Below are 111,340 nucleotides of genomic sequence, written 5' to 3' on the forward strand. Positions count from 1 at the left end.
GGGCCGGACGAGGCGGCGGTGGCCGTCCCGCGCGAACTGCTCGTGAACTGGGGACCGAAGGAGAGGGAGCGCGTGCCGGAGCTGGTCGACCGGGAGACCTTCCGGCGTCTCTTCGCGACCTTCGAGCACACCGCCTGGCGTCTGGAGACGCGGCGCGGCTACGCGTCGGACCGGGAGGACCCCGACTACCAGGCGTTCCTGGCCACCGGCTCCTCGCCCTGTGACCCCGACGAGCCCTGGTTCGTCAACATCCGCGCCCAGGTGGACGCCGGCAAGACCGTGGGCCGCGTCCGCATCGCCGACCGCCCGCCGACCACGGAGCAGCTGTTCCTGCTCGACTACGCCCGGCACAACGCCGCGTCCGGCGAGGACATCCGCTACCTGTGGCGCGAGGACGCGGCCGGACTGCCCGCCGAGGACTTCTGGATCTTCGACTCGCGGATCGTGGCCCTGCTCCGCTTCGACGACGAGGACAACATGCTCGGTATCGAGCTGATCACGGAACCCGCCGAGGTCGTCCGCTACTGCGTCGCCCGTGACGCGGCCACGCACCACGCCGTGCCGTACGAGCGGTTCGCAGCGCAGGTGGCTGCGGCCGGGTGAGGGGTGACCCGTGAGCACGGACTACCAGCAGGCCCGGGAAGCGTTGGGGGCGCGTCTTCGCGAACTTCGCTCCACGTGTCCTGCCGGCCGGCTCACGGGTCGACAGCTCGCACAGCGGCTCGGCTGGCAGGGGTCCAAGGTCAGCAAGCTGGAGAACGGGAAGCAGACGGCCTCCCCCGAGGACCTGCGGGCATGGGCCGACGCGACCGAACAGCCGGACGTGTACCCCGAGCTGGCCGCCCGCCTGGCCGGGTTCGAGTCCCACATCAGATCGTGGCGCAGATCGCTGGCGAACGGCTTCAAGCCGATGCACGAGGGGCTGACCGCCGAGATCGACCGCACCTCGGAGATCTGGGTGTGGGAAGAGGCGGTGGTTCCTGGATTGATGCAGACCCCCGAGTACGCGCGCCATGTCATCCAGCGGTACGCGGAGCTGCTGGGAGTGGCCAAGGGGGTCGAGGACGCCGTACGGACGAGGGCCCGGCGTCAGGAGTGGCTGTACCGGCCCGGCAGGAAGCTGCGCGTGCTGGTGTGGGAGGCCGCGTTGCGCTCGCTGATCTGCCCGCCCTCCGTGCTGGCCGCCCAGCTCGACCGTCTGACCGGCATGGTCGGCATGGACACGGTCGAGCTGGGCATCGTGCCGTTCACGGTGCCGGTGAAGATCGTGCCCGCCAACGGCTTCTGGGTCCTGGGGGACCGCCTGGTCGTCGCCGAGGACTGGCACGCCGAGCTGTGGCTGGACGACGCCGACAACGTCGCCCTGTACAAGAAGGTCTGGAAGACCCTTCGGGAGTCGGCGGTGTACGGAGCCGACGCCCACAACGTCATCAACTCGGCGCGGCGTGCCCTGGGCCCGCGCTGACGGCTGGTCCGGGGCCGCACGCGGTCCGGTCCGGCCGGAACGCCGGACGTTCCAAGGACAGGGCAGGGGCGGTGGCCGAGTCGGAGGCGGGCGCGGTGTAGGAAAGGGGCATGGACACGGACATGGACATGGGTATTCAGCAGCGGTTCGCGCGGATCACCGGATTCATCGAGGCGCGGCTCACGCCGCTCTTCGACCCCGCGAACGGGAGCGATCACGGGTTCGGGATGGACGACACCTCCCGGGCGCTGCGGGCGCTCCGGTACAGCGTGCAGGCCGCTTCGGCCGTGAACGGGCTGGTGGAGAAGCGGGCGGCGGAGCCGGAGTTGCGGCAGGTGGTGGACCAGGCGCTGGAGCACAACTGGGACGTGCTGCGCTCCATCGCCCGGATGTGGGAGGACCACCCCGACTTCCTGAAGGAGTTCAAGGGGCACTCCTGGGACGTGATCGGGGTCTGAGCCGACCCTGACGACCCGCGCCGCCCGGCGTCCTACGGGATCAGGACCACCTTGCCCGTCGTGCCCCTCGTCTCCAGCGCCTGGTGCGCCCGTGCGGCCTCCGCGAGGGGGAAGCGGTGCACGGCGGGGCGCAGGGTGCCGGTCGTGGCGGCCCGGAGGGCGGCGAGTTCGAGGTTGCGGACGTCGCCGCCCGCCTTCCGGATCATGACCGGGCCCAGGACGCCCTCCGACGTGATGCCGCGCGCCGCGAGCTCCTCGGCCGTGAACGTGAGCGGCTCCCCGTCGTGGACGCCCTGGCCGGACCAGCCGAAGACCACGTGCCGGCCGCCCTTGCCCAGCAGGTCCACCGCCGCGCGGCCGGTGGCGCCGCCGACCGAGTCGAAGACGACCGTCGCGGTGCGCCCGTCCAGGTAGGCCCGGACCTTCTCCGGCCAGTCCGCCCGCTTGTAGTCGACCGCCAGGTCCGCGCCGTTCGCGCGGACCAGCGCCACCTTCTCCGGGCCGCCCGCGAGCCCGATGACGGTCGCGCCCGCGTTCTTCGCGTACTGCACGAGCAGCGTGCCGATGCCGCCCGCCGCGGCCGGCACGATCGCGACCGACTCGGGGCCGAGCTCCGTGAACTGCAGGATCCCCAGCGCCGTACGGCCCGTGCCGATCATGGCCACCGCCTCCGCCTCGCCCAGGTGGTCGGGGAGCTCGTGCAGCCGGGCGGCCTCGGTGACGGTGAGTTCGGCGTACCCGCCGGGCGCCATCCCGATGTGGGCCACGACCCGCTTGCCCAGCCAGGCCGGGTCCGTGCCCTCGCCGAGCGCGTCCACCGTGCCGGCCACCTCGCGGCCGGGGACCGTGGGCAGGTCGACGGGGGCGGGGAACGGGCCCGGCATGCCCTCGCGCAGGGCCGTGTCGAGGAGGTGCACGCCGGCCGCCGCGACCTTGATCCGGACCTGGCCGGGGCCGGGGACGGGGTCGGGGGTCTGCTCGTACGTCAGGTTCTCGGCGGGGCCGTAGGCGTGGAGGCGGATGGCGTGCATGGTGGGCTCCCCTGGTCGTGGGTGCGTGGGTGCGTGGGTGCGTGGGTGCGTGGGTGGGTGAGGGATGTGATCGCCGGTCGGGGTGCGCGGGTGCGCGCAGGTGTGTGGTGCGTGTTCGCGTTCCCCGTTCGGCGTTCGTCCGGTGGCAGCCCCAGCCTCTGACCTCAACCGCGCTTGAGGTCAAGCGCCCGCGTCCCGTGCGACGCCCGCAGGGCCAGCGACACCGCCTCCACCGCGCTCGTGAACGACACCTCCGCCAGCACCCCCGGCGCCGCCACCTGGTCGCCCGCCAGGTACACGCCGTCGCCCCGGTCGATCGCCGGCCGGTCGCGCCACGTGGTCCCCGGGCGGTCCACCGCGCCCGTACGCCCGTTGGAGACGGCCTCGCGCCGCCACACCGCCCGCTCGCGCCAGCCCGCGAAGCCCAGGTCGAGGAGCCGCTCCGCGTGCGCGACGCCGTCCGCCTTCGACTCGCCGGGGGCGATCGGCAGCTGGGCCTGGATCAGTTGCTCGCCGGCGGGGGCCAGGCCCGGGTCCTGGGTGGTGAAGCGTTCCACCCAGCCGGGCGCGTCCAGGTCGGAGATCGCGAACGGGTCGCCCTTGCGGGTGCGCAGTGCCAGGTCGCACAGGACCGTGCGCCCCGACTCCCAGGTCAGCGACGGGTCGTCGAGCAGCCGGGCCGCCGAGGAGAGGGCGGTCGCGACGATGACCGGGCCGCCGTCCGTCGGCAGCGCGTCGACGCGGGACGAGGTCTCGATCCGTACGCCCAGTTCGCGGGCGCGCGCCGCCATCCGGTCGATCAGCCGGCCCCAGCCGCCCTTGATGAAGTGGGCCTCGGCGGGCAGCGCCGCCGCCCGGTGCAGCCGCTCCTGCACGAAGCGGGCCGACAGCGCGCCCGGGTCGTGGTGGTAGAGCGCGACCCCGCTGTACGAGGCGGCCGCACGGGCCGCCGGCTCCCCGGCGAGCCCGGTCGCCCAGGTGAGGAAGTCGACGTCCACGGGGGCCTGCTCGCCCTTGCGGAAGGACTGGCGCAGGAGCCCGAACGGGGGCATCCGGCGCAGCCCGCCCCGGTGGTGGAAGCGGATCCTGGCCGCTTCGAGCGGCGGCAGCGGGGCGAGCTCGCCGAGCAGTCCGCGCTGCTTGAGCCAGGTCCAGTGCGGGCCGCCGTCGTAGATCGCGTGGGGGCCGTCGTTGGTGAGGTACGGGCCCTCCGCGGTGCGGGCCCGGCCGCCGAGGGCGTGGTGCGACTCGTACAGGGTGACCTCGGTGCCCGCCTCGGCGGCCGTGACCGCCGCGGTGAGTCCGGCGAAGCCGCCGCCGATGATGGTGATCTTCCGCGTCCGTCGCATCGCTCGCTCCCTTGTCCGCCCGGCCCGGTGTCGGGTCTCACGGAGGGGACGGGCGGCGGGGGCGCGTCCGTGACATCGGCGGCGGGGTGTTGTCAGTGGCGTACGTCACGATGGGGTCATGAAGCGGAAGACGGTGCCGAAGGTGGCGAAGGCGAGGAAGCCGGAGGTGCGGCTGCCTCCCCTGGAGGCGTTCCTGGGGCGCGGCCTGGAGCCGGACGGGGACTACGACGGGGTGGCGTTCGACGGCCTGGACCTGACGGGGCAGGACGGCGCGGGGGCGCGGTTCCTGGACTGCGCGGTGCGCGGGTGCGCGCTCGACGAGGCGCGGCTGACGTCGGCCCGCTTCCTCGACTCGGTCCTCGAAGGGATACGGGGCGTGGGCACCGACCTCGCCGGGGCGCAGCTGCGGGACGTGGAGCTGGTGGACGCCCGGCTCGGCGGCACGCAGCTGCACGGCGCGGTCCTGGAGCGGGTGTGGGTGCGGGGCGGCAAGGCCGACTATCTGAACCTGCGGTCGGCCAGGCTGAAGGACGTCGTCTTCGAGGGCTGCGTGCTCAGCGAGCCCGACTTCGGGGGTGCGGTCCTGGAGCGGGTCGAGTTCGTCGACTGCGTCCTGCTGGGGGCGGACTTCGGCGGGGCGCGCATGAAGGACGTCGACCTGCGGACGGTGCAGCGCCTGGAGATCGCCCGCGGGGTGGAGGCTCTGTCGGGCGCGGTGATCTCCCCGACGCAGCTCCTCGACCTGGCGCCGGTGTTCGCGGCGCACCTGGGGGTGCGGGTGGTGGACTGAGCCGGGGCGGCCGGGCCGCGCCCGCGCGCGCCTACGTCACGCGCGGGAAGCGCGCCTGCAGGGCCCACACCGCGGGGTTGTCGGCCAGGCCCTCGTGCATGTCGGTGAGGTCGGCGATCAGGTCGTGGAGGAAGTCGCGGGCCTCGCGGCGCAGGGCCGTGTGGTTGAAGGTGAGCGGCGGCTCGTCCCCCGGCATCCAGTCGGCCTCGACGTCCACCCAGCCGAAGCGGCGCTCGAACAGCATCCGGTCCGAGGACTCGGTGAAGTCGAGCTCCGCGTACTGCGGCTGGGCGGCGCGGCTGCCGCGCGGGTCCTGGTCGAGCTGCTCGACGATGTCGCACAGCGCCCACGCGAAGTCGAGCACCGGGACCCATCCCCAGGCTGTGGACACTTCCTGGTCCTTCACCGTGTCCGCGAGGTAGACGTCACCGCAGAACAGGTCGTGCCGCAGCGCGTGGACGTCCGCGTGGCGGTAGTCCGTCTGCGGCGGGTCGGGGAAGCGGCGGGAGAGCGAGTAGCCGATGTCGAGCACGGGGAGATGGTGTCATGCCCGCGCGGACCGGTGCACCGCCCTCGCCACCCGGGGCCCCAGCCAGCGCTTGAGACGGCGCAGCGGCTCCAGCTGTTCGGCGGCGCGGTCGAGGCGGTAGTAGAGCTGGGGCGGGACGTGCGGGAGCAGCGGGGAGTGGCGCTGGCCGAGCAGGGCGAACATCATGGCCGGCTCCAGCCGCATGTAGCGCGGCAGGTTCTCGTACCACTGCGCGCTGTAGCGGGCCGCGCTCTGCGCCGAGACGAGCTCCGCGCGGCGCCGCTTGCCGTACGTGGTGAGGGCGGCGTCCAGGTCGCCCGCCGGGCGCAGGGCGGCGGCCAGCGCGAGGGCGTCCTCCAGGGCCAGGGTGGTGCCCGCGCCGATCGAGTAGTGGGTGGTGTGGGCCGCGTCGCCGAGCAGGACCAGGTTGCCGTGGTGCCAGGTCCGGGTGGTCAGCGTGCGGAAGGTCAGCCACTGCGCGCTGCCGTCGGCGTGCTCGCGCCCGATCAGCGGTGCGCCGTCGAGGAGGTCGGCGAACAGCTTCTCCAGCAGGTTCAGGCTGTCCGCCTCGTTCATCCGGTCCAGCCCGAGGCCGGTCCAGGTGGCGGGGGAGCACTCGACGACGCAGGTCGACCGCTCGCCGCTGAAGCCGTACGCGTAGCACCAGATCCAGCCGTGCTCGGTCTCCTTGAAGGCGAAGCTGAACGAGTCGAAGACCTTGGTCGTGCCGAGCCAGATGTACTGGTTCCGCCCGCTGGTCAGCTCGGCGCCGAAACGGTCGGCGTGCGCCTCGCGGAGCGCGCTGTGCACGCCGTCGGCGGCGACGACCAGGTCGGAGCCGGCGAGCTCGGGGGCGTCCGGGCCGCCGACGCCGTGCTCGAACTCGACGCGCACGCCGAGCTCCCGGGCCCGGTCGGCGAGGAGCGTCAGCATCCTGCGGCGCCCGATGCCGAAACCGGCGTCGCCGTGGTGGGTGGTCCGCTCGTCGCGGACGATCGCGACGCCGTCGGTCCAGGTGACCGAGGCGGCGGAGACCGCCTCGGCGGAGGCGGGGTCGCCCGCCCGCAGCTTGTCGAGCAGCCCCGCCCAGTAGGTGACGCCCCAGCCGTACGTGGAGCCGGCCGGGTTCCGCTCGTACACGGTGATCTCGTGGGACGGGTCCTGGCGCTTCATCAGGATCGAGAAGTACAGACCGGCAGGCCCGCCGCCGACGACGGTGATCTTCACGTGCGCTCCCACGGGGACATGACGCTGTGCGCTGGAATGGCAACGCAGGGTAGCAGTGCGGGGCCCGGGGGACCGGGAATGCCGCGCGCGAGGCGTGACGTCGCACCCCGGCGCGCCGGGCCGGCCGGAGCCGCGCCGGACGGGCTGAAGCGGCGCCGGCCGCCAGGCCGCTACGGCAGCAGCCGCTGCTCCTTCGCCACCGCCACCGCGCCCGCGCGCGTGTCGACGCCCAGCTTCGCGTAGATGCGGCCCAGGTGGGTCTTGACCGTCGCCTCGCTGATGAACAGCGCCCGCGCGATCTCGCGGTTGCCCAGGCCGTGCGCCAGCTGCCCGAGGATGTCGCGCTCCCGGTCGGTGAGCGTGGGGCCCGCCGCGCCCCGCATCCGGTCCATCACCCGGCTCGCGACCGGCGGCGACAGCGTCGTACGGCCCTGGGCGGCGGAGTGGATCGCGGCGAACAGCTCCTCGGGCCGTTCGGCCTTCAGGAGGTAGCCGGTGGCGCCCGCCTCGATCGCCCGGGTGATGTCGGCGTCCGTGTCGTACGTGGTGAGGACCAGGACGTGGACGCCGGAGGCCGGACCGGCGATCCGCCGGGTCGCCTCGACGCCGTCGATGCCGGGCCCGAGCTGGAGGTCCATCAGGACGACGTCCGGCCGCAGGTGGCCGGCCATCGCGACGGCCTCCTCGCCGCTGCCCGCCTCGCCGACCACCTCGATGTCGGGGGCGCTGCCCAGCAGGGCGAGCAGTCCGGCGCGGACGACGGCGTGGTCGTCGCAGAGCAGGATGCGTACGGTCACTCGCCTGCCTCCAGGGGGCGTGAGAGGGGGATCGCGGCGGAGAGCACGGTGCCCTCGCCGGGAGCGGACTCGATCGTCAGCGTGCCGCCCAGCTGCTGCGCCCGCACCCGCATCGCGGGCAGGCCGTGGCCGCGTACGCCCCCGTCGGGGCGGGTGGGCGCCGGGTCGAAGCCGCGGCCGTCGTCGGCGACGTCCAGGACCACCTGGTCGTCCAGGTACGTGAGGGTCAGCGCCGCCGAGGCGGCCGCCGCGTGCTCGCGGATGTTGGCGAGGGCGCCCTGCGCGATCCGCAGCAGCGCCGACTGCACCCGGTCCGGCAGCGCGACCGCCGTCCCGTCCACCCGGAACGCGGCCGACTCGCGCGTCGCGAGCCCGCGCAGCGCCTGCTCCAGCCCGCCGCCCTCGGCGAGGTCGGCGGGGGCCAGGTCGTGCACGAAGCGGCGGGCCTCGGCGAGGTTGCGCTCGGCGATCGACTCGGCCGTACGGACGTGCCGGCGGGCGGTCGACGGGTCGCTGTCCCAGGTGCGGTCGGCGGCCTGGAGCAGCATCTGCTGGCTCGACAGGCCCTGCGCCAGCGTGTCGTGGATCTCCATGGAGAGCCGCTGCCGCTCCGCCAGGGTGCCCTCGCGGCGCTCGGTCGCGGCCAGCTCCCGGCGGGTGCGGATCAGGTCGTCGATCAGGGCCCGCTGCCGGTCCGCCTGCCGCTCGGCGTGCACGAACACGGCGGTCGCGATGGCGGCGACGGCCGGCGGGGCGATCACCAGGTTGGGGTCCCAGCCGCCGTGCGACAGCTTCACCTGGGCCGTCACCACGAACACGGTGAGCAGCGTGACCAGGCCGAACGCGGCCCGCGACGGCAGGGTCCGCAGACCCGTGTAGAAGAGCGGCACCGCGCACCAGGCGAAGCTGGGCGCCAGCACGACCAGGACCATCCACACGGCGACGACCGTGCCCAGCCAGGCGATCCGCCGGGGCGTGGCGCGGGTCCCGAGGACGGGCCCGAGGAGGTACAGGGACGCGAGCGCGCCGGAGAGGGCGATGATCCAGGGGCTGCGCTCCTCCCACGGGTGGCGCAGCAGGAAGCGGGCGAGCGAGGCGCCGAGGAGCAGGAAGAAGGCGACGTGCATGACCCGCGCGAGCCAGCGTGCGTCCGGGTCGTGCTCCATCGTCCACCTCTCGCCGCGTCGCCGGCCGATCCGTCGACCAAGCTCATGACCAGGCCGTTGACCTGGGAATACGTATCCATCCTGGCCCAAGGGGACCAGAGCGGCATCAACCGATCGGCTGACACCTCCGTCATCCACTATGCGCGCCGGGCCGAGCCGGAACGTGGACCGGACGGCCCGGATTCCGGGCGGAGGATCGATACCAGAGCGAACGGAACACCGACACCGGCCGCCGTCACCGACTCCCAGGAGCCCGCCATGAAGAAGAAGATCCTCCTCGGCACCACCGCCGCCGCCGTTCTCGCCGCCGGCACCTTCGGCGCCGTCTCCGCCAACGCCTCCGCCCCGCAGGCCGCGCCCGCCGCCGTCGCGAAGAAGGCCGACGCGGACCGCGACAACCTGCGCCAGGACACCCACCTGACGATCGAGGCCGCCACCAAGGCCGCGCAGGCGACGCTGAAGGCCGCCGAGAAGGAGAACCAGCGGGTCTCCGTCGCCGTCGTCGACCGCAACGGCAACACCATCGTCACCCTCCGCGGCGACGGTGCCGGCCCGCAGTCCTACGAGTCGGCCGAGCGCAAGGCGTACACCGCCGTCTCCTGGAACGCCCCGACCTCCGTCCTCGCGGGCCGCCTGGCCCAGGCCCCGAACCTGAAGGACATCCCGGGCACCCTCTTCCTCGCCGGCGGCGCTCCCGTCGCCGCGAACGGTGCCCCGATCGCCGGCATCGGCGTGGCCGGCGCGCCCTCGGGCGACCTGGACGAGAAGTTCGCCCAGGCGGGCGTCGCCTCCCTGAACGACTGACACCCATCCCGGAGGGCCTCCTGACCGGCCCTCCCGTGGGACACCCCGCACGTCAGCGGCGCCCGGACCCCCCGCCGGGCGCCGCTGATCCGTATCCGCGCCCGCGCGGCGGCTGATTCGTACTCCGATCGATTCGTACGTCTGTTTAGGATCGGTTCGTGAACGCGCGCAGCCGAACCGGAGCCCTGGCCCTCGTCCTCGCCCTGCTCACCGCCGGCTGCACCGGCGGCGGGGCCGGCGGGGTCACCGGCACACCGGGTTCCGCGGGGCTGCGCGACCCGTACTTCCCCCGGCTCGGCAACGGCGGCTACGACGTCGGCCACTACGCCCTCACGCTCGCCTACGACCCGGCCACCGGCCGCCTCGACGGGCGCGCCGAGATCACCGCGAAGGCCACCCAGGACCTCAGCGCCTTCAACCTGGACCTCGCCGGACTCACCGTCCGCGACGCCACCGTCGACGGCGCGCCCGCCGCCGTCAGCCGCGCCGGGAACGAGCTGACCCTGCGCCCGCGCGAGGACATCGACGCCGGCGAGGAGTTCCGTGCCGTCGTCGCGTACGACGGCGTCCCGGAGACCGTCACGGACGCGGACGGCTCCGAGGAGGGCTGGCTGAAGACCGCGGACGGGGCCGTCGCGGTCGGCGAACCGACCGGCTCCATGGCCTGGTTCCCCGGCAACCACCACCCCTCCGACAAGGCCACGTACGACGTCACCGTCACCGTCCCCGCCGGGCTGAAGGCCCTCTCCAACGGCGTGATGACCTCCGCGAAGACGACCGCCGACGGGCACACCACCTCCGTCTGGCACTCCGCCGAACCCATGGCGAGCTATCTGGCGACCCTCGCGATCGGGAGGTACGACACGACGACCGCGACCGCCCTCGGCAAGGTCCCCGTGCTCACCGCCGCCGACCCGCAGGTCGCCGCCGAGAGCGCCGCGCTGCGAGCCAGGGTGCCGGAGATCCTGAAGTGGCAGACGGAGAACTTCGGCCCCTACCCCTTCGCCGCGGCCGGGGCGATCGTCGAGCGGGACGGCGACGTCGGCTACGCGCTGGAGACCCAGAGCCGCCCGGTCTTCCCGCTCGGCTCCTTCGACACCCCGACCCTCGTCCACGAGCTGGCCCACCAGTGGTACGGCGACTCCGTGTCGCCCGCCTCCTGGAAGGACATCTGGCTGAACGAGAGCTTCGCGACCTACGCGGAGTGGCTGTACGCGGAGGACTTCGGCGGCACGCCCGCGCAGAAGAGCTTCGAGCGGGCCTTCGCCGACGAGGACGCCTGGGCCTTCCCGCCGGCCGAACCGCCCACCGCCGAGGACCTGTTCGGCGCGCCGGTGTACCAGCGGGGCGCGATGGTGCTGCACAAGATCCGGCAGGCGGTCGGCGACGACGCGTTCTTCGAGATCCTGGCGGGCTGGCCGGCGAAGTACCGGCACTCCACCGCCACCACCGAGGACTTCACGCGGTACGTGGAGTCGGTGGCGGGCCGCGACCTGGGGGACCTGTGGGACGTCTGGCTGTACGGCGACGGGAAGCCCGCCAAGCCGTAGGGCCCGTCAGGCCCTCGGCCCCTCGGCGCGGACACGACCTAGAGCGCCTTGCGCAGGACCAGGCACGGGCGGCCGTGCGCCAGGTCCGGGCGGCGCGCGGTCCCCTCGTAGCCGAGGGAGGTCCAGAAGGCGAGCGCCCGGGGGTTGTTCTCCAGGACGGCGAGCCGCAGGCCCGTGCGGCCCTGGGAGCGGAAGCCCTGCTCGACGTACCCGGCGAGGCGGCGGCCGAAGCCCGCGCGGTGCGCGCCGGCGTGGACCATCAGCAGGCCGAGCCATGGATCGGGGTCGGCCGGGTCGGGGTGCCGGCCGAGGGTGACGGCGATCGCGACCAGGCGCCCCTCGGAGCGGGCGAGCAGCACCTCGGCGGTCGGCTGGGCCAGTTCGTCGGCGAGGGCGGCGGCGACCTGCTCGGGCCGGATGCGGCCCGGGTCCGGGAAGTCGCCGCTGAGCTGCTGGAACTCCTCGTTCGAGGCGTACAGCTCGGTGAGTTCGGTGAGCAGCGGGCCGGGCAGGTCGTACGGGTCCTTGGCGGTCAGCGGTTCGACGATCACCCGGCAAGCGTAGAGCCCCGGCGCGCGGGCGCCGGGGCTCCAGGTCACGCGGAGCGGTCGGGTCAGATGTTGACGCCGAAGTCGCGGGCGATGCCCTCCAGGCCGGAGGCGTAGCCCTGGCCGACGGCGCGGAACTTCCACTCGGCACCGTTGCGGTACAGCTCGCCGAAGACCATGGCGGTCTCGACGGCGGCGTCCTCCGACAGGTCGTAGCGGGCGATCTCGGCGCCGCCGGCCTGGTTGACGATGCGGATGTACGCGTTGCGGACCTGGCCGAAGTTCTGCGAGCGGTTGACCGCGTCGTAGATGGAGACCGGGAAGACGATCTTGTCGACGTCGGCCGGGAGACCCGCCAGGTTGACGTTGATCTGCTCGTCGTCGCCGCCGCCCTCGCCGGTGCGGTTGTCACCGGTGTGGACGATGGTCTGGTCCGGGGTGGACTTGTTGTTGAAGAAGACGAAGTGCCCGTCGGAGACGACCTTGCCGGTGCCGTTGACACCGATCGCGGAGGCGTCGAGGTCGAAGTCCGTGCCGGTGGTCGTGCGGACGTCCCAGCCGAGGCCCACGGTGACGGCGGTGAGGCCCGGGGCCTCCTTGGTCAGGGAGACGTTGCCGCCCTTGGAGAGGCTTACAGCCATGGGAAGTCCCTTTCATCGCGGTGTGTTCACAGCGGATAACGCGCGACGGGGCGCGGCGGTTCCAGCCCGGCGGAGTCCACCCGGACGGCCCACCGCGAAATCGGGGTGACGTCGGGGTCCCCGGACGGGGAACATGGATGACATGTCCGGTCCGTATGTCATCCGCGGCTCCGTCTCGCTGCCCGAGGCCGAGCTCCAGTGGCGTTTCTCGCGGTCGTCCGGTCCGGGCGGGCAGCACGTCAACACCAGCGACTCGCAGGTGGAGCTGCGCTTCGACCTGGCGGCGACGGAAGCGCTCCCCGAGGTCTGGAAGGCCCGCGCCCTCGAACGGCTCGCGAGCCGCCTGGTGAACGGCGTCGTCACGGTCCGCGCCTCGGAGCACCGCTCCCAGTGGCGCAACCGCGAGACCGCCGCCGTCCGGCTCGCCTCGCTCCTGGCCGAGGCCACCGCCCCGCCACCGAAGCCGCGCCGCGCGACGAAGATCCCGCGCGGCATCAACGAGCGCCGGCTGCGGGAGAAGAAGCAGCGCTCGGACACCAAGCGCGGCCGCCAGGGCCGCGACTGGTAGCCCCTGTGGCCCCGTGGGCGCCGGACCCGCCGGCTCCGGCAGACCGGCCGGCGCCTATCCCAGCGTCCGGTACTTCCCCCGGAAGTACGTCAGCGGGCCGCCCTCCGCGGAGGGCAGGGTCGTCGCGAGCACGCGGGCGACGACGAGCGTGTGGTCACCGGCGACGACGCGGCTCTCCGTGCGGCACTCCAGCGTCGCGAGCGCGCCGCCGATCAGCGGGGCGCCGCTGTGCGGGCCGCGGGTGTAGGGGAGGTCGGCGAAGAGCAGCCGGTCGCTGACCCGGCCCTTCATCGCGAAACGGCCGGCGACGTGCCGCTGGCTCTCGGCGAGCAGCGACACCCCCCAGACGGGCACCTCGGCGAGCAGGTCGTCCATGCGCGAGTCGTTGCGCAGGCTGACCAGGACCAGCGGCGGGTCGAGCGAGACCGACAGGAACGCGGTCGCCGTCATGCCGACGTCCTCGCCCGACGGACCGTCGTCCGGGTCGTGCGCCGTCACCAGGACCACGCCCGCCGCGAGGCGCGCCATCGCCGCCTTGAACTCGTCGTTGCTCACCCCCTCAGCATGAGGGATGTCCAGGTCGCGGAGCGGGGCGGCGACGGGGGTCGAGGCACGGGACGGGGCGGGGGCCGGGGCGGGGGTCTTCTGCAGCACCCTCGCACGCTAGTCCGGGCCACGGGCCCCTTACATCGGGCCGTGGGACCAGTCCGGTTTCCCCCGCCGGTCCTAGGACCCTTTCGCCCGCCCGCTGCACCCCGTTCACCGGCCGTTCGGAATACCCCACGGCACCTTGTGACTTGAGTCACAGAGCACAGTATTTGTTGACCCTGTGTACCGGGTGCACAGCTCGCTGTGATTCAGTGACTGGGACAGTGCAGTACGAAGCCGATGAGAACCCTGGAGTTAGCTGTCGAGGTCTCGGGGAGAGCGAGCAATGGAGACCGAGTCGGAGCCGTACGTCCGTCTTGCGACCCTGCGGCAGCTGCATCAGGTCGTGGCGGACCTCAATACCGCCCGCAGCCTTGCGGACACCTTGCAGGCCGTCGCCGACGGCATCGTCGCCGGGCTCAACTATGAGCTGGCCTGCGTCAATCTCGTACGCCCCGACGGCGACCTGGTCGTCGCCGCCTTCGCCGGCAGCCCCGCCGCAGAAGCCCTGATCACCGGCCGGGTCGGCTCCCGCGCCTCCTGGGACCGCCGCCTCACCATGGGCGAGTCCTGGGGCGACCTGCGGTTCATCCCGCACACCGAGGGCTGGGTGCTGATCGAGGACGACGTCCCGCAGTGGCACACCGAGGGCCCCGCCCCCCGCTTCGAGGACGAGTGGCACCCCCACGACCGCCTCTACGCCCCCATGTACGCCTCCGGCTCCGGCCGCGAGCTGCTCGGCGTGATCTCCGTCGACCGCCCGCGCAACGGACGCCACCCCGGCCCCTGGGGCCGCGAAGCCCTCCAGATGTACGCCTCCCAGTCCGGCATCGCGATCAGCAACGCCCGGCTGCGCTCCAACATGCAGCGCGCCCTCGTCCGCCTGGAGCGCGAGCAGCAGGCCCTGCGCGCCAGCGAGGAGTCCTTCCGGCAGGCCTTCGAGTACGCGCCCTCCGGCATGGCCATCGCCGAGATGGGCGGCGACCAGCACGGACGCCTGCTGCGCACCAACGACGCCCTGTGCCGGCTGCTCGGCCGCCCCGCCTCCGTCATGCGCCGCTACTCCTTCGCCGACCTCGTCCACCCCGAGGACATAGGGACCCTGCTGCGCACCTCCGCCGAAGGCGGCCGCGCCGAGCTGCGCCTCGGCCGCCGGGACGGCACGTACGTCTGGGTCTCCCTGCGCAACTCCGTCGTCGCCGACACCGCCGACGGCCCCCGCTTCCTCCTCACCCACGTCGAGGACATCGAGGAGCGCAAGCGGCACGAGCTGCAGCTCGCCCACCGCGCCTCGCACGACGCCCTCACCGGCCTGCCGAACAGCGCCGAGCTGCGCTCCCGGCTCTCCGCCCGGCTCTGCGAGCGCCCCTTCGCCGGCTCCGGCGCCCCCGCCGACGAGTACGAGCCGCCGTACGAGTACGACTACGACCACGCGCACGGACACGGCTTCGGCTTCTCCCCGGTCGGCGCCGCCGCCGGGGCGTACGACGGGCACGTGCACTCCGTCGCCCCCACCGGCGGCGAGGTCGACGACGGTACGAAGGGGCTCGCCGTCCTCTTCTGCGACCTCGACGGCTTCAAGTCGATCAACGACCGCTTCGGGCACCACACCGGCGACGCCGTCCTCATCGAGGTGGCCCGCCGGCTCACCACGGGCGTACGGGACGGGGACACGGTCGCCCGGCTCGGCGGCGACGAGTTCGTGGTCCTCGCCGACGGCCTGGGCTCGGCCGACGCCGCCGACCTCGCGGTGCGGCTGCGGAACGCGATCATTCCGCCGATCCGGGTCGACGGGCGGGCGGTCCGGGTCGGTGCCAGCTTCGGCATCGGCTGGGCCGAGTGCGGTATGACCGTGGAAGAGGTCCTGAACAGCGCGGACCAGCGGATGTACATAGAGAAGCGGTCCCGCTCGAAGATGCACCGCCGCGCCGGATAGGCCCCGGAGACGGGTTCCCGTTCACGGGACGTACACGGAGCGCGGAATTCCCCGCAGGGCCGTTCGGGGTAGGCTCGGCCGGTCGGCGACGGCCGGCGAGCAGGGAAAGGGAGTGACCCGGATGGCTGCGGGCAACGACGGCGGGAAGACGCCCGAGGACGACGATCCGTTCGGCTACCTGTACGAGGACGGCCAGGCGGCAGGCGCCCAGCCGCCCCAGGGCGGCGGCTACGGCTACCCCGGCCCCGCGTCCCAGCCGGGCGTCCCCCGCACCTCGTACAACCAGGTCCGCACGGTCGGCGAGCGCCAGTACGGCGGCCGCCCCCCGGCCCCCCACGTCCCGCAGCAGCAGGCGTACGGCCAGCCGCACCCGCAGTACGCGGCCCCCGAGACGTACCCGGGCGGCCCCCAGACCCGCCAGACCCCGATGCCCCCCACCGGGCGCGGCGGCGGCCCCAACACCAAGGGCCTGCTGATGGGCGCCGTCGCGGTCGTCGCGGTCGTCGTCATCGGCATCGCGGTCGCCGTGATCAACAACAACGGCGGCGAGTCCGACAACGCGGGCAGCGCGGGTGGCAAGACCACCGCCCCCACCCAGGTCGAGGAGTCCCCCTCCACCGACTCCAGCCCCTCCTCCAAGCCGCCGACGGAACTGCCGCAGCAGGACGCGGCGACGCTGAAGCTGGGCGGGTCGGCGGTGCTGGCGAAGGACATCAAGGGCGCGGAGGGTGCGGACGGCGCCTACGTGACCGGGTTCAACGCGATCGGCTCGTCGGTGACCTGGCAGGCGGACGTGCCCGAGGCCGGGGAGTACTACCTGTACGTGCGGTACGCGATCCCGGCGAAGGACGCGAACGCGACGCTGACCGTCAACGACAAGGCGAACAGCAATCCGATAGGGCTGAAGAACTTCGTCGGCTCCTCGGACCCCAACCTGGAGAAGAACTGGCAGACCACCTGGGCGCCGGTCACCCTGAAGCAGGGGCAGAACTCGATCAAGCTCTCCTGCGAGCAGGGCAACCAGTGCGACGCGCTCTTCGACTGGCTGAAGATCAGCAAGACCAAGCTGAGCGGCTGAGTGGTGCGGCGGCCGCCTGACGGCCGTGGCGGCGGGGCTCCTTCGGGAGCCCCTTCGTCGTTCCGGGCGCGGGTCGCCGAGGGCGGTGATCCGGCGTCAGGCCGCCGTCGCCGGGGCCTGGACCGTGATGCGGGGGAGCATCGCCTCGTACGCCGTCTCGTCGAACTCGCCGGCCACCGGGGAGAGGACGGTCGCCGCGGAGAGGGCGACGGCGTGGGCGAGCCGGGTGGGCCAGTCGGTGCCGTCGACCAGGCCGGCGAGGAGGGCGGCGACGGCCGAGTCGCCGGCTCCGGTCGGGTTGCCCTGGACGGGGGCGGGCGGGGCCGCCTGCCACAGGCCCTCCGGTGTGACGGCGAGCAGGCCCTCGGGGCCGAGCGAGGTGACGACCGCGTGGGCGCCGCGGCGGCGGGCGTCGCGGGTGGCGCGGTGGGGCTCGCGGGAGCCGGTGAGCAGGGCCAGTTCGTCGGCGTTGGGCTTGATCAGGTCGGGGCGGGCGGCGATGCCGCGGCGCAGTGGTTCGCCGCTGGTGTCGAGGAGGACCGGGACGCCGGCGCCCCGGGCGAGCCGGACGAGTTCGGCGTACGCGCCGACGTGGATGCCCGGCGGGAGGCTGCCGCAGAGCGCGACCGCCCGTGCCCCGTCGAGGAGTTCGGTGTAGCGGGTGGTGAACGCGGCCCATTCGGACGGGGCGATGGCCGGGCCGGGCTCGTTGAGCTGGGTGGTGTCGCCGGTGGCGGCGTCGACGACGGCGACCGTGCGCCGGGTGGGCCCCTCGACGGGGACCAGCGCGTCGTGGACCCGCTGCCCCTGGGTCGTGCGGGCGAGGAGTTCGCGCAGGGTCGCGCCGGTGGCTCCGCCGGCGAAGCCGGTGACGACGGTCTCGTGGCCGAGGGCGCCGAGCACCCGGGCGACGTTGAGGCCCTTGCCGCCGGGGCGTTCGATGACCTGGGTGACGCGGTGCGAGGCGTGCGGGACGAGGGCGGGCACCCGATAGGTCAGGTCCACCGCCGTGTTGAGGGTGACCGTGAGGATCACCGGCGCCACCCCCGTCGTCTCGTGTCAGCGCTGCTGGCGCCCTGATCATGCCAAACAGATGGCGGTTGGCCCAGACCCTGGACCAACCGCCGTGACGTGATTTCAGGTACGTCGCGCGTGCTCAGCCCAGCTGGGGCTCGACCACCCAGGTGCCCTTGCGCATGACGCCCTTGAGTTCGAAGTCCGCGTCGAGGACGACGAGGTCGGCGTCCTTGCCGGGCTCCAGGGAGCCGACGCGGTCGTAGACGCCGAGCAGCTTGGCCGGGTTGGCGGAGATGGCCTGGACGACCGACTCCACGGGCAGCCTGTCGATGGTGGCCGCCCGCTTGAACGCGCGGTCCAGCGTCAGCGTCGAGCCGGCGATGGAGCCGCCCTCGACGAGCCGCGCCACACTGTCCTTCACCTCGACCTCCAGCGGGCCGAGCATGTAGCGCCCGTCGCCGAAGCCGGCGGCGTCCATCGCGTCGGTGATGAAGGCGACCCGGTCGGCACCGGCGTGGTGGAAGGCGAGCTCCAGGGCGGCCGGGTGCAGGTGGGTGCCGTCGTTGATGAGCTCGACGGTGATCCGCTCGTCCTCCAGGAGCGCGGCGATCGGGCCGGGCGCGCGGTGCGCGAGGCCGGGCATCGCGTTGAAGAGGTGGGTGGCGACGGTGGCGCCGGCGTCGATCGCGGCCTGCGTCTGCTCGTACGACGCGTCCGTGTGCCCGATCGCGGCGATCACGCCGTGCTCGGCGAGCAGGCGTACGGAGTCGATGCCGCCGGGCAGCTCGGTGGCGAGGGTGACCATGCGGGCCTGGCCGCGGCCCGCGTCGATCAGCTTGCGCACGTCGGCCGGGTCGGGGTCGCGCAGCAGGGTCTCGTCGTGGGCGCCCTTGCGGCACGGCGAGATGAACGGGCCCTCGAAGTGCAGGCCGGCGATCTCGCCCTGCTCGGCCAGCTCGGAGAGCAGTCCGGCGCGCTCGGTGAGGAAGTCCATCTCGCCGGTGACGAAGGAGGCGACGACGGTGGTGGTGCCGTGCAGCCGGTGGGTGTGGACGCCGGTGAGCACCTCGTCCACGGTGCCGGAGGTGAAGGAGGCGCCGCCGCCGCCGTGGTTGTGCATGTCCACGAACCCGGGCACGAGCCAGTGGCCGGTGAGGTCGAGGGCCGGTGCGTCCTCGCGGGTGGAGCCCGCGATGCGGCCGTTCTCGACGATCACTCGTCCGTTCTCGACGATCCCGGTCGGCAGCACCACGCGGGCCCCGGTGAGAACTGTGGAAACGGCCATCAGGCGGATACCTCCGAGTCGGTGGGGTGCTGGTCGGCGAGCAGGTCCCAGGCGAGGAGGCCCGCGCCCAGGCATCCGGCGGTGTCCCCGAGGGCCGCCGGGACGATGGCGGGCAGCTTCTGGAAGGTGACGCGCTCCTCCACCGCGGCCCGTAGGGGTGTGAACAAGGTTTCCCCTGCCTCGGCGAGACCGCCACCGATGATGAGCGTGCGGGGGTCCAGCAGGGTGAGCGCGGTGACCAGGCCGTCGGCCAGGGCGTCGACGGCGTCCTGCCAGACCCGTGCGGCGGCGGGGTCGCCGGACTCGACGGCCTTGGCGCAGTCGGCGGCGTCGGCGGCGGGGTCGCCGGAGGCGGTGGCCCAGGCGTGCGAGACGGCGGAGGCGGAGGCGTACCGCTCCAGGCAGCCGCGCTGGCGGCAGCCGCACTCGATGCCGCCCGGGCGGACCACGATGTGGCCGATCTCGCCCGCGTAGCCGTGGGCGCCGGCCTCGATCTCGCTGCCGATGCCGATGGCCCCGGCGATGCCGGTGCCGAGCGGCACGAAGAGGAAGCGGTCGGCGCCGTTCCCGGCGCCGATGCGGCCCTCGGCGAGGCCGCCGGTGCGCACGTCGTGGCCGAGGGCGACCGGGATGGCGCCCAGGCGCTCGCTGAGCAGGGCGCGCAGGGGGACGTCGCGCCAGCCGAGGTTGGCGGCGTAGACGGCGATGCCGTTCTCGGCGTCGACGATGCCGGGGACGGCGACCCCGGCGGCCGCGGCGGGCTCGCCGTACCGCTCCTGGCCCAGGGCGCGCAGCTCCTCGGCGAAGCCGAGGATCGTCTCGACGACGGCCTCTGGTCCGCGCTCGCGGCCGGTGGCGCGACGGGCCTCGTGGAGCAGGGTGCCGTCCGCCCCGACCAGGGCGGCCTTCATACCGGTGCCGCCCACATCGAGGGCGATGACGTGTCTCACGAGGACAGTCTCGCGCGTGAGCACCCGAAAGGTCTAGTCCACTGTGGAGGATTGTTGCGCACGGATACAAATTCGAAGGGGTGACGGCCCGTGATGCGTTGCAAAAGCGATATGCAGGTGGTGTAGACCTCCCCGGCGCGGTCGGGGGAAACTTGCCGCTCACGGAGGTTCGACGGCGAGCAGACGATGAGCAAAGGGTGGGTTACAGCTGTGCAGCGGCGACGATTTCTTGGACTGGCCGCGGCGGCCTCCGCACTCGGCCTGACCGGCGCGCTCTCCGGCTGCGGCACCCTGAGCGGTGAGACCGGCGACGTCACCCTCAAGCTGGTGGCCGCCGACTATGACCTCGCCGGCGGCGACTCCACCAAGAAGTACTGGGCCGGCGTCGTCTCCGCCTTCGAGGCGAAGAACCCCGGCGTGAAGGTCCAGGTCCAGATCGAATCCTGGAACGACGTCGACCGCAAGGTCGCCGAGCTGGTCAAGGCCGGCCAGGCCCCCGACATCGCCCAGATCGGCGCCTACGCCGACTACGCGTCCGCCGGGCAGCTCTACTCCGCCGACGAGCTCCTCTCCATCCGGGTCCAGGCCAACTTCCTCGCCCCGCTCGTCGCGGCCGGCGAGAACAAGCGCACCCAGTACGGGCTGCCCTTCGTCGCCTCCACCCGGCTGCTCTTCTTCAACGAGGGCCTCTTCGAGAAGGCCGGCATCACCGCGCCGCCCACCACCTGGGACGAGCTCGCCGCCGCCGCGCGCAAGCTGGAGAAGAAGGGCGTGAAGTACCCCTTCGCGCTGCCGCTCGGGCCCGAGGAGGCCCAGGCCGAGACGATGATGTGGCTGCTCAGCGGCGGTGACGGCTACACCGACGCCACCGACCACTACAAGATCGACTCGGACGCGAACATCCGCACCTTCGAGTGGCTGCGGACCCACCTCGTCGCCGAGGGCCTCACCGGCCCCGTCGCCCCCGGCAAGCTCAACCGCAAGGAGGCCTTCGCGGCCTTCGCCCGCGGCGAGGTCGGCATGCTCAACGGGCACCCGTCCCTGATGCAGGAGGCCGCGAAGAAGGGCGTCAAGGTCGGCAAGGTCGCCCTGCCCGGTGCGTCCGGCAAGGCCAGGGCCACCATGGGTGTCGCCGACTGGATCATGGGCTTCAAGCAGAACGGGCACCGCAAGGAGATCGGCGCCTTCCTCGACTTCGCCTTCAACGACGAGAACGTCCTGAAGTTCGCGGGCGACAACGGCCTCCTGCCCGCCACCATCACGGCCTCCGCCAGCATGGAGTCCGACCCGGCCCACGCCGACCTCCGCGAGTTCCTCCAGGCCCTCCCCGACTCCCAGCTGCCCCCGGTCGGCAAGACCTCCTGGGCCCGGGTCAGCGGCGCCGTCAAGGAGAACATAGGCAAGGCCGTCGCCCCCGACGCCAAGCCGGCCGAGGTCCTGGGCCGGATCGCCCGCGAGGCGACGGCGGCGGAGAACGCGGAGTAGCGGCACCGCGGGACAGCTCGGCAGGAGCGACCGGACGCCGACGGCATAGGTTGGTCCGCATGACCACCGAACCCGGCGAGCTGGGCGAGCGGGAGCAGGCCGTCCTGGCCATGGAACGGCGTTCCTGGCCGGGCCCCGGCGCCAAGGAGCGGGCCGTGCGCGAGCGGCTCGGCCTCTCCGCGACCCGCTACTACCAGCTGCTCAACGCCCTCCTCGACGATCCGCGGGCCCTCGCCCACGACCCGGTCACCGTGAACCGCCTGCGCCGGGTCCGCGCGGAGCGGGAATCCCGCCGCTGACCCGTCCGCCCGGCTCGTCCCGCCCCGCTGACGCGGGCCGCGTCCCTGGGTAGGGTCGTGAGCATGGTCAGCAGCCTTCCGCACCCGACCACAACCGCCGGCCGCGACGGTCTCGCCGCGCTCCTCGCGCGCCCCGAGAAGGCCGTCGTCGCCCTCGACTTCGACGGGACGCTCGCCGAGATCGTCCCCGACCCCGAGCGGGCGCGCGCCCACCCGGGCGCCGTCCCCGCCCTGGCCGCGCTCGCCCCGAGGGTGGCCGCCGTCGCCGTGGTCACCGGCCGCCCCGCCGGAGTGGCCGTACGGTACGGGGGCTTCGCCGGCGTCCCCGGCCTGGAGCACCTCGTGGTCCTGGGCCACTACGGCGCCGAACGCTGGGACGCCGTCACCGGCACCGTCCACGCCGCCGCCCCGCACCCCGGCGTCGCCTCGGTCCGCGCCGAGCTCCCCGGCTTCCTCGACCGGATCGGCGCCTGGCCCGGCACCTGGATCGAGGAGAAGGGCCGCGCGGTCGCCGTCCACACCCGGCGCGCCGCCGACCCGCAGGGCGCCTTCGAGGCCCTGAAGGGTCCCCTGGGCGACCTGGCCACCCACCACGGCCTGGTCCTCGAACCCGGCCGCATGGTTCTGGAGCTCCGCCCCCCGGGCATGGACAAGGGCGTCGCCCTCGCCGACTACGTCCACGAGCTGGGCGCCGAGTCCGTCCTGTACGCGGGCGACGACCTGGGCGACCTCCCGGCGTACGCGGCCGTCGAGAAACTCCGCTCCGACGGCACGCCCGGCCTCCTCGTCTGCTCCGCCTCGGCCTCGGAGTCCGTCCCCGACCTCGCCGAACGCGCGGACCTCACGGTCCCGGGCCCCGCGGCGGTCGTGGGACTCCTCGCCGGGCTGGCGGAGGCGATCCGGAACGCCTAGCGGCCCCCGGGTGCCGTGAACTCGCTTTCGGCCACGTCTGATTGCTTTCGGACGTCTTCGTCGCCGGGTGGTTCGGGTGGGCGGCCCCGTGGCACCCTCGGACGTGACGGCGGTGACGTGACGGGGCGGGGGTTGCCTTGGCTGACGAATGGCTCGATCTGGCCGATGCCGTAGGGCTGTTGAGAGAACAGCTGGCGGCCGCACAGCGCGCCGCCGACGGTTCGGACGTACGGTTCCGGGTCGGCGAGGTCACCGTCGAACTGTCCGTCCAGCTGACCCGGACCACCGGGGGCGGCGGCTCGCTGCGGTTCGGGGTCCTCGGTGCCGACGGCAAGCGCGAGCACGCCGACGCCACCACGCACCGCCTGCAGATCACCCTCCACCCGCGCGGCCGGACCGGGGGTGACCTGGAGATCGGCGACTTCGACTAGCGCCCGACAGGGGGACGGGGTGAGGCTGGAACGGGTCGTACGGATCCGGCTGCGGGACCCGGAGGGGCGCCGCGGCGCCGGCACGGGCTTCCTCGTCGCGCCCGGTCTCGTCCTCACCGCCGCGCACCTGCTCCGTACCCGCGACGGACGGCGGCGCACCGCCACCGTGGACCGGCACCCGGCCACCGTCCGCTGGCTGCGGTACGACGAGGCCGTCGACGCCGCCCTCCTCCACGTCCCCGCGCTCGCCGACGCCCCCACGACCGGGCCGCAGCGCTGGGGTGACCTCGCCACCTCACGGCCCGGGCACCCCGTGGAGGCCTACGGCTTCCCGCGCTTCCAGCTCCTCCCCGGCGGCCGCGAGCGGGCGGGCGAGCACCTGGCCGGCCGGATCAGCCCCGGCTCCGGCGCCGCGGCGCGCCGCTGGGAGGTCCTGAGCGGTGATCCGCTGCCCGCCCCCCACCCGGAGGACGAGGACAGCGCCTGGGCCGGCATGTCCGGCGCCCCCGTCTTCAGCGGCGACCTCCTCCTCGGCGTGGTCCGCCGCGACCGGCGCGCCGCCGCCGGGAGCCGGCTCACCGTGACCCGCAGCAGCGAACTCCTCTCCGACGACGCCTTCCGGGCCGCGCTGCGCGGGGCGTCCGTCGGCGGCCGGCAGCCCGTCACCGAACCCGCCGACCTGGCCGCCCTCCTCGAACCCGCCGTCCCCGAACGGGACCTGCGCTCCCCGGCGATGCTGCTGCGCGCCGACGTCGAGGCCACCCCGTTCCGCGGCCGCCGCGAGGAGTGGCGCCAGCTCTCCGACTGGTGCCTGGACGCCGGACGCGGCGGCCTGTCCGTACGCGTGCTGACCGGGCCCGGCGGCCAGGGCAAGAGCCGGCTCGCCCGCGAGCTCGTCGAGGCCGTGGCCCTGACCCCGGGCTGGGTGGGCGGGCTGCTCCGCGCCGACCTCGGCGACGAGACCTGGCAGGGCGGCGGCCCGTCCGGCGCCACCGCGGCGGCCCTCGACGGGCTCGCCGTCTGCGCCCGCGACCTGCTCCTCGTCGTCGACTACGCCGAGTCCCGCCCCCGCTGGATCCGCCGGCTCGTCGAGCGGCTGCGCCCCGCGGCCGCCGCGGGCCGCACCGTGCGCCTGCTGCTCGTCGCCCGGTCCTCCGGCGGCTGGCAGCTCGACCCGTACGACGTGTCCGCGGCCACCCACGAGATCCTCGCCTCGGCGCTCAGCTCCGAGCTCGGCCCCCTCGACGTGACCTCGGAGGACCGGCGGGACGCCTTCCGGGCCGCCGTCCGGGGACTCGCGGAGCTGCTCGGCCACACGACCGGGCCCGAGGGGTACGACTGGACCGCCGTCGCCGACCGCGTCGCCCCGCCCGCCGACCTGGCCGGCAGCCGCTACGCCACCGCGCTCAACGTGCAGATGGAGGCGCTCGTCGCGCTGCTCCAGGCCGGTCCCGAGCCGCTGGACGCGGTCCCCGGCGAGGCCGTCGAGGCCACCCTGCTGCGGCACGAGGAGCGCTACTGGGCGCGGGCCTTCGCCGGTTCCGGCCCGCCCCTGCCGATGCCGCTGGTCCGGCGGATCGTCGCCGCGGCCACGCTGTGCGGGGCGGCCGACGAGGACGAGGCGATCGCCGTGCTCGCCCGGGTCCCGGGCCTCGGCGGGGAGGCGGCCAGGGCGCATGCCTGGGAGTACGCCGAGGCGCTCCGTCGGCTCTACCCGGCCGCCCACGAGGCCTACTGGGGCAGCCTCCAGCCCGACCGGGTGGCCGAGTTCCAGGCCTCGCTCCTGGTCACCGAGGTGCCCGCGCTGCTGCCCGCGCTCACCGCGCGGGCCACCCCCGCCCAGCAGATCCAGGCCATGACCGTGCTGACCCGCTCGGTGGTCGCCCACGCCAACGGCGGCCGCACGGGATGGCGCGACGCGACCCTCGAACGGCTCGGCGGCCTCGTCGACGGCCCCGACCTGGGCACGGAGGTGCTGCGGTCCTGCGCGGTCGCGCTGCCGCCGTCCTCCGACGCCCTCGCCCACTTCGCCGGCCGGCTCACCGGCCGGCTCGTCGAGCGGTACCGCGAGGAGGGCGGGGACCCGGCGGCGCTCGCCTGGGCGCTGGAGCAGTCGGCCGAGGCGACGAGCACGCTCGGCGACTGGCGCCAGGCCCTCGCGGCGAGCGAGGAGTCGGTCGCGCTCCGCCGCGCCCTGCCCCGTACCCCGCGCACGGCGTACGAACGCAGGCTCGCCGAGGGGATGATGCAGCTCGCGAACCTGCGTCGGTGGGCCGACCGGGCATCTGACGGTCTGCCGCTCGCCGAGGAGGCCGTGGAGCTGTGCCGCAGCGTCGTCCGCGCCGAACCGGACGCGGCGCGTCCGGCGCTGGGCAGGGCGCTGACCGCGCTCGCCCGGGTGTACGCGGACATGGCCCGCAGGTCCGACGCCCTGCGGGTGGCCGAGGAGGCGGTGAGGGTCCGGCAGGCCCTCGCGGACGAGGACCCCGTCTACGAGGCCGGATGGGTGGTGTCGCTCCGACTGCTCGCCTCCTGTCAGACGGAGACGGGTGCGATCGAGGAGGGGACCAGGACGGCGGAGGCCGCGCTCGCCGTCCAGCGCCGGCTCACGCGGGAGAACCCGGACGCGCACCTGGAAGGCCTCGCCCGCACGTTGAAGGACGTCTCCTGGCACTACTGGCAGGCAGGTCTCGACGAGGCCCGCAGCCTCGACGCCTCGGAGGAGGCGGTGGTCCTGCTGCGCCGCCTCGCCGTCGGCAACCCCGACTCGCACGACGACAGCCTGGCCCACGCCCTGGTCAACCTCGCCGCCTCCCAGCCGGCCGCGGAGGCGCTGGTCAGCCTCGACGAGGCCCTCGCCATCGACAGGCGCCTGTTCCGGCGCCTGCCCTGGCACGATGACAACCTGCGCCTGCTGCACGCCAACCGGGCCGCCTTCCTGTGGGAGCTGTCGCGGGAGGCCGAGGCGATCGAGGCGCTGACCGTCGCGGTCGGCCTCGGCCGGGAGCTGTACAGGGACCACGCCCTCGCGTACGGGCTGCAGCACGCCAAGGACCTCGAACGGCTGGCCCGGTACCAGCACGACACGCTGCAACGTACGGAGGAGCCGCTCGCCGCGGTCGAGGAGGCCGGCGCGATCCGCCGCTTCCTCGCCGAGCTCCATCCCGACCCCGACCCGTACGAGACGGGCCGCGCCTTCTCCTGCTACCTGCGCTCCTGGTACCTGTGGGCGAGCGGCCGGCTCGCCGAGGCGGCGGAAGCGTCGGCGGAGGGCATCGCGCTGTACGAGCGGCGGCTGTCGAGCGGGGGCGAGGTCCCCCTGCTCGACCACATCACCTGCCTCGACCACGCCGCGCTCCTCAAGGAGGAGACGGGGCACGGTGCGGCGGCGCTCGCCGAGCGGTACCGGATCGTCGGGATGGTGCGCCCGCTCGCGGCGGAGGGGCCCGAGGGCCGGCGGCGGCTCGCCGACCACCTGTGGCGGACTGCCTCGCTGGCCGAGCGGACCGGTGGCGTCCGGGACCGGCTGGCGGCGCTGCCCCTGATCCGGGAGGCGGCCGAGGTGTACACGCGCCTGCGCCCCGACCGGGTGCGCGCATGGGACGAGGACCTGACCGACGCGGCGGGGACCTGGATCCGGCTGCTGGAGGGCACCGGGCGACGCTCGGAGGCGGCTGCCGTGCGCCATCGCTATGGCCTGCACGACGCCTGATCGGGCCGGGACCGCCGGGGCCGACCTGACGAGAGGAGTACGGGAGAGATGACCGCACCAGCGCAGACGCCGGAGGAGGGGGACTCGGGGCTCGTCTTCGAATCCCTCGAAGCCTTCGTGAGCGAGTATCTGACGGAGATTCTGCGGCGCCCGGTGGACGGGCAGCGTTTCGCCTGGTGCGCCGAGTGGTGGCGGCATCCCGAGGCGATCGTCCGCTTCGCAGGGATGTGGCGGTCCTTCGAGTACCTGAGGCTGGACGTGTCCATGGGGATGTCCAACTGGTGGCTGCACCACGCCGATCCGCACCTCGCGGTGCTGATGGACGCGTACCGGGGGCCGTTCGTGCACTGCACCGGTCCTCAGGGCCACCAGGAGGCGTACGGCCCGCTCCCGCACAGCCCGGTCCCGCCGGGCGTGCTGGACCTGCCTGCCTTCTCGCTGGCGGCTGCCGACGCGGAGCAGGCAGCCCAGGCCGACGCCGGCACCCGTCAGGCCTGACGCACCGCGTCCAGCTGCGCCAGGAACCACTCCCGGGGCGGCAGCGCCGTCGCCGCGGTGGCGAGGCGCTTCGTGCGTTCGGCGCGTTCGGGGGCCGGCATCGACAGGGCCTCGTGGAGGGCCACGGCGGTCTGCGTCACGTCGTAGGGGTTCACCGTGAGGGCGTCCTCGCCCAGCTCCTCGTACGCGCCCGCCTCGCGGGACAGGACCAGGGCGCAGCCCTCGTCGGAGACGACGGGGATCTCCTTGGCGACCAGGTTCATGCCGTCGCGGACGGGGTTGACCAGGGCGACGTCCGCCAGCCGGTAGGCGGCGAGGGAGCGGGTGAAGTCGTCCTGGACGGAGAGCAGGACGGGCTGCCAGTCGGGGGTGCCGAACTCCTCGTTGACCGCCTCGGCGAGCTCGGTGACCGAGGCCGTGTACGCGCGGTAGACCTCCAGGTCCTGCCGGGAGGGGTACGCGGAGGCCAGGTGGACGACCCGGCCGCGCCACTCGGGGCGGGTGGCGAGGAGCTCGCGGTAGGCGAGCAGGCCGCGCGGGATGTTCTTGGAGAGTTCCGTGCGGTCGACGCGGACGATGGTCTTCCGGCCGCCGGTCTCGGCGCGCAGGTCGGCGAGGCGCGCGTCGACCGCGGGGCGGTGGGCGAGGGCACGCAGCTCGTCGCCGTCGACGCCCAGGGGGTACGCGGCGACGCGGGTGGTGGCGTCGACGAGCGGGTCGGCGAGGAAGGCGGAGGCCCAGGCGCGGGTGTGGAAGCCGCGCTCGTCCGCGCCGAGCATGCCCTCGACCAGCTCGCGGTGGATGTCGTCGGGCAGCATCTCCAGGTAGCCGGGCGCCGCCCACGGGGTGTGCGTGAAGTGCCCGATCCGCAGGTCCGGGCGGAGCGCGCGGAGCATGCCGGGGACGAGCGCCAGGTGGTAGTCCTGCACGAGGACCGCCGCGCCGGGGTCCGCCGCCTCGGCGAGGGCCTCGGCGAAGGCGCGGTTGTAGGCGCGGTAGGAGCCCCAGCGGCGGCGGAAGTCCGCGTCGAAGACGGGCTCGCGCGGGATGTCGTACAGGTGGTGGTGGAGGAACCAGAGCACCGAGTTCGCGATGCCGTTGTACGCGTCGGCGTACACCTCCGGGTCGATGTCCAGCATGCGTACGCCCGGTTCGGCGACCCCGCGGCGGACGGCCTCGCGATCGCCGTCGCCGAGCGCGGCGCACACCCAGAGGCCGCCCTCCGAGGAGACGGCGCTCAGGCCCGAGACGAGCCCGCCGCCGCCCCGCCGGGTGTCCAGGGAGCCGTCGTCACGCACGGTGTACGAGACCGGGCCGCGGTTCGATGCCACGAGGACGGTAGCCATACGGCGAACCTAGCCCGTCCGGTAAACGCTCAAACGTACGGATACCAGACGGGCGGGTTCGGCCACGGAGGGTGTGCGGCCCGGTCCCGCGGGCGCCGGGCCCGGCGCGCCGAGCGGCCACGGCCGGTCCCGGTCGCCGCCGGTCCCGGTGTCACGCCACGCGGCGGTGCGCGTACTCCGCGATCTCCGCCATCGGCGGGCGTTCCTCCGTGTCCACCGGGTACGTGTGGGGCTCGAAGCCCTTCTCGCCCCGCTCGAACTGGGTCAGCCGCGGGCGCACCAGATGCCCGCGGGACAGGCGCAGCTGCGCCGTCCGGTAGATCGCGGCCGCCATCCGGCCCAGCGCCCGCCCGTCCTGGTGCCGGTGCTTGCGCACCCCCACGTCCACCTGCGCGAGGGCGTCCAGGCCCACCGTGTGCAGGGCGTCGACGAGCAGGCCCAGCTCCACTCCGTAACCGACCGGGAACGGCAGCCGTTCGAGCAGCGAGCGGCGGGCCGCGTACTCGCCGCCCAGCGGCTGGACGAAGCCGGCCAGCTGCGGCCAGTGCAGATTGAGCAGCGGGCGCGCCACCAGTTCCGTCACCCGACCGCCCTGACCAGGGGTGTCGCCGAGCGGGCGGTCGTACATCGCCTTCACGAAGTCGACGTCCGGATCGGTGAGCAGGGGGCCCACGATGCCGGTGACGAAGTCCGCGGAGAAGTCCCTGAGGTCCGCGTCCACGAAGCAGACCACGTCCCCGTTCGTCACCATGAGTGACCGCCACAGGACCTCGCCCTTGCCGGGCACCGCCGGTATCCGGGGCAGGATCGCGTCGCGCGCCACCACCCGCGCGCCGGCCGCCGCCGCGACCTCCGCCGTACGGTCCGTGGAGCCCGAGTCGATCACCACGAGCTCGTCCACCAGCGGGACCGCCTCGGTCATCAGCTCGCGGCGGATCACGGAGACGATCGTGCCGACCGTCGCCTCCTCGTTCAGCGCGGGCAGCACCACGCTGACCCGCGTCCCCCGCTTGGCGGCGAGGACGCGCTCCAGCGGGCGGTCGGCAACGGACCAGGACCGCCGGGCCAGCCAGCGCTCCACCTCTTCCAGCAACGTGATCTCCATCTCGCGGATCGGACGACCGTCTCCACCTTCGTAGCCTTCGGTTACAGTCTTGAACAACGCGGATCCCCGATGCATGTCGGGGTGCCGACCGCGTCTCACAATCGAATACCGCTCATCCAGAGGGGCAGAGGGAAACGGCCCGTTGAAGCCCCGGCAACCCTCCAGTCGGTTACTCGTCCTCCAGCGAGGTCCCCGACTAGGGAAGGTGCCAAATCCGTCTCATGGCGAAAAATTCGTCATGGGAAAGATGAGGAGAAAGGGCCTCGCCTCCATGGCTGCACAGACCGTCGCACCCGGAACCACCGTCGACCTCGGTCCCGCTTCCGGACTCTCTTGTCGCGAATGCGGCGAATCCTTCCCGCTCGGCCCGATCTTCGCCTGCGAGCTCTGTTTCGGCCCGCTCGAAGTCGCGTACGACCTGCCCTCCGGTGACCCGGAGGAGCTGCGCAAGCGCATCGAGGCCGGCCCCGCCAACATCTGGCGCTACGCCCCGCTGCTGCCCGTCCCGGCCGACGTCGCCGAGAAGCCGAACCTGAACCCCGGCTGGACCCCGCTCGTCAAGGCCGACAACCTGGCCCGCGAGATCGGCGTCGAGCCCGGCAAGCTGTTCGTCAAGGACGACTCCGGCAACCCGACCCACTCCTTCAAGGACCGGGTCGTCGCCCAGGCCATCGAGGCCGCCCGCGCCTTCGGCTTCACCACCCTGTCCTGCTCCTCCACCGGCAACCTGGCCGGCGCCGTCGGCGCGGCCGCCGCCCGGGCCGGCTTCCGCTCCTGCGTGTTCATCCCGCACGACCTGGAACAGGGCAAGGTCGTCATGGCCGGTGTCTACGGCGGTGACCTCGTCGCCATCGAGGGCAACTACGACGACGTCAACCGCTTCTGCTCGGAGCTCATCGGCGACCCGCTCGGCGAGGGCTGGGGCTTCGTCAACGTCAACCTGCGCCCGTACTACGGCGAGGGCTCCAAGACGCTCGCGTACGAGATCTGCGAGCAGCTCGGCTGGGTCATCCCCGACCAGCTGGTCATCCCGATCGCCTCCGGCTCGCAGCTCACCAAGATCGACAAGGGTCTGCAGGAGCTCATCAAGCTGGGCCTGGTCGAGGACAAGCCGTACCGGATCTTCGGCGCCCAGGCCGAGGGCTGCTCCCCGGTCTCCGTCGCCTTCAAGGCCGGCCACGACGTGGTGAAGCCCCAGAAGCCGAACACCATCGCCAAGTCCCTCGCCATCGGCAACCCGGCCGACGGGCCGTACGTGCTCGACATCGCCCGCCGCACCGGCGGCGCCGTGGAGGACGTGAACGACGAGCAGGTCGTGGACGCGATCAAGCTGCTCGCCCGCACCGAGGGCATCTTCGCCGAGACCGCGGGCGGCGTGACCGTCGGCGTCACCAGGAAGCTGGTCGAGGCGGGTCTGATCGACCCGACGCTGACGACGGTGGTCCTCAACACCGGCGACGGCCTCAAGACCCTCGACGCCGTTGCCGACAGCTCTCAGGCGACCGCCACCATCCGCCCGAGCCTGGACGCGTTCCGCGACGCGGGCCTGGCCCACTGAAAGGTACGTGACCCCATGGCCGTCAACGTCCGCATCCCCACCATCCTCCGCACCTACACCGGTGGTCAGTCCGAGGTGAAGGCGGAGGGCACGACCCTCGCCGAGGTCATCGCCGACCTGGAGAAGAACCACGCGGGCATCGCCGCCCGTGTCCTGGACGACCAGGGCAAGCTGCGCCGCTTCGTCAACGTGTACGTCAACGACGACGACGTGCGCTTCGAGCAGGGCCTGGAGACCGCGACGCCGGACGGCGCGGGCGTCTCCATCATCCCGGCGGTCGCCGGCGGCTGCTGAGCCGCGGGGCCCGGTGGGCCCCCGGGGTCCGCTCGGGCCCCTCGGGCCTCCTCCGCCCCTTCCGCGCTTACCCGCGGTATCCGTCTTATCTGAATTGCCCCTTCCGCGAGAAGAAGCGGAGGGGGCAATTCTGCATGGTTGAGCGCGGTAGAGTTGGGGAAGTCCCCTCCGCTGCTCATGCCAGGCGCATATGAGAATGCGCCCGTGCGCGACAAGAAGCAGCCAAAGTGCCCGTGCCTTGTGTACCTTCTGCGCGCTTTGCCCGGCCCGACTTGACCCGGAATTCAAGGGAATCTCCCCAATTCGCCTTTCAGGCCTGCCCAGAATTCTCGTCCGATTGACCTGTTGCAGAGGGCAGTTGGGCAGATACATTCAGCCGCGGTCGACGCGTTCCGGCGCAGGGTCTGACCCGGGTCCGCGAAGTGCGGCCCCGCGCAAGGGCCAGTAATAGGGGAGTTAGGCATGGCTCAGGGCACCGTCAAGTGGTTCAACGCGGAGAAGGGCTACGGCTTCATCGCGGTCGACGGTGGTGCGGATGTTTTCGTCCACTACAGCGCGATCCAGATGGACGGCTACCGCACCCTTGAAGAAGGGCAGCGGGTCGAGTTCGAGATCTCGCAGGGCCAGAAGGGTCCGCAGGCGGACATGGTCAAGCTCGCCGCCTCTGCCTGAGCGCGGCGCGATCGGCCACCGACGCACTTCCGTCGAGGGGCCCGCATCCAGACCGGATGCGGGCCCCTCGTCATGTCCGGCGCCGGGCGGGGCGCCCCGCGGGGCGGACATGTGCGCCCGGCGCGTGCGCCCGGCTCGTGCTCCCAGGGGTGACCGATCCTCGGTAGTCGCTTGCACTCGCATGGGGCGAGTGCTAATCATTGGCGTTAGCACTCTGAAGGTGAGAGTGCTTAATCGAGGATCGGGCAGACGAGGCCCGCGGCCAGGTGGGGCAAGGAACCACAGGGCTCGCAGGCCGTCCGTCGCGGGCGTCGGCGCGGTCCAGGAGCGTTATCCACCCCATGTCCGGGAGGACCACTTCACATGGCCAAGATCATCGCGTTCGACGAGGAGGCCCGGCGCGGTCTCGAGCGCGGCATGAACCAGCTCGCTGACGCCGTCAAGGTCACCCTCGGCCCGAAGGGCCGCAACGTCGTCCTCGAGAAGAAGTGGGGCGCCCCCACGATCACCAACGATGGTGTCTCCATCGCCAAGGAGATCGAGCTCGAGGACCCGTACGAGAAGATCGGCGCCGAGCTGGTCAAGGAAGTCGCCAAGAAGACGGACGACGTCGCCGGCGACGGTACGACCACCGCCACCGTCCTCGCCCAGGCGCTCGTTCGCGAGGGCCTGCGCAACGTGGCCGCCGGTGCCAACCCGATGGCCCTCAAGCGCGGCATCGAGAAGGCCGTCGAGGCCGTCTCCGGCGCCCTGCTCGAGCAGGCGAAGGATGTCGAGACCAAGGAGCAGATCGCTTCCACGGCCTCCATCTCCGCCGCCGACACCCAGATCGGCGAGCTCATCGCCGAGGCGATGGACAAGGTCGGCAAGGAAGGCGTCATCACCGTCGAGGAGTCGCAGACCTTCGGGCTCGAGCTCGAGCTCACCGAGGGCATGCGCTTCGACAAGGGCTACATCTCGGCGTACTTCGCGACCGACATGGAGCGCATGGAGGCGGCCCTGGATGACCCGTACATCCTGATCGTCAACTCCAAGATCTCCTCCGTGAAGGACCTGCTCCCGCTCCTGGAGAAGGTCATGCAGTCGGGCAAGCCGCTGCTGATCATCGCCGAGGACGTCGAGGGCGAGGCGCTGTCGACGCTGGTCGTCAACAAGATCCGCGGCACCTTCAAGTCCGTCGCCGTCAAGGCCCCGGGCTTCGGCGACCGCCGCAAGGCCATGCTGAACGACATCGCCATCCTCACCGGCGGCACGGTCATCTCCGAGGAGGTCGGCCTCAAGCTGGAGAACGCGGGCCTCGACCTGCTGGGCCGCGCCCGCAAGGTCGTCATCACCAAGGACGAGACCACCATCGTCGACGGTGCCGGTGACAGCGAGCAGGTCGCCGGTCGCGTGAACCAGATCCGCGCCGAGATCGAGAACAGCGACTCGGACTACGACCGCGAGAAGCTCCAGGAGCGCCTCGCGAAGCTGGCCGGCGGCGTGGCCGTCATCAAGGCCGGTGCCGCGACCGAGGTCGAGCTCAAGGAGCGCAAGCACCGCATCGAGGACGCCGTTCGCAACGCGAAGGCGGCCGTCGAGGAGGGCATCGTCGCCGGTGGCGGCGTCGCCCTGCTGCAGGCCTCCGCGGTCTTCGAGAAGCTGGAGCTGGACGGCGACGAGGCCACCGGTGCCAACGCCGTCAAGCTGGCCCTGGAGGCCCCGCTCAAGCAGATCGCCGTCAACGGTGGTCTCGAGGGTGGCGTCGTCGTGGAGAAGGTGCGCAACCTCCCCGTCGGCCACGGCCTGAACGCCGCGACCGGTGAGTACGTCGACATGATCGCCGAGGGCATCATCGACCCGGCGAAGGTCACCCGCTCCGCGCTGCAGAACGCGGCGTCCATCGCGGCCCTGTTCCTCACCACCGAGGCCGTCATCGCCGACAAGCCGGAGAAGGCGTCCGCGCCGGCCGGCGGCGGCATGCCGGGCGGTGACATGGACTTCTGATCCTCGTAGAGGATCGGCGGTTCATCGCTGAACGCCGAAGGGCGGCACCCCGTGGGGGTGCCGCCCTTCAGTCGTGTGCGGAGCGCAGGAGGTCAGCGGACGTCGACGTAGTCGCCCTTGCCGGCCGAGTCGAAGTGCGACGCGTCACCGACGTGGACGAGGGTGTACGTGCCGTCCACCGTGGTCCGTGCCTTCAGGGCCGTCTGGCCCGCGGCGTTGGTGTGCCCCCAGGCGACGGTCTTCCACGTCTTCGAACCCCACGCGGCGAACCGCAGCTGCACCGGCTGGTTGGCCAGCGGCTTCCAGCCGCCCTGGTCGTGCTGCACCGTGCCGCGCACCGTGACCACGCCGCCCTTGCGGATCGGCTCCGGCGTCGCGTCCACCGACAGGACGCGGGTGGAGGTCCGGGTCACGTGGAAGGTGCGGCTGACGGACTCCGCGTAGGAGTCCGAGGTGAGCGTCCGCAGCCGGAACCAGCCGCCCCTGGACGCCAGGCCGAAGCCGAACGCCCGCCGCACATCGGTGGAGAGCTGCGTCGAGGCGACCTTCTTCCAACCGGTCAGCCCGTCCGGGGACTGCTCCAGGAGCACCGTCTGCTGGGTCGTGTAGCCCGCCCAGTGCTCGTACGGGGAGCGGAACTGGCCGTACACGGCGAGCCGTCCGTCGCCGCCGAGCCGGTACCCCATCAGGGTCGTCCGGGTGTCCAGCGGCATGGCGAGCGGACCCGAGGCGTACAGCCCGTTCTGGAACATGCCCGTGCCCTGGACGCCCCACCCGGTGCTGTCCGGGCCCGGCGCGGCGACGAGCCGCACGGTGAACCGGCCGTCGGCGTCGGAACGCAGCGGCTTGCGGACCCCGTTGCCCAGGTACGCCTCCAGCGGCTCGTCGGCGACGGGCGTGCCGTCCACGGGATCGGTGACCCGGCCGGTGATCGTGACGGTCTCACCGTTCAGCGCGCGGGTCCGGTCGGCGGCGGCGGCGACCGTCATCTTCCTGGTCCGGATGTCGACGCTGTCGTAGATCCCGGCAGTGCCGTGCACCTCGTCGCTGTTCTCGCTGAACACCGCCCGGTACGCGTCCCAGCGCGTCCCCACCGCGACCGGCCCGGCGGCGAAGGTGCCGTCGGCGTCGGTCACGGCGGACCCGAGCGGCGTGTCGTCCGCCCAGCGCTCGACGGTCACGGAGCGCCCGGGCAGCGGGACCTGGTCGCCGGACCCCGGCTGGATGCCGGCCAGCGCGCCCGTCGGGTGCCCGTTCCGGTCGGCCCAGGTGGCGGCGCCGGCGTCGAAGCGGGTCAGGAGCGGACGCAGGGTGAAGTCGAGGGTGCCCGCGTCCGTGCGCGTGACGGTGTTGCCGAGCGAGTCGGTGGCCGTCACGTCGATCGCGTACCTGCCGAGCGCCGGGAGGGTGCCGCCGTCCTCGGTGAGCTTGAGCGTGGACTCCGGCGGCAGGGAGAACACGTTCCGGTCCGACGGGCTCGGGGCGAGCGAGGGCAGGTCGGCGAGGACGGCGTCGCCCCGGCGGATCCGGGCGGACACCGCGGTGACGGTGGCCTGTGGCGCGTCGGTCCACGCGGTCACCCGGAAGGTGCCGCGCAGGGTGTCGACGGTCTGGGCCCGGCCGATGCCCATGGTGGCGGGGGCCGGGGCGGGGTCCTCGGCGAGGGCGGGTGCCGCCCCGGCGCTCAGGGCGAGGACCGTGACGAGGGTGACGGCGGAGAGCCGCCGGAGGTCAGCGCGCATCGACATAGAAGTCCTTCGACTCGCTGTAGAAGTAGCCGGCCTTGGTCTGCGTGGCCAGACCCCAGGTGCCGTCGCCGTAGGTGACGGTGGTGACGCTGAAGGCGCCGGTGGAGCCGGTGGCGATGTTCTTCGCGGCCCAGTACCAGGTCCGCTCGCCCTTGGGCTTGACGTACAGCGTCACCCGCGCGCCGGGCATGGCCTTCCAGACGCCGTTCACCTTCTGCTGCACGACACCCTTGACGGTCATCTTTCCGTTGACCCGCGGCCGCGTGGGGCTGTAGGTGACGTTGACGATCCGGGTGGGGATGCGGGACAGGCGCACGTTCGTGCTGTTCCTGGCGACGAAGCGGTCGCTCTCCGGGTGGTAGATCCGGTAGACCGCGTTGACGTAGCCCCAGGTGCCGAAGTCGTACCAGCAACCGGTGTCGACATAGCCGGACTTCAGGGTGCGGAAGGTGCGGCCGTTGTCCAGGGAGACCTGGAGGGCGACCCAGTCGGGCTTGGTGTCGCAGTAGCGGGTGCCGGTGCCGAGCCGTCCGCGGGCCTTCACCCAGCCGTACTCGTCCAGGGTCATGGTGGCGCTGGAGTACGCGAGTTGCTGCGGCACCGCGATCTCCGCGGTGTCGTACACGTGGGTCGTCCGCAGCGCGAAGTAGACGGACGGCTTCGGCAGCGTGTACAGCCGGGCCGTCGCGTACTGGACCCGGGCCGGGTAGGCGAAGGAGCCGTCCGACGCCGTGTCGCCGCCGCCGAGCGGGGTGACCGGGTCGGTGGACGGGTACGGCTCGGTGCCGGCGGTGACGACCGGGACGCCGGCGAAGCCCTGCCAGCCCTCCTCGGTCAGCCGCTCCACACGGCCCGAGACCTTGACGTCCGTACCGGCGGGGACGCGGTACTTGCCGGCGTCCGAGGTGACCCGGTACGTCAGCTTCTCCACGCCCACGGCGGGCAGACGGCGCGCCGCCCCCGGGTCGGTGTCGGCGGTCGCGGCGACGACCTCGGCCGTGCCGCCGGTGATCTCGTCGTCCGCGGTGAAGGGCACCGAGAAGGTGCCGTCGGCGGCGGTCGCGACGGTGGTGGTCCGGGACCGGGGCTTGGAGAAGGCGTCGCTGAGGTTCAGCACGACCTTGACCGGGGTGCCCTCGGCGGCCGGGCCGGTGGTGTCCGTGGCCGGGTTCCAGGTGGTGGCCGTACCGGACAGGACGACGTTCCGGCTGTCGTAGCTGGTGGTCGTGCGGTCGAAGGAGGCGGCGGAGACCCCGGTGTGCAGCCGGTAGCCGAAGCTGCCGCCGGTCCAGCGCTGTACGGTGCCGCCGGGCAGCCGGTAGTCGACGGCGAGCGGGTAGTCCCCGAGGGCGGTGCCCTCGGGGAGCCGGATCGGAGCGTCGGTGGTCCAGGCCGAGTAGGCCGAAAGCGAGAGCTCGTCCGTCGAGGCGAGCACGGTGGCGTCCGGGGCGGCCGAGGCGAGGACGCTCACCTTGATCCACAGGGCGTCGTCCGGCAGTCCGACGGTCAGCCGGCCGTCGTCCAGGGTCGTGGTGCGGCCGACGGTGGCGGCGTACGCGGTCGGGGCCGCGACGGCGGCGGGCAGGGCGACGCCCGCCGACAGGGCGAAAACGGTGGCCGCACGCACGAGGGCATGCGGCAAGGTGCGCTTCGAGCGCATCAGAGGGACCCCCCACAGGTCGAAAAAGACGCGGCGCTCGGTGGCGCGTGATGATCGCGGGCCGCGTGGACAGCACGATAGCGCTAGATCGTTGAACGTGTTCACTGGATTGCCTGTTCGCCGCCGCAGTCCGGCAGGGGCATCCTGAGAGGAGAGCCCGGCGCCCTCAGGCAGTGGCCTCCGGGCAGCGGTCGGACGGGAGAGCGCGATGATCACGCTGCTGACGACACCGGCGGAACGCGAGCTGGTCATCACCCGCACCTTCGAGGCGCCCGTGAGCCGGGTGTGGGAGGCCTGGACGCGGACCGAGCACGTGCGGGCCTGGTACGGAGTGGCGGGGCTGACCATGTCCGTCTGCGAGATCGACCTGCGGCCGGGCGGCGCGTGGCGCTGGGGCCAGCGCACCCCGGACGGCCAGGAGATCGTCTTCTCGGGCGCGTACGAGGAGATCGTCCCGGCCGAGCGGCTCGTCTACTCGGAGCACTTCGAGCAGATGCCGGACGCCGAGCCGGTCCGCGTCGTCCTCGCCTTCGACGCCACCCCCGACGGCGGCACGGCGCTGACCAGCACCTCCTTCTGGCCGTCCACGGAGATCCGGGACCAGGCGCTGGCCGCGGGCATGGAGGCGGGGGTGAAGGAGCAGTACGACCGGCTGGCCGACCACCTCCGCAGGATGTGACCGCCCTGGAGGTCCCGCGGCTGACGGCGGACGGGCTGCTGCTGCGCCCCTGGGAGCTGGCGGACCTGCCGCTGGTCCGCGAGGCGTCGGCCGACCCGTACATACCGCTGATCACGACCGTCCCGCCGGTCTGGTCGCGGGCGGCGGGCGAGGCGTTCGTGCGGCGCCAGTGGGCCCGCGCGCAGAGCGGCGCGGGCTACCCCTTCGTCATCGCCCGCACCTCCGACGCGCGCCCCCTCGGCACGATCGGCCTGTGGCTCCGCGACCTCCCCGAGGGGCGCGCGACCCTCGGCTACTGGCTCGCCCCGCACGCCCGGGGCAACGGCACCGCCGCCCGTGCCCTCGCCGCCCTCACCGCCTGGGCCACCACCGAACTCCGCGTCCCCCGACTCCAGCTCCTCGTCGAACCCTGGAACGAGCCCTCGGCCCGCACGGCCGAACGGGCCGGGTTCGTACGGGAGGGGGTGCTGCGGGGGTGGCAGGAAGTGGGCGGGGTGCGGCGGGACATGGTGATGTACGGGCGGGTGGCCGGCCCCCGCGCGGGAGGCGCGGCCGGATCTCAGAGCGCGGGCAGCTCGTAGCGCAGCAGGGCGCGGGCCATGGGCTCGCCGGTGCGCCGGGCGTGCGCGGCGCGTGCCTTGACCTCGCGGAGCGTGCGGGGGCGCCAACCGGGGCCGCCGCAGCAGCTCTTGTGGAAACCGATGCCCGCGTTCAGCAGGACCGACAGCGCCCGCCAGGCCGCCACGTCCCGCCGCCGGGGCGGCGCGAACGCGGAGCCGGCGTGGATCATCACCCGCGCGCAGCGCGGACACCGCCGCTCCCGGGTGATGTCGAGGTACGGCTGCTTGTACGACGCCCGACACGGCAGACAGACGAACGAGGTCTTGGCATAGCCCATGGGCGCAGCGTAGAAGGTGCCGCGACCCGACCACCATCGGGATTCGGCTCCCACGCGTCAGCCCCGGCGGAACAGCCCGGTCCAGGGGGTGTCTTGTCCCGTCACTCCGTTCCGTCCCGTTGTCCCTCCGGGCCCGCCAGCAGGCCCGTGTCCTGGCCCGCGCGCTCCAGGGACGCCGTCACGAAGCCGTTCGCCTTCAGTTCCTCGATCGTCGCGCGGAGGAACGCGACCGTCTCCGCGGAGCGCGTCACCGGGGTGCCGACGGCCTGGCGGATCTGCATGAAGCGGGGGTCGAGGAGGCGGACCTCCGGGTGGGCGGCCGCGTACGCGGTCATCGGCTGGCGGATGCCCGCGCCCGCCTCCAGGCCCTGCGCCGCGAACGTGTCGACGCCCTCCTCGCCGCGCACCAGTTCCGCGTGGCGCAGGGTGCGGGTGAGGTAGAGGTCGTACGCGGAGCCCGCCTTCACCCCGATGCGGACGCCCGGGGCGTCCACCTCCTCGGGGCTCGTCAGGGCGGAGTCGCGCGGCACCGCGTACACGCCCTCGATGACGACGTACGGAGCCGTGAACGCGACCTCCGCCTCCCGCGCCGGCTCGACGGCGAGGAAGCAGAGGTCGGCGCGGCCGGTCGCCATCGCCTCGTACGACTTGCGCGCCGCGTCGAAGCAGAGCAGCTCCACCGGTACGCCGAGCCGGGCGCCGATCTCGCGGGCCAGGTCCACGGTGATGCCGGCGGGCGCCTCCGGGGTGCCCTGGGCCAGGACCGGGTTGCCCAGGTTGATCGAGGCGCGCAGGGTGCCGGTCGGGGCCAGGTCCCGGACGAGGGCGGGCGTTGTCGTCACAGAGGTCATGGGGCCGGAGTGTAGAGCCCGGGGGGTGGGTTTCGGCAGGTCAGGCGGGTGGGGCGGGGAGTCGTACGGGTACGGGGGCGCCGTCACGGACCCGTCGGGGCGTGCGCCTCCGCCAGGCGGGACAGGTCCTCGTCCGTCAGCCGCAGCGCGCCCGCCGCCACGTTGGCCGTCAGGTGGCCGAGGTCGCCGGTGCCGGGGATGGCGAGCAGGTGGGGGCCCTGGTGGAGGGTCCAGGCGAGGCGGATCTGGGCCGGGGACGCCCCGTGCTCCCGGGCCACGGCCAGGATCGCGTCCGGCTCCGCGGCGGCCGTCGTGCCCGCCTCCCGGCCCGCCGCGGCGATCGAGTAGAACGGCACGAACGCGATGCCCTGTTCGCCGCAGTGGCGGACGAACTCGGTGTACTCCGGGCGCACTCCGATCCCGTACATGTTCTGCACGCACACCACGGGCGCTATCCTCCGCGCCTCTTCGAGCTGCTCGGGCGTGACGTTCGAGACGCCGAGGTGGCGGATGAGGCCGGCCTCGCGGAGTTCGGCGAGGGCGCCGAAGCGTTCGGCGACGGAGTCGGTGCCGAGGACCCGGAGGTTGACGACGTCGAGGTGGTCGCGGCCGAGCTGGCGCAGGTTCTCCTCGACCTGGGCGCGCAGCGCCGCCGGGGTGCGGGCGTGCTCGGTCCAGGCGCCGGAGGTGTCGCGCGCGGGGCCGACCTTCGTCGCGATGACGAGGTCGTCGGGGTAGCGGCCCGAGGGCCCTGCGAGCGCGCGGTTGATGAGCTCGTTGGCGGAGCGCAGGCGCGAGAAGTAGAAAGCGGCGGTATCCAGGTGGTTCACGCCGAGCTCGACGGCCCTGCGCAGGACGCCGATCGCCTGCTCGCGGTCCCTTGGCACGGCGTCCTCGATGAGGGCGCCGCCGGTCTGCGGCAGCCGCATGGTGCCGAAGCCGACGCGGCGGACGGGGAGGTCGCCGAGCGTCCACGTGCCCGCGGCGGCGGCGGACGGGGAGACGGCGGGGGCAGGGGCGGGGGTGATCCGGTCTGAGGTCATGGCGGGGATGATCTCCCGCCGGGCCCGTCCTGGCCAGCCGCTTTCTCCGGCCGTACGCTGCGTCCGACGTGATCGCGGCTCGGGGGAGGCGGGGGAATGGCGGCTGCACGCGAGGGCAGACCGGTGCGGGTGTGGCAGGTGCGGCAGCTGCACGCCGACGGGGACCGCGCCGAACGGACCGCCCGGCGCTTCCTCCTGAGCGCCCGGCTGATGGCGGCCGCCGCCGTCCTGCTCGGCCATCTCGCGGTGCTGCTGCTCTGGCTGGACCCCGCCCCGCCCGGGCAGCGGTGGGCGCTCGGCGTCGGCGCGGCGGCGCTCGGCTGCGGGGCGGCGTGGGTGACGGTGCTCGCCCGGGCGGGGAGGTGGCTGCGGGCCGGCGTGATCGCCGACGCGGGCAGCGGCCCGCCGCCCGCGACCGCTCTGCTGCCCGACGCCCTCGGCGGGCCGCCCGACTGGCTGGGGGACTGGGCGCGGCTGCTGCACCTGGTGTCGATGTGCGTACCGCTCGGCGCGCTGACCGCCGCCCTGGCGAGCGCGCCGGGCGACGCCGGCATGATCAAGCTGGCCGCCTGGGGCGCCACCGGCTTCGCGCTGCTGCTCACCGGGATCATGGGCGGCATCGTCGGCGGTCTGGCCTTCGGCCTGGTGGACACGGACGAGGAGTGCTGGACGGTACGAGGGGCCCTACGCCGCCTCCGCCGGTACGCCGTGCCGTTCCTGCTCGCGGCGCCGTGGCTGGCCGGCTGGACCTCGGGCTGGTCGGCACTGCTCGTGGGCGGGGCGCTGCTGTGGCTCCTGATCGCGCCGGTGAACTACGTGGGCATGCAGATACCGGGGACGTCCTCGTCCGACTGACGCACCCGGCCGCGACGGGCCCGTCGCGCCTCTCTCCCCGGCTCTCCCCCTCCGGCTCTCTTCCCTCCGGCTCTTCCCTCCGGCTCTCCCCCCCCGGCTCTCTTCCTTCCGGCTCTCCCCCCTCCGGCTCTCTCCGCTCCCCTCCCTCCCCGCTCCCCGCTCTCCGCTCCGCTCTCTCCCCGCCTCCGCCACCCCGGGGGCTACCCCCACCCCCCACCCGCGTGCCTGCCGGATGGGGGGCTGACGCATGGTCAACGATGCTTCCTGCATGACGACTTCCGCTGGTATCGCGCTCGCCCTCGCCCTCGCCTCCGCCGCCCTCGCCCCCACGGCGAGCGCCGCCCCGGTGGCCCCCTCCGCCCCCTCCCTGAGCTGGTCCGCGTGCGGTGACGCGGCCCTCGGCCAGGAGTGCGCCACGCTCACCGTCCCGCTCGACTACGCGGATCCGCACGGGCGGCAGGTCGGGCTCGCCGTGTCCCGGATCCTCAGCGACCGGCCCGAGGCGCGGCGCGGGGTCCTGCTCGTGGTGCCCGGCGGGCCCGGCGGGTCGGGGGTGCAGCGCCTGTCGACGAAGGGAGCGGCGCTGGGGAAGGAGCTCGGCGGGGCCTACGACCTGGTGGGCTTCGATCCGCGCGGGGTCGGCGGCAGCATGAAGGCGGACTGCGGGCTCGCGGACGACGACCGGCGCCTCGTGAACCTGCGCAGCTGGCCCGCCGCCGACGGCTCCATCGACGCGTCGGTCGAGCGCTCCCGTCGCACCGCGGAGGCCTGCGCCCGCAACGGCGGCGCCGAGCTGCGCAGCCTCACCACCGCCAACCAGGTCCGGGACATGGACCGGCTGCGGGCGGCGCTCGGCGAGCGGAAGGTGTCGGTGTGGGGCGTCTCGTACGGCACGTACGTCACCGCGCAGTACGCGCAGAAGTTCCCGCACCGCACCGACCGGCTGGTCCTCGACAGCAGCGCCGACCCGAACCCGCGCACCGTCGCCCAGGGCTGGCTGCGGGGGATGGCGCGGGGCGCCGAGGACCGCTTCCCCGACTTCGCCGCGTGGGCCGCGCACCCGGACCGGGCGAAGGACGGGCTGCGGCTCGCCGAACGCGCCGAGGACGTGCGCCCCCTCGTCCTCGGTCTCGCCGCCCGGCTGGACCGGGAGCCGAAGCCCTCGACCACGGACGGCGTGCCGCTGACCGGCAACCTGCTGCGGCAGGCCCTGCAGATGGCCCTCTACTCGGACTCCCAGTTCGAGGGCCTGGCCCGGCTGGTCCAGCAGGCCCGCACCGCGTCCGCGACGCCCGTCCTGCCGCCGGCCCTGTCCGGCCCGATGCCCGGTGCCGACGCGGCCGTCACGGTCGGCGTGATCTGCAACGACGTGAAGTGGCGGGGTTCCGTCCGCTCGTACGAGCGTGCCGTGGCCGCCGACCGGGCCGCGTACCCCCTGACGGCGGGCATGCCGGCCAACATCACGCCCTGCTCCTTCTGGAAGGGCGGCCCGGTCGAGCGGCCCACCCGCCTCACCGACGAGGGCCCCTCCAACATCCTCATGATCCAGAGCCTGCGCGACCCCGCCACCCCGCACTCGGCCGGCCTCAAGATGCGCGAGGCCCTCGGCGCCAAGGCCCGGCTGGTCTCCGTCGACCACGGTGGCCACGGCATGTACCTCGGCAACGGCAACCCCTGCGGCGACCGCACGGTGACCCGCTTCCTCCTGACGGGCGAGCGGCCGGCGACGGACGCCACCTGCTGAACCCGCCTCAGACCTTCGCCGGTTCCGGCGCCGGGCCCTCGGTCGAGGCCGCTGCTCCGGCTCCGGCGGGCGCGGGGGCGGTGGCCGGCTCCGCCGGGGCCGGGGTCTCCTCCGTGTCCACGTCGAACTCCTCGATCAGCTCCTTGCTGAAGCCGAAGAAGTACGTGGCCAGGAAGCCCACCACGTAGCCGACGAGCAGCCCGCCCGCGTAGATCGCGATCGTCTCGCCGAGGCCCTTGTTGCCGTCGAGGAGGGGGAAGAGGGCCCAGCCCGAGGGGCCGATGGCGGTGGAGCCGACCTGGTCGCCGAGCATGTTGAAGAGGCCGACGAAGCCGCCGCCGAAGGCGCCGCCGACGCAGGCGGTGATGAAGGGGCGGCCGAGGGGCAGCGAGACGCCGTAGATCAGGGGCTCGCCGACGCCGAGGAAGCCGGCGGGGAGGGCGGACTTGATGGTGCGGCGGATCGAGCCGTTGCGGGGCAGCTTGCGGTAGACGGCCATGGCCGCGCCGACCTGGCCCGCGCCCGCCATCGCCAGGATGGGCAGCAGGACGGTGAAGCCCTGCTGTTCGATCAGGGTGGTGTGGATGGGGATGAGCGCCTGGTGCAGGCCGAGCATCACCAGTGGGAGGAAGAGGCCGCCGAGGAGGAAGCCCGCCCCGGCGCCCGCGTGGGCGAGCAGCCAGGTGGCGAAGTCGCCGATGCCCTGGGAGATCTCCCCGGCGACGAACATCAGGCCGAAGATCGTGACGAGGCCGGAGATCAGGACCGTGAGGGTGGGGGTGACCAGCACGTCCAGGGACTCGGGCACCCAGCGGCGGCACCACTTCTCCACGTACACGGCGAGGACCGCCGCGCCGAGCGCGCCGAGGACACCGCCCTGGCCGGGGGAGAGGGTCTGGCCGAAGACCTCGATCTTGGCGACGCCCGCGAAGACGATGATGGAGGCGACCGCGCCGCCGAGGATGGGCGTGCCGCCGAACTCCTTGGCCGTGTTGAAGCCGACGAAGACCGCGATCAGGGCCATGAAGCCGCTCGCGATGGCGGCGAGCGCCGGGGTGATGCCGGGCAGCCAGCCGAGGTTGACGAGCAGGCCGTTGAGGCCGGCGATGATGCCGCAGCCGATGAGGGCGGGGATCAGCGGGACGAAGATGTTCGCGATCCGGCGCAGGAAGAGCTTGAACGGGGTGGAGTTCTTCGCCTTCTGCGCCGCCTTGATCGCGGCGCCCTGCGCGGCGAGGTCGTCCGCCGAGTGGGCGGGCGCGGGGGCCTCGGCGATCAGGGCCTCGAACTCGGGGGTCACCCGGGCGACCGTGCCCGGGCCGAGGACGATCTGGTACGTGTCGTCCTCCACCACGCCCATCACGGCCGGCACGGCCTTGAGGGCTTCGTCCTGGACGAGCGAGCGGTCCCGCAGACCCAGCCGCAGGCGGGTCATGCAGTGGGCCACGGAGCTGATGTTCCCGGCGCCGCCGACGAGGGGGAGGATCGCGGCGGCGATGGCGCGGTTCTTGTCGTCTGTGCTCATGGTGCGGTCGTGCCTTGCTGTGAGGGGGTGCCCGGCGGGGGTTACGGGGTGGTGGGGGCGGCGGGGTCCGTCGCGTGCAGGGCGGCCCGCAGGTGGCCCCGGGAGTCGTGCAGGCGCTGGTCGGCGGCCTTGGCATCGATGTCGGCGAGGAGCATGAGGATCGCGGTCTTCACCTCGCCGTCGGCGGCGGCGAGGGCGGTCTCGATCTGCTCGTCCGGCGCGCCGGTGGCGAGGGCCACGATGCGGCGCGAGCGGGCCTGCAGCTTCTCGTTGGAGGCGCGGACGTCGACCATGAGGTTCCCGTAGGTCTTGCCCAGCCGGATCATGGTGATCGTCGAGATCATGTTGAGCACCAGCTTCTGCGCGGTGCCCGCCTTCAGCCGGGTGGAGCCGGTGAGGAGCTCGGGGCCGGTGACGACCTCGATGCCGTGCTCGGCGGCGGCGGCGAGCGCGCTGTCCGCGTTGCAGGACAGGCCGATGGTCAGCGCGCCCTGGGCGCGGGCGTGTTCGACGGCGCCGATGGCGTACGGGGTGCGGCCGGAGGCGGAGATGCCGACGACGGTGTCGTCGGGGGTGAGCCCGAGCGCGGTGAGGTCCTGGACCGCCAGCTCCTTGGAGTCCTCGGCGCCCTCGACGGCCTTGACCATGGCCGAGGGGCCGCCCGCGATGAGGCCGACGACCTCGGAGGGGTCGGTGTTGAAGGTGGGCGGGCACTCGCTGGCGTCGAGGACGCCGAGCCGCCCGGCCGTACCGGCGCCCAGGTAGAGCAGCCGGCCGCCGCGCGCCATGCGGGCGGCGGTGGCGTCGATGGCGGCGGCGATGACGGGCAGCTGCTGGGCGACGGCGGCGGGGACGGACTGGTCCTCGCCGTTCATCAGCGCGGCGATCTCGGCGGTCGGGAGCTGGTCGATCTCGGCGAGCTCGGGCCGGAACGCCTCGGTGGTGAGGGTGGCGAGCTGGGCGCGCAGCGCGGAGTAGGCGGCGGCGCCGGAGGCGGTGGATGCGGTGGACACGGGGCGGCTCTCTCGTGTGTCAGCGGGTGCGGGGGGCGTGGCGGTGGGCGAGGGCTTCGTACGAGGCCGCGAGGGCAGGGGCCGCCGTCTCGTACGTACGTTGGGTGACGCAGGTGAACAGACAGTCCACGACCAGGAGCTGGCTGGTGCGGGACGACATGGCCGCGGGGCGCAGTTCGCTCTCGCGGGCGGTGGAGGTGGTCAGCACGTGGTCGGCGTACTGCGTGACCGGGCCGTCCGGGCGGCCGGTGATCGCCACCGTGGTGGCGCCGTGGTCGAAGGCGACCCGCAGCGGTTCTATGACGTCGCCGGTCGAGCCGGAGTGGGTGATGGCGATGGCGACGTCGCCGGAGCGGAGCTGGACGGCGTTGGTGACGGCGAGGTGCGGGTCGCTGTGGGCGTGGGCGATCAGGCCGATGCGCAGCAGCTTCTGCCCGAGGTCCTGGGCGACGAGGCCGGAGGCGCCGACGCCGTAGATGTCGACGCGGCGGGCGGTGGCGAGGGCGGCGACGGCGGCGCCGAGCTGGACGGTGTCGAGTCCGGCGGCGGTGTCGGCGAGGGTCTGCTGCTCGTCGTAGGCCAGCTTGGCGACGACGTCGGCGACCGGGTCGTCGACGGCGATGTCGGCGGTGACCGAGGGGGCCCGCCCGGACTGCTGCTGGGCGGCGAGGCCGGCCAGCGCGAGGCGCAGGTCGCGGTAGCCGGGGTAGCCGAGCAGGCGGGCGGTCCGCACGACGGTCGCCTCGCTGGTGCCGGTGAGCTCGGCGAGGCCGGTGACCGTGAGGGCGGCGCAGCCGGCGGGGTCCCCGGCGACGGCCTCGGCGACGCGCTGCATGGAGCGGGTCATGGAGGGGGCGAGGGTGCGCACCTTGGCCGCGAGGGCGGCGGGGGCGGGCGGGGCCGCGGGGGCCGCGGGCCCGGTGGCCGGCGCGGCCGGGGTCCCGGCGGGCGTCCCGGAGGCGCCGGTGAAACTTTCCTTCACTTCATTGGTCACATTATGAAAGATATTTTCGGCCCCTGGGGACCGTCAATACCCCGTTGGACCCGTTTCCGGGCAGGACCTTGGTCCCGTGCTCCCGCCCTCGCCGGGGCAGGGCATTGGTCCGGCGGGGTCCCTTGGGGCGAGAATGTGGGCATGGACGACATCGACCCCGTGGAACAGGCACTCCATGCCGCCCGCGCCCTGGTTCTCGCCGACCTGGTGGCCCGCGAGGTCGCCATGGCCGAGGTCGTCTCGATGGTCGAGGACGCCGTCTCCCACCGCCGCTGGTGGGTCGAGCAGTGGCCGGAGGGCGCGCCCTTCGTGGCCGGCCTCGTCGCCCAGGACGTCCAGGACGCCCTGCTCGAACGGTACGGCCGCTGGCCGCTCTGCCCGGTCTGCTCCTCGGGCGACCCGCACGCCCTCGACGTCGAACCCGAGATGGGCCCCGACCCGCACTGGGTCTGCGGCAAGCAGGGTGTCGTGGTCGCCCCCGTGGGCGGGCTGACGTGACCCTGTACATCGACCCGCCCTCGTGGCCGGGCCATGGCCGCATGTGGTCCCACCTGATCAGTGACGTCTCCTTCGAGGAGCTCCACGCCTTCGCCGCCTCGATCGGCGCGCCGGCCCGCGGCTTCGACGGCGACCACTACGACATCCCTTCCGACTACTACGCGGGCGCGGTGGCGGCGGGCGCGGTCGAGGTCGGCTCGAAGGAACTGCTCCGCCGCCTCACGGAGGCGGGCCTGCGCCGGCCGAAGGGACGGCCGGCGCAGGGGGAGGCGTGAGGGCCCGCCCGGGGTGCCTCAGACGCTGTAGCTGATCCCGGCGCCGTGCGTGGCCGCGACGGTGCCGGAGGCGTAGCCGTCGTGGATCTTGACGGGGTTGCCGTCGACGTTGCGCACCTTCAGCGTCGTACGGACCTGGGCGCAGCCGCCGAGCTGGGCACGGGTCAGGTGGAGGGTGTTGGCCGCCGTCTGGTGGTGCTTGGCGTCGGTGATGTTCCAGCGCGAGACGGGCCCGGTGAGGGCGGGGCCGCACAGGGAGCCGTCGGCGTTGCGGGGCTGGGCCTCGACCCAGGTCTCTACGGTCGTGCCGGTGTAGGCGGTGGTGCCGCCGGAGCAGATGGAGGAGCCGGCGGCGCAGGTGGACAGGGCGGCGTCCTGGTAGAGGACGAGGTCCGTGTCGCTCGCGGACGGGGTGTACGTGTATCCGAGCGTCGTCGCGGTGGTGGCGCGGGCGACGGTGGTGCCGCTGCCGGCGAGGAGCGTCCAGCGGGCGGTGGCCGGGTAGGCCTTGCGGGCCAGTTCGGCGCCGGCCGGGACGCGCATGGTGACGGTGCGGCCGTTCACGATGACGGAGGAGTACGAGACGACGGACAGCCGGCAGCTGTAACTGCCGTCGGCGGGGGCGACGAACACCCAGCGCAGGGCGGCGGTCAGCGAGGTCTCGCCCGGGGGGACGAGGTTGGCGGCCCAGTAGGAGCCCGCCTCGGTGCCGGCGGGGAGCGCGGAGCCGTCGGCGTTCCGGCAGCGGATGGCGAGGGTGTTGCCTATGTTGTCGCCGGCGGCGAGGGCGTCGACGGGCTCGGTGGAGAAGTACCGGGACCACAGGAACGAGCGCTCGCCGGCCGCGGCGTCGAAGGTGATCTCGGTGCCGGGCACGTCGAGGTAGCTGCCGGCGTTCCGCGTCACCTCGTACGGGAAGTCGGCCGAGACGGCGCTCGCGGGCGCGGCGGTGAACACCGCGCCCGCGAGGGCGAGTACGAGCGCACCGGCCGCGGCGGCGGCGGTCCGAAGGGTCGTGCTGAGACGCACTGGAGGTCCTGCTCTCTCGTCGGCGGGGATCCCTCCGGCGGGAGGGTCAGCGGGACGATACGACCTTCCGCTCCCGCGGCGCACCCGAGGCCACGACCCGGGAGGCGCCCTGGTGGAGCCGGAGCGACACGGCGACGGTGGCGAGCGCGAGCAGCGTCATGGCGGCGCCGGCCCAGGCGGGGGAGGCGTAGCCGTGCCCGGCGTCGATGACGGTGCCGCCGAGCCAGGGGCCGCCGGTGTTGCCGAGGTTGAAGGCGGCGGTGGTGGTGGCGCCGGCCAGGGTGGGGGCGGCGCCGGCGACGTTGAACATGCGGGCGTTGAGCGCGGGCGCCGTGGAGAAGCAGGAGACGCCGAGCAGGAAGGTCAGCGTGATCGTGGCGACCGGGCTGGAGGCGAACAGGGCGAGCGCGGTGAGGAAGACGGTGGAGGCGGTGACGCCGCTGAGCAGCACGCCGAAGAGGTGGGCGTCGGCGACCCGGCCGCCGATGTACGTACCGATGAGGGCGCCGATCCCGAAGAGGCCGAGGACGCCGGAGACCCAGCCGTCGTCGAGGCCGGAGACGTCGGTGAGCAGCGGGGCCAGGTAGGAGAAGGCGCAGAAGACGCCGCCGGCGGCGAGGGCGGTGAGCAGGACGGAGAGCAGGACCTGCCGGTCGCGGTAGATGACGAGCTCGGACCGGAGCCGCGGCCGGGTCTCGGGCCGGGGGATGTGCGGGATCTTCGTCAGGACGCCCACCAGGGCGATCGCGGAGGCCGCGCCGACGGCCCAGAAGGCGGACCGCCAGCCGAGGTGCTCGCCGAGGAAGGCGCCGGCGGGGACGCCGAGCACGTTGGCGATGGACAGGCCGCCGATCATGACGGCCATGGCCCGCGCCCGGGCCCCCACCGGCACCATGGCGATGGCGACGGCGGCGCCCACGGCCCAGAACCCGGCACAGGCCAGCGCGCTCACGACCCGCGAGGCGAAGAGCACCGCGTAGTTCGGCGCGAGCGCCCCGGCGACCTGGCCGAGCCCGAAGAGGGTGATCAGCGCGACGAGCGTGGTCTTCCGCGGCAGCCGCAGCGTGGCCACGGCGAGCAGCGGGGCGCCGACGACCATCCCGATGGCGAACGCCGATATGAGCAGCCCCGCGGTGGGGATGGACACGTCCATGTCCTCCGCGATGGGCGGCAGCAGCCCGGAGAGCATGAACTCGCTCGTCCCGAGCGCGAACACGGAGAGACCGAGGATGTAGACGGCCAGGGGCATACGGGCGGGGGCGGGGCCTCCGGGCGGCGCGGAGGCGTCGACGGCGGGCTCGGACGAGGAAAACGGCATGACATGCGCAACCTGGCGTTTGTGCCTGTCATTCCGCCCCCGGAGATCGTCTCGGGATACGGGACGGTCACCTCCGCGCGGCCCTCCCGGGCCCCGGCCGCCGTGACCGCTACCGCCCCGTGTGGGGGCGGAGTCGGTCGAGGCGGCCTCCTGCGCCGCCCGGCATCCCGCGGGCCGCCGGGCCGGCCGCGCTCCCGACGCCGGAGCCCCTGGGGCGGGCTTACCCCGCGTCCTCCACCGGCGGACGGCGGGGCCTACCGCTCGTCCTCCACCGGTGCCCGCAGCTCCGCCAGTTCCCGCTCCAGGTTCGCCCGCGCCCGCTCCTCCCAGGCCGCCGCCCCGTACGGCGTGCGGAAGAGGCGGGGGAGGGAGAGGAGGTGGGTGAGGATGGTGGCGCGGCCTTCTCGGAAGGCGGGGTCGGGGACGAAGGCGTATTCCTCGCGGACGGCTGCCGTATACCCCGTATAGGTATCCAGCGGGCTCGCCAGGATCGCCAGGTCCGCGTCGCACAGGGTCTCGCCGTTGAGGTCACCGGGGGCCGGGTCGTGGGTGGCCGTGAGGCGGACCAGGCGGGCCACCTCGGCTACTTCGTGAGCCGTGAGGCCCGCTTCGGGGAGGGCTCTTTCGGCCAGGTTCGCCGAGCGCTCCTCGTTCTCCGAGCGGTCCGGCCGGTAGACCGCGTCGTGGAACCACGCGGCCAGGCGGACGAGCTCCAACTCACCGCCCTCGCCGCCCTGATCGGCCAGTTCGTCGATGCGGTGGAGGACCGCCGCCAGGTGGTCGACGGTGTGGTACCTGCGCTGCGGCTCGGCCCAGCGGGACAGCAGGTTCCGGCCGTACGGCAGGGGGTCCGGGCCTTCGCGGCCGGCGCGGGCGGCGAGCAGGGTCGAGGTCCAGCGGCGGAGCAGTTCGCGCTCCCGGTCTGTCTCCTGATCCGTGGTCATGGTGGGCATTCTGCCGTGCCGGTCGCCTGTCGCACGTGCCCTCGCCGCGCGGAGGCGCGCGCTCCCTTTTGCGCCCCACCTCGCCTTCATCCCACTCTTACATACCCCCCAAGGGTATGCTACGGTGCAGCGCACAGGTACCCCCCAGGGGTATGCCTCGACCGGTCTCGGACCGTTTCGAGGGTCTCCCGGGGGTCGGAACGCGAGCGAAGGGTCAGGGCAATGTCAACCGTCAATCCCCGGCGCTGGTGGGCACTTGTCGTGCTCGCCGCCGCACAGTTCATGGTCATCATGGACACCTCGATCATCGGGGTGGCGCTCCCCGAGATGCAGAAGGACCTGGGCTTCTCCCAGGGTGAGCTCCAGTGGGTGTTCAACGCCTACGTGATCGTCTTCGGCGGACTGCTGCTGCTCGGCGGCCGGCTCTCCGACCTCATCGGCGCCCGCAAGATCTTCGTCTCCGGCTGGGTCGTCATGATCGCGGGATCCGTCCTCGCGGCCGTCGCGCAGACCGCCTGGGTCGAGATCCTGGGCCGTGCCGTCCAGGGCGTCGGCGGCGCGCTCATCGCGCCCTCCGCCATGACCCTCCTCATGATGCTCTTCATGCACGACCCGAAGGAGCTCGGCAAGGCCATGGCGCTCTACGGTGCCGCCGCCCCCGCCGGCGGCACCGCGGGCGTCTTCCTCGGTGGCGTCTTCACCGAGTGGGCCGCCTGGCAGTGGTGCTTCATCATCTACGTGCCCATCGGTCTCGCGACCCTCGCCGCGACCAAGCTGCTCCCGAGCGTCGAGGCCCGCCGCGGCTCCGTCGACGTCCTCGGCGCCGTCGCCGTCACCGCCGGTCTCGCGCTCGCCGTCTTCGCGGTCGTCCGCGCCCCCGAGGTCGGCTGGGGCTCCACCGGCACGATCGTCCAGCTGGCCGGCGCCGTCGTCCTGCTGATCCTCTTCTTCGTGATCCAGAAGGCCATCCGCGAGCCCCTCATGCCGCTCAGCGTGTGGCGGGTGCCGCGCCTCGGCTCGGCCAACCTGGCGATGACGCTGCTCGGCGCCGCCTGGATCCCGATGTGGTACTTCCTCAACCTCTACCTCCAGCAGGTCCTCGGCTACGGCGCCTTCGCCTCCGGTGCCGCGCTGCTCCCGATGACCGTGCTGCTGATGATCTTCATGACGGCCATCACCGCCAGGCTGATGGCGAAGTTCGGCGCCAAGCCGCTCATCGGCATCGGTCTGCTCGTCCTCGCCGCCGGCCTGGTCTGGCTGGCCGCCGTCGAGCCCACGGGCACCTTCCTCGTCGACGTCCTGCCGGCCTCGCTGGTCGCCGCGCTCGGCATGTCCCTGGCCTACATCCCGGCCATGATCGCCGCGATGTCCGGCGCCCCGCAGGAGCAGGCAGGCCTCGCCTCCGGCATCGTCAACACCACCTACAACGTCGGCTCCGCGCTCGGCCTCGCCGCCCTCACCGCGGTCGCCATGTCCCAGGGCGCCGACCAGCTGGGCAACCTGCCGAAGCTGACGGACGGCTTCTCGTCCGCCTTCATCGGCGCCGCGATCATCGCCGCGGTCGGCGGTGTGATCACCCTCCTCGTGATGAAGAGCGACAAGGCGCTGGCCGCCGAGGCCGCCGTCCCCGCGCAGCAGAGCGGCGACAAGGTCTCCGCCTGACGCGGTCCCGCAGGGGCCGCCCGATGTCCGTCCGTCACGGCGGCGGACGTCGGGCGGCCCCTTTTTCGCGCCCGTATCCGCGCCCGTACCCGGTCGAAGGAGTCCGCAGTGGATTTGAACACCAGAGCCGTTCATGTCGTCAATCAGCCTTTCCAGCAGGGGAGTTGGCCGCTCTCCGTTCCTCTCGTCCAGTCCTCCGCCTTCGCCTTCTCCTCCGCCGACGAGCTCGCCGGGGCCATGGCCGGCCCCGACGGCCAGTACGTCTACAGCCGGCGCGGCAACCCGACCGTACGGGCCCTGGAGCAGACGCTCGCCGGGCTCGAAGGGGGTGCCGGGGCCATCGCCTTCGCCTCCGGGATGGGGGCGATCAGCGGGGTGTTCCTCGCGCTCCTCAAGCCGGGGGACCGGGTGGTCGCGCAGCGGTGTCTGTACGGGGGGACCTTCGCCGTCCTGTCGGATCTGGCGCAGCGGTACGGGATCGAGGTCGTGTACGTCTCCGGTGACGAGGTCGCCGAGTTCGAGGAGGCGGCCGTGCATCCGGCCACCCGGCTGCTCGTGCTGGAGACCCTCGCGAACCCCACCGGCCAGGTGGCCGACCTGCCGGGGCTGCTGGCGGCGGCCCGCCGGCTGGGGGTGACCAGCGTCGTCGACAACTCGCTCGCCTCGCCGGTGCTGTGCCGCCCGATCGAGCTGGGCGCGGACGTGGTCGTGCACTCCACCACCAAGTACCTCTCGGGCCACTCGGACGTGCTCGGCGGCGCCGCCGTCTTCGCGGACGACGCGCTGCGCCGGAAGGTGTGGCCGCGCACGGTCGAACTGGGCGCCTGCGCCGACCCGTTCGCCGCCTGGCTGACGCTGCGCGGGATACCGACGCTGCCGCTGCGGATGCGGGAGCACTGCGCCAACGCGGCGGTCCTCGCGGAGCGGCTCGCGGGCCGCCGCGACGTGGCCGCGGTGCACTACCCGTGGCTGGCCGGGCACCCCTCGTACGACACGGCCCGCAAGGTGCTCTCCGGTGGCGGCGGGCTGCTCTCCTTCGAGCTGGCCGGCGGCCGGGAGGCGGGGAGGGCCTTCATCGAGCGGGTGCGGGTGGCGAAGCTGGCGCTGTCGCTGGGCGGGGTGGAGAGCCTGGTGACCCATCCGGCCTCCACCTCCCACCGGGAGCTGGACGCCGAGGCGCTGGCGGCGGCCGGGATCGCGCCCGGTCTGGTGCGCATGTCGGTCGGTATCGAGGGGGTCGAGGACCTGTGGAGCGACATCGAGCGCGCGCTCGCCCACGGAGGCGGTGAAGACCCCGGCGGATGGGGTCATGTGAGCCTTCTTTTGGGTTGACAAAATAAATGAGCAATTCGTAGATTGGGTAGTGCCAAGGAACAAAGGAACGAACGACCACTCCTAGGTCAAGGGGGGCGCGTGATGCGCTACTTCGAGGACTTCCGGCCCGGCGACGTCCACGAGCTGGGCACCGTCACCGTCACGGCGGAGGAGGTGCTGGAGTTCGGCAGGCGCTTCGATCCGCAGCCCTTCCACACGGACCCCGAGCTCGCCGCGGAATCGCAGTTCGGCGGCCTGATCGCCAGCGGCTTCCACACCCAGTCGATGTTCATGCGGCGCTACGTCGACGGCCTGCTCGCCTACAGCTTCTGCATGGGCTCGCCCGGGATCGACGAGGTGCGCTATCTGCGCCCCGTGCGCCCGGGCGACGTCCTCACGGCGCGGGTGGAGATCCTTGGCGCCACCCCGTCGCCGTTCAACCCCACCAGCGGGACCGTCAAGCCGCGCTGCACGCTGGTGGGCGCCGACGGGACGGCCGTGTTCAGCATGATCCTGCACAGCATCTTCCGGCGCCGCCCCGCCGGGACCGAGGCCGGCCATCTGTCGTCGATGTCCGCGGCCGAGGACCCCGTCGGGTGCTGCTCGCGCCCGCGCACGCACGCGTCCGCCGAGGAGACCGCACCCGCAGTGGCCATGAGCGCCTGACCTGGACCTGAACAGGCACGCGACCGAGCACGGCCGTCCGCACGACCAGTCAGCGAGTACGGCGGGTGCGGCCCGCGTCACCCCGCCTCACCCGCACCGCCCGAACCGCCCGCAATCCAAGTGAAGGGGGACCTCCTGTGGAGGCCGTATCCCGCACCGCCCAGTGGACCGCCGCGGCGCGCGCCCTGGAGACCGAGCGCGAGGACCGGCTGTTCGCCGATCCGTACGCGCGCACCGTCGCCGACCAGATCGGCTTCGAACTGCTCGAGCGCTACGACGGGGGCGGCATCGTGCCGTTCCTCGCCATCCGCACCACCTACCTGGACCGCGCCATCGTCGCGGCGGTGCAGGAGCGCGGCATCCGCCAGGTGGTCTTCCTCGCCGCCGGCATGGACACCCGGTTCTTCCGGCTGCCCTGGCCCGACGGCGTCACCGTCTACGAGCTCGACCGCCCGGCCCTCCTGGAGGCCAAGGCCGAGATGCTGAAGGACGAGCCGCAGCCGGCCGGCCGCACCCGCGTGCCGATCCCGGTCGACCTCACGCAGGACTGGACCGGCCCCCTGAAGGAGGCCGGATGGAAGAGCGACGAGCCCGTGCTGTGGGTCGTCGAGGGCCTGCTCTTCTTCCTGCCGGAGGAGGCCGTGCGCACCCTCATCTCGACGCTCTCCGCGCACGCGGCGCCCGGCTCCGTGCTGCTCGGCGACGTCATCTCCCGGGCCGCCCTGGAGAACCCGCTCGCCCGCACCTTCATGAACGCGCTGAAGGAGGACGGCAACCCGTGGCTCTTCGGCACCGAGGAGCCCGAGGCGCTGCTCGACGCCTGCGGCTGGGCCGTGCGCGAGGTCAGGCAGCCGGGTGAGCCCGGCGCCGACTTCGACCGCTGGCCCTACCCGGTCCCGGCCCGCAACGTGCCCCGCGTGCCCCGCTCCTTCCTGTTCACCTGCGACCTGCCCGGATACGAGGAGGAGACGGCCGCATGAGCGCCCAGGACTTCCACCAGAGAGTCATCACCGACGCCGGCGCGGCCGTGCGCGGCCTCACCGTCGCCCTCGGCGAGCGGCTCGGCCTGTACAAGGCGCTCGCCGAGCACGGTCCGCTGACCGCGGGTGAGCTCGCCGGGAAGACCGGCACCAACGAGCGGTACATCGAGGAGTGGCTGCACGCCCAGCTCTCCGCCGGGTACGTCGAGCGGCACCCGAGCTCGCTCACGTACACGCTGCCCGCCGACCACGTCGAGGTGCTGGCCGACCCCACCGCCGTCACCTTCGCCGCCGGCTTCTTCACCGCCCTCAAGGCGCTGTACGCCACCGAGGACCTCCTCGCCGAGGCGTACAGGACCGGCGACGGCGTCGGCTGGGCCGAGCACGACGCGGCCCTCGACACCGGCATGGGCTCCTTCTTCCAGCCGACCTACGAGCACAAGCTGGTCCCGGACTGGCTGCCCGCCCTGCACGAGGTGACCGACAAGCTGGACGCCGGCGGCACCGTCGTGGACGTCGGCTGCGGCGTCGGCCACACCACGCTGCTCATCGCCAAGGCCTTCCCGAACGCCACCGTGCACGGCTTCGACTACTCCGAAGAGGCCATCAACATCGCCCGGCAGCTCGCCGAGGAGGCCGGCCTGTCCGACCGCGTCGTCTTCGAGGTCGCCTCCGCCGACGACTACCCGGGCACCGGCTACGACCTGGTCTGCTTCTTCAACGCCCTGCACGACATGGGCGACCCGGTCGCCGCCGCCCAGCACGTGCTCGGGTCGCTGGACGCGGACGGCACCTGGATGCTCGTCGAGTCGAACGTGTCGCCCGCCGACATCGACACCCAGACCCCCGCGGCCCGCATGTTCATGGCCCTGTCCGCCGTGATGTGCCTGCCCGTCGCCGTCGCCCAGCGCGGCCCGCACGCGCTCGGCAACCACTCGGGCGAGAAGGCCTTCCGCGCCATCGCCGAGGAGGCGGGCTTCACCCGCTGGCGGCGCGCCACCGAGACCCCGGTCAACGCGGTCTACGAGGTCCGTCCCTGAGGGATCCCTCCGACAGTCCGGCCCTGAGGGTTTCCCACCCCGACAGTCCGGCCCTGCGGCTCCCCGGGTCCCGTCCGGCCCCCCGAGCCCATCGCCCCACGAGTCCCGAGGAGTCACACCATGGGCGTCACCGCCCCGCTGCCCGTCACCGACCGGTTCATGGAGGTCCTGGAGCGCCTCAGCGAGCGTTCCGTCGAGGACTACTACAACCCGTACCAGACCTTCCAGTGGCCCGAGACGCTGGAGGAGAACCGCTACTGGATGACGCCGGAGCTGCTCACCGTCTACGGCACCGAGCACTTCGACACCCTCGGTGAGGAAACGCTTCAGCGCCTCTCGAAGTGGGAGTCCATCAACTTCTACAGCCTCAACGTGCACGGCATCCGCGAGCTCCTCATCGAGGTCGTCGGCCGGATCCACATGCCGGGCTTCGAGGTCCCGTCGGACTTCTTCCACCACTTCATCGGTGAGGAGAACGAACACATGTGGTTCTTCTCCGAGTTCTGCCGGCGCTACGGCAACAAGATCTACGGCTCCACCGCCATGCGCGCCGACGCCGCCTGGGAGCCCGAGGTCGAGAACTTCCTGGTCTTCACCCGCATCCTGTTCTTCGAGGAGCTGGTCGACCACTACAACTCCCGGATGGCCAAGGACGCCTCCCTGTGCCACACCATCCGTGAGGTCAACCGCATCCACCACCAGGACGAGTCCCGGCACATCGCCTTCGGCCGCGAGCTGGTCTCGCTGCTGTTCCAGCGCATGTGCCAGGCCGTGAGCGCGGAGCGGGTCCGGGAGGTCGAGGCGTACCTCAAGCGGTACGTCGTCTACAGCACCAACTCGCTCTACAACCCCCACGTGTACCGGGACGCCGGCATCCCCGACCCGCTCGCGCTGCGCAACGCCCTCGTCGCCGACGAGCGCCGCCGCCCGCACGAGCGCAAGGCGATCCGCAAGCCGCTGTCCTTCTTCCTGAAGACCGGGATCTTCACCGACGACACGCTGCCCGTCGTCTGAACCCGCCCAGGAGACCTCCCCGGAGACCCGGACCTCCCCGGAGCCCGGACCTTCCCGGAGACCTCCCACCCGAGAGGTGACGAGACCATGACCTTGACGAGCCCCGAGACCGTCGGGGAGACCAGGGGCCTGCCCACGATGGGCCCCGAGGGGACCCGCCTGCTGCGGCTCCTCGACGACACCTTCGAAGGCTGGGGAGTGGCCGCGGGCGCCCGCCCGATGACCATGCCCCCGCTGCTGCCGGCCGCCGAGCTGGCCAAGCTGGACTACTACGACAACTTCCCCCACCAGGCCGTCGTCGCCACCTCGCTCGACCTGGAGCGACGCGCGACCGACCCCATCTCCGCCGACACCGGCCGCTTTCCGACCGCCGCGCTCGAACCGGCCGCGCTCGGACTGCCCTCGGCGTCCTGCTACGCCGTCTACCTGACGCACCAGGGCCACCGGGTCGCCGACGACACCCTCGTCACGATCTGCTCCTGGTGCTACCGCAAGGAGACGCACTACGAGGGCATGCGGCGCCAGCTCGGCTTCCGCATGAGGGAGATCGTGGCCATCGGCGCGCAGCAGCACGCCGAGCACCACCTGGCCGACTTCACCGCCCGCATCCACGCCTTCGCCGCGGCGCTCGACCTGCCGCTGCGCAAGGAGGCCGCCTGCGACCCCTTCTTCGACAAGGGGACGTCGAAGGCCGTGCTCCAGCGGCTCACGCCGGTGAAGTACGAGTTCCTGTACGAGGACCTGGCCATCGCCTCGGTCAACACGCACCGGAACTTCTTCGGCGACCGCTGCGACATCACCCTGGAGTCGACCGGCAGCCCGGCCTTCACCAGCTGCGTCGCCTTCGGTCTGGAGCGCTGGCTGTCGGCGCTGACCCGGCGCCACGGCAGCTGGGAGTCCGCCACCCAGGCGGTGCTCGACGCGAACGCCCGTCTGAGGGCCGATGCGAGTCTCGCGGCCGGGCCGGTGGTCTGACGTGTCGGCCCGTCCCGTGGCACCGCCGGCGGGCGGCCTGGGCTGGGCGAACCTCGGCATGGACATCGTGTCCGTCAACCGTGTCCGCAGGCTTCTCGCGCAGTACGGGGAGAAGTTCTTCGAGCGGATGCTCACCCCCGGTGAACTCGACGACTGCCGTACCTCCGGCGGGCTCGACGTGCTGAGCCTGTGCGGGCGGATCGCGGCCAAGGAAGCGGCCTTCAAGACGTTACGGGTCCGCGGCAGGTTCCTGCCCTGGCCGGACATCGTCGTACGCCGCTCCGAGGGCGGCTGGCCGCTCGTGGAGCTGCACGGGCCCGCGGCCGAGATGGCCGCCGAGTCCGGCATCTCCGAGATCACCGTGTCCATCAGCCACGACGTGGACTACGCGGTCGCGGTCGCCGCGCCGATCATCGCCCCCACCCCTTCCGCCCCCACCCCCTCACAGCAGCAGCAGTAGCTAAAAGGAGAGCAATCATGGCCGACGGCCTGCAGACGGTGAAGAGCTGGATCCTCGAGCGCCACCCGGAGCGCGACGACATCGCGTCCGACCTCGACCTGATCGAGAACCGGCTCATCGACTCGCTGTCCTTCGTCGAGTTCGTCTTCCTGCTGGAGCAGGAGAGCGGCACCGCGATCCAGATGGAGACCCTGGAGGTCGACTCCATCCGGACCCTCGCCGCCATCGAGCAGCACTTCTTCAAGACCCCGGCGGAGGCCCAGGCATGAGCCGCCGCCTGTTCACCTCGGAGTCCGTCACCGAGGGCCACCCCGACAAGATCGCCGACCGGATCAGCGACACCATCCTGGACGCGCTCCTGGCCCAGGACCCGTCCTCCCGCGTCGCCGTCGAGACCCTGATCACCACCGGTCAGGTCCACATCGCCGGCGAGGTCACCACCGGGGCGTACGCGCCGATCGCGCAGCTGGTCCGCGACGCCGTCCTCGACATCGGCTACGACTCCTCCGCGAAGGGCTTCGACGGCGCCTCCTGCGGCGTCTCGGTGTCCATCGGCGCCCAGTCGCCGGACATCGCGCAGGGCGTCGACACCGCTCACGAGGCCCGGGTGGAGGGCGCGGAGGACGAGCTCGCCGGGCAGGGCGCCGGCGACCAGGGCCTCATGTTCGGCTACGCCTGCGACGACACCGCCGAGCTGATGCCGCTGCCGATCGCGCTGGCCCACCGCCTGTCGCGCCGGCTGACCGAGGTCCGCAAGAACGGCACCGTCCCGTACCTGCGGCCCGACGGCAAGACCCAGGTCACCATCGAGTACGACGGCGACAAGCCGGTCCGCCTCGACACGGTGGTCGTCTCCTCGCAGCACGCCGCCGACATCTCCGTCGAGGGCCTGCTCACCCCGGACGTGCGCGAGTACGTCGTCGAGCACGTCCTCAAGGAGCTCGTCGAGGAGGGCGTGACGCTGGAGTCCGACGGCTACCGGCTGCTGGTCAACCCGACCGGGAAGTTCGAGGTCGGCGGCCCGATGGGCGACGCCGGGCTCACCGGCCGGAAGATCATCATCGACACCTACGGCGGCATGGCCCGCCACGGCGGCGGTGCCTTCTCCGGCAAGGACCCGTCGAAGGTGGACCGTTCGGCCGCCTACGCGATGCGCTGGGTGGCGAAGAACATCGTCGCCGCCGGACTCGCCCGCCGCGCCGAGGTGCAGGTCGCGTACGCGATCGGCAAGGCGGAGCCGGTCGGTCTCTTCGTGGAGACCTTCGGCACCGGGACCCTCCCGGACGAGCGCATCCAGGAGGCCGTGTCCGAGGTCTTCGACCTCCGGCCGGCCGCGATCATCCGCGACCTGGACCTGAAGCGGCCCATCTACGCGGCGACCGCCGCGTACGGGCACTTCGGCCGGGAGCTGCCGGAGTTCACCTGGGAGCGCACCGACCGGGTGGAGCGGCTGAAGAAGGCCGCGGGGATCTGAGGGGAGCTGGAATGCGTATCGCTGTCACCGGATCCATCGCGACCGACCATCTGATGACCTTCCCCGGCTGGTTCAGCGAGCAGCTGCTCGCCGACCGGCTCGACCGGGTCTCCCTGTCGTTCCTCGCCGACAACCTGGAGGTCAGGCGCGGCGGAGTGGCAGCGAACATCGCCTTCGGACTCGGCGTGCTCGGCCTGCGTCCCGTTCTCGTGGGCGCGGTCGGCGCCGACTTCGAGCCGTACCGGATCTGGCTCAAGGACCACGGTGTGGACACCGACTCGGTGCGCGTCAGCGAGTCGCTCCACACCGCCCGGTTCGTCTGTACCACCGACCGGGCGCAGAACCAGATCGCCACCTTCTACGCCGGAGCGATGGCCGAGGCCCGCGAGATCGACCTGCGGGAGGTCGTCGCCCGGACCGGGCGTCTGGAGCTGGTCCTGGTCTCCCCGGACGACCCCGAGGCGATGCTGCGGCACTCCCGTACCTGCCGCGAGCTGGGCGTCCCCTTCGCCGCCGACCCGTCGCAGCAGCTCGCGCGGCTCGACGGCGGCCAGGTGCGGGAACTGGTGGACGGGGCGCGGTTCCTGTTCACCAACGAGTACGAGACCGCCCTGCTGCACGAGAAGACCGGCTGGGCCGAGGCGGACGTGCTGCGCCGCGTCGGCACCTGGGTCACCACCCACGGCGAGGCCGGTGTGCGCATCCGTGGCGAGGGCCGCGCGCCGCTGGCCGTGCCGGCGGTGCCGGTGGCGGGCGTGGTCGACCCGACGGGCGTCGGTGACGCCTTCCGGGCCGGCTTCCTCGCCGGAACGCTGTGGGGCGTGCCCGAGCGGTGCGCGGCCCAGCTGGGCTGCGCGGTCGCCGCGACCGTCCTCGACTACGTGGGGACACAGGAGTACCGGCTGCACCGCGATCCGCTCCTGGACCGGATCAGGACGACGTACGGAGTGGGCTGCACGGCTTCGCTGCTCACCCACTTGAGGGCACTGTCATGAGGGGGCTGACGTGAGTACCGGAAGGCGTTCCCTGAGGGAGGAGTTCGCCACGCGGGTCGTGGTGGCCGACGGGGCGATGGGCACCATGCTCCAGGCCGCCGACCCCACGATGGACGACTTCCAGCAGCTGGAGGGCTGCAACGAGATCCTCAACGTCACCCGCCCCGACATCGTGGCCTCCGTGCACGACGCCTACTTCTCGGTCGGCGTGGACTGCGTGGAGACCAACACCTTCGGCGCCAACCTGGCGGCCCTCGCCGAGTACGGCATCGAGGACCGGGTGTACGAGCTGTCGGAGGCCGGCGCGCGGATCGCCCGCACCGCCGCCGACGCCCACACGGCCGCCGACGGGCGCCCCCGCTGGGTGCTCGGCTCCATGGGCCCCGGCACCAAGCTGCCGACCCTCGGGCACATCACGTACGAGCCGCTGCGCGAGGCCTACCGGCAGAACGCCGAGGGGCTGATCCGCGGCGGCGCGGACGCCCTGCTCATCGAGACCTCGCAGGACCTGCTCCAGACGAAGGCGGCCGTCATCGGCGCCCGCCAGGCCCTGGACCGGGCCGGGCTCGACCTGCCGCTGATCGTGCAGGTGACCGTCGAGACGACGGGCACCATGCTGCTGGGCTCCGAGATCGGGGCGGCGCTGACCGCGCTGGAGCCGCTCGGCATCGACATGATCGGCCTCAACTGCGCCACCGGCCCGGCGGAGATGGCCGAGCACCTGCGCCACCTGTCCCGGCACGCCCGGATACCGGTCTCCGTCATGCCCAACGCGGGCCTGCCGGTGCTCACCTCGGACGGCGCGCACTACCCCCTGACGCCATCCGAACTCGCGGACGCCCAGGAGGCGTTCGTACGGGACTACGGACCGGCCCTGGTCGGCGGCTGCTGCGGCACCACCCCCGAGCACCTGCGGGAGATCGTCGAGCGGGTGCGGGGCGCGGCCGTGAAGCCGCGGACCCCGGTCGTCGAGCCGGGCGCGTCCTCCCTCTACAGCCACGTGCCCTTCCGCCAGGACACCTCGTACCTGGCGATCGGGGAGCGGACCAACGCCAACGGGTCGAAGAAGTTCCGCGAGGCCATGCTGGCGGGCCGCTGGGACGACTGCGTGGAGATGGCCCGCGACCAGATCCGCGAGGGCGCGCACATGCTCGACCTGTGCGTGGACTACGTGGGCCGGGACGGCGCCGCGGACATGGCGGAGCTGGCCGGCCGCTTCGCGACCGCCTCCACGCTGCCGATCGTCCTGGACTCCACCGAGATCGGCGTGCTGCGGGCGGGCCTGGAGAAGCTGGGCGGCCGGGCCGTGCTCAACTCGGTCAACTACGAGGACGGTGACGGGCCCGAGTCGCGGTTCGCGCAGGTCACGTCGTTGGCGCGGGAGCACGGGGCGGCGCTGATGGCGCTGACCATCGACGAGGAGGGCCAGGCCCGCACCGTCGAGCACAAGGTCGCCATCGCCGAGCGGCTGATCGCGGACCTGACGGGGAACTGGGGGATCAGGGAGTCGGACATCCTGATCGACACCCTCACGTTCACCATCTGCACCGGCCAGGAGGAGTCCCGCAAGGACGGCATCGCGACGATCGAGGCGATCCGCGAGCTGAAGCGGCGCCACCCGGACGTGCAGACCACGCTCGGCCTGTCCAACATCTCCTTCGGCCTGAACCCGGCCGCGCGGCTCGTGCTGAACTCGGTCTTCCTCGACGAGTGCGTCAAGGCCGGCCTGGACTCGGCGATCGTCCACGCCTCGAAGATCCTGCCGATCGCCCGCCTGGAGCCGGAGCAGGTCGAGGTCGCGCTGGACCTGATCTACGACCGGCGGCGGGAGGGCTACGACCCGCTCCAGCGGCTCCTGGAGCTCTTCGAGGGTGCCACGGCGCAGTCCCTCAAGGCCGGGAAGGCCGAGGAGCTGCTCGCGCTGCCGCTGGAGGAGCGCCTCAAGCGCCGCATCATCGACGGCGAGAAGAACGGCCTGGAGGCCGACCTCGACGCGGCGCTCGCGGAGCGTCCGGCCCTGGAGATCGTCAACGACATCCTCCTGGACGGCATGAAGACGGTCGGCGAGCTGTTCGGCTCCGGTCAGATGCAGCTGCCGTTCGTGCTCCAGTCGGCCGAGGTCATGAAGATCGCGGTGGCCTATCTGGAGCCGCACATGGAGAAGACGGACGCCGACGGGAAGGGCACGATCGTGCTCGCCACCGTGCGCGGCGACGTCCACGACATCGGCAAGAACCTCGTCGACATCATCCTCTCCAACAACGGCTACAACGTCGTCAACATCGGCATCAAGCAGCCGGTCTCCGCGATCCTGGAGGCCGCCGAAGAACACCGCGCCGACGTCATCGGCATGTCCGGTCTCCTGGTCAAGTCGACCGTGATCATGAAGGAGAACCTGGAGGAGCTGAACGGCCGCGGGCTGGCCGAGCGCTTCCCCGTGATCCTCGGCGGGGCCGCTCTGACCAGGGCGTACGTCGAGCAGGACCTGCACGAGCTGTACGGCGGCGAGGTCCGTTACGCCCGCGACGCCTTCGAGGGCCTGCGTCTGATGGACGCCCTCATGGCGGTCAAGCGGGGCGTGCCGGGCGCGACCCTGCCCGAGCTCAAGCAGCGCCGGGTGCCGAAGCGGGAGACCCCGGTCCTGGAGGTGCGCGAGCCCGAGCCGGCCGGGCGGTCCGACGTGGCCGCCGACAACCCCGTACCGGAGCCGCCGTTCCTCGGCACGCGGGTCGTCAAGGGCATCCAGCTGGCCGAGTACGCCTCCTGGCTCGACGAGGGAGCCCTGTTCAAGGGCCAGTGGGGGCTCAAGGACGCCGCCACGATCGAGTCGGAGGGCCGGCCGCGGCTGCGCGGCTGGCTGGACCGGCTGCAGACGGACCACCTCCTCGAAGCGGCCGTCGTGTACGGCTACTTCCCCTGTGTGTCCAAGGGCGACGACCTGATCGTCCTGGACGAGGACGGAGGCGAGCGGACCCGCTTCTCCTTCCCCCGCCAACAGCGGGGCCGCCGCCTCTGCCTGGCCGACTTCTTCCGCGCGGAGGACTCCGGCGAGGTCGACGTGCTCGCCCTCCAGGTCGTCACCGTCGGCTCGCGGATCGGGGAGGAGACGGCGAAGCTGTTCGCCGCCGACTCCTACCGCGACTACCTGGAGCTGCACGGCCTGTCCGTGCAGCTGGCCGAGGCGCTGGCCGAGTGCTGGCACGGCCGGGTGCGGGCCGAGTGGGGCATCGGCGGCGCCGACCCGGCCGGCATCGAGGGGATGCTGCGCACCGAGTACCAGGGCTGCCGCTACTCGCTGGGCTACCCGGCCTGCCCCGACCTGGAGGACCGGGCGAAGATCGCCGAGCTGCTGCGGCCCGAGCGGATCGGGGTCGAGCTGTCGGAGGAGTACCAGCTGCACCCCGAGCAGTCGACGGACGCCTTCGTCGTGCACCACCCGGAGGCGAGCTACTTCAACGCGGGAGGCAGACGCCTGTGAACCCGAATCCCGGGGGCCCGGCCCCCGGCGCCCCGACCTTCTCCTTCGAGTTCTTCCCACCGAAGACCGACAAGGGCGAGCAGACCCTGTGGGACGCGATCCGGCGGGTGGAGGCCCTCGCGCCGGACTTCGTCTCCGTCACGTACGGCGCGGGCGGCTCGTCCCGCGACCGCACCATCGAGGTCACCAAGCGGATCGTCACCGAGACCACCCTGCGGCCCGTCGCCCACCTGACGGCCGTCGGGCACTCGGTCGCCGAGCTGCGGGCGATCATCGGCGCCTACGCGGACGCCGGGGTGCGGGACGTGCTGGTGCTCCGCGGCGATCCGCCGGGCGATCCGCGCGCCGCCTGGACCCCCCACCCGGACGGCTTCCTGTACGCGTACGAACTCGTCGAGCTCGTACGGTCGTTGGGCGACTTCCGGATCGGCGTGGCGGCCTTCCCCGAGGGGCATCCGCGGTCGCCCGACCCGGCGAGCGACCTGGCGCACTTCGTCGCCAAGTGCCGGGCCGGGGCCGACTACGCGATCACCCAGATGTTCTTCGACCCCGAGGACTACCTGCGGCTGCGCGACCGGGTCGCTGCCGCCGGCTGCGACACCCCGATCATCCCGGAGATCATGCCCGCCACCGACGTCCGGCAGATCCGCCGCTTCGCCGAACTGTCGGACGCGGCCTTCCCCGAGGACCTGGCGCACCGCCTGGAGGCGGCGAAGGACGACCCGGCCGCCGCCTACCGGATCGGCGTCGAGCACGCCACCGCCATGGGCCTGCGGCTGCTCGACGAGGGCGCCCCGGGCCTGCACTACATCACGCTCAACAAGTCCACCGCGGCCCTCGAAATCCACCGATCCATCCACGCCTCAAGGAGCCTCGCACGTGTCTGAGTCCACCGGTGCTGTGTTTTCCGACTACAAGGTCGCCGACATCGGTCTCGCGGAGTTCGGCCGCAAGGAGATCACGCTCGCCGAGCACGAGATGCCCGGCCTGATGTCGATCCGCCGCGAGTACGCCGAGCAGCAGCCGCTCGCCGGAGCCCGGATCACCGGCTCCCTGCACATGACCGTGCAGACCGCGGTGCTCATCGAGACGCTCGTCGCGCTGGGCGCCGAGGTCCGCTGGGTGTCCTGCAACATCTACTCCACCCAGGACCACGCGGCCGCCGCCGTCGCCGCCGCCGGCATCCCGGTCTTCGCCTGGAAGGGCGAGACGCTGGAGGAGTACTGGTGGTGCACCGAGCAGGCGCTGACCTGGCCGGGCGCGGACGGCCCCAACATGATCCTGGACGACGGCGGCGACGCCACGCTCCTCGTCCACAAGGGTGTGGAGTACCGCAAGACCGGCGCCCTGCCGGAGGCCTCCAACGAGGAACTCGCCGTCGTGCGGAGCCTGCTGGAGAACAGCCCGCTCGACTGGGCGACGATCGCCGCCGGCATCCGCGGCGTGACGGAGGAGACCACCACCGGTGTCCACCGCCTGTACGAGATGCACCGCGAGGGGGAGCTGCTGTTCCCGGCGATCAACGTGAACGACGCCGTGACGAAGTCGAAGTTCGACAACAAGTACGGCTGCCGCCACTCCCTGATCGACGGCATCAACCGCGCCACCGACGTCCTCATCGGCGGCAAGACCGCCGTGGTCTTCGGCTACGGCGACGTCGGCAAGGGGTCGGCGGAGTCGCTGCGCGGCCAGGGCGCCCGCGTCATCGTCACCGAGATCGACCCGATCTGCGCCCTCCAGGCGGCGATGGACGGCTACCAGGTCGCGACCCTGGAGGACGTCGTCGAGACGGCCGACATCTTCGTCACCACCACGGGCAACAAGGACATCATCATGGCGTCCGACATCGCCCGCATGAAGCACCAGGCGATCGTCGGCAACATCGGCCACTTCGACAACGAGATCGACATGGCCGGCCTCGCGCAGATCCCCGGCATCGTCAAGGACGAGGTCAAGCCGCAGGTCCACACCTGGACCTTCCCCGACGGCAAGGTCGTCATCGTCCTGTCGGAGGGCCGCCTGCTCAACCTGGGCAACGCGACCGGCCACCCGTCCTTCGTGATGTCGAACTCCTTCGCGGACCAGACCCTGGCCCAGATCGAGCTCTTCACGAAGACCGCCGAGTACCCCACCGGCGTGTACACGCTCCCGAAGCACCTGGACGAGAAGGTCGCGCGCCTCCACCTGGACGCCCTCGGCGTCCGGCTCACCACCCTCCGCCCGGAGCAGGCCTCGTACATCGGCGTCCCGGTCGAGGGCCCGTACAAGCCGGACCACTACCGCTACTGATGTGTACCGGCGACGTGCACGACAGACGTGATCCCTGGCTCCCGGACCATCTCCTGAAGACGGAGCGGGACCTGCTGATGCCGCTGCTGCGCCGGACGCCCGCCGAGGCGTTCGAGCTCCGCACGGCCTGCCCGGGCTGGACCGCCCGGCAGGTGCTCGCGCACTGCGGGGCGGCACTGGTCAGGATCGTCGAGGGGCGCCTGGAGGAGGGCGTGTTCCTGCCCGAGGCCAACGCCTGCGACGTGGCCGAGCGGGAGGACTGGCCGCTCCACCGGATCCTCGACGAGCTGGAGCGGGGCCTCACCGAGGCCGGTCCGGTCATCGCCGAGCGGGAGGACGGCCGGCTCGACGCCGTCGCGCTCGGCGAGTGGGTCCACGCCGGGGACGTACGGGAGGCCTTCGGCGAACCCGGCGCCTACTGCGGGGACGCCCTGGAGCTCGCGCTGCCGCTGCTCTCCGTCACCAGCCGCAAGCGGGAGACCCCCCGCCTGGTCGGGGTCCTCGCGGACCGGGGCGGCGGCGAGGTGGACCTCGGCAACGAGATCGAGGGCCGCCCGCCGGCCCGCTTCCACGGAGACGCGGCGACCTTGATCCGCATCTACTCGGGACGCCCGCTGGTACGGACCCGCTACGAACTGACGGGCGCGACGGAGCAGGAACTACTCATCTACCGCTGAGGGCGGCGGGCCCCGGTCCCTTCGGACCGGGGCCCACCCCTTTCACTCACGAAGAGGACCTTCATGCCCAGCACGGTGAACACCTGGGAGACGCTCGACCGGCTCCTGCACGACCAGGCGGCACAGCGCCCCGACGACCCCGCGGTCGTCTTCGGCGAGGAGACGCTGTCCTTCCGCGAGCTCCACGAGGGCGCCGCCGTCCTCGCCACGTACCTCCGCACGGCAGGGGTGACCGCCGACGCCCGCATCGGCGTGCACGTCGAACCCTCACTCGAACTGGTGATCGGCACCTGGGGCGTGCTGCTCTCCGGCGGCGCCTACGTCCCGCTCTCCCCGGAGTACCCCGAGGAGCGCCTCCGCTACATGATCGAGGACAGCGGCGCCCGCATCGTCTTCACCCAGGAACGCTTCCGCGCCCGCGTCACCGAACTCGCCCCGCCCGGCACCACCGTCGTCACCCTCAAGGACGCCGTCCAGCACGCCTGGCGCACCGCCGGCGAGGAACACCCCCTCGCCGAGCCCGAGCTGAGCCCTTCCCAGCTCGCGTACGTCATCTACACCTCGGGCTCCACCGGCAAGCCCAAGGGCGTCATGGTCGAGCACCGCTCCATCGCGGCCCAGATGCGCTGGATGGCCGACGCGCACCGGCTCGGCCCGGACGCCGTCGTCGTCCAGAAGACCCCCATGTCCTTCGACGCCGCCCAGTGGGAGATCCTCGCCTCCGCCGTCGGCGCCCGCGTCGCCATGGGACCGCCCGGCGTCTACCGCGACCCCGAGGGCCTGATCGACACCATCCGACGGCACGGCGCCACCATGCTCCAGGGCGTCCCGACCCTCCTCCAGGCCCTCGTGGACACCGAGCGCCTCGGCACGTGCTCCAGCCTGCGCCGGGTCTACTCGGGCGGCGAGATCCTCTCCCGCAACCTCGCCGTGCAGCTGCTCGCCGAGCTGCCCGACGCCGAACTGATCAACCTGTACGGCCCGACCGAGTGCACCATCAACGCCTCCTCGCACACCGTGGACCGGGCCACCGTCGCCGACGGGCCCGCGGCCGTACCGATCGGCAGACCGGCGTACGAGACCACCTTCCACATACGCGACGGCGAACTGTGCATCGGCGGGGTCCAGGTGGCGCGGGGGTACCTGGACCGGCCCGAGCTCACGGCCGAGCGCTTCGTCACCGCCGAGGACGGCGAACGCCTCTACCGCACCGGAGACCTGGCCACCTGGAACGAGGACGGCACCGTCCAGTTCGCCGGCCGCGCCGACAACCAGATCAAGCTCCGCGGCTTCCGCGTCGAGCTCGACGAGATCGCGCTCGCCATCGAGAACCACGACTGGGTGAAGTCCGCCGCCGTCATCGTGAAGAACGAGCCCCGCACCGGCTTCCAGAACCTGGTCGCCTGCGTCGAGCTCTCCCCCAAGGAAGCCGCCCTGATGGACCAGGGCAACCACGGCGCCCACCACCAGTCCAAGGAGTCCAAGCTCCAGGTCAAGGCGCAGCTCTCCAACGCGGGCACCCTCGACGCCGCCGCCCTCGCCGGCCGCCCCGTCGTCGGCCTGCCCGGCCGCACCCCCACCGAGCGGATGCGCCGCACCGTCTTCGCCCGCAAGACCTACCGCTTCTACGAGGGCGGCCCGGTCACCCGCGCCGACGTCCTCGCCGCCCTGGCCCGCCGCCCCGAGGGCATCGGCTCCCGCCAGGTCGGCACCCTCACCGCGGCCGACCTGGGCGAGATCCTGCGCTGGTTCGGGCAGTTCCCCAGCGAGGAGCGCCTGCTCCCGAAGTACGGCTACGCCTCGCCGGGCGCGCTGTACGCGACCCAGCTGTACGTCGAGGTCCGCGGCGTCGCGGGCCTGGAGCCCGGCACGTACTACTACCACCCGGTCCACCACCGGCTGCACCTGATGGAGCCGGGCACCGCCGACGGCCCGCCCCTGGTCCGGCTCGGCTTCCGCGGCAAGTGGGCGGCGATCGAGCCGGTCTACCGGAACAACATCCGCGAGGTCCTGGAGATCGAGACCGGCCACATGGTCGGCCTGTTCGAGGAGGTCCTGCCGGGCCTGGGCCTCGGCATCCGGCCGGTGCGCGGCGGGACGCCCGGGGACGCCGAGGACCTGGGCGTGTTCGAACTCGTGCCGTACGACGAGGAGTCGGCCGCGGCGGACGAGGCGCGGGTCGACCTGTACGTGCAGTCCCATCCCGGCCGGATCGCCGACCTCCCGGGCGGCCAGTACGCCTACGAGCAGGGCCGGTTGAACGAGATCTCCGCCGGATCCGCCGGCCTGGTGGAGAAGAAGCACGTCATCGCGATCAACCAGGCGGTGTACGAGCGGGCCGCCCTCGGCATCACGGCGATCAGCCGCGGCACGGAGCCGTGGCGCGCCTACATCGACCTGGGCCGCGCGCTCCAGCGCCTCCAGCTCGGCGACCACGGCCTCGGCTTCATGTCCTCCGGCTACAGCTCGATGTCCGGCAACCCGCTGCCGGCCGCCCGCCGCATGGACGAGGTCCTGGCGGCGGCCGGCCGCCCGACCGGCCCCTCGTACTTCTTCGTCGGCGGCCGGGTCAGCGAGGAGCAGCGGCTCAGCGAGGGCATGTACGAGGACACCGTCCACATGAAGGGTCCCGCGGAGATGATCCGCGACGACCTCGTCAACCACCTGCCCGACTACATGATCCCCAACCGGGTCGTCGTCCTCGACCGGCTGCCGCACTCCGCGAACGGCAAGGTCGACGCCAAGGCCCTCGGCGAGCTGGCCGTCGTCAACGCGGGCCTCCACGGCCGCCCGCACGTCCCGCCGCGCACCCGCACCGAGACCCGGCTCACCGGGATCTGGGCGGCGGCCCTCAAGTACGAGGAGGTCGAGGCGGTCTCCGTGCAGGACGACTTCTTCGAGTCGGGCGGCAACTCGCTGATCGCGGTCGCGCTCATCACGAAGATCAACCGCGAGTTCGCCGACGCGGCGCTCCCGCTCCAGATCCTCTTCGAGGCCCCCACGATCGAGAAGCTGGCCCACCGGGTGGACGGCGCCGCCGCCACCCCGGCGTCCCGGCTGGTGCGGCTGCACGCGGACGGCGCCCAGTCGCCCGTCTTCTGCTGGCCCGGGCTCGGCGGCTACACGATGAACCTGCGCTTCCTGGCGGAAGAGCTGGGCATCGACCGCCCGTTCTACGGGGTGCAGGCGCACGGCATCAACCGCGGGGAGACCCCGTACGCGACCATCCGCGAGATGGCCGCGGCCGACGTGGCCGCGATCCGCCGGCGCCAGCCCTCCGGCCCGTACACCCTGTGGGGCTACTCCTTCGGTGCCCGCGTCGCCTTCGAGTCGGCCCACCTGATGGAGGCGGCGGGCGAGCAGGTGGAGAACCTCTTCCTGATCGCGCCCGGCTCGCCGAAGGTCCGCGCCGAGTCCGCCGCCGGGGGCGCTTCGTACGACAACCCGGGCTTCACCCAGATCCTCTACTCGGTCTTCGCGGGCGCCCTGGCGGACGTCCCCGCGAAGGACGCCGAGTCGTTCGCGGCCCACGTCGCGGAACGCTTCCCGGCCCTGGACCCGGAGCTGATCGCCCGGATCATCGCGATCGTGGAGCAGACCTTCGACTTCACGTACACCTTCCGCGAGCTGACCGAGCGCAAGGTCTCCTGCCCGGTGACGATCTTCAAGGCCCAGGGCGACGACTACTCCTTCCTCGAAGCCGCCACCGGCTGGTCCACCCGCCCGCCGACGGTGATCGAACTGGACGCCGACCACTACAGCCTGCTGCGGGCGCCGGACCTGAGGGAACTGGTGAAGAAGATCCACTACCGCCTGGGCCGGTAGCCCTTTCGGGCCCGGCCGCGATGCGGGGCGGGGGACCGGCTGGTGTGCTGGTCGGGACCCCACCCCTGCGCGTACGGGAGCAGCACCATGGCCGTCATCGTCACCCTCGAGATCCCCGGCGGCACCCAGGAGCAGTACGAGCGCACCAACGACCGGATCACCCACGCGTCCTGGTTCCCGCCCCCGGGCTTCATCGCCCACGCGGCGGGACCCGACGGGACGGGCGGCTGGCGGGTGGTCGATCTCTGGGAGTCGGAGGAGGCGTTCCGGGCGTTCGTGGAGAAGGCGACGCCGATCTTCCAGGAGACGGGGATGCCCCCGGTCCTGCCGAGGATCGACCCGCTCACGAACGTCGTCGTGAAGTAGGCGCAGGAGCGGCCACCGTCCTCCGTCCCCCCCCCGTAATTCCGTTGCGGGCGGCCCGGCGCCGGAGGGACCCTGCACCGCATGACCTCCGATCTCTTCGCCGCCGACGGACGCCTGAAGGCGATCCCTCGCAAGCCCGCTCGTAGAGCGGCCCTCCTCGACCACCTCGCCGCGACGCTGTTCGAGCCGGGTCGCGTGTACGCCGAGCGCGAGGTCAACGAGGCGCTGAAGACGGTGCACGCGGACTTTCCGGCGCTGCGCCGCTATCTGGTGACCGGCGGGCAGCTCTCCCGGACCAAGGACGGCTCGGCCTACCGGCGACAGCCCGGCGCCCCCGCAGGAGCGACCCCCGCCGTCGCGTGACGGCCGCGGCCCTGGCCGGCCTGCTCGCCGGCTACGGCATCGCGATCCCGGTCGGCGCGGTCGGCGCGTACCTCGTCGCCGTCACCGCCCGCACCGGCTGGCGCACGGGCGCCGCCGCGGCCCTGGGCGTCGCCACCGCCGACGGCGTCTACGCCCTGCTGGCGGTCGCGGGCGGCTCGGCCCTCGTCCCGTACCTGACCCCGGTGATGACCCCGCTGCGCTGGGTCTCGGCGCTGGTCCTGGTGGTGCTGGCCGTCCGGGCGGCGTGGACGGCGGTACGGACCCACCGCTCCGGCGCCCTGGCCTCGCGCGACGACGGCACGACGACGCTGACCCCGGCCCGCGCGTACGTGACCTTCCTGGGCATCACGGTCCTCAACCCCATGACGGTGATCTACTTCGTCGCGCTGATCCTCGCGACGGGCCCGGCAGCCCCGTCGTCCCCCGTCGAACGCACCGCCTTCGTCCTCGCCGCCCTCCTCGCCTCCGCGAGCTGGCAACTGCTCCTGGCCACCGGCGGCAGCCTCCTCGGCCGCACCCTCACCGGCCCCCGGGGCCGGCTGGCGACGGCCCTGGCGTCGAGCACGCTGATCGTGGTGCTGGCGGTGCGGTTGGTGGGGTAGGGGCCTCGGCGCGGTCAGAGCGTGTCGAGCCGCAGCATCGGGATGCCCGGACGCACTTTGGCCACCGCGTCGAAGTCGTCGTCCACGTGGACGAGGGTCAACCGGTGCTGCGCCGCCGTCAGGGCGATCAGGATGTCCATCGGCGAGGGGCCGCGATGGTGCCCGATCCGGACCAGATCCCGCTGGATCGCGATGATCTCCGGCCAGGGGTCGTCCACGGCCGGGACCCAGCCGAAGGTCTGACTCAGCATCGTGAGGAACGGTTCGCAGTCGCGGTCGGAGCGCAGGCCGGGCATCAACTCGGCTTCCACGGGCGGGCACAGGGAGACCTGTCCCCGTGCCACCCGCTCCGGCCATGGCGAGCCGATCTGCCGGCGCAGGATGCGCCACACCGCCGAGGTGTCGGCGAGGTAGTTCATCGGCCGGACCGCTCCCGCTCCTCGAGGACGTCGAAGTCGAGGAAGTCCTCGGCGTTGTCCTGGAGCCACGTGAGCGCCCGCGCGCGGTCCTCCGCGCTGACCGCCGCCGCTATGGTCAGCGCCCGGTTGATGGTGTCCCGCTTGGTCTTGGTGCCGAGCTGCCGCTGGGCGAAGGCGAGCATCTCGTCGTCGATGTCGACCAGGGTCTTGGACATGAGCGGCCTCCTGCGAAGGGGTCTGTCCGGGCGGGGATCCGCGCCGGAGCCGGCCTGGATCCAGCCCTGGATATATCCAGGGCCAGCCAGTATATCTTCAGGCCCGTCCCGCCGGGCTTTCCCCGCCGACCTTCCCCTCCGCTTGACCCTCGTGCTACCCGAGACCCCACAGTCGTCCCGTGGACACGACGAAGCTGCTGCCGATCGGGCAGTTCGCACAGGCGGTCGGCCTGACGGTCACCGCGCTGCGGCACTACGACACGACCGGTGTGCTGCCGCCGGCGCACGTGGACCCGGACACCGGATACCGCTGGTACCGGCGGGACCAGGTGCGCACGGCGCAGCTGATCCGCGGGCTGCGGCAGGCGGAGGTGCCGGTCGAGCGGGTGCGGGAGCTGGTCGGGGCCGACGCGGTGGAGCTGGCGGCGGCGCTCGGGGCGCATCTCAGGGATGCCGAGCGGCGGCTGGAGCTCCAGCGGGCCGTCGTCCACAGCCTGTGGGAACGCATCTCCGAAGGAGTGGATATGGATCAGCACCGGGTCACCGTCCGGCAGAGCGACGCCGAACGCGTCCTCGTCCGTGCCGCGACCGTGGACGACCACGGTCTCGACACCTTTCTGCGCACCGCCTACCAGGAGCTCTACACCATCGCCGGGCGCGGCCCGCTGACCTTCACCGGGCCCGCGTTCGTCCGCTTCCACGGCCTGTGCGACGACGAGAACGCGACCCTGGTCGAGGCGTGCCTGCCGTTCTGGGCGGACGGCGCGCAGCCGGCCGAGGCGGACCTTCCGGAGGGGACGTACGTGAAGGACCTCCCGGAGAACTCCGCCGCCTGCGTGGAGGTCGCCGGCGAGGCCGCCGCGTTCCCCGCGATCCTCACCGCGTACGACTCCGCCGCCTCCTGGGTCACCGACCACGGCTTCGCCTTCGCGGGGCCGGTCCGGATGATCCACCGGCGGTGGGCCGGGGTCGTCGGGCATCCGGACAACCGGGTGGAGATCGCGTGGCCCTTCGAGGAGGCGGCGGGGGAAGGGGAAGGGGCGTCCCGCTAGCTCGTCGCCGGTTCGACGTTCTGCGTGTGGTGGAAGACGTTGTCCGGGTCGTAGGTCCGCTTCACGTCGGCCAGCCGGTCGTAGTGCCCGCGGTACGTGGCCCGGACGCGGGCCTCCGGTTCGTCGGCGCCCAGGAAGTTGACGTACGCGCCGCCCATCGAGTGCGGGTGCAGGGCGTCCCAGTAGCCGACGGTCCAGTCGCGGATGCGGTCCGCGTCGGAGGGCTCCGGGCTGATGCCGCCGATCACGCCGGACCAGACGGCGTCGCGGTAGGCCCAGGCGGTGTCCATGGCACCGGGGCGGTGGGCGGCGCCGTCGACCGGGTACAGGTGCATGGTGGAGAGCTCGGTCGGGAGGTTCTCCAGGAAGCTGCGGTGCACGTCGATCGCGCCGTCGGTGATGCGGTCGAAGAAGTCGCCGCGCCAGTACCACTGCAGGCCCTTCGGGATCAGGTCGTCGAACATCGACTGGAGGGCCGGGTAGGGGACCGGGGTCGCGAAGTGGAAGGCGGGCGGGGCCGCTTCGGCGACCCCGGCGAAGGTCCGGGTCAGTTCCTCCTCGTCCTGCGGGCCCGTGGAGCACCACACCACGCCGCACATCTTCCGCCCGTGGATCTCCTCCGGGAACGGCGGCCCGGGCGGCACCGCCAGGATCGCGAAGAAGCCGTTCAGCGTCTCGGGCGCGGCCGGCAGGAACTCCCGGTACCAGCGCAGCACCGCTCCGATGTGCTCCGGCTCCCACAGCGTGACCGCGAGGCCCACGGTGTCCACCGGATGCAGTCCGAACGTGAAGGAGGTGACCGCCCCGAAGTTCCCGCCGCCGCCGCGCAACGCCCAGTACAGGTCGGGGTGTTCCTCCGCCGACGCCGTCACGAACGAGCCGTCCGCCAGGACCACGTCGGCGGCGAGGAGGCTGTCGATCGTCAGCCCGTACGCGCGCGTCAGGTGCCCGTGGCCGCCGCCCAGGGTCAGTCCGCCGACCCCCGTCGTCGACATGATCCCGGCCGGGACGCCGAGCCCGAAGCCGTGCCCCTCGTGGTCGAGGTCGCCGAGCTGGGTCCCGCCGCCCACCCGGGCCGTCCGGGCCTCGGGATCCACCCGCACCCAGCGCATGGCCGACAGGTCGAGCAGCAGCGAACCGTCCACCAGGCACAGCCCGCCACCGCTGTGGCCGCCGCCGCGCACCGCCAGGTCCATGCCGCTCTCGCGGGCGTACCGCACCACCGCCCGAACGTCCGTCACGTCGGCGCACCGCGCGATCACGGCGGGCCGACGGTCGATCATCGCGTTGTAGATCGTGCGGGCCTCGTCGTACCCGGGGTCCTGCGGGCCGATCACCTCGCCGCGCAACGCCTCGCGCAGGGTCTCCACAGCCGTACCGCCCATGACCACTCCTTCAGGGCACCCCTGTCGGCCGGCCGCGCTACCCCTTCAGTCTCCCCCTCGGCGTGGCACCGCGCCTCCCGGGCCGCCGCCTCGGCATCCTTGCGCCATGAACGACAGCGAGGAAGCCGTTCGGACCTCCGCCCGCGGCTGGCTGACGCTCCAGCTGGCATCCCTGGGCTTCGTGGGGCTGTGCGGCGCCCTGAAGGCCGGCGGCGGGTCCGCTTCCCCGGCGCCCCGCGGCATCGAGGCGGTCGCGGGCGTCCTGGTCCTGCTCGCCCTGCTGCTCGCCGTCCTGGCGGTCTATCTCGTCGGCCGCACCGCCTGGCCGCACGCTGCGGGCCCCGACGACCCGGTCCGCGCCGCCCGACGCCTGCGCACCGGCCTCGTGCTCACCTTCGCCACCGTCCTGCTGACCGCCGTCGCCGCCACCAGCTCCTGGTGGCCGGCCCCGGACAAGGCCGCGCCTGCCCCGGACGCCCCGGCGGCCATGCAGGTGGAGGTCGGCACGTCGGGGGGCAGCCTGTGCGGCGAACTCGGGCGGGGCAGCGGCCCGTTGACCCTGGTCGTCGAGGGCCGCACGGTCGACGTCCCGCTCAGTGACGTGACGTCGGTGACGCCTGTCGCCGACTGCGGGAGCACATGACCGCCGCGACGGACCGCGAGGACAGCACGGACCAGCGCGACCGGTCCGACAGCAGCGAGCCGACGCTGAGGAACGAGCCGACCGAGCCGATCGAGAAGGCCGATCCGACGGATCCGACGGACATGAAGGACCCGACCGACCCGATCGACAGGAACGATCCCTTCGACCAGAGGGAGAGGAACGAGCTCTGTTCTTTGCTTCCCATGGTCCGATCGTACGAGCAAGGGGGCCGCCACGACGTGTGTCGTGACGGCCCCCTCGCTGCGGGCGGGACCCGGTTTACTTCAGGGCGGCGAGGGCCGCGTCGTAGTTCGGCTCCTCGGCGATCTCGTTGACGAGCTCCACGTGGAGGACCTTGTCGTTCTCGTCGAGGACGACGACGGCGCGGGCGGTCAGGCCGGCCAGCGGGCCGTCGGCGAGGTCCACGCCGTAGTTGGTGTGGAACTCGCGGCCACGGAGGGTGGAGAGGTTCTTCACGTTCTCCAGGCCCTCGGCGCCGCAGAAGCGGGCCTGGGCGAAGGGGAGGTCCGCGGAGATGCAGAGCACCACGGTGTTGTCGAGGCCGGACGCCACGCTGTTGAACTGGCGCACCGAGCTCGCGCAGGTCGGCGTGTCGACGCTCGGGAAGATGTTGAGGACCTTGCGCTGACCGGCGAAGTCCTTGAGCGAACGGTCCGCGAGGCCCTCGCCGACCAGGTTGAACTGCGGGGCGTCGCCGCCCACGGAGGGCAGGTCGCCGTTGACCTGTACGGGGTTGCCCTTGAGCGTGACCTGCGCCATGCCTGATCTCCTTCGACGGTAATGCGGGTGATGCGGACGACGTCCCGATCGTACTGCTCGTGGAATCCGCATCTCGCTGAATGGAACGTGCGAGGGTCGCCCCGCTGTTCCGGAGTCCGTGCCGCGTGCCGTCAGGAGCGCGCGTATCCGGCCAGGAAGAGGTCCACGCCCGAGGTGATCTGCCGGGTCAGCTCGGCCTCGTCGACGGCCGTACCCGGCGCGAAGGTGTGGACGAGCTGGGGCACGCCGACCGTCGTCGCCACGAGCTGCTGCACGGCGAGGTCGGGGTCGGGCACGTCCAGGACGCCGCGGGCGTCCAGCGCGGTGACCGCCTCGATCAGCGGGCCGTTGTACATGTCGTACGTGACCCGGTACCAGAGCTGTCCGAGCTGGGGGAAGCGGTCGATCTCGCCGATCACCAGGCGCCGCAGCGACATGATGTCCGGGCGCAGCAGCGTGCGGGCCCAGTCGGTCGCGAGCCGGACGAGCGCGGCGCGCAGGTCGGGGGCGTCGGCCAGGCTGGTGCCGGCGGGCTCCACGTCGGCGTAGGTCCGGGGCAGCACCCCGCCGATGACGGCGAGGAAGAGGCGTTCCTTGCTGCCGAAGTGCTTGTAGATGGTCGCCTTGGAGACGCCGGACCGCTGGGTGATCGCGTCCATGGACGCCGCCGAGTACCCCTCGGCCAGGAACTCCGTCAGCGCGGCGTCGATGATCGCCTGGCGCTTGCGGGCGGCGGCGGAGGCGGGGTCGGGGATGACCGGGATGCCGTACGCGTCGAGCACGGCGTGGAGTGCGTCTTCCGGGTCGGCGGGGGTCTTGGCGCCCATGCGGGGGTCCTTCGCGGGGTGGCGTGGCGGGGCGGGGGTCACCGCCAGTATAGGAAGTGCGTGAACTGAACCGTTCGGTACGGCAGGGGTCGGACCCGGCGGGCCCGGGCTCAGACGGCCGCCGCCAGCGCCGGGCCGATCGCCACGCCCGCCAGGAACGCCAGGTTGAACAGACCGATCCCCAGGCCCTGGCGCTCCTCCCCGAGCCCCCGGGTCGCGGCACCGGTCAGGACGCCCTGGCCGCCCGCCGTCGCGAGGGCGCTCAGGCCGGAGCCGAGCAGCACCGCCGGCGGCCACGGGGCGAGGGCCGCGAGCAGCAGTGCGGTCGTCGCACCGGCGGCCAGCAGGATCCGGGTCCTGCGCGTCCCGAGCCGGGGCGCCAGACGGATCAGGAGCCAGGACAGCAGGGCCCCGGTCAGGGCGGCGAGCGCGGCGACCGCGCCGGTCTGGACGGGGCTCCACCCGGTGAGCGCGGAGAAGCGGCGCGGGGCGCCGTACAGCAGCGCGAAGTTGACGGTGGAGAGCGCGAGCATGAGCCCGGCGGCGGCCAGGAAGCCCGGGGCGCGCAGCACGTCGAGGGGGCGCGCGCCGGTGGCCGGGCCGGTGCGCGGAGTCGCGGGGCCGGCCAGACGCAGGACCGGCAGCAGCACGAGGAGGCTCGACAGCGGCAGCACGAGCGCCGCCTGCCAGCCCGCCGCCCGGGCCACCGCCGCACCCGCGAAGAGGCCGAGCGTGCCGCCGAAGGCGCTGCCGATGGCGACGATCCCGGACGTACGGCCCGTGCCGTCCCGGCTCGCGAGCTGGAAGGCGGCGACCGTGACCCCGGCGGCCCCCACGGCCTCGACCGCCCGGCCGGCCACGGCGAGCGGCAGTGACCCGGCGACGAGGACCAGGGCCGCGCCCAGGACGAGGAGGACCCCGGAGGCCCGGACGGTCCCGCCGGGGCCGCGCCGCCCCGCCGTGGCGGAGAGCAGGGGCGTGCCGACCGCCATGCCGACGCCGAACACGGTCATCAGCCAGGCCGCCGACCCGGCGGAGACGCCGAGCTCCCGCGCGGCGTCGGGCAGCGCGAGGCTGGGCCCCGACACGCCCATCGAGGCGGGCGCGACGAAGAGGGCGGGGAGGAGGGCGCGCCGGAGGGTGACGGCCGCCCGGGCGGGTTCGCGCGCCGCCGGGACGGGCGTCGCCTTCACGGCCTTCGTCGTGGTCATGCCGGCATCCGTCCCATCAGTCCGTTCGCGAAGTCCTTCTCCGCCTGGCGGAGTTCTGCGGCCGTGTTCATCACGAAGGGGCCGCTGCGGGCGACGGGTTCGCCGATCGGCTCGCCCGCGAGGACCAGCACCTCGGCCGCCGCGTCCGGGGCCTCGACGGTGAAGTGTTCGCCGTCCCGGTCGAGCACGGCGAGGTGCCCGTCGGCGAGGGCCTCGCCGCTGACGACGGCGTCGCCGGTGAGCGCGTACACCATCGCGTTGTGCCCGGCGGGTGCGGTGAACTCGGCGCGGCCGCCCGCCGCGAGGCGCGCGTGGACGACGAGGACCGGGGTGTGGGTGCCGAACGGCCCGGTCACGCCGTGGCTGCTGCCGGCGAGGACGGTGAGCTCGGCGCCGTCGGGGGTGGTGACGGGCGGCAGGTCGGCGGCCTCGGCGTTCTGGCTGCGGGGCGGCAGCGACTTGAGGCGGGCCGGGAGGTTCACCCAGATCTGCAGCATGTGCTGGCGCCCGCCCGCGGCGAGGAACTCCTCGGTGGGCAGCGCCTCGTGGACGATCCCGGACCCGGCGGTGAGCCACTGCACCCCGCCGCCCCGGACGACGGCGCGGTGGCCGCGCGAGTCGGCGTTGGCGATGTCGCCGTCGAGGACGTACTGGATCGTCTCGAAGCCGCGGTGGGGGTGCGGGGGTGCGCCCTTGGCCGCTCCGGGGGCGAGGTCGATCGGACCGACCTGGTCGACCATCAGGAAGGGGTCCACGAAGGGGAGTTCGGCAGTGGGGAAGGGCCGGCGCACGGGGAAGCCGGCGCCCTCGTGGGTGTGGAAGGGGCGGGCGATGCGGGTGACGGTGCGCTCGGTGGTGGTCATGGCAGGACTGAACTACACCATTCAGTTCACTGTCAAGACTGAACGGTTCGGTTGACGAAGTGAACCGATCGGTTTAGCTTCGGTCCATGACCACGACGACACGGATCACCGCCACCTACGTCGGCACCGCCACCGTCCTCCTCCGCATCGGCGGCCTCACCCTCCTGACCGACCCGGCCTTCGACCCGGCGCCCGCCGACTACCCCGCCGCCCGCCCGCTCCACCGCACGACGGGCCCCGCCCTCGGTGCCGACCGGCTGCCGCCCGTCGACCTGGTGCTGCTCTCCCACGACCAGCACGCCGACAACCTCGACCACACCGGCCGCGAGGTCCTCGCCCGCGCGGCCCGGACCCTCACCACCCCCGAGGGCGCCGCGCGCCTCGGCGGCCGGGCGGAGGGCCTGGCCCCCTGGGAGAGCCGCGAGGTCACCGCCGGCGGCACGCGCGTACGGATCACCGCGACCCCCGCCCGCCACGGCCCCGAGGGCACCGAGCAGGCCACCGGGCCCGTCACCGGCTTCGTCGTCGAGTACGACGGCGGCGCCCTCTACCTCTCCGGCGACACCGTCCGGCACGACGCGCTGACCGCGATCGGCGAACGCTTCGCCCTGGACACCGCCTTCCTCCACTTCGGCGACGCCCACTTCCCGTCCACCGGCGACCGCGCGTTCTCCCTCAGCGCCGCCGAGGGCGCGGCCTTCGCCCGGACCCTCGGCGCCCGCACGGTCGTCCCCCTCCACTTCGACTCCTGGGCGCACCTCGCCGAGGACCCCGCCGCCATCACCGCCGCCTTCGCCGCCGACCCCCTGCTCGCGGGGACCCTGCGCTGGCTGGAGCCGGGGGTGGCGGAGGAGCTGGCTTGACCGCGGCCGCGCGCCCGGCCGCGGGAACGCCGGAGGGCCGGACCGCTTCCGCGATCCGGCCCTCCGTCCTGCTCGGGGCCTCTGGGGCCCCCTCAGACCGCCCTCAGCCGCTGTACCAGCCGTTCAGGTCGGCGATGACCTGCACGCCGCCCGTGTGGTTGGTGAACGTGATGCGGCCGTCGACCACCGGGACGACCACCAGGTTGGAGATCGTCCGGCCCGCCGGGTAGTTGAGGTTCGACACCGCCGGGCGCGGCCTGCCGTGCGGGGACACGGTCAGGAAGCTGCCGGCCGTCGGGGCCGCCGCCGTCACGTTCAGGACGACCGCCGTGACGCCCTCGCTCGGGACGCCGGCCACGCCGGAGACCCGCATGCTCACCACACCACCGGGGCCGACGACCCCGGCCCGCGCGCCGAGACCGCTGCGGGTGTCGAGGAGCCGGACCGGCTCCGCTGCGGTGAAGGCGGCGCCCGTGGCGGAGAAGTACCCCGTCACGTCGGCGAGCAGGTCGACCGCGCCCGCGCTGTTGCGCAGCACCACCGAGCCGTTCACCACCGGCACGACCACCAGGTTGGGGAGGGTCTCCCCGGCCGAGTAGTTGATGTTCGACGCGGTCGGGACGGCCTGACCGTCGGGGTAGACGGTCACGAAGCCGTTCGACGTCGGGGCGACCGCGGTGACGTTCATGACGACCGCCGTGACCCCCGTGGCCGGGACGCCGTGGGCACCCGCGACCTTCAGCTTCACCGTGCCGCCCGCGCCGACCCGGGCCTTGGGGGCGCCGGTGCCGTCACGGGTGTCGAGGAAGCGGGTCGGGTCGATCGACGTCAGCGCCGAACCCGTGCCCTCCGCCGCCGTGTAGTAGCCCGCCACGTCGGCGACGACGTCCACCGAGCCCGCGCTGTTGCGCAGGTCCACGGTGCCGTTGTGGACGGCCACGGTCACCAGATTGGAGAGCGTGCGCGTCGCCGTGTAGTTGAGGCTGGACGCCGACGGGACCGGACGGCCGTCCGGGTAGACGGTGAGGAAGCCGTTCGACGTCGGGGCGACGGCGGTGACGTTCATGACGACCGCCGTGACACCCGTCGCCGGGACACCGTTCACCCCGGCGACCTTCAGCTTCACCGTGCCGCCCGCGCCGACCTTCGCCCGGGGCGCGCCCGTGCCGTACCGCGTGTCGAGGAAACGCTTCGGCGCGACCGGCACGAAGCGGCCCGGCGTCGTGGCCGCCGGGGCGTCCGTGATCGTGAACGCGTTCGGCAGGTAGCCGGGCGAGCGGGTGCCGGAGGTGAAGCCGCCGTCGCCGACGAGCAGGTCGTAGCGGCCCGGGGGCAGGTCACGGGTGCCGAGCAGGACCTTCAGCGAGCTCCCGTTCGGGCCCACGGACACGATCTGGTTCAGCCAGGTCTCGCCGGTCGTGGAGTCGTTGCGGAGCCGGACCTGCGTGCCGAGCGTCAGCCCGGTGCCGTACAGCTCCACCGGGTGCGAGGTGCCGGCGGCGCCGCTGGTGCTGCTCAGGCGCTCCACGTCGGCCTGCACCGGGTAGCTGCCGCAGCCCGACCTGCAGACGCCCTGCATCGTGAACTCGTACGGCGTCGGCGCCTTGCCCGGGGACACCACCAGCGCGTACTGCCCGGTGGGCGCGGAGTTCGTGGTGAGGCAGTTGAAGCGGAAGCCGGAGCCGTTGCACTGGTACGAGGAGTCCGTCGTCGCCCCGAAGGCGTTGCCGGCGAGCAGGCTGACGGCCGGGGTGGCCCCGTTCGTCCCGCTGTCGACGCCGTACACGTCGAAGGTCTGCTGCGGCTTCAGGTCGAGCACCGCGCAGTACGCCGTGGCCGACTCGGTCAGGACCGCGCTGCGCGGCGCGAAACCGGCCGGCGACACCTTGTTCGCCGTGCACTCGGGGGCCCAGCCGGCCGCCGTGCCGATCCGCCAGGTGTCCACGGAGGAGGCGATCGGTGTCTCGGCGTAACCGGAGGCCAGGGTGTAGACCAGGTACGAGGTGGAGCCGGTGACCCGGCAGGTGCCGGCGGTGCCGAAGGTGCGGCACTTGATGGTGCCGTCGGCGTCGACGACGCCCAGGACCGCGCCGGTCCGGTAGGCGGCGTCCGGCGTCCGCACGGACAGCCACAGCTTGTCCGCGGCCGCCGCCGTCACCCGCAGGCAGGTGCTGTCGAGGTCCCCGCGGAAGGTGTACGGGGTGGAGGGCCCGCCGACTGTCAGCGACTTCGGCGCCGCGCAGCGGGCGGTCGCGGAGAGGTCCCTGCGGACCAGCTTGTACGTGTCGTCGGCGCGGCCGTTGTTGCTGAGCAGCGCCGTGTACGGGGCGCCCGCCGTGAAGCGGCAGGTGGTCGTCGAGCCGCTGAGGGTGCCGCACACCTCGTTGCCGGCGGCGTCGTGGATGCGCAGCCAGGCGTTCACCTGGTTGCTGTCGTTGGTGTAGTCGAGCAGCTCGGCCGTGGAGTGCGCGCCGCCCGCGAGGGAGAGGCACGCGGTCTGCCCGGCGGCGAGCGTGGTCTCGGCACCCCACGTGTTGCCGAAGCCGGTCTGGGCCCACGGGACGCAGCCCGCGGCCTCGGCCGTGCGCTGGACGGCGACCTGGTAGTCACCGGCGGCCGACGCGGTCAGCACGGCGTGGAACGGCGCGGTGCCGGTCAGCTTGCAGACGCCCGGCGCGCTCTCGTTGGCGCACTGCGCGGCGCCCTTGGCGTCGTAGACCCGGATCGTCGGGTGGGCGGCGCCTTCGCCGGTCGCCCGGTCGAGGAAGTAGAGCCCGCGGCCCGAGGCCGTCGGCAGGCTCAGGCACAGCGCCTGGCCGGCGCCCGTGAAGGTGCCGGTGACCGGGCCCGAGGCGAAGCCGTCGTCCTTGACCGGCGTGCAGCCCTGCGCCTGCGCGGTCGCGAGGAACCAGAGGCCGTAGGCGTCCGTCGCGGTGATGCGGGCGGCGTCGCGGGCCCAGGTGTAGTCACCGGCGGTCAGCTGACAGGGCGTGGTGGGCTCCGGCGTGCAGACCGGGGTGCCGTCGGCCTTGTACAGGCGCCCGTCGAGCTCCTGGCTGACGGTGTCGAAGAGGTACGGACCGTCCGCCGGCACGTGCAGCGTCCGGCAGCGCTCGGTGCCGGTCACGTCCGGCACCGTGCCGTAGGCCTGCGGCCGGACGGTGGGGCAGCCGCTCGGGTGCGAGAGGCGCGCCGCCGTGAGCGTGAGGTCGGTGGCCGCCGTGTCGCGCTCGGCCGCCAGCAGGCGGTAGGGCGCGGCGCCGGTCAGCGTGCAGTCCACGTACTGGTTGCCGGCGATGCGCGTCGAGCAGATCTGGGCGCCCTCGGAGTCGTACACGGTCTGCGACGCGCGCCAGTCGCTGTGGAACAGGCGCAGCACCTCACCGGTGGCCGTCGGCAGCGCGAAGCAGGTGCCCGTCGAACCGGCCGCGAGGCTCGCGGCTTGGACGGCGGGCCGCCCGAGGGCGGTGTCGGCGTCCGTCACCGCGGTGCACGAGGCGTCCGAGAAGAGCGCCTTGTACGAGACGGAGAACCCGCCGCCGCTGCCCCAGGTGTCCCACGCGTTCAGCGTGTACGCGCCCGCCTGGGGGGCCGGGCAGCGGTGCGCGCCGGAGTAGTCGGGCCGGTCGCAGGTGACGGCGGAGCCGTCGGGGGCGGTCAGCGAGACGTTGACGTCGTGGCCCATGGTGCCCACGACCTGCGCGAACACGACGTCCTTCGCCCGCGGCACGTCGAGCGTGAAGCTGGTGGCGTGGTTCTCGGGCCAGGCGGAACAGGTGTGGACGGTGTTCGGCGCGAGGGTCCCGGAACAGGTGTCCCCGAGGTCGCCCTCGGCGATCTGCGCCGCGGCGCTCTTCGGGGCGGCGGCCCTGGGAGCGGCGGTCTTCGGGGCGGCCGCCTTGGGCGTCGCCTTCGGTGCCGGTACGGGCGTCGCGGCGGCGGACGCGGTGGCCACCGGTCCCAGTACGGACGCGAGGACCGCGACGATCAGCGCGAGGAGCGCGAGGACGCGCGGTGGGCCTGCCGGTCTTCTCCCGGCATGGGTGGAGTGCAAGAGGGTCCCCCCGGACGCATGCATGACTGCTGAGGATGAACGAGGAACGGAAGCGAAGCGGTTCGGAAACGAGCGACGCCGTCCGGAACAGGCCGAGTCTATTGACGGGTCGCGCGCACCGACCGCCAGGTCCGCAGTCCGTCGGCGTCCACACCCGCCTCGGTGAAACCGAGACGGGCGGCGACGGCGCCGCTGGAGTGGTTGGCGGCGTCGTGCAGGATCAGCAGCTCGTCGACGCCGGGGAGCCGGAAGCCCTCCTGGACCATGGCCGCCGCGGCCCGGGTGGCGATGCCGCGCCCGGTGGCGGCGGGATGCAGCCAGTACCCGATCTCGTAGGCGCCCTCGGGGGTGTCCTCGTGCCGGAAGAGCCCGCAGGTCCCGACGAGCCTCCCGTCCACGGCCACGGCGTACGAGAACTCCTCGCCCGCCTCCCACAGTTCCGCCCGCCCGGCGAGGAACCCGGCCGTCCGGTCCCGCGAGTGCTCGGCCGCCCACGGCATCCAGGGGCGCAGGTGCTCCAGCGACTCGTCGATGACCCGCACCCACGTGTCGAGGTCGGCCCCGGGGTCGAACGGCCGGAGGACCAGGTCGTCGTCGATGCGGATCAGGGCGGCGGGGGCGGGCGTCGGTGCGGGTGTCGTGGGAGCGGGGGTGACTGCGGGCTGCGGGAGTTCCATACGAGGAGGCTCGTGCCCGAGTGGCCGTGCGGGCAAGGTGATTTCGGCGTCCCGCGACCGGACCCGCGTGCCGGCCCGCGCGGGGGAGGCGGATCATCCCCGCGCATGACCTCCCGGCGCCGGGGCGCGGCCAGCATGGAGCCATGGCGATCAGGATCTCGACGGACGACGCGGGGCGCCGCGCTCCGCGCCCGGCACTCCTCCCTCGGCCGGGCGCGTGGCCGGGGATCGCCGCCGCGGTGTGGGGGCTCCTGTTCGCCGTGCCCAGTCTCGTGTGGGCGGCGGGGTCCTCGCTCGGCGCGCGGACGACCGTGGCACCGTCCCTGGTGGAGCTGGCCGAGGACCGGGTGGCGTGGTTCGTGGCCGTGTTGTGGCTGACCGGTCTCCTGAAGATCCTCGGCGCCGTCATCGGCATCGGCCTGACCCGGCGGCGCGGCCGGTGGACCGGCCGTCTCCTGGCGCTCTGCGGCGCCGGTGCGGGGGTGCTGCTCGTCTGGCACGGCGCCGTCTTCGTCGTCCACGGGGTGCTGGTCGAGACCGGCGCCCGCCCCGTCGCGCCCGACCTGGCCGGGCTGACCCGCTGGTACCTCTGCCTGTGGGGCCCGTGGTTCGTCGCCGGTGGGCTGGCCTTCGCCGTCGCCACCCTGCGGTACGTCCGCCGCCTGGACGCGGACGCCGGGGCCCGCCGCCTCGCTGCCGTGGGGGCGCTGGGCGCGGCGCTCCTGTCCCTGGTGTCGACGGTCACGGGGATCGGCTGATCCCCGTCCCGGGCCGGGCGTCAGCGCACGACGTCGAAGACCTGCTTCTGCAGCCCGTTCGCGTACGCCTCGTGCTCGACCAGCTTCAGCTTCTGCACGTCCTTGTCCGTGGTGCTGAACAGGCGCTTGCCCGCGCCGAGCAGCAGCGGGAAGACCAGGAGGTGGTAGCGGTCGATCAGGCCGGCGTCCGACAGGGCCTGGTTCAGGGAGGCGCTGCCGTGGACGATGATCGGGCCGCCCTCGGTCTCCTTCAGCGCGGCGACCTCGTCGAGGGTGCGCAGGATCGTCGTCTCGCCCCAGTTCGACACCAGCTCGTCCTCGGTGAGCGTCGTCGACACGACGTACTTCGGCATCACCTTGTAGTCGGCGAACTCCGCCATGTCCGGCCACACGCCGCTGAACGCCTCGTAGCTGGTCCGCCCCAGCAGCATCGCCGAGGCCTCCTTCTGCTCCCGGTCCTTGATCTCGAACGCCTCGGGCAGGAACTCCGAGTGCTTGAACGTCCAGCCCGAGTTCCGGTACCCGGGCTCGCCCCCGGGGGCCTCCACGACGCCGTCGAGGGAGATGAAGGCGGTGCTGATGAGAGTGCGCATGGCCGGGTTCCTCCGTGTGTCGTTGCCAGTCGTGAGTGTTGACCGGGGACCAGGGAGAAACTAATCGGTCGGCGAGGACTTATTTGATCGACGCGACGAAGGGCGTCCAGGCGGCGGCCGGGACGACGAGGACGGGCCCGTCGGGGCGCTTGGAGTCGCGGACGGGGACGAGGCCGGGGGTGTCGTCGCGGACTTCGACACACTCGCCGCCGTCCCCGTTGCTGTAGCTGCTCTTACGCCAGACGGCGAAGCTCTCGGCCACTTCGAGGCAGTCGCCGCCGTCCCCGTTGCTGTGGCTGCTCTTGCGCCAGACGGCGGCGGTCAGATCAAGGGCGTTGCTGGCCATGTCGGTAGTCCTCAGCCGCTTCTTCGATCAGGGCGAGGGACACCTCCGGCGGCGAGGCGGCGGCCCTCAACTGATCGTATGCCTTGCGGTACTGCTTCACGAGGGCCGGATCGTCGACTGTCTGACCGTGGTACGGCCCCTCCGTGTACATGAGCGGAGGCTCGTCGTCGAACTCCATGAACTTGAACGGCAGGGCCATGAACGGTCGGGTGGGTGCGTTCCACGGCAGGATCTGGAGAACGACACGACCCTGCCGTACGAGGGTGGCGATGTGGTCGAGCTGCTCGGCCATGTCCACAGCCGGGATCGTGGGGTTGCGCACCAGTGACTCGTGGAGGATGACCCAGTACTCGGGCTTCTTCGGCTCCTCGAAGAGCATTGCCCGCTTGAGTCGGGCGTCGATCTTGGCCTGCACCTCGTCCGGGGTGTGCAGCGGATGCGTCGAGCGGATGACGGCCTTCGCGTACGTGGCGGTCTGGAGCAGGCCAGGGATGAGGACGTTGCACCACTCCTCGATCACCAGCGCCCGCTTCTCCGCCTCAGCGATCGCCGCGAAGTAGGCCGCATGCGCTCCCTGCTTCGCCTTGCGTACGTCCTCGCACCGCCGCGCGAAGAACCCGTCCGTCCGGAGCACCCGGTCCACGTGCTGGGCCAGGTCGCGCGGCATGCGGCGCTTGCCGTGCTCGATCTCGCTCAGGTAGGTCACTCCGAAGAAACTGCCCTCGACCAAGCCCTCCAGCGTCAGGCCCGCCTCCTCCCTCTTGAAGCGGAGCTCTTTCCCGTAGAACTGCGGGACGCTCGCCGAGCCGTCGATCTCCTTGCGCGCAGCCACTGTTGACCGCCTTTCGCACCTTGCGTCGTGGAGCGGGAAACCCTTCCACGGTAGGGCTCGGCGCGGCAGCGTGTGAGGGGTTCGTCACGGCACGCAACGAAAGGTGGAACCCGCATGACCGACGACATCAGGCCCGACGTCGAGGCCCTCCGTACCGCTCTCGCAGCTCACGGGGTCCTCCTGCCCTCTCTGGGGGTGGATCCGGTGACGCTCGCGGGGCGGACGGTCCGGCCCCCGCTCGTCGCGCTGGGCAACTGCAACGTGGCGATGGCACGCCGGCTGACCGAGGCGCTGCGGAAGGCGGCCGGCGGGTGACGCTGCCGTTCGCGGTCGAGCTGATCGCGGTCCCGGAGGCGGTGCCGGAGGTGCGCCGGATAGTGGAGGGGGACGATCTGCGGCTCTGCGTGAGCGAGTTGCTGACGAACGTCATCGTGCACGTGGGGGAGGGGACTCCGGTCACCGTGCGGGTGGAGGCGACGCGGGAGGGGCGGACGCGGCTCGCGGTGACGGATCCGGATCCGCGGGTGTGGCCCGTCCTGCGGGAGGCCGTCGACGGGGCCGAGTCGGGGCGGGGGCTCGGGATCGTGGAGGCGGTGGCGCTGCGCTGGGGCGTGGAGCAGGGGCCGTACGGGAAGACGGTGTGGTGCGAGCTGTCCGGTACGGGCCCGAGGGCGGGGCTGGGGCCCCCGGAGCGGCCCCCACGCCGGCGTCCGGTCGGCGGGTGAGGGTGCCGTTCGGGCCGGCGCGGGCGCCTTCAGATGCTGCGGGCCGTGATGTCGCCGTACGCGGTGGTGGCGCGGATCCGCAGCTCGGCGTCGGTGCCCGCGGTGTTGGCGAGGGCGTTGCTGACGCGGCCGTAGCCGGTGCCGGCGTCGAGGGTGGCGGAGGCGCCGCGGGCGGCGGTGACCTCGATGTCGCCCTTCTCGGTGCGGAGTTCGACGGCGCCGCGCACGGCGCCGGTGACCTTGATGTCGCCGCGCATGGTGCGGATCTCGGCGGGCCCGTTGAGGCGGCCGACCGTGATGCCGCCGTCCTGGACGCTGATGCGGGCGCTCGCGGCCTCGTCCAGCTTGGCCTGGCCCTGGGCGGCCTCGAAGACGACGTCGCCGAGGCGTCCGACGCCCCGCAGCTCACCGGCGGCGGCCTTGGCCTCCACGCGGGAGCCGGCCGGCAGCTGGACGGTCACCTCGACGGCGCCGGAGTTGCCGAAGAGCTTGTTCTCCGGCTCGGGGGCCTGGATCCGCAGGACGCCGTCGGTGAAGGCGACCTGGACGCGCTCGGCGGCCTTCACGTCGCGGCCCTTGGTGGGGTTCGCGGGGCGGACGTCGACGGTGGCGTCCTGGCGGTCGGCGGCGATCAGCTGGACGCGGCCGGCGGGGATGTCGAGGACGGCGGTGATCGGGGCGGTGGTGGCGAAGTTCTGCATGGTTCCTGCTCCTCTGGAGTGGCGTTCCCGGTGTCTTTCTGACATGAGAAACGCTACGTTGCGTTCGAGGAGTGCGCAACAAGAACGTTGCGTGATGTGAGTATCTATGCAGCTCAGAGCGTTGAAATCGTTGCAACGGGCGTGGCGGTAACGCAACACCCCGCCCGCTCGGCGTTGCAATGATCGACGAGTGAACGCTCTGTCGGAGGTGTTCCGGCCACCGGGGAGCGATCCCGTCGGGGAGGGGGCTAGCGGCCCTCGCGCAGCCCCAGGACGTACGTCGCCGTCAGTGCGACCGCCCGGTCCTCGTCCCGTGACAGCTCGGCGAGGGCGCCGGAGGCCGCGGCGCCCGGGATGTCCGCGAGCGCCTGGGTGAGGCGTCGGCGCGCGGGTGGAGCGGTCGTGGCGTGGGAGAGGCGGGCGACCAGGGCGGCGGCGATCCGGTCCGCGCGGTCCGCGTGGGCGGGGTCGGACGCCAGGGCGCTGAGCGCGTCGGCCGCGTCGGCGTCGTTGCGCTCCTCGACCACCATGTCGACGAGGGTCGGGACCGCCTCCGGCACTCCCCGCGCGCCGAGCGCCAGGGCCGCGTACGCCCGGACCACCGGGTCCGGGTGGGCGAGGGCGTCCCGGAGCAGGGCGGTCGCCCCGGCGTCCGGGAGCTCGGCCAGGGCGCGGACGGCCCGCTTCCGTACGGTGGCCCGGGGAGCGTCGAGGCCCTCCGCGAGCAGGGGTGCCGCCGCCTCGCCGGCCCGGGCCAGGGCCCAGTGGAGGGCGCCGGCCACGATCGGGTCGGGCTCGCCCAGGACGGCCTCGGCCAGGGCCTCCACCGGTACGGGGGCCTCGTCGGCGGCGGACACCGACGACAGGGCCGCGCTCTGGCGGGTCTCCGGGCTCTTCGAGGTCAGCGCCTGGAGGAGGGCGGTGATCCGCAGGACCTCCTCCCACCCGGCCGGTTCCGCCGCGCCGATCCGGCGCAGCCGCGTCAGCAGTTCGGTCTCCGCCGCGATGCGCTCGCGGGTCCGGCGCACGAGGTCGTCGACGAGCCCGGCGGGCGCGAAGCCGGGGTCGTCGAGCGCGCGCCCGACATCGCGCAGCGAGAGGCCGAGCGAGCGCAGGCTCTCGATGTGGAAGACGCGCCGGATGTTCTCGTCGGAGTACTCGCGGTACCCGGAGCCGCTGCGTCCGGTCGGGCGGACCAGGCCCAGCGACTCGTAGTGCCGGAGCATCCGGGCGCTGACCCCGGACCGCCGCGCGACCTCGCCGATCAGCACCGCCTACCGTCCTCCCTGGCCCTCCCCGCCGAGGGCCACGACGCGCTTCGCCTCCTCGATCGCGAACTCGAACCCGGCCTCCGGGTCCCGCCACAGGGCCTCCGTGGCGAGCGCGTGTGCCCGCACCTCCGGGTCGGGGTGCGTCGCCGCGGTGCCCAGCGCCGGCAGCATGGCCTCCCCGAGTGCGATCAGGGCCCGGCTGAGGCTCAGGCGCGTCTCGCGCCGCCCGCGCCCGAGCTGCGTCGCCAACCCTACGGCCAGCGCGGGTTCCTCACCTTCCGGTACGAGGACGACCGCCGCCCGCCAGGCGCTGCGGGCGACCTCGTCGTCGGGGTCGGAGAGGAGGGCCGGGGTGATCGCCGGCCAGGCCCGCCGGTCGCCGATCTTGGAGAGGGTGTGCAGGGCCTGGCTGCGGGCCTGGGCACGGTCCGAGCGCACCTCGGCGACCAGTGCCGGGACCGTCGCCGCGGCCGCGTGGCGGGTGAGTGCCCAGGTCAGCATCTCGCGCACGGAGAAGTCGGGCTCGATGGCGCAGCGGCCGACGAGGGTGCCGACGTCGGCCGGGTCCGGGGTCGTGCCGACGGTCAGGGCCGTGCGGAGCCGGACCGACGGGTCGTCGTGCGCCAGCCCGTGCAGGGTGCGTGTCGTGGTCATGGGGGCCACCTCCTCGGCCACAGTGAAGGGCTTGTCACCGTGTCAAGGTCAAGCGGAACCCCTCTCGGCCCCGGCCGAGGGGGACTAGTCGATGTGGACTATCTGGAAGGCCTCCGCCATCCGTCCCGCCGGCAGCCCGCCCGCCGTCGCGTGCTCGCTGAGCCAGTCGCGCAGCAGCCCGGACAGGTCGTCGAAGTGGGCGGTCTGGGAGGTGTGGATGCGCAGGGCCTCGACCTTGCGGTCGAAGACGGGGGTGACGTCCACGTACTGGTTCGGGGTCGGGCCCGTCATCAGCCAGAGCTCGTGGACCGTCCACGGCTCCAGACCCTCCTCCTTGAGGAGTTGGGGGTGGGCGAAGGGGTTGCGGGCCTCGGGGTAGATCGCGCGCAGACAGGCGTCGCCGACGGCGCGGTGGTCGGGGTGGAGGTCGGCCACGCGGGCCCAGTTGATCTCGGGCGACGGGATGATCGCGCGCTGCGGGCGCACCTCGCGGATGACCCGGCACAGGTCGCGGCGCAGGTCGACGGAGGCCTCGACGAAACTGTCGGGGTAGCCGAGGAAACGGACGTCTGCGACGCCGCTGAGTTTCGCCGAGTGGACCTGCTCGGCGCGGCGCAGGTCCGCCATGGCCTGGCGGGGGAGCGCCTCGTCGTAACCGCCCGCGCCGCCGTCGGTGACGATGCAGTAGGTGACGCGGGTGCCGCGTTCGATCCACTGCATCACCGTGCCGCTGACGCAGAACTCGATGTCGTCCGGGTGCGCCGCCACCACCAGCAGGGATTCCGGTGCGCTGCGGACGGTCGGGTCGGTCGTCTCGAAGTCCTCCATGAGGCCAGCCTCTTGGTGCGGCGGGGGCGTCGCAAGGCCAAGTCGTGGCGTGAACAGGACATGGCACTTACGCGCCATTCAAAAAGTTGGTAGATTCAAATCATTGGGTGTTCCACGTGAACAGAGACTGGTAGAGAGTCAGAGAGATCCGGAGGCGACCGCCATGTGCAGGATTCTCGGCACCATCGCCGCGGGTGCGGCGCGACCCGACCCCGCCGAGCTCGCGGCGGTCTCGGGCCGGCAGCGGCACGGCGGCCCCGACGAGCACCAGATCCTCAGCGGCCCCGGCTGGTCGCTCGGCTGCGACCGGCTCGCCGTCACCGACCCCTGCGGCGGACGGCAGCCCTACCGACTGCCCCACCTGCCCGGGATCCTCGCCGTGCTCAACGGCGAGATCTACAACCACACCGAGCTGCGCCGCCGCCTCGCCGCGCGCGGCCACCGCTTCCCCGACCGCTGCGACGGCACGCTGCTGCCCGCGCTGTACGCCGAGTACGGGCCCGCCTTCGCCGAGCACCTCGACGGCATGTTCGCCGTCGCGATCCTCGACCTGCGCCCCGGCAGCGCCCAACTCGTCCTCGCCGTCGACGACATGGGCATGAAGCCCGTCCACCTCCACCACGACCCGTACGACGGCTCCACCCGCTTCGCCTCCGAGATCCCCGCACTGCTCGCCTTCGAGGGCGTGCGGATCGCCCCGCGCGAGGACGCCCTCGACACCGTCCTCGCCACCCGCACCTCCTTCTCCGCGCGCACCGCCCTCGAAGGCATCGAGGTCCTGCCGCCCGGCGCGACGGCGCTCGTCCGGCCCGGCTGCGCCCCCGTCGTACGGCGGCGCCCCGCGCACGCCGCGCGGCCGCTCGGCGACACCCAGGACGTGCTGCGGCACGAGGTGCGCCGGCTCGCCACCGCCGACGTGCCCGTCTGCGCGGTCACCAGCGGCGGGCTCGACTCCGGGCTGATCACCGCGCTCGCCGCCGAGCACGCCCGCGAGACGGACGCGCCGCCGCTGCACACCTTCCACCTCACCTACCGCGGCAAGTGGCCCGACTCCGAGGCGGCGTACGCGCGTTCCGTCGCGCGGCGGGCCCGGACCGTGCACCACGAGGTCGTCGTCGACCCCGACGAGATCCCCTCGCTGCTCACCCGTACCGTGCGGCACCTCGGGCAGCCCAACGCCGATCCGATCGCGCTCTCCACGTACGCGCTCTTCCGCGCCGTCCGCGAGAACGGCTTCACCGTCGCGCTCACCGGCGACGGGGCCGACGAGCTCTTCGGCGGGTACGACCGGATGCGGGCCGCGCTCACGGCGCCGCCCGGCATCGACTGGGCCGGCGCGTACGCCGACGCGCTCTCCGCCGCGCCCCGGCTGCTGCGGGAGCACCTGTACACGTCCTCGTACGCCGCGTACATCGCCGACCACGGTTCGGCGGCCGACCGCATCGAGCAGGAACTGCGTTCGGCCGACGCGGCCGGGGGCGACCGGGTGACCGCGCTCAGCGCCTTCGAGACGCGGTGGCGGCTGCCCGCGTACCACCTGCGGCGGGTGGACCACCTGTCGATGGCGTGGGCCGTGGAGGCGCGCATGCCGTTCTGCCAGCCCGGGGTGGTCACGCACGCCCGTGCGCTGCCGGCCGCGGCGCGGCACGGGAAGCCGGCGCTGTACGAGGCGGGGGCGGAGCTCCTTCCCGCGGCGGTCCTCAACCGGCCCAAGCAGCCCTTCACGCTGCCGGTGGCGGCGATGCTCTCCCCCGGCGGGCCCTTGCTGGACACCGTCCGCGAACTCCTCTCCCCGGCCCGCCTGGTGCTCGGCGGCAAGATCCGCGCCGACCGCGTCCAGAGGCTCCTCAACCGCCACCTGGAGCGTCCCAACCAGCGCGTGGCGATGGCGCTCTGGGGTCTGGCGGTCCACGAGCTGTGGACGGAAGTCGTCCAGGGCATGCGCATCCCGGTGGGCTGTGCGGCCTGACCCCCCGGGCCGTCACCGCCCCGGCCCCCGCCCACAGGAACCACCCCCGCCCGGGCCCGGGCCCGCGTCCCCCGTTGTGGGGCCCGGCCCCCGCCCGCAGGAGCCGCCCCCGCCCCCGCCCCCGCCCCCGCCCGGGCCCGCGTCCCCCGTTGTGGGCATTCGTTCCGCTGGGGCGGAACGGGTGGGCACAACGGACGGCGCCCTTGCGGGCGCCTCCGCCCCCGTCACCCCGCCACCAGCACCCGCACCGTCCTCGTGCGCACCGCAGCGACAAGGAGCGGGGGCGCCGCTGAGCGCGCCGTCCCGTGTGCCCACCCGTCCCGCCCTGCGGGACGATTGCCCACACGGGGGTGGACGAGGTGCGCCGCCGCGCGGGGCCGCGGCAGCGGGGCGTGAGGGGACGGGGCGCGAGCCCGCAATGGCGGGGCGTGAGGGGACGGGGTGCGAGCCTGCAACGGCGGGGCGTGAGGGGGCGGGGTGCGAGCCTGCAATGGCGGGGCGTGAGGGGGCGGGGCGCGAGCCCGCAACGGCGGGGCGCGAGAGGACAGGGCGCGAGGGCGCCCGCACCGTCCCCGTCACCGTCGTCCGGGCCGAAGACGCCCCCGGCCCCACCCTCGTCGTCCGGCTCGACCACCTCCCCCCGGGCGCCCTCGCCCTCGGCCACGAGCTGGCGGAGCTGCGCCGCGCGCTGCGCGGCAGCCCGTACGCCCGGGTCAACAAGATCGCCGTCTACGGGAGTTCGTCCCGGCGCGACGTCGATCTCGACTACCGCTTCGTCCAGGCCCTCCCCGACGGCCGGTTCGACTTCCGTACGGGGTGCGGGCATTCACTGCTCGCGTGCGTCGTCGCGGAGGGGCGGGCCGGGGCCGTCACCGTGCGGGCGGTGACGACGGGGGACACCGTGCGCGTGGAGGAGGAGAACGGCGACGGCGACGCGCGCGCGTTGTACTTCCTGCGGGCGCCCACCGCCGCCGGGACCCTGCCCACCGGGCGTCCCGTGGACGAGCTGCTCGGCGTCCCCGTCTCCCTCGTCCGGTACGGGAACCCGTACGTCTTCGTCGACGCCCGCCACGTGGAGGCGGAGGAGGACGCCGAGGAGGCGCTGCTGCGGCTCCGGGGAGAGGCCGCCCGCCTGCTCGGATACGCCCCGCACTCCCCGTTGCCGAAGATCGCCGCGTTCCGGGCCGAGCCCGGAGGGCTCTTCGTGCGGGCCCTCACCGTCGGCGGCTGGCACCCCCGCCTCGCGCTCACGGGCGCCGCCGCCCTCGCCGCCGCGGCCGCCCTCGACGGCACTGTCGTGCCGGGGGACGCGGGCGGTACGGTCAGGACGCCCGGTGGTGTCGTCACCGTCTCCACGGGGCCCGACCGGGTCGGCGTGCACCACAAGCGGGCCCGCGTCCTCGACCGCCTCGAACTGCCCTGGCGTATCCACGCAACGGCGTGAACGCGCACCCCGCCGAACGGGCGGTCCCCCGCGAACCTCTGTCACGCTGAATTAGGACCGGCAATCGGTGGCACGCCGTATCGGATTCGTGTCCGTGCCGTGGTCCGTGCGTATCCGTGGCGTATCCGTGGGGAGAGCAGACACACATGAAATTCGAGAATCTGCGTGTCGTCGTGACCGGCGCGTCCCGCTATTTCGGCCGCGCCCTCGCCGTCGGATTCGCCCATCTCGGCGCCGAGGTCTACGTGTCGGCCCGCACCGTCGAGGCCGCCGAGCGCACCCGCGCCGAGGTGATGGGCTCGGCCCGTGACCGCATCCACGCCTTCGGCTGCGACCTGAGCCGCCCCGCCGAGATCCGGGAGTTCGCGGCCCGGGTCGGCGAGCGCACCGACCGGGTCGACCTCCTGGTCAACAACGGGGCCCGCTGGCTGGACGGGATGGACCTGGAGGCCGCCAGCGACGCCGAGATCGTCGAGACGATCGAGTCGACGGCCGGCGGCACCGTCCTGATGGTGAAGCACTTCCTGCCGCTGCTGCGCGGCTCGCTGCGCCCCGACATCGTCAACATGGTCGCCGTGCGCGACGCCGAGGGCGCCTCCGCGGGCGCCGCGCACGAGGCGTTCTGGACGGCGAAGAGCGCGCAGGCGGGATTCGCCGACATCCTCTCCCGGCGCCTGCGGCCCTCCGGGGTGCGGGTGTTCTCGCTCTACCCGCCGGACTTCTCGACCTCCGACCCGCGTTTCGCGGAATGGGACGGTTCGAATCCCGACGGAATAGCCCCCGACGAGAAGCTGACCACCCAGGCGCTCTTCGAATGCATCGTGTACGCCGTCGAACAGCCCCGTGACTGCTTCATCCGCTCCTTCCACTTCGAACCCCGCTGATCGAACCCCGCCGATCGAACCCCGCCGTCCGCGCACCCGCCGACCGCGGAACCGCCGCCGACCCGAACTCGCTGAAGCTCACCGCACCACAGCGTCAAGGAGGTCCCATGAGCACCCCCGTCTGGATCACCGCGACCCCTCCGGCCACCCATGGCGAACTGCACATCGGGCATCTCGCCGGCCCGTACGTCGCGGCCGACGTCCTCACCCGCTACCTGCGGGCCGAGGGCGAGCCGGTCCGGTTCACCACCGGTACCGCCGACCACGCCAGCTCGGTGGAGGTCAGAGCGCTGCGCCACAACCGCAAGCCGGAGGAGGTCGCCGAGGGCTACCGCGCGGCGATCACCGCGGACTGGCTGCGGTCCGGCGTCGAGTTCGACCACATCGTGCGGCCGCGCCGCGACAAGGGCTACGCACGCTGGGTGCAGGAGCTCTTCAGCCGCCTGTACGCGCAGGGGGTCATCGCCCCGCGCACCCGTCTGCTGCCGTACTGCGAGCCGTGCGAGCGGTGGCTGTACGGGGCGCACGTCACCGGCAGCTGCCCGCACTGCGGGGCCACCAGCGACGGCGGCATGTGCCACGAGTGCGCCCGCCCCAACGACGGCGGCGACCTTATCTCGCCGCGCTGCTCGCTGTGCGACACCCCGGCGCTCGCCAAGCGCTGCCGGCGGCTGTACGTACCCCTGGAGCCGTTCCGCGAGACCCTCGCCGAGTACTGGGCGGCGGCCGGGCTTCCGCCGCGGCTCGCCGCGCTGTGCGAGTCGCTGGTCGAGGACGGGCTGCCGGACATCGCCGTCGGGCACCCCGCCGAGTGGGGCCTGCCGGTGCCGGTGGAGGGCTTCCCGGACCACCGCATCGACGGCTGCTTCGAGGCCGCCGCCATGCACCTGTTCGGCTACGACACCAAGGGCCCGCTGCCCCGCCGCACCATCCACTTCTGCGGCTTCGGGCACGCCTTCTGCCACGCGGTGCTGCTGCCGGTGCTGCTGCTCGCGCAGGACGTGAAGCTGCCGCAGGAGTTCAACGTCAACGAGTCGTACATCGTGGAGGAGGGCGTCCGCGAAGGGAACGTGTGGGCGCTCGACCTGCTCACCGAGTACGGCTCCGACACGCTGCGCCGCCACGTCCTCCAGGCCCGCCCGACCGGCCGCAGGACCGTCTTCCAGCGCGACCGGCTCGCCGCCGCGCGCCTGGAGCTCGACGAGAACTGGAACAGCTGGCTGTCCCGGCTCTTCGCGTCCGTCCGCGAGGAGTGCGACGGGCTCGCCCCGCAGGCCATGCCCGGCGGCACCGGCTGGGAGATCCTGGAGCGCCGGCTGCACCGGGGCGTGGACGACCTGCGCGAGGCCTACGGCCCCGACGCGTTCGACCCGCGCCGCGCGGTGGCCGTGCTCGACGAGATGGTCCGCTCGGTCGCCGACTTCGGCTACGTCAACGCCCACGAGCGCTGCCGGCCCAGCAACTCCTGCCGTCACCTCCCGTCGCTCGCCGCCCAGCTGGCGGTGGCCTCCGCGCTGTCCGCGTGGTCGCGGCCGGTGATGCCGGAGGGCGCGGACCGGCTGGCGTCGGCGCTCCAGGTGGCGCAGGGACGCCCGGTCGACTGGTCGGCCCTGATCGCCCCGCTCCCGGGGACGCGGCTCGCGCCGCCCTCCGGTCCGGTCTACGGGTTCTGACGGACTCGCACCGGATTCCCGCGCCCACGACTACTAATCAGCTAAGTAACTCAGTAAACGAGTGCGTGAGAAACACGAGCAACGCAGTCCCCATCCCCGCCGCGTGACCGTGCGCGCGACGCGCAGGGACCACGCGGCCCTCCCCACAAGGAGCCCCCCGTGTCCCTGCGCGTCGCCATGCTCAGCGTCCACACCTCCCCGCTCCACCAGCCCGGAACCGGGGACGCCGGCGGAATGAACGTCTACATGGTCGAACTCTCCCGGGCCCTCGCCGAACAGGGCGTGGAGGTCGACCTGTTCACCCGCTGCCGCGGCGAGGGCCGGCCCGGCCTCGAAGACCTCGTGCCCGGCGTCCGGGTCCGGCACCTGCACGCGGGGCCCCGCCGGCCGCTGCCCAAGGAGGCCATGCCCGACCTGGTGGTGCCGTTCTCGCTGGCCCTGCTCAAGGAGCGCCGGCGCTACGACCTGGTCCACTCGCACTACTGGCTGTCGGGGCAGGCCGGGCGGATCGCCTCGTTCGGGTGGGGCATACCGCTGGTGCACACCGCGCACACCCTGGCCCTGGTCAAGAACGCGCACCTCGCGGACGGCGACCGTCCCGAGCCCGAGCTGCGGATCCGCGGCGAGCGCCAGGTGGTGGGCGACGCCGACCGGCTGATCGCCAACACGGCCGACGAGGCGGAGGCGCTGCGCACCCTGTACGGGGCGGCGCCGCCGCGCACCGAGGTGGTGCGGCCGGGGGTGGACCTGCGCACCTTCGGGCCGGGCGCGGGCCGGGCGGCGGCCCGGGCGAGGCTGGGCCTGCCGGCCGACGCCTTCGTCCCGCTGTACGCGGGGCGGATCCAGCCGCTGAAGGGGCCCGACGTCCTGGTGCGGGCCGTCGCCGAGCTGCTGCGGATGGCGCCGGAGCTGCGCCGGCGGCTGCTGGTGCCGGTGGTGGGCGGGCACTCGGGGGCGGGCGGGGAGGGCTCGATGTGGCGGCTCGCGGAGGAGCTGGGGGTCATGGACGTGCTCCAGGCCTGCCCTCCCGTACCGCAGGAGCGGCTGGCCGAGTGGTACCGGGCGGCGGACGTGCTCGTGGTGCCCTCGCGCTCGGAGTCCTTCGGGCTGGTGGCGCTGGAGGCGCAGGCCTGCGGGACGCCGGTGCTCGCGGCGGCGGTCGGCGGGCTGCCGACGGCGGTGTGGGACGGGGTGTCGGGGATGCTCGTGCGGGGGCACGACCCGGTGGAGTACGCCCGGCGGCTGCGGTGGCTCGCGGCGCACCCGCAGGCGCGGGTGTCGATGGGGGAGGCCGCGGTGCGGCACGCGCAGGGGATGAGCTGGCGCACCTCCGCCGCGCGGACGGTCGACGTCTACGAGGACGCGCTGGCGGGTGCGCTGAGCCGTGCGGGTGAGGTGGGGCAAGGGCGGCGGCACGCCCCTGCCCCGACGGCCCCTCTCTCCTGGAGGAACGAGAAGGCCGTGGTTCGAGTCTAGCATCTCTTTTGGTTCGACCAAAGGTTAGGGAAGCTCCGGATGCTCCAATTCCGTTGCCGGGGCGGCGCATTGACGCACTCACGCCATGGCGAGTGCACGCACAGAACAACTATGGATTCGCTTCCGGGGTCGGATCAGAATAGAGATGTCTTCAGGGAGCGCCCGGCGGCACGGGCCCCCAGAAGACGGAATTCACATTCCAACTCCTGGAGGAATCATGTTCGCTCAGCAGAACGCCGGTGTGCGCAAGACGGTCCGCCAGTTCGCCCTCGCCCTGGTCGCGTGTATGGCCGTCGCCGGCGGTGCGGCCCTCGCCACCGCCGACGACAGCGCCGCTGTCCAGCAGCAGCACGCCGGTGTCACGAACGAGTGGCCTTTCGCCACCCCCACCCCGGCCCCGCCCACCAACTGAATCCCCGCTGCCTCCCCCCGAATTCGGCAGCGAAAAGGCCCCGCAATCGACCTGCCACGATTGCGGGGCCTTTCTCCGTCCGTTCCCGGATCTCCGTCCGGTCCCGGGCGCCCTCCGTCCGTTCCCGGGCGTTCCCCGTCAGTCCAGCCAGCCCAGGCGTACCGCGCGCACGCCCGCCTCGAAGCGGCTCGACGCCCCCAATTCCTGCATGAGTTCGGAGAGCATGCGGCTCACCGTGCGCAGCGAGACGCCGAGGTTCCGGGCGATCTTCTCGTCCTTCATTCCGGTCGCCAGCATCTGCAGGGCGGCCCGCTGCTGCTCGGACAGGCCGTCGCCGCCGCGCTCGACGGAGGTCTCGTCGCCGTAGGGGGCGGCCGTGTGCCAGCAGTGCTCGTAGAGGCCCAGGTAGGAGCGGACGAGGGCGGAGCCGCGGGCCAGGATGGCGCCTTCGCGCCCGTCCTCGGGGCGGATCGGCAGCAGCGCGTACTGCTGGTCGGCGATCACCATGTTCATCGGCACCGACCGGGCGACCTTGATCTCCACGCCCATCTCGATGCGCATGCGCAGCAGTTCGGCGACGTCCGGCAGGTCGGCGTGGGCGCGGGAGTAGATGGCGCGGACCCGCACGCCGTTCTCCAGCTGGCGCCGGTCCCGGTCCAGGGTCCGCGCCTGCGCCTGGCGGCTCGGGCCGCCCGGGTGCATCGAGGCGGAGCTCTCCTGGATGACGTCGGTGATGTCCTCCAGCGTCTGCTGGATCCTGCGGTAGTCGGTGAGCGCCTCGACCTCGACCTCGGAGCCCGCCAGGGCGCTCGCCCGCAGAAACGTGCCGGCCAGCGTCTCCAGGGTGCTGAACGCCCGGTCCGCCTCGGCCAGGTGCTCCCGCAGCCGGGCCCGCTCCCGGTCCAGGAGGCGCAGCAGGGCGATCTCCGGGGCGACGGACGCCACCGTGTCGGCGTCCGGCCGCCACGCGGCGTTGCGCACGTCGGTGACGGTGGCGTGGGTGCTGTTCGTCGGCACGATCAGGCCCAGCGCGATCAGTTCGGCCCGACATCGCTCGTACTCCGCGGGCGCGAAACCTAACGCGCCCGCGGCCTCGGTGAAGCTGGACGCACCTCGTCTGCGCAGTTCCTGATAGAGGGTCACCAGCTGGCCGGTCGCCGTGCGGCCCTCCGTGCCGTCGCCCGTCGTGACCATGGCGAACCACCCCCCTATCGTCGCAAATCGATCGTGCCGACCGTCCAGGCTACGCGGTGTGCTTGTGCGTCTCGCCGTCCAGGAGGCCGAGCCGGGCGGCCTTCACGCCCGCCTCGAAGCGGCTGGCGGCGTCCAGTTCCTGCATCACCTCGGAGATCAGCCGGCTCACCGTGCGCAGCGAGACGCCCAGGTTGCGCGCGACCTGCTCGTCCTTGATCCCGGAGGCGAGCATCCGCAGCGCGGCCCGCTGCTGCTCGGACAGTCCGTCGCCGCCGTGCTCGGCGGGCTCCTCGTGGCCGTACGGGGTGGCGGCGTGCCAGCAGTACCCGTACAGGGCCCGGTAGGAGCGGACCAGGCCGGGGCCGCGGGCCAGGATGGCGGCCGACTCGGGGTCGTGGGGGTCGGTGGGCAGCAGGGCGAAGTTGTCGTCGGCGAGGACCATGTTCATGGGGACGACGGGGGACAGGCGCACCTCGACGCCGAGCGCGGTGCGTTCGGCCAGGTGCTGGACCATCTCCGGTACGGCGCCCACGCGTTGGCTGTACATGGCGTGCACGCGCACCCCGCGCGCCACCCGGCGGCGGTCCCACTCCAGCTCCAGCGCCATCTCCTCGCGCCGTACCGCGCCGGTGAGCATGGAGTGGACGGAGTCGCGGACGGTCTCCGTCAGGTCGGCCAGCTCGCGGCGGACCTGGGCGGGGTCGTCGACGATCTCCACCTCGACCTCGGAGCCGGGTTCGAGGCCGGCCCGCAGAAACGGTCCCGCGAGGGTTTCCAGGGTGGTGTGGGCGCGGCTGGTCTCGGCCAGCCGGGCCTCCAGCCGGTCCCGCTCGTGCTGGAGCAGGTGGAGCAGGGCGATGTCGGGGGCGACGACGACGGGGGCGGGCCGCTCGGGAGTGATGTGCCCGTGGTCGAGCAGGCCGAGGGCGATCAGCTCGTCGCGGCAGCGCTCGCGCTCGGTGTCGGTCAGTTCGAGGCGGCGTGCGACGGCGTCGAAGGGGTCACCCGGGGTGGCACGAAGGGCCTGGTAGAGAGTGAGGGCCTGTTCGCTTCCCGCCCGCGCTCCGGCGGCGTTTTTGGACACGGCGCAGCAGACTCCCCTCGGATCGCGCGGATCCCGTTGAAACGCCCCGCTCGACCCTGCCACAAATTCGAACGCGACGCACGGTGTTCAAGCGCTTTCAGCGCGAACGGTGCTCTTTCTCGCAGTCGGGGCAAACACCCTTGAAGACCACCTCGGCGTCGCTCATCCGCCACTGCGGCAGACTGCCGCGCGGCGGGGCGGGGGCGGTCGTGTCCACGTTCTCCACCCGGCCGCACTCGACGCACAGGGCGTGCTGGTGCGGCGGGCCGGACACCTCGAACACGGCCGGGAGTCCGGGGCGGTCGAACTTGCTGACCAGGCCCGTCTCCTGGAAGTGGCGCAGCATCTCGTACACGGCCTGGCTGGTCAGGGTGCCGAGCCGCTCACGGGCGGTCGCGGTGATCGCCTCGACGTCGAGATGGCCGCCGGCGGCGAGCACGGTGAGCACCTCCAGGCGCGGTCCGGTGACCCGCAGACCGACGTCGCGCAGGCGCTGGATCACCGCCTCGCGGCCCGTCAGCTCTTCCACGACTGCCATCTTCTCCGCCCGCCACCTGGTCGGCCCAAACCTTTGTGGGCATCGTACCTCTTGGCCGTCCTTGTCGTCAGTGCCGTCATGGGTTCGGCCCCGTGCGCACCCGGGGCGGGCCCGGTCAGTCCTCGGTCCGGCAGACCAGCAGCACGCTCTCGGTCCGCTCGTCGATCCGGTGCCGCCGCCGGCCCTCGATGTGCAGGCCCGCCGAGTGCAGCTCGGCCGCCAGGTGCTCGCCGTCGACGATCCACTTGTCGGTGGTCAGCACGACCCGCTCGGTGGACAGCTTGCCGGTGCGTGCCGTGTAGTACGTGATCCGCTCGCTCATCGCGCGCAGGTCGAAGACCTGCCGGGCCACCACCCACTCGTCGATCCCGTCGAAGCGCGGCACCTGGAAGGCCCAGGTCCGCTGCGGTTCCGCGATCAGTCCCGGTGCCAGGTGCGCCGTGTAGTCGAGCGCGAGCGCTCCGCCCGCCCCCAGGTGCGAGGCGATCTCGCGCAGCAGCCGGGGCCGTGCGCGGGGCGGCACGGCGGAGACCATCGCGCCGGCGAGCAGCGCCAGCCGGTAGTCGCCGTCGAGCCGCAGCTCGGTGAGGTCGGCCCGGGTGGTCACGATCAGCTCGGCGACCTGCGGGCCGATGCGCCGGGCCCAGGACTCGAGGCGTTCCAGGGCGGGGCCGTCCCGGTCCACGGCCTCCACGGCGAAGCCGTGCCGGGCGAAGGGGACGGCGAGCCGTCCGGCGCCGGAGCCGAGATCGAGAACGGGGCCGCCGGTGGAGCGGGCGAGGCTGAGGTACCGGACGATGTCGGCGCTGTGCGGGCCGAGGAGCGCGTCGTAGAGCCAGACCGAGTCCTCGTCGCCGGGGGAGACCGATTCGAGTCCGGGAAGGGTGTCGGACTTGATGCGGATGCCGGCGCCGGGGGCGGGCAGTTCGAGGGCGTCGAGGGCGTCGAGCGTCTCGACGGAGATGCCGGGGCGGCCGTATCGGGACGGCAGGACCGGCGCGAGCGCTGCGGGCACAGCGGGCAGGGAAATGCCGCTCGGTGTGTGCATCGCTCCTCCAGGGGCTCGCTCGGTCCATGCCGTCCGGGCGAAGCTCCCGTGCCGCCGGGGCCGCGCCGCTGTGCTCCATCCTGACGGGGGACGGAGGGCCGATTCCAGCGGATCCGGGGGCGTGAACACGCGATGGCGTGTGTCTGCCACGAACGCGTGACCGAGGGCGGGAGGGCGGTGCGGGAAGGGCGGTGCTGGAGGGCGGTGCGGGGAGGAGCGTGGAGCGGAGGTGCCGGCAGGTGGCGCCGAGGAGGAGGGGTCAGAGCGCGCGGTTCAGGCGGGTGGGGCTCAGGGGGGCGAAGCCGAGCCGGTCGAAGAAGGGCAGCGAGGGGTCCTGCTCGCTGGGCAGGGTGACCCGCTGCTCGGTGGCGCCGAAGGAGACCATCCGTTCGCCGGCCGCCGTGAGGAGCGCCGTGCCCACGCCGCCGCGGCGGGCGCCGGGGACGACGGCGAGCGCGTAGATCTCCCCCTCGCCCGGCATCGGCACTCCGCCGGCCGCGACGCCGATCACCGTGCCGTCCGCGCCGGTCGCCACCAGCCAGCCGAGCCAGCCGGGTGCACCGCCGGGAATTTCAATTTCCGCGCGGATACGGGGAAGTGCGCATTGCGTGGCGACAAGGCGCCCGGTCGGCATTTCTCCGAGTATTTCCGTATAGCTACCCCGAATGGACTCGGCAAGCAGCCTGGATATCGTCGTCGCGTCCGCGGCGCCCGCCGCCCGCACGTCACCCAGCTGCATTGGTTCGTACCCTTCGACGTGCCCAGCTGAACGTCAACATACCCACAATAGCGGGGAATTCAGACGGCTGTGACCGATGTGAAATCTACGAATTCGCTTAGTATTTAATTGGGGAAGGAGCAGCAGGCGATGATCAGTGGCGAGGCGGCCAGTCCGGCCGTCGCGATCGTGAGCATCCCCCGCAGCACCGGGTGTCCGGCGCTGTGCGGCGTGAGGATGCGGCGCATGCGCAGCGCGGCCGACGGGCCGCCCGCCGCGAATGCCTCGCGCGGCGCCTTGCCGGAGGCGAGTGCGTACAGCGCGGTGGCGAGCGCGTCGCGCGAGCACCGGCGCAACGCCCGGTCGTCGGCGGCCATTTCGAGCAGCAGGGGCACCGCCGTGGCGCCGTGCCGGGCGAGCGGCAGGTGCGGGAACGCGGCGACGAACGACTCGGTCGCGGCGACCAGGATGTGGTGCCGCCCGGAGATGTGGGCCCGCTCGTGCGCGAGGGCGGCGGCGAGCTGCGGGGGCGTGAGGGTGCGCAGCGCCCCGGAGGAGACCACCACCCGGCGCGAGCGGCCGGGCAGGCAGTAGACGGCGGGGCGTTCGTGGTCCAGGACGGTCGCCCGCAGCTCCGGGTCGTACCGTCCGACGAGCCGCAGCGTCGCCGCGTGCCGCAGCCGCAGCCGCCGGGCCCGCAGCAGGGCGCGGGCGAATCCGGCGGCGGGCACGGCGAGCAGGCCGATCGCGATCGCGGCGGCGACGTACTCGCGCCGGTCGAGGTGGAGCAGCCGCTCGACGGGCGGCAGCTGGAGTGCGAACAGGGCGTCGCTCAACCGGTGTCCGGTCCGGATCGGCAGGATCAGCTGGGCGGACAGCAGGGCCACGCTGGAGGCGAAGAGCGCGCCGCTCGCGGCCCACACGGCGAGCGCCAGCCGCGGCACCTGCTGTGCCCAGCGGGCCCGCACCAGCAGCCACGGCACCAGGAGGCCGGTACAGAGGGCGAGTCCGAGCGGCGGGAGGGTGTGGTGGTTCATCGGTCCTCGCCGTGGGCGCGCCGGGCGGTGCGCAGGGCCGCGTCGAGGGCCGCCATGTCCTCGTCGGAGATGGTCTCCACGAAGCGCAGCAGTGCGGCGGGCCGGTCCTGGCTGTCGCCGAGCGCGTCCTGCATGAGGCCCGCGGTGTACTCCTCGCGGCTGCGGACGGGCTCGTACAGCCAGGCCCGGCCCGATTTCTCGCGGCGCAGCCAGCCCTTGCGGTGGAGTATGTCGGCGACCGTCATCACCGTGGTGTAGGCGACGCGGCGCCCCAGATTGATGTCCTCGACGATCTCGCGGACCGTCGCGGGCCGTTGCCAGGCCCACAGTCGGTCCATGATCTCGGCCTCCAGCTCTCCCAGCCGGCGCACGTGCATCCCCTCCCGTCACGGGCGGCTCATCGTACGGGCCGCCTCCCCCGCACAGATATACCCCCCAGGGGTACGATGGCGGGATGGCTACTCCGATGCGGAACCGCCCGTGCGCGAAGGTCTGCGGCATCGAACTCCCCGGCTCGGCGGAACTGGTGCTCCTCCGTCAGGTGCTCGGCCTGTGTGTTCGGCTGAGCGTCCGGTTGTCCACCGGCTGCCCTTCGCACAAGGGCGGTTGACCCTCTCTTTACTTGTCCGGACGCCGACTGCGTCAGGTCCGGTTCGACGAAACGCGGCGGGATTCCGGCCCCAGGGGCCCGGATTCCCGCCGCGATGGTGTCCGGATCAGGTCCGGATCAGGTCCCTCAGGTCCGGATCAGGTCCGGATCAGTCGGGCGATCGCCTTCGACGCCTCGCCGACCTTCACCTTGGCCTGGTCGCCGCCGGCCTCGATGGCCTCCGTGACGCAGCAGCTGAGGTGCTCGTCCAGGAGGGCGACCGCGCAGGACTGGAGCGCGGCGTTGATCGCGGAGACCTGGGTGAGGACGTCGATGCAGTAGACGTCCTCGTCCACCATCCGCTGCACCCCCCGGACCTGGCCCTCGATGCGCCTCAGGCGTCTGATGATGTCTTCCTTGTGCTGTCCGTAACCGGCCACGGCGGCCTCCTCGTCACATCACGGGCCGACGGCTACTTGTCGGCGGCTTGGAAACCACGGAGGCGGAGGCTGTTGCCCACCACGAAGACCGAGGAGAAGGCCATCGCCGCTCCGGCGATCATCGGGTTGAGCAGTCCGGCCGCGGCGAGCGGCAGGGCGGCCACGTTGTAGGCGAAGGCCCAGAACAGGTTCGAGCGGATGGTGCCGAGGGTCCTGCGGGAGAGCCGGATCGCGTCCGCCGCCGCCCGCAGGTCGCCCCGTACGAGGGTCAGGTCGCCGGCCTCGATGGCGGCGTCGGTGCCGGTGCCCATCGCGAGACCGAGGTCGGCCTGGGCGAGCGCGGCGGCGTCGTTGACGCCGTCGCCGACCATGGCGACCGAACGGCCCTCGCTCTGCAGGCGCTTGACGACGTCGACCTTGTCCTGCGGCATGACCTCGGCGATCACCTCGCCGATGCCGACCTCGGCGGCGACGGCCTCGGCCACCGCCTTGTTGTCGCCGGTGAGCAGGATCGGGGTGAGGCCGAGGGCCTTGAGGCGGCGGATGGCCTCGGCGCTGGTCTCCTTGACCGCGTCGGCGACCTCCAGGACCGCGCGGGCCTCGCCGTCCCAGGCGACCGCGATGGCGGTCTTGCCGGCCTTCTCGGCCGCGTCCTTGGCGGCCTTGAGGGACGGGGTGAGCTCCATCGCCCACTCTTCGAGCAGCTTCTCGCGGCCGACGAGGACGGCGTGGCCGTCGACGACGCCCTGGACGCCGAGTCCGGGGATGTTGGCGAAGTCCTCGGGGGTGGGCAGGGTGCCGACGCGGGTGGCGGCGCCGTTGGCGACCGCCTGGGCGATCGGGTGCTCGGAGGAGTGCTCCAGGGCGCCGGCGAGGCGCAGCACGTCGTTCTCGTCCGTGCCGGCGGCGGTGTGGACCTTGAGGAGGGTCATCCGGCCGGTGGTGACGGTGCCGGTCTTGTCCAGGACGATGGTGTCGACCTTGCGGGTGGTCTCCAGGACCTCCGGGCCCTTGATCAGGATGCCGAGCTGGGCGCCGCGGCCGGTGCCGACCATGAGGGCGGTCGGGGTCGCCAGGCCGAGGGCGCAGGGGCAGGCGATGATCAGGACGGCGACGGCGGCGGTGAACGCGGCGGTGAGTCCCTGGCCCGTGCCGAGCCAGAAGCCGAGGGTGCCGAGGGCGAGCGCGATGACGACCGGCACGAAGACGGCGGAGATCTTGTCGGCGAGGCGCTGGGCGGCGGCCTTGCCGTTCTGGGCGTCCTCGACCAGCTTGGCCATGCGGGCCAGCTGGGTGTCGGAGCCGACCCGGGTGGCCTCGACGACCAGGCGGCCGCCGGCGTTCAGGGTGGCGCCGGTGACGGAGTCGCCGACCGAGACCTCGACCGGGACGGACTCGCCGGTGAGCATGGAGGCGTCGACGGCGGAGGAGCCCTCGACCACGGTGCCGTCGGTGGCGATCTTCTCGCCGGGGCGGACCAGGAAGCGGTCGCCGACCTGGAGGTCGGCGGTGGGCACGGTGACCTCCTGACCGTTCCTGAGGACGGTCACCTCCTTCGCGCCGAGCTGCATCAGCGCCTTGAGCGCGGCGCCGGCCTTGCGCTTCGAGCGGGCCTCGAAGTAGCGCCCGGCCAGGATGAAGGCGGTGACGCCGGCCGCGGCCTCCAGGTAGATGTTCCCGGCGCCGTCGGTGCGGGCGATGGTGAACTCGAAGGCGTGGGTCATCCCCGGGGTGCCGGCGGTGCCGAAGAACAGCGCCCACAGGGACCACAGGAACGCGGCGATGGTGCCGACCGAGATCAGCGTGTCCATGGTCGCGGCGCCGTGCTTGGCGTTGGTCCAGGCGGCCTTGTGGAAGGGCCAGGCGGCGTAGACGACGACCGGCGCGGTGAGCGTGAGGCTCAGCCACTGCCAGTACTCGATCTGGAGGGCCGGGACCATCGCCATCGCGATGGTCGGGACGGCGAGCGCGACGGCGGTGATCAGGCGCTGCTTGAGCGGGCGCAGCTCGGCGTCGGCGATCTCCTCGTCGGAGGGGCCCTCCGGGCCGCCGGCGGCGGCCGGACGCTCGGGCTCCGGCTCCTTGGCGGAGTAGCCGGTGGCCTCGACGGTGGCGATCAGCGCGGCGACGTCGATGTCGGCGTCGAAGGTGACCTTCGCCTTCTCGGTCGCGTAGTTGACGGTGGCCTCGACCCCGTCCATGCGGTTGAGCTTCTTCTCGATGCGGGCCGCGCACGAGGCGCAGGTCATGCCGCCGATGGCGAGCTCGACCTGGGCGGTGCCCGGAGTGGTCGTTGTCATGAAACTGCTCCTCGGTATGGCGAGTTCGGGGGCCGGGGCCCGGGCGTGGTGGGCGAGCCCCGGCGGCCGGTGTCGGCGCTGGGGGCGCCGGTCAGGCGCGGCCGGTCAGCTCGTAGCCCGCGTCGTCGACCGCCGCGGCGATCGCGGCGTCGTCGGGCTCGCCGCCGGTGGTGACGGTCACCCGGCCGCCGGCGATGTCGACGTCCACGGTGATGACGCCGTCGAGCGCGCTGACGGAGTTGGTGATGGCGGTCTTGCAGTGGCCGCAGGTCATGCCGGAGACGGCGTAGACGGTGGCGGTGGTGTCGGCGACGGCGGTGGCCGTCGTGATCTCGACGGTGTTGGTCGAGCAGCTGCCGTCAGGGGTGCAGCAGGAACCCATGGCTTCCTCCAGTTGTTCTGTGGCTCGTTCGGCGGGTCGGATACCCTCGGGGGGTATCAACCTCTCCTCATGTATACCCCCCTTGGGTATCTGACGCAAGCAGGGACCCGACTTGACTTGATACCCCCCAGGGGTATGGTGAAGTGCAGTGAAGGTGAGGCTCGCGCGTCTGTCGGGGCCCACGCCGCCCATGTACGTACGGGAGAGCAGCCATGAACACCGGAGTGAAGATCACCGCCTTTGCCGCCGCGCTCGCCGCGACCTTCGGGACCGCGTACGGGGTGGGCAAGGGCGTCGGACCGATCGGCGACACCGCGAAGCCGGGCCACGGCGGGCACGCGGCGGCCGCGCCCGAGGGGCAGGAGTCGGGCGGCGGCGGGCACGCGGGCCATGAGGAGGGCGCCGCGGCGGGCACGGCGAGCGCTCCCGCGGCGGGCGGCCTGCAGGTCTCGGAGGGCGGCTACACCCTCGCCCTGGAGACCCCGGCCCCGGCGGTCGGCACGAGCACCCTGCGCTTCTCGATCAAGGACGCGAACGGCCGGAAGGTCACCGCGTTCACCACGGAACACGGCAAGGAGCTGCACTTCATCGTCGCCTCGCGCGACCTGAACGTCTTCCGTCACCTGCACCCGGTGAAGGGCGCCGACGGCACGTGGACGGTGCGGGCGGACCTGCCGGCGGCCGGCGGCTACAAGGCCTTCGCCGACTTCAAGCCCGCGGTGAAGGGCGCGAAGGGCGTCACGCTCGGCGCGGACCTGTCCGTACCCGGCGCGTACGCCCCGCGCCCGATGCCGCCGGTCGCGCCGACGGCGAACGTGGACGGCTACCAGGTGCGGCTCGCCGGGACGCTCGACCCGGGCAAGGCCGGCGAGCTGCGCCTCACGGTCACCAAGGCCGGGAAGCCCGTCACGGACCTGGAGCCCTACCTGGGGGCGTACGGCCACCTGGTCGCCCTCCGCGACGGCGACCTGGCCTACCTGCACGTGCACCCGAACGAGGGCGGCCCGGGCCCCGACGTGTCCTTCACCGCGACGGCGCCGAGCTC

At 72.9% G+C, this 111,340-nt stretch carries 110 protein-coding genes and 1 riboswitch (2 of these 111 only partly in view); of the genes, 58 read left to right on the plus strand and 52 right to left on the minus strand.

Going from position 1 to position 111,340, the window contains the following annotated elements:
- The 3 genes from OG309_RS20075 to OG309_RS20085 all read left to right on the plus strand — a co-directional run.
- On the plus strand, positions 1 to 603 hold the 3' portion of the coding sequence (locus OG309_RS20075) for a DUF6879 family protein (RefSeq protein ID WP_329422711.1). The gene continues 144 nt to the left of window position 1, outside the view; only the last 603 of its 747 coding nucleotides appear in the window; the start codon falls outside the window, past its left edge; its stop codon occupies positions 601 to 603.
- Positions 604 to 613: 10 nt separating this feature from the next.
- Entirely contained in the window at positions 614 to 1,465 is an 852-nt protein-coding gene (locus OG309_RS20080; RefSeq protein WP_329422713.1) for a helix-turn-helix domain-containing protein, read from the plus strand.
- A 110-nt stretch (positions 1,466 to 1,575) separates the two neighbouring features.
- Positions 1,576 to 1,923: a hypothetical protein gene (locus OG309_RS20085; protein WP_329422714.1), complete on the plus strand. Its 348-nt coding sequence runs from the start codon at positions 1,576 to 1,578 to the stop codon at positions 1,921 to 1,923.
- Between the two features lie 32 nt (positions 1,924 to 1,955).
- Here the strand turns inward: OG309_RS20085 and OG309_RS20090 are convergent, their stop codons facing one another.
- The gene (locus OG309_RS20090) at positions 1,956 to 2,954 is read right to left on the minus strand and encodes a zinc-binding dehydrogenase (RefSeq protein WP_329422716.1); all 999 of its coding nucleotides are present in this window, start codon (positions 2,952 to 2,954) and stop codon (positions 1,956 to 1,958) included.
- A 164-nt stretch (positions 2,955 to 3,118) separates the two neighbouring features.
- Entirely contained in the window at positions 3,119 to 4,303 is a 1,185-nt protein-coding gene (locus OG309_RS20095) for an FAD-dependent oxidoreductase (protein ID WP_329422718.1), read from the minus strand.
- 118 nt (positions 4,304 to 4,421) lie between these two features.
- Here OG309_RS20095 and OG309_RS20100 point away from each other — a divergent pair, with 118 nt between their 5' ends.
- On the plus strand, positions 4,422 to 5,093 hold the full coding sequence (locus OG309_RS20100) for a pentapeptide repeat-containing protein (RefSeq protein ID WP_329422720.1): 672 nt from the start codon (positions 4,422 to 4,424) through the stop codon (positions 5,091 to 5,093).
- A gap of 31 nt (positions 5,094 to 5,124) precedes the next feature.
- Here the strand turns inward: OG309_RS20100 and OG309_RS20105 are convergent, their stop codons facing one another.
- The 4 genes from OG309_RS20105 to OG309_RS20120 form a co-directional block, all read right to left on the minus strand.
- Entirely contained in the window at positions 5,125 to 5,625 is a 501-nt protein-coding gene (locus tag OG309_RS20105) for a hypothetical protein (protein WP_329422722.1), read from the minus strand.
- Between the two features lie 12 nt (positions 5,626 to 5,637).
- A complete protein-coding gene (locus OG309_RS20110; RefSeq protein ID WP_329422724.1) occupies positions 5,638 to 6,849 on the minus strand; it encodes an FAD-dependent monooxygenase in 1,212 nt (403 codons plus the stop codon).
- Between the two features lie 170 nt (positions 6,850 to 7,019).
- Positions 7,020 to 7,646, minus strand: coding sequence for a response regulator transcription factor (locus tag OG309_RS20115; RefSeq protein WP_329422726.1), 627 nt, complete (start codon positions 7,644 to 7,646; stop codon positions 7,020 to 7,022).
- Complete coding sequence (locus tag OG309_RS20120; protein ID WP_329422728.1) at positions 7,643 to 8,812, minus strand: sensor histidine kinase; 1,170 nt, start codon at positions 8,810 to 8,812, stop codon at positions 7,643 to 7,645. Before OG309_RS20120 ends, OG309_RS20115 begins: the two co-directional genes overlap by 4 nt.
- Positions 8,813 to 9,070: 258 nt before the next feature.
- Between OG309_RS20120 and OG309_RS20125 the strand changes: the two genes are divergently transcribed.
- Together OG309_RS20125 and OG309_RS20130 are read left to right on the plus strand one after the other, a co-directional pair.
- A complete protein-coding gene (locus OG309_RS20125) occupies positions 9,071 to 9,616 on the plus strand; it encodes a GlcG/HbpS family heme-binding protein (protein ID WP_329422730.1) in 546 nt (181 codons plus the stop codon).
- Positions 9,617 to 9,774: 158 nt separating this feature from the next.
- Positions 9,775 to 11,166: a M1 family metallopeptidase gene (locus OG309_RS20130; RefSeq protein ID WP_329422732.1), complete on the plus strand. Its 1,392-nt coding sequence runs from the start codon at positions 9,775 to 9,777 to the stop codon at positions 11,164 to 11,166.
- Between the two features lie 38 nt (positions 11,167 to 11,204).
- On the opposite strand, the gene OG309_RS20135 is transcribed toward OG309_RS20130, so the two are convergent.
- A complete protein-coding gene (locus tag OG309_RS20135) occupies positions 11,205 to 11,717 on the minus strand; it encodes a GNAT family N-acetyltransferase (protein WP_329422733.1) in 513 nt (170 codons plus the stop codon).
- A gap of 62 nt (positions 11,718 to 11,779) precedes the next feature.
- Positions 11,780 to 12,355: a TerD family protein gene (locus tag OG309_RS20140; protein WP_329422735.1), complete on the minus strand. Its 576-nt coding sequence runs from the start codon at positions 12,353 to 12,355 to the stop codon at positions 11,780 to 11,782.
- A 133-nt stretch (positions 12,356 to 12,488) separates the two neighbouring features.
- Between OG309_RS20140 and arfB the strand changes: the two genes are divergently transcribed.
- Entirely contained in the window at positions 12,489 to 12,923 is a 435-nt protein-coding gene (arfB, locus tag OG309_RS20145) for an alternative ribosome rescue aminoacyl-tRNA hydrolase ArfB (protein WP_329422737.1), read from the plus strand.
- A gap of 54 nt (positions 12,924 to 12,977) precedes the next feature.
- Here arfB and OG309_RS20150 read toward each other — a convergent pair whose 3' ends face one another.
- Positions 12,978 to 13,574: a flavin reductase family protein gene (locus OG309_RS20150; protein ID WP_329428451.1), complete on the minus strand. Its 597-nt coding sequence runs from the start codon at positions 13,572 to 13,574 to the stop codon at positions 12,978 to 12,980.
- Positions 13,575 to 13,857: 283 nt separating this feature from the next.
- Here OG309_RS20150 and cdgB point away from each other — a divergent pair, with 283 nt between their 5' ends.
- Positions 13,858 to 15,507 (plus strand): diguanylate cyclase CdgB, encoded by a 1,650-nt coding sequence (cdgB, locus tag OG309_RS20155; protein WP_329422739.1) that lies wholly within the window; start codon positions 13,858 to 13,860, stop codon positions 15,505 to 15,507.
- 121 nt (positions 15,508 to 15,628) lie between these two features.
- Positions 15,629 to 16,585, plus strand: a complete 957-nt coding sequence (locus OG309_RS20160; protein ID WP_329422741.1) for a CBM35 domain-containing protein — start codon at positions 15,629 to 15,631, stop codon at positions 16,583 to 16,585.
- 96 nt (positions 16,586 to 16,681) lie between these two features.
- On the opposite strand, the gene OG309_RS20165 is transcribed toward OG309_RS20160, so the two are convergent.
- The 3 genes from OG309_RS20165 to OG309_RS20175 all read right to left on the minus strand — a co-directional run bounded on the left by OG309_RS20165 (position 16,682) and on the right by OG309_RS20175 (position 19,837).
- A complete protein-coding gene (locus OG309_RS20165; protein WP_329422743.1) occupies positions 16,682 to 17,620 on the minus strand; it encodes a 1-phosphofructokinase family hexose kinase in 939 nt (312 codons plus the stop codon).
- Between the two features lie 121 nt (positions 17,621 to 17,741).
- On the minus strand, positions 17,742 to 18,887 hold the full coding sequence (gene nagA / locus OG309_RS20170) for an N-acetylglucosamine-6-phosphate deacetylase (RefSeq protein WP_329422745.1): 1,146 nt from the start codon (positions 18,885 to 18,887) through the stop codon (positions 17,742 to 17,744).
- Positions 18,887 to 19,837, minus strand: a complete 951-nt coding sequence (locus tag OG309_RS20175) for an ROK family protein (RefSeq protein WP_329422747.1) — start codon at positions 19,835 to 19,837, stop codon at positions 18,887 to 18,889. Before OG309_RS20175 ends, nagA begins: the two co-directional genes overlap by 1 nt.
- Positions 19,838 to 20,023: 186 nt before the next feature.
- Here OG309_RS20175 and OG309_RS20180 point away from each other — a divergent pair, with 186 nt between their 5' ends.
- The 6 genes from OG309_RS20180 (at position 20,024) to OG309_RS20205 (ending at position 27,174) form a co-directional block, all read left to right on the plus strand.
- Positions 20,024 to 21,322: an extracellular solute-binding protein gene (locus OG309_RS20180; RefSeq protein WP_329422749.1), complete on the plus strand. Its 1,299-nt coding sequence runs from the start codon at positions 20,024 to 20,026 to the stop codon at positions 21,320 to 21,322.
- Between the two features lie 59 nt (positions 21,323 to 21,381).
- On the plus strand, positions 21,382 to 21,621 hold the full coding sequence (locus OG309_RS20185) for a DUF3263 domain-containing protein (RefSeq protein ID WP_329422751.1): 240 nt from the start codon (positions 21,382 to 21,384) through the stop codon (positions 21,619 to 21,621).
- 63 nt (positions 21,622 to 21,684) lie between these two features.
- On the plus strand, positions 21,685 to 22,533 hold the full coding sequence (otsB, locus tag OG309_RS20190) for a trehalose-phosphatase (RefSeq protein ID WP_329422753.1): 849 nt from the start codon (positions 21,685 to 21,687) through the stop codon (positions 22,531 to 22,533).
- Positions 22,534 to 22,670: 137 nt separating this feature from the next.
- Positions 22,671 to 22,964 (plus strand): trypco2 family protein, encoded by a 294-nt coding sequence (locus OG309_RS20195; protein ID WP_329422755.1) that lies wholly within the window; start codon positions 22,671 to 22,673, stop codon positions 22,962 to 22,964.
- A 19-nt stretch (positions 22,965 to 22,983) separates the two neighbouring features.
- A complete protein-coding gene (locus OG309_RS20200; protein WP_329422757.1) occupies positions 22,984 to 26,676 on the plus strand; it encodes a trypsin-like peptidase domain-containing protein in 3,693 nt (1,230 codons plus the stop codon).
- Between the two features lie 48 nt (positions 26,677 to 26,724).
- A complete protein-coding gene (locus tag OG309_RS20205) occupies positions 26,725 to 27,174 on the plus strand; it encodes a DUF4913 domain-containing protein (RefSeq protein ID WP_329422759.1) in 450 nt (149 codons plus the stop codon).
- Here the strand turns inward: OG309_RS20205 and OG309_RS20210 are convergent.
- Both OG309_RS20210 and OG309_RS20215 read right to left on the minus strand, forming a co-directional pair.
- A complete protein-coding gene (locus tag OG309_RS20210; protein WP_329422761.1) occupies positions 27,165 to 28,520 on the minus strand; it encodes an alpha,alpha-trehalose-phosphate synthase (UDP-forming) in 1,356 nt (451 codons plus the stop codon). The two genes, OG309_RS20205 and OG309_RS20210, sit on opposite strands and share 10 nt — an antisense overlap.
- Positions 28,521 to 28,671: 151 nt before the next feature.
- Positions 28,672 to 29,613: a glucosyl-3-phosphoglycerate synthase gene (locus tag OG309_RS20215; RefSeq protein WP_329428452.1), complete on the minus strand. Its 942-nt coding sequence runs from the start codon at positions 29,611 to 29,613 to the stop codon at positions 28,672 to 28,674.
- 121 nt (positions 29,614 to 29,734) lie between these two features.
- Positions 29,735 to 29,879: riboswitch (SAM riboswitch) on the plus strand.
- Positions 29,880 to 29,896: 17 nt separating this feature from the next.
- Between OG309_RS20215 and thrC the strand changes: the two genes are divergently transcribed.
- From thrC to groL, 4 genes are all read left to right on the plus strand, one after another.
- Positions 29,897 to 31,183, plus strand: coding sequence for a threonine synthase (thrC, locus tag OG309_RS20220; protein ID WP_329422763.1), 1,287 nt, complete (start codon positions 29,897 to 29,899; stop codon positions 31,181 to 31,183).
- A gap of 15 nt (positions 31,184 to 31,198) precedes the next feature.
- Complete coding sequence (locus OG309_RS20225) at positions 31,199 to 31,477, plus strand: MoaD/ThiS family protein (RefSeq protein WP_329422765.1); 279 nt, start codon at positions 31,199 to 31,201, stop codon at positions 31,475 to 31,477.
- Between the two features lie 462 nt (positions 31,478 to 31,939).
- Positions 31,940 to 32,149, plus strand: coding sequence for a cold-shock protein (locus tag OG309_RS20230; RefSeq protein WP_265867325.1), 210 nt, complete (start codon positions 31,940 to 31,942; stop codon positions 32,147 to 32,149).
- A gap of 363 nt (positions 32,150 to 32,512) precedes the next feature.
- Positions 32,513 to 34,135, plus strand: a complete 1,623-nt coding sequence (gene groL, locus OG309_RS20235) for a chaperonin GroEL (RefSeq protein ID WP_329422768.1) — start codon at positions 32,513 to 32,515, stop codon at positions 34,133 to 34,135.
- A 92-nt stretch (positions 34,136 to 34,227) separates the two neighbouring features.
- Here groL and OG309_RS20240 read toward each other — a convergent pair whose 3' ends face one another.
- Positions 34,228 to 35,877: a hypothetical protein gene (locus tag OG309_RS20240; protein WP_329422770.1), complete on the minus strand. Its 1,650-nt coding sequence runs from the start codon at positions 35,875 to 35,877 to the stop codon at positions 34,228 to 34,230.
- Positions 35,867 to 37,510, minus strand: a complete 1,644-nt coding sequence (locus OG309_RS20245) for a hypothetical protein (RefSeq protein ID WP_329422772.1) — start codon at positions 37,508 to 37,510, stop codon at positions 35,867 to 35,869. Before OG309_RS20245 ends, OG309_RS20240 begins: the two co-directional genes overlap by 11 nt.
- 241 nt (positions 37,511 to 37,751) lie before the next feature.
- Here OG309_RS20245 and OG309_RS20250 point away from each other — a divergent pair, with 241 nt between their 5' ends.
- Positions 37,752 to 38,222 carry an SRPBCC domain-containing protein gene (locus OG309_RS20250; RefSeq protein ID WP_329422773.1) on the plus strand — a complete coding sequence of 157 codons (471 nt, stop codon included), beginning with the start codon at positions 37,752 to 37,754 and terminating at the stop codon, positions 38,220 to 38,222.
- Positions 38,219 to 38,803 carry a GNAT family N-acetyltransferase gene (locus OG309_RS20255; RefSeq protein ID WP_329422775.1) on the plus strand — a complete coding sequence of 195 codons (585 nt, stop codon included), beginning with the start codon at positions 38,219 to 38,221 and terminating at the stop codon, positions 38,801 to 38,803. The genes OG309_RS20250 and OG309_RS20255 overlap by 4 nt, the downstream gene beginning before the upstream one ends.
- Here OG309_RS20255 and OG309_RS20260 read toward each other — a convergent pair.
- The 3 genes from OG309_RS20260 to OG309_RS20270 all read right to left on the minus strand — a co-directional run bounded on the left by OG309_RS20260 (position 38,782) and on the right by OG309_RS20270 (position 41,014).
- Entirely contained in the window at positions 38,782 to 39,120 is a 339-nt protein-coding gene (locus OG309_RS20260; RefSeq protein ID WP_329422776.1) for a deoxyxylulose-5-phosphate synthase, read from the minus strand. The genes OG309_RS20255 and OG309_RS20260 overlap by 22 nt on opposite strands.
- A gap of 101 nt (positions 39,121 to 39,221) precedes the next feature.
- Complete coding sequence (locus tag OG309_RS20265; RefSeq protein ID WP_329422778.1) at positions 39,222 to 39,971, minus strand: transporter substrate-binding domain-containing protein; 750 nt, start codon at positions 39,969 to 39,971, stop codon at positions 39,222 to 39,224.
- A gap of 83 nt (positions 39,972 to 40,054) precedes the next feature.
- The gene (locus tag OG309_RS20270) at positions 40,055 to 41,014 is read right to left on the minus strand and encodes an aldo/keto reductase (protein ID WP_329422779.1); all 960 of its coding nucleotides are present in this window, start codon (positions 41,012 to 41,014) and stop codon (positions 40,055 to 40,057) included.
- A gap of 96 nt (positions 41,015 to 41,110) precedes the next feature.
- Between OG309_RS20270 and OG309_RS20275 the strand changes: the two genes are divergently transcribed.
- Together OG309_RS20275 and OG309_RS20280 are read left to right on the plus strand one after the other, a co-directional pair.
- Entirely contained in the window at positions 41,111 to 41,869 is a 759-nt protein-coding gene (locus OG309_RS20275) for a hypothetical protein (RefSeq protein ID WP_329422781.1), read from the plus strand.
- 268 nt (positions 41,870 to 42,137) lie between these two features.
- Positions 42,138 to 43,613, plus strand: a complete 1,476-nt coding sequence (locus OG309_RS20280) for an alpha/beta hydrolase (RefSeq protein ID WP_329422782.1) — start codon at positions 42,138 to 42,140, stop codon at positions 43,611 to 43,613.
- A gap of 7 nt (positions 43,614 to 43,620) precedes the next feature.
- Here the strand turns inward: OG309_RS20280 and OG309_RS20285 are convergent, their stop codons facing one another.
- From OG309_RS20285 to OG309_RS20295, 3 genes are read right to left on the minus strand one after another with little or no spacing between them, the layout of a single operon-like run.
- Positions 43,621 to 45,138, minus strand: a complete 1,518-nt coding sequence (locus OG309_RS20285; protein ID WP_329422784.1) for a PTS transporter subunit EIIC — start codon at positions 45,136 to 45,138, stop codon at positions 43,621 to 43,623.
- Positions 45,139 to 45,179: 41 nt separating this feature from the next.
- A complete protein-coding gene (murQ, locus tag OG309_RS20290) occupies positions 45,180 to 46,151 on the minus strand; it encodes an N-acetylmuramic acid 6-phosphate etherase (protein ID WP_329422786.1) in 972 nt (323 codons plus the stop codon).
- Positions 46,152 to 46,170: 19 nt separating this feature from the next.
- Positions 46,171 to 47,145: a MurR/RpiR family transcriptional regulator gene (locus OG309_RS20295; protein ID WP_329422787.1), complete on the minus strand. Its 975-nt coding sequence runs from the start codon at positions 47,143 to 47,145 to the stop codon at positions 46,171 to 46,173.
- Between the two features lie 141 nt (positions 47,146 to 47,286).
- Here OG309_RS20295 and OG309_RS20300 point away from each other — a divergent pair, with 141 nt between their 5' ends.
- Together OG309_RS20300 and OG309_RS20305 are read left to right on the plus strand one after the other, a co-directional pair.
- Complete coding sequence (locus tag OG309_RS20300; RefSeq protein WP_329422788.1) at positions 47,287 to 47,643, plus strand: hypothetical protein; 357 nt, start codon at positions 47,287 to 47,289, stop codon at positions 47,641 to 47,643.
- Positions 47,640 to 47,918 (plus strand): DUF4031 domain-containing protein, encoded by a 279-nt coding sequence (locus tag OG309_RS20305; RefSeq protein ID WP_329422790.1) that lies wholly within the window; start codon positions 47,640 to 47,642, stop codon positions 47,916 to 47,918. The genes OG309_RS20300 and OG309_RS20305 overlap by 4 nt, the downstream gene beginning before the upstream one ends.
- Before the next feature lie 18 nt (positions 47,919 to 47,936).
- On the opposite strand, the gene OG309_RS20310 is transcribed toward OG309_RS20305, so the two are convergent.
- The 3 genes from OG309_RS20310 to OG309_RS20320 all read right to left on the minus strand — a co-directional run bounded on the left by OG309_RS20310 (position 47,937) and on the right by OG309_RS20320 (position 51,209).
- Entirely contained in the window at positions 47,937 to 48,947 is a 1,011-nt protein-coding gene (locus tag OG309_RS20310) for a hypothetical protein (RefSeq protein WP_329422792.1), read from the minus strand.
- 46 nt (positions 48,948 to 48,993) lie between these two features.
- Positions 48,994 to 50,196: a Cmx/CmrA family chloramphenicol efflux MFS transporter gene (locus tag OG309_RS20315; protein ID WP_329428453.1), complete on the minus strand. Its 1,203-nt coding sequence runs from the start codon at positions 50,194 to 50,196 to the stop codon at positions 48,994 to 48,996.
- A 323-nt stretch (positions 50,197 to 50,519) separates the two neighbouring features.
- Positions 50,520 to 51,209 carry an HD domain-containing protein gene (locus OG309_RS20320; RefSeq protein WP_329422793.1) on the minus strand — a complete coding sequence of 230 codons (690 nt, stop codon included), beginning with the start codon at positions 51,207 to 51,209 and terminating at the stop codon, positions 50,520 to 50,522.
- Between the two features lie 222 nt (positions 51,210 to 51,431).
- Between OG309_RS20320 and OG309_RS20325 the strand changes: the two genes are divergently transcribed.
- The 19 genes from OG309_RS20325 (at position 51,432) to OG309_RS20415 (ending at position 73,410) form a co-directional block, all read left to right on the plus strand.
- Positions 51,432 to 52,871: an MFS transporter gene (locus tag OG309_RS20325; protein ID WP_329422794.1), complete on the plus strand. Its 1,440-nt coding sequence runs from the start codon at positions 51,432 to 51,434 to the stop codon at positions 52,869 to 52,871.
- Positions 52,872 to 52,979: 108 nt separating this feature from the next.
- The gene (locus OG309_RS20330; protein WP_329422796.1) at positions 52,980 to 54,203 is read left to right on the plus strand and encodes a trans-sulfuration enzyme family protein; all 1,224 of its coding nucleotides are present in this window, start codon (positions 52,980 to 52,982) and stop codon (positions 54,201 to 54,203) included.
- Between the two features lie 84 nt (positions 54,204 to 54,287).
- A complete protein-coding gene (locus OG309_RS20335) occupies positions 54,288 to 54,851 on the plus strand; it encodes a MaoC family dehydratase (protein ID WP_329422797.1) in 564 nt (187 codons plus the stop codon).
- Positions 54,852 to 54,988: 137 nt separating this feature from the next.
- Positions 54,989 to 55,831: a class I SAM-dependent methyltransferase gene (locus tag OG309_RS20340; protein WP_329422798.1), complete on the plus strand. Its 843-nt coding sequence runs from the start codon at positions 54,989 to 54,991 to the stop codon at positions 55,829 to 55,831.
- Positions 55,828 to 56,871, plus strand: coding sequence for a class I SAM-dependent methyltransferase (locus tag OG309_RS20345; protein WP_329422800.1), 1,044 nt, complete (start codon positions 55,828 to 55,830; stop codon positions 56,869 to 56,871). The genes OG309_RS20340 and OG309_RS20345 overlap by 4 nt, the downstream gene beginning before the upstream one ends.
- A 120-nt stretch (positions 56,872 to 56,991) precedes the next feature.
- The gene (locus OG309_RS20350; RefSeq protein WP_329422801.1) at positions 56,992 to 57,885 is read left to right on the plus strand and encodes a diiron oxygenase; all 894 of its coding nucleotides are present in this window, start codon (positions 56,992 to 56,994) and stop codon (positions 57,883 to 57,885) included.
- An 87-nt stretch (positions 57,886 to 57,972) separates the two neighbouring features.
- Positions 57,973 to 58,860 (plus strand): hypothetical protein, encoded by an 888-nt coding sequence (locus OG309_RS20355; RefSeq protein ID WP_329422802.1) that lies wholly within the window; start codon positions 57,973 to 57,975, stop codon positions 58,858 to 58,860.
- A 1-nt stretch (position 58,861) separates the two neighbouring features.
- Positions 58,862 to 59,320 (plus strand): holo-ACP synthase, encoded by a 459-nt coding sequence (gene acpS / locus OG309_RS20360; RefSeq protein WP_329422804.1) that lies wholly within the window; start codon positions 58,862 to 58,864, stop codon positions 59,318 to 59,320.
- A 17-nt stretch (positions 59,321 to 59,337) separates the two neighbouring features.
- Positions 59,338 to 59,589: a phosphopantetheine-binding protein gene (locus OG309_RS20365; RefSeq protein WP_132911903.1), complete on the plus strand. Its 252-nt coding sequence runs from the start codon at positions 59,338 to 59,340 to the stop codon at positions 59,587 to 59,589.
- The gene (gene metK, locus OG309_RS20370; RefSeq protein ID WP_329422808.1) at positions 59,586 to 60,794 is read left to right on the plus strand and encodes a methionine adenosyltransferase; all 1,209 of its coding nucleotides are present in this window, start codon (positions 59,586 to 59,588) and stop codon (positions 60,792 to 60,794) included. Before OG309_RS20365 ends, metK begins: the two co-directional genes overlap by 4 nt.
- A gap of 11 nt (positions 60,795 to 60,805) precedes the next feature.
- On the plus strand, positions 60,806 to 61,789 hold the full coding sequence (locus tag OG309_RS20375) for a carbohydrate kinase family protein (protein ID WP_329422809.1): 984 nt from the start codon (positions 60,806 to 60,808) through the stop codon (positions 61,787 to 61,789).
- Between the two features lie 10 nt (positions 61,790 to 61,799).
- A complete protein-coding gene (gene metH / locus OG309_RS20380) occupies positions 61,800 to 65,267 on the plus strand; it encodes a methionine synthase (RefSeq protein ID WP_329422811.1) in 3,468 nt (1,155 codons plus the stop codon).
- The gene (gene metF / locus OG309_RS20385) at positions 65,264 to 66,154 is read left to right on the plus strand and encodes a methylenetetrahydrofolate reductase [NAD(P)H] (RefSeq protein WP_329422812.1); all 891 of its coding nucleotides are present in this window, start codon (positions 65,264 to 65,266) and stop codon (positions 66,152 to 66,154) included. Before metH ends, metF begins: the two co-directional genes overlap by 4 nt.
- 13 nt (positions 66,155 to 66,167) lie before the next feature.
- Complete coding sequence (gene ahcY, locus OG309_RS20390; RefSeq protein ID WP_329422814.1) at positions 66,168 to 67,556, plus strand: adenosylhomocysteinase; 1,389 nt, start codon at positions 66,168 to 66,170, stop codon at positions 67,554 to 67,556.
- Complete coding sequence (locus OG309_RS20395) at positions 67,556 to 68,233, plus strand: maleylpyruvate isomerase family mycothiol-dependent enzyme (RefSeq protein WP_329422815.1); 678 nt, start codon at positions 67,556 to 67,558, stop codon at positions 68,231 to 68,233. Before ahcY ends, OG309_RS20395 begins: the two co-directional genes overlap by 1 nt.
- Before the next feature lie 63 nt (positions 68,234 to 68,296).
- Positions 68,297 to 72,058, plus strand: a complete 3,762-nt coding sequence (locus tag OG309_RS20400; RefSeq protein ID WP_329422817.1) for an amino acid adenylation domain-containing protein — start codon at positions 68,297 to 68,299, stop codon at positions 72,056 to 72,058.
- An 87-nt stretch (positions 72,059 to 72,145) separates the two neighbouring features.
- Positions 72,146 to 72,424, plus strand: a complete 279-nt coding sequence (locus tag OG309_RS20405) for an antibiotic biosynthesis monooxygenase family protein (protein ID WP_329422819.1) — start codon at positions 72,146 to 72,148, stop codon at positions 72,422 to 72,424.
- Positions 72,425 to 72,505: 81 nt separating this feature from the next.
- On the plus strand, positions 72,506 to 72,787 hold the full coding sequence (locus OG309_RS20410) for a DUF2087 domain-containing protein (RefSeq protein WP_329422820.1): 282 nt from the start codon (positions 72,506 to 72,508) through the stop codon (positions 72,785 to 72,787).
- The gene (locus OG309_RS20415) at positions 72,784 to 73,410 is read left to right on the plus strand and encodes a LysE/ArgO family amino acid transporter (RefSeq protein ID WP_329422822.1); all 627 of its coding nucleotides are present in this window, start codon (positions 72,784 to 72,786) and stop codon (positions 73,408 to 73,410) included. The genes OG309_RS20410 and OG309_RS20415 overlap by 4 nt, the downstream gene beginning before the upstream one ends.
- Before the next feature lie 14 nt (positions 73,411 to 73,424).
- Here the strand turns inward: OG309_RS20415 and OG309_RS20420 are convergent, their stop codons facing one another.
- Positions 73,425 to 73,829: a PIN domain-containing protein gene (locus tag OG309_RS20420; RefSeq protein ID WP_329422823.1), complete on the minus strand. Its 405-nt coding sequence runs from the start codon at positions 73,827 to 73,829 to the stop codon at positions 73,425 to 73,427.
- On the minus strand, positions 73,826 to 74,044 hold the full coding sequence (locus tag OG309_RS20425; protein WP_329422824.1) for a type II toxin-antitoxin system VapB family antitoxin: 219 nt from the start codon (positions 74,042 to 74,044) through the stop codon (positions 73,826 to 73,828). Before OG309_RS20425 ends, OG309_RS20420 begins: the two co-directional genes overlap by 4 nt.
- 179 nt (positions 74,045 to 74,223) lie before the next feature.
- Between OG309_RS20425 and OG309_RS20430 the strand changes: the two genes are divergently transcribed.
- Complete coding sequence (locus OG309_RS20430; RefSeq protein ID WP_329422826.1) at positions 74,224 to 75,096, plus strand: MerR family transcriptional regulator; 873 nt, start codon at positions 74,224 to 74,226, stop codon at positions 75,094 to 75,096.
- On the opposite strand, the gene OG309_RS20435 is transcribed toward OG309_RS20430, so the two are convergent.
- Positions 75,093 to 76,481 (minus strand): FAD-binding oxidoreductase, encoded by a 1,389-nt coding sequence (locus tag OG309_RS20435; RefSeq protein ID WP_329422827.1) that lies wholly within the window; start codon positions 76,479 to 76,481, stop codon positions 75,093 to 75,095. The genes OG309_RS20430 and OG309_RS20435 overlap by 4 nt on opposite strands.
- Positions 76,482 to 76,587: 106 nt before the next feature.
- On the opposite strand from OG309_RS20435, the gene OG309_RS20440 reads away from it, so the two are divergent.
- Positions 76,588 to 77,124, plus strand: a complete 537-nt coding sequence (locus OG309_RS20440) for a hypothetical protein (protein WP_329422828.1) — start codon at positions 76,588 to 76,590, stop codon at positions 77,122 to 77,124.
- Here OG309_RS20440 and OG309_RS20445 read toward each other — a convergent pair.
- From OG309_RS20445 to OG309_RS20465, 5 genes are all read right to left on the minus strand, one after another.
- On the minus strand, positions 77,075 to 77,329 hold the full coding sequence (locus tag OG309_RS20445) for a hypothetical protein (protein ID WP_329422829.1): 255 nt from the start codon (positions 77,327 to 77,329) through the stop codon (positions 77,075 to 77,077). The two genes, OG309_RS20440 and OG309_RS20445, sit on opposite strands and share 50 nt — an antisense overlap.
- A gap of 74 nt (positions 77,330 to 77,403) precedes the next feature.
- Positions 77,404 to 77,904: a thiol peroxidase gene (gene tpx / locus OG309_RS20450; protein ID WP_329422830.1), complete on the minus strand. Its 501-nt coding sequence runs from the start codon at positions 77,902 to 77,904 to the stop codon at positions 77,404 to 77,406.
- 131 nt (positions 77,905 to 78,035) lie between these two features.
- Positions 78,036 to 78,731, minus strand: coding sequence for a TetR/AcrR family transcriptional regulator (locus tag OG309_RS20455; protein WP_329422831.1), 696 nt, complete (start codon positions 78,729 to 78,731; stop codon positions 78,036 to 78,038).
- Positions 78,732 to 78,841: 110 nt separating this feature from the next.
- Positions 78,842 to 79,942, minus strand: a complete 1,101-nt coding sequence (locus tag OG309_RS20460) for an MFS transporter (protein WP_329422832.1) — start codon at positions 79,940 to 79,942, stop codon at positions 78,842 to 78,844.
- Positions 79,939 to 80,805 carry a pirin family protein gene (locus tag OG309_RS20465; protein WP_329422833.1) on the minus strand — a complete coding sequence of 289 codons (867 nt, stop codon included), beginning with the start codon at positions 80,803 to 80,805 and terminating at the stop codon, positions 79,939 to 79,941. The genes OG309_RS20460 and OG309_RS20465 overlap by 4 nt, the downstream gene beginning before the upstream one ends.
- Before the next feature lie 86 nt (positions 80,806 to 80,891).
- On the opposite strand from OG309_RS20465, the gene OG309_RS20470 reads away from it, so the two are divergent.
- Positions 80,892 to 81,668, plus strand: a complete 777-nt coding sequence (locus tag OG309_RS20470; RefSeq protein WP_329422834.1) for an MBL fold metallo-hydrolase — start codon at positions 80,892 to 80,894, stop codon at positions 81,666 to 81,668.
- Positions 81,669 to 81,771: 103 nt separating this feature from the next.
- Here the strand turns inward: OG309_RS20470 and OG309_RS20475 are convergent, their stop codons facing one another.
- Both OG309_RS20475 and OG309_RS20480 read right to left on the minus strand, forming a co-directional pair.
- On the minus strand, positions 81,772 to 85,722 hold the full coding sequence (locus OG309_RS20475) for a hypothetical protein (RefSeq protein WP_329422835.1): 3,951 nt from the start codon (positions 85,720 to 85,722) through the stop codon (positions 81,772 to 81,774).
- 98 nt (positions 85,723 to 85,820) lie between these two features.
- Complete coding sequence (locus tag OG309_RS20480; RefSeq protein ID WP_329422837.1) at positions 85,821 to 86,399, minus strand: GNAT family N-acetyltransferase; 579 nt, start codon at positions 86,397 to 86,399, stop codon at positions 85,821 to 85,823.
- Positions 86,400 to 86,542: 143 nt separating this feature from the next.
- Between OG309_RS20480 and OG309_RS20485 the strand changes: the two genes are divergently transcribed.
- The gene (locus tag OG309_RS20485; protein ID WP_329422839.1) at positions 86,543 to 87,157 is read left to right on the plus strand and encodes a DUF3995 domain-containing protein; all 615 of its coding nucleotides are present in this window, start codon (positions 86,543 to 86,545) and stop codon (positions 87,155 to 87,157) included.
- Positions 87,158 to 87,177: 20 nt separating this feature from the next.
- On the opposite strand, the gene OG309_RS20490 is transcribed toward OG309_RS20485, so the two are convergent.
- From OG309_RS20490 to OG309_RS20500, 3 genes are all read right to left on the minus strand, one after another.
- A complete protein-coding gene (locus OG309_RS20490) occupies positions 87,178 to 87,750 on the minus strand; it encodes a dihydrofolate reductase family protein (protein ID WP_329422840.1) in 573 nt (190 codons plus the stop codon).
- Between the two features lie 79 nt (positions 87,751 to 87,829).
- Positions 87,830 to 88,096 (minus strand): DUF397 domain-containing protein, encoded by a 267-nt coding sequence (locus OG309_RS20495; RefSeq protein ID WP_329422842.1) that lies wholly within the window; start codon positions 88,094 to 88,096, stop codon positions 87,830 to 87,832.
- Positions 88,077 to 88,928 carry a helix-turn-helix domain-containing protein gene (locus tag OG309_RS20500; protein ID WP_329422843.1) on the minus strand — a complete coding sequence of 284 codons (852 nt, stop codon included), beginning with the start codon at positions 88,926 to 88,928 and terminating at the stop codon, positions 88,077 to 88,079. Before OG309_RS20500 ends, OG309_RS20495 begins: the two co-directional genes overlap by 20 nt.
- Positions 88,929 to 89,042: 114 nt before the next feature.
- On the opposite strand from OG309_RS20500, the gene OG309_RS20505 reads away from it, so the two are divergent.
- Positions 89,043 to 89,243: a hypothetical protein gene (locus OG309_RS20505; RefSeq protein WP_329422844.1), complete on the plus strand. Its 201-nt coding sequence runs from the start codon at positions 89,043 to 89,045 to the stop codon at positions 89,241 to 89,243.
- A complete protein-coding gene (locus OG309_RS20510) occupies positions 89,240 to 89,653 on the plus strand; it encodes an ATP-binding protein (protein WP_329422845.1) in 414 nt (137 codons plus the stop codon). Before OG309_RS20505 ends, OG309_RS20510 begins: the two co-directional genes overlap by 4 nt.
- A gap of 29 nt (positions 89,654 to 89,682) precedes the next feature.
- Here OG309_RS20510 and OG309_RS20515 read toward each other — a convergent pair whose 3' ends face one another.
- The 4 genes from OG309_RS20515 to OG309_RS20530 all read right to left on the minus strand — a co-directional run bounded on the left by OG309_RS20515 (position 89,683) and on the right by OG309_RS20530 (position 93,107).
- On the minus strand, positions 89,683 to 90,354 hold the full coding sequence (locus OG309_RS20515; RefSeq protein WP_329422847.1) for a DUF4097 family beta strand repeat-containing protein: 672 nt from the start codon (positions 90,352 to 90,354) through the stop codon (positions 89,683 to 89,685).
- A 248-nt stretch (positions 90,355 to 90,602) separates the two neighbouring features.
- Positions 90,603 to 91,625, minus strand: coding sequence for a HEAT repeat domain-containing protein (locus OG309_RS20520; RefSeq protein WP_329422849.1), 1,023 nt, complete (start codon positions 91,623 to 91,625; stop codon positions 90,603 to 90,605).
- A gap of 3 nt (positions 91,626 to 91,628) precedes the next feature.
- Positions 91,629 to 92,279, minus strand: a complete 651-nt coding sequence (locus OG309_RS20525) for a HEAT repeat domain-containing protein (protein WP_329422850.1) — start codon at positions 92,277 to 92,279, stop codon at positions 91,629 to 91,631.
- Positions 92,280 to 92,363: 84 nt separating this feature from the next.
- Positions 92,364 to 93,107, minus strand: a complete 744-nt coding sequence (locus OG309_RS20530; RefSeq protein ID WP_329422852.1) for a PIG-L deacetylase family protein — start codon at positions 93,105 to 93,107, stop codon at positions 92,364 to 92,366.
- Positions 93,108 to 93,270: 163 nt separating this feature from the next.
- Here OG309_RS20530 and asnB point away from each other — a divergent pair, with 163 nt between their 5' ends.
- From asnB to OG309_RS20560, 6 genes are all read left to right on the plus strand, one after another.
- Positions 93,271 to 95,076 carry an asparagine synthase (glutamine-hydrolyzing) gene (asnB, locus tag OG309_RS20535; protein WP_329422854.1) on the plus strand — a complete coding sequence of 602 codons (1,806 nt, stop codon included), beginning with the start codon at positions 93,271 to 93,273 and terminating at the stop codon, positions 95,074 to 95,076.
- A gap of 490 nt (positions 95,077 to 95,566) precedes the next feature.
- Complete coding sequence (locus tag OG309_RS20540) at positions 95,567 to 96,520, plus strand: hypothetical protein (protein WP_329422856.1); 954 nt, start codon at positions 95,567 to 95,569, stop codon at positions 96,518 to 96,520.
- 146 nt (positions 96,521 to 96,666) lie between these two features.
- Entirely contained in the window at positions 96,667 to 97,404 is a 738-nt protein-coding gene (locus OG309_RS20545; RefSeq protein WP_329422858.1) for an SDR family oxidoreductase, read from the plus strand.
- A 107-nt stretch (positions 97,405 to 97,511) separates the two neighbouring features.
- Entirely contained in the window at positions 97,512 to 99,077 is a 1,566-nt protein-coding gene (locus tag OG309_RS20550) for a class I tRNA ligase family protein (protein ID WP_329422859.1), read from the plus strand.
- Positions 99,078 to 99,236: 159 nt separating this feature from the next.
- A complete protein-coding gene (gene mshA, locus OG309_RS20555) occupies positions 99,237 to 100,553 on the plus strand; it encodes a D-inositol-3-phosphate glycosyltransferase (RefSeq protein WP_443067585.1) in 1,317 nt (438 codons plus the stop codon).
- A gap of 217 nt (positions 100,554 to 100,770) precedes the next feature.
- Entirely contained in the window at positions 100,771 to 100,965 is a 195-nt protein-coding gene (locus tag OG309_RS20560) for a hypothetical protein (protein ID WP_329422860.1), read from the plus strand.
- Between the two features lie 138 nt (positions 100,966 to 101,103).
- On the opposite strand, the gene OG309_RS20565 is transcribed toward OG309_RS20560, so the two are convergent.
- From OG309_RS20565 to OG309_RS20595, 7 genes are all read right to left on the minus strand, one after another.
- Positions 101,104 to 102,159: a helix-turn-helix transcriptional regulator gene (locus tag OG309_RS20565; protein WP_329422861.1), complete on the minus strand. Its 1,056-nt coding sequence runs from the start codon at positions 102,157 to 102,159 to the stop codon at positions 101,104 to 101,106.
- 49 nt (positions 102,160 to 102,208) lie between these two features.
- A complete protein-coding gene (locus OG309_RS20570; protein ID WP_329422862.1) occupies positions 102,209 to 103,243 on the minus strand; it encodes a helix-turn-helix domain-containing protein in 1,035 nt (344 codons plus the stop codon).
- Between the two features lie 97 nt (positions 103,244 to 103,340).
- Positions 103,341 to 103,781 carry a Fur family transcriptional regulator gene (locus OG309_RS20575; RefSeq protein WP_329422864.1) on the minus strand — a complete coding sequence of 147 codons (441 nt, stop codon included), beginning with the start codon at positions 103,779 to 103,781 and terminating at the stop codon, positions 103,341 to 103,343.
- A gap of 115 nt (positions 103,782 to 103,896) precedes the next feature.
- Entirely contained in the window at positions 103,897 to 104,796 is a 900-nt protein-coding gene (locus OG309_RS20580) for an SAM-dependent methyltransferase (RefSeq protein ID WP_329422865.1), read from the minus strand.
- A gap of 292 nt (positions 104,797 to 105,088) precedes the next feature.
- Complete coding sequence (locus OG309_RS20585) at positions 105,089 to 105,463, minus strand: GNAT family N-acetyltransferase (RefSeq protein WP_329422866.1); 375 nt, start codon at positions 105,461 to 105,463, stop codon at positions 105,089 to 105,091.
- Positions 105,464 to 105,672: 209 nt separating this feature from the next.
- Complete coding sequence (locus tag OG309_RS20590; protein ID WP_329422868.1) at positions 105,673 to 106,584, minus strand: M56 family metallopeptidase; 912 nt, start codon at positions 106,582 to 106,584, stop codon at positions 105,673 to 105,675.
- Complete coding sequence (locus tag OG309_RS20595; protein ID WP_046906644.1) at positions 106,581 to 106,955, minus strand: BlaI/MecI/CopY family transcriptional regulator; 375 nt, start codon at positions 106,953 to 106,955, stop codon at positions 106,581 to 106,583. Before OG309_RS20595 ends, OG309_RS20590 begins: the two co-directional genes overlap by 4 nt.
- 83 nt (positions 106,956 to 107,038) lie before the next feature.
- Here OG309_RS20595 and OG309_RS20600 point away from each other — a divergent pair, with 83 nt between their 5' ends.
- The gene (locus OG309_RS20600) at positions 107,039 to 107,194 is read left to right on the plus strand and encodes a hypothetical protein (RefSeq protein WP_329422871.1); all 156 of its coding nucleotides are present in this window, start codon (positions 107,039 to 107,041) and stop codon (positions 107,192 to 107,194) included.
- Positions 107,195 to 107,331: 137 nt separating this feature from the next.
- On the opposite strand, the gene OG309_RS20605 is transcribed toward OG309_RS20600, so the two are convergent.
- From OG309_RS20605 to OG309_RS20615, 3 genes are all read right to left on the minus strand, one after another.
- A complete protein-coding gene (locus OG309_RS20605; RefSeq protein WP_046906527.1) occupies positions 107,332 to 107,613 on the minus strand; it encodes a metal-sensitive transcriptional regulator in 282 nt (93 codons plus the stop codon).
- A gap of 32 nt (positions 107,614 to 107,645) precedes the next feature.
- On the minus strand, positions 107,646 to 109,913 hold the full coding sequence (locus tag OG309_RS20610) for a heavy metal translocating P-type ATPase (protein ID WP_329422873.1): 2,268 nt from the start codon (positions 109,911 to 109,913) through the stop codon (positions 107,646 to 107,648).
- 91 nt (positions 109,914 to 110,004) lie between these two features.
- Positions 110,005 to 110,295, minus strand: a complete 291-nt coding sequence (locus OG309_RS20615) for a heavy-metal-associated domain-containing protein (protein WP_329422874.1) — start codon at positions 110,293 to 110,295, stop codon at positions 110,005 to 110,007.
- 212 nt (positions 110,296 to 110,507) lie between these two features.
- Between OG309_RS20615 and OG309_RS20620 the strand changes: the two genes are divergently transcribed.
- Positions 110,508 to 111,340: the 5' portion of a hypothetical protein gene (locus OG309_RS20620; protein ID WP_329422875.1), read on the plus strand. It continues 157 nt past the right edge of the window; 833 of the gene's 990 nt are visible here — the first part of the coding sequence; the start codon lies at positions 110,508 to 110,510; the stop codon falls past the right edge of the window.

The sequence above is a fragment of the Streptomyces sp. NBC_01268 genome (genome assembly GCF_036240795.1).
Lineage (GTDB): Bacteria > Actinomycetota > Actinomycetes > Streptomycetales > Streptomycetaceae > Streptomyces.

Excerpts from the sequence above, each read along its gene's own strand:
- OG309_RS20085 (WP_329422714.1), top strand. The coding sequence starts at position 1,576 with ATGGACACGGACATGGACATGGGTATTCAGCAGCGGTTCGCGCGGATC.
- OG309_RS20090 (WP_329422716.1), bottom strand. The coding sequence starts at position 2,954 with ATGCACGCCATCCGCCTCCACGCCTACGGCCCCGCCGAGAACCTGACG.
- OG309_RS20095 (WP_329422718.1), bottom strand. The coding sequence starts at position 4,303 with ATGCGACGGACGCGGAAGATCACCATCATCGGCGGCGGCTTCGCCGGA.
- OG309_RS20100 (WP_329422720.1), top strand. The coding sequence starts at position 4,422 with ATGAAGCGGAAGACGGTGCCGAAGGTGGCGAAGGCGAGGAAGCCGGAG.
- OG309_RS20120 (WP_329422728.1), bottom strand. The coding sequence starts at position 8,812 with ATGGAGCACGACCCGGACGCACGCTGGCTCGCGCGGGTCATGCACGTC.
- OG309_RS20125 (WP_329422730.1), top strand. The coding sequence starts at position 9,071 with ATGAAGAAGAAGATCCTCCTCGGCACCACCGCCGCCGCCGTTCTCGCC.
- OG309_RS20140 (WP_329422735.1), bottom strand. The coding sequence starts at position 12,355 with ATGGCTGTAAGCCTCTCCAAGGGCGGCAACGTCTCCCTGACCAAGGAG.
- arfB (WP_329422737.1), top strand. The coding sequence starts at position 12,489 with ATGGATGACATGTCCGGTCCGTATGTCATCCGCGGCTCCGTCTCGCTG.
- cdgB (WP_329422739.1), top strand. The coding sequence starts at position 13,858 with ATGGAGACCGAGTCGGAGCCGTACGTCCGTCTTGCGACCCTGCGGCAG.
- OG309_RS20160 (WP_329422741.1), top strand. The coding sequence starts at position 15,629 with ATGGCTGCGGGCAACGACGGCGGGAAGACGCCCGAGGACGACGATCCG.
- nagA (WP_329422745.1), bottom strand. The coding sequence starts at position 18,887 with ATGGCCGTTTCCACAGTTCTCACCGGGGCCCGCGTGGTGCTGCCGACC.
- OG309_RS20180 (WP_329422749.1), top strand. The coding sequence starts at position 20,024 with ATGAGCAAAGGGTGGGTTACAGCTGTGCAGCGGCGACGATTTCTTGGA.
- OG309_RS20185 (WP_329422751.1), top strand. The coding sequence starts at position 21,382 with ATGACCACCGAACCCGGCGAGCTGGGCGAGCGGGAGCAGGCCGTCCTG.
- otsB (WP_329422753.1), top strand. The coding sequence starts at position 21,685 with ATGGTCAGCAGCCTTCCGCACCCGACCACAACCGCCGGCCGCGACGGT.
- OG309_RS20205 (WP_329422759.1), top strand. The coding sequence starts at position 26,725 with ATGACCGCACCAGCGCAGACGCCGGAGGAGGGGGACTCGGGGCTCGTC.
- OG309_RS20210 (WP_329422761.1), bottom strand. The coding sequence starts at position 28,520 with ATGGCTACCGTCCTCGTGGCATCGAACCGCGGCCCGGTCTCGTACACC.
- thrC (WP_329422763.1), top strand. The coding sequence starts at position 29,897 with ATGGCTGCACAGACCGTCGCACCCGGAACCACCGTCGACCTCGGTCCC.
- OG309_RS20225 (WP_329422765.1), top strand. The coding sequence starts at position 31,199 with ATGGCCGTCAACGTCCGCATCCCCACCATCCTCCGCACCTACACCGGT.
- OG309_RS20230 (WP_265867325.1), top strand. The coding sequence starts at position 31,940 with ATGGCTCAGGGCACCGTCAAGTGGTTCAACGCGGAGAAGGGCTACGGC.
- groL (WP_329422768.1), top strand. The coding sequence starts at position 32,513 with ATGGCCAAGATCATCGCGTTCGACGAGGAGGCCCGGCGCGGTCTCGAG.
- OG309_RS20240 (WP_329422770.1), bottom strand. The coding sequence starts at position 35,877 with ATGCGCGCTGACCTCCGGCGGCTCTCCGCCGTCACCCTCGTCACGGTC.
- OG309_RS20250 (WP_329422773.1), top strand. The coding sequence starts at position 37,752 with ATGATCACGCTGCTGACGACACCGGCGGAACGCGAGCTGGTCATCACC.
- OG309_RS20260 (WP_329422776.1), bottom strand. The coding sequence starts at position 39,120 with ATGGGCTATGCCAAGACCTCGTTCGTCTGTCTGCCGTGTCGGGCGTCG.
- OG309_RS20265 (WP_329422778.1), bottom strand. The coding sequence starts at position 39,971 with ATGACCTCTGTGACGACAACGCCCGCCCTCGTCCGGGACCTGGCCCCG.
- OG309_RS20270 (WP_329422779.1), bottom strand. The coding sequence starts at position 41,014 with ATGACCTCAGACCGGATCACCCCCGCCCCTGCCCCCGCCGTCTCCCCG.
- OG309_RS20275 (WP_329422781.1), top strand. The coding sequence starts at position 41,111 with ATGGCGGCTGCACGCGAGGGCAGACCGGTGCGGGTGTGGCAGGTGCGG.
- OG309_RS20280 (WP_329422782.1), top strand. The coding sequence starts at position 42,138 with ATGACGACTTCCGCTGGTATCGCGCTCGCCCTCGCCCTCGCCTCCGCC.
- OG309_RS20285 (WP_329422784.1), bottom strand. The coding sequence starts at position 45,138 with ATGAGCACAGACGACAAGAACCGCGCCATCGCCGCCGCGATCCTCCCC.
- OG309_RS20300 (WP_329422788.1), top strand. The coding sequence starts at position 47,287 with ATGGACGACATCGACCCCGTGGAACAGGCACTCCATGCCGCCCGCGCC.
- OG309_RS20315 (WP_329428453.1), bottom strand. The coding sequence starts at position 50,196 with ATGCCCCTGGCCGTCTACATCCTCGGTCTCTCCGTGTTCGCGCTCGGG.
- OG309_RS20320 (WP_329422793.1), bottom strand. The coding sequence starts at position 51,209 with ATGACCACGGATCAGGAGACAGACCGGGAGCGCGAACTGCTCCGCCGC.
- OG309_RS20325 (WP_329422794.1), top strand. The coding sequence starts at position 51,432 with ATGTCAACCGTCAATCCCCGGCGCTGGTGGGCACTTGTCGTGCTCGCC.
- OG309_RS20335 (WP_329422797.1), top strand. The coding sequence starts at position 54,288 with ATGCGCTACTTCGAGGACTTCCGGCCCGGCGACGTCCACGAGCTGGGC.
- OG309_RS20345 (WP_329422800.1), top strand. The coding sequence starts at position 55,828 with ATGAGCGCCCAGGACTTCCACCAGAGAGTCATCACCGACGCCGGCGCG.
- OG309_RS20350 (WP_329422801.1), top strand. The coding sequence starts at position 56,992 with ATGGGCGTCACCGCCCCGCTGCCCGTCACCGACCGGTTCATGGAGGTC.
- OG309_RS20355 (WP_329422802.1), top strand. The coding sequence starts at position 57,973 with ATGACCTTGACGAGCCCCGAGACCGTCGGGGAGACCAGGGGCCTGCCC.
- OG309_RS20365 (WP_132911903.1), top strand. The coding sequence starts at position 59,338 with ATGGCCGACGGCCTGCAGACGGTGAAGAGCTGGATCCTCGAGCGCCAC.
- metK (WP_329422808.1), top strand. The coding sequence starts at position 59,586 with ATGAGCCGCCGCCTGTTCACCTCGGAGTCCGTCACCGAGGGCCACCCC.
- OG309_RS20375 (WP_329422809.1), top strand. The coding sequence starts at position 60,806 with ATGCGTATCGCTGTCACCGGATCCATCGCGACCGACCATCTGATGACC.
- OG309_RS20395 (WP_329422815.1), top strand. The coding sequence starts at position 67,556 with ATGTGTACCGGCGACGTGCACGACAGACGTGATCCCTGGCTCCCGGAC.
- OG309_RS20400 (WP_329422817.1), top strand. The coding sequence starts at position 68,297 with ATGCCCAGCACGGTGAACACCTGGGAGACGCTCGACCGGCTCCTGCAC.
- OG309_RS20405 (WP_329422819.1), top strand. The coding sequence starts at position 72,146 with ATGGCCGTCATCGTCACCCTCGAGATCCCCGGCGGCACCCAGGAGCAG.
- OG309_RS20410 (WP_329422820.1), top strand. The coding sequence starts at position 72,506 with ATGACCTCCGATCTCTTCGCCGCCGACGGACGCCTGAAGGCGATCCCT.
- OG309_RS20420 (WP_329422823.1), bottom strand. The coding sequence starts at position 73,829 with ATGAACTACCTCGCCGACACCTCGGCGGTGTGGCGCATCCTGCGCCGG.
- OG309_RS20425 (WP_329422824.1), bottom strand. The coding sequence starts at position 74,044 with ATGTCCAAGACCCTGGTCGACATCGACGACGAGATGCTCGCCTTCGCC.
- OG309_RS20435 (WP_329422827.1), bottom strand. The coding sequence starts at position 76,481 with ATGGGCGGTACGGCTGTGGAGACCCTGCGCGAGGCGTTGCGCGGCGAG.
- OG309_RS20440 (WP_329422828.1), top strand. The coding sequence starts at position 76,588 with ATGAACGACAGCGAGGAAGCCGTTCGGACCTCCGCCCGCGGCTGGCTG.
- OG309_RS20445 (WP_329422829.1), bottom strand. The coding sequence starts at position 77,329 with ATGGGAAGCAAAGAACAGAGCTCGTTCCTCTCCCTCTGGTCGAAGGGA.
- tpx (WP_329422830.1), bottom strand. The coding sequence starts at position 77,904 with ATGGCGCAGGTCACGCTCAAGGGCAACCCCGTACAGGTCAACGGCGAC.
- OG309_RS20455 (WP_329422831.1), bottom strand. The coding sequence starts at position 78,731 with ATGGGCGCCAAGACCCCCGCCGACCCGGAAGACGCACTCCACGCCGTG.
- OG309_RS20460 (WP_329422832.1), bottom strand. The coding sequence starts at position 79,942 with ATGACCACGACGAAGGCCGTGAAGGCGACGCCCGTCCCGGCGGCGCGC.
- OG309_RS20465 (WP_329422833.1), bottom strand. The coding sequence starts at position 80,805 with ATGACCACCACCGAGCGCACCGTCACCCGCATCGCCCGCCCCTTCCAC.
- OG309_RS20470 (WP_329422834.1), top strand. The coding sequence starts at position 80,892 with ATGACCACGACGACACGGATCACCGCCACCTACGTCGGCACCGCCACC.
- OG309_RS20480 (WP_329422837.1), bottom strand. The coding sequence starts at position 86,399 with ATGGAACTCCCGCAGCCCGCAGTCACCCCCGCTCCCACGACACCCGCA.
- OG309_RS20485 (WP_329422839.1), top strand. The coding sequence starts at position 86,543 with ATGGCGATCAGGATCTCGACGGACGACGCGGGGCGCCGCGCTCCGCGC.
- OG309_RS20490 (WP_329422840.1), bottom strand. The coding sequence starts at position 87,750 with ATGCGCACTCTCATCAGCACCGCCTTCATCTCCCTCGACGGCGTCGTG.
- OG309_RS20495 (WP_329422842.1), bottom strand. The coding sequence starts at position 88,096 with ATGGCCAGCAACGCCCTTGATCTGACCGCCGCCGTCTGGCGCAAGAGC.
- OG309_RS20505 (WP_329422844.1), top strand. The coding sequence starts at position 89,043 with ATGACCGACGACATCAGGCCCGACGTCGAGGCCCTCCGTACCGCTCTC.
- OG309_RS20515 (WP_329422847.1), bottom strand. The coding sequence starts at position 90,354 with ATGCAGAACTTCGCCACCACCGCCCCGATCACCGCCGTCCTCGACATC.
- OG309_RS20525 (WP_329422850.1), bottom strand. The coding sequence starts at position 92,279 with ATGACCACGACACGCACCCTGCACGGGCTGGCGCACGACGACCCGTCG.
- OG309_RS20530 (WP_329422852.1), bottom strand. The coding sequence starts at position 93,107 with ATGGAGGACTTCGAGACGACCGACCCGACCGTCCGCAGCGCACCGGAA.
- asnB (WP_329422854.1), top strand. The coding sequence starts at position 93,271 with ATGTGCAGGATTCTCGGCACCATCGCCGCGGGTGCGGCGCGACCCGAC.
- OG309_RS20540 (WP_329422856.1), top strand. The coding sequence starts at position 95,567 with ATGGCGGGGCGTGAGGGGGCGGGGCGCGAGCCCGCAACGGCGGGGCGC.
- OG309_RS20545 (WP_329422858.1), top strand. The coding sequence starts at position 96,667 with ATGAAATTCGAGAATCTGCGTGTCGTCGTGACCGGCGCGTCCCGCTAT.
- OG309_RS20550 (WP_329422859.1), top strand. The coding sequence starts at position 97,512 with ATGAGCACCCCCGTCTGGATCACCGCGACCCCTCCGGCCACCCATGGC.
- OG309_RS20560 (WP_329422860.1), top strand. The coding sequence starts at position 100,771 with ATGTTCGCTCAGCAGAACGCCGGTGTGCGCAAGACGGTCCGCCAGTTC.
- OG309_RS20565 (WP_329422861.1), bottom strand. The coding sequence starts at position 102,159 with ATGGTCACGACGGGCGACGGCACGGAGGGCCGCACGGCGACCGGCCAG.
- OG309_RS20575 (WP_329422864.1), bottom strand. The coding sequence starts at position 103,781 with ATGGCAGTCGTGGAAGAGCTGACGGGCCGCGAGGCGGTGATCCAGCGC.
- OG309_RS20585 (WP_329422866.1), bottom strand. The coding sequence starts at position 105,463 with ATGCCGACCGGGCGCCTTGTCGCCACGCAATGCGCACTTCCCCGTATC.
- OG309_RS20590 (WP_329422868.1), bottom strand. The coding sequence starts at position 106,584 with ATGAACCACCACACCCTCCCGCCGCTCGGACTCGCCCTCTGTACCGGC.
- OG309_RS20600 (WP_329422871.1), top strand. The coding sequence starts at position 107,039 with ATGGCTACTCCGATGCGGAACCGCCCGTGCGCGAAGGTCTGCGGCATC.
- OG309_RS20610 (WP_329422873.1), bottom strand. The coding sequence starts at position 109,913 with ATGACAACGACCACTCCGGGCACCGCCCAGGTCGAGCTCGCCATCGGC.
- OG309_RS20615 (WP_329422874.1), bottom strand. The coding sequence starts at position 110,295 with ATGGGTTCCTGCTGCACCCCTGACGGCAGCTGCTCGACCAACACCGTC.